We start from the raw sequence: 115,343 nt of genomic DNA, 5'->3' as shown, positions 1-115,343 counted from the left end.
TGAACCAGTTTCCCATTTAATTCGTTCCGTACCCGCAATACATTTGCTGCAACAAAAAGAAAGATATTGTAAAATCTAAATCAAACAGCAATGAAAACAAAAATGACAACCATCCTTATGTTAGCAACGTTCGCACTAAGCATTCCGACAACTACGCATGCGCAGGATACAAAAACGAAATCCTCAAAATCTGATGCAGCCATCAGGCCTTTCAAGATCAATATTCCACAGTCTAAACTTGATGAACTCAAAAGACGTATCGCAGAAACCCGCTTCCCGGACAAAGAAACAGTTAACGACGAATCCCAGGGTATCCAGCTTGCACAGTTAAAAGGACTGATCGACTATTGGAGTAATGGCTATGACTGGCGCAAAGCGGAAAATAAGCTGAACGCCCTTCCGCAATTTGTCACCAAGATTGATGGACTTGATATCCAGTTTATCCATGTACGCTCAAAAGAAAAGAATGCCCTCCCTATTATCTTGACCCATGGCTGGCCCGGTTCACCATTGGAGTTCATTGATGCCATAGGTCCGTTGACCGATCCTGTTAAATATGGCGGAAAGGCAGAAGATGCATTTGACGTCATCATACCTGCTATCCCGGGATATGGCTTTTCCGAGATTCCAAAAGAATTGGGCTGGAACCCTGAACGTGTTGCCAGAGCCTGGGATACGCTTGTTAAACGCCTTGGCTATACAAAATACGTTTCTCAGGGCGGTGACCATGGCTCCGTGATTTCCGATGCACTGGCAAGACAGGCTCCTTCAGGACTTTTGGGTATTCACATAAACATGCCCGCAACCATCCCGGCGGAACTCGTGAAACCGATCAATGCAGGTGATCCTGCACCGGCAGGCCTTTCGGAATCCGAAACCAAAGCTTATAATTCCATGAGTACCTTCTTTGGCAGAAACGCCGCCTATGGAGGGATGATGGTAACGCGTCCACAAACCACCGGGTATCTGCTTTCCGATTCACCAACTGCATTGGCGGCATTCCTTTATGAAAAAATTGCGGAATGGTCTGAGAGTGATCTTACACCTGAAAAAGTAATCAGTCGCGATGCTATCCTTGATGACATCACACTGTACTGGCTCACCAATACAGGAGCTTCATCATCGCGTTTCTACTGGGAAAACAATAACAATAATTTCAGCTCGGAACATCAGAAAACCAAGGATATTAAAGTTCCAGTAGCCATATCAGTATTCCCGCATGAAATATACCAAGCCCCTGAAAGCTGGTCAAAAGCAGCATATCCTTCTTTATATTATTATCATAAAGCACCGAAAGGCGGTCACTTTGCGGCCTGGGAACAACCGGAAATCTTTGTATCAGAGATGAGGAATGCTTTTAAAACCTTACGGAAAAATCTGTAAGATCCAATAAACACTAATTCAAAAATCAGAGAAAAATTTCATTGTACTCATTTGATTGCAAGGCTGTCCAACTAAGCGGGCAGCCTTTTCAGTTCGTGTTTTCCACCTCTTTTGAGCAGGCCATCTTTTTTTAAAAGGTACTCAGTCCATTTCATGCACTAAAATGTCTATTACAGCTATTTATAACTGGTTTTAAAATCATATTTCCTGTCTATTTGTATGACAAAACTTAAGGTTTAACAGTTAAAAAACAAGGAAATGAACAGATTAGCAATTTTAGTAATGACAGTCTTTATGATGTTTTGCGGACATGCTAAAGGACAGACTTCAACAGGTCAGATAACGTGGGAATGTACGCTTAAACGGAAATCTCCCGATGAAGGAGAAATTCTCATGAAAGCCAGGATAGCTCCGGGATGGCACATGTATGCGCTGGGCAACAGTCCCAACAGCCCCATTAAAACAAACTTTAAATTCAAACCCGACAGTTCATATCAGCTTTTGGGAACTGTTACTCAACCCACTCCGCTCAGCAAATTTGAAAAGCTACTTGGAATGCCGGTTACCTATTTTGAAAATGAGGTTGAATTTGGACAGCGGATCAAATTGAAAGGTAAAAACGGGACAATCAGGGGAACCATCCAATTCATGCAGTGCAGTGACCAGGTATGCGTACCACCACAGGACTTTGGTTTCGCCCTAAAAATATTCAATTAATTATCTAACGTGAAATAAATATCAAAAATTCAGATCATGAAATCAATAAAAGAAATTCTATACTGTCTGAGCCTACCGCTCTCCATTTTGCTGATCATGGCCTTCAAAGGATTGGCAGATGACAAAAAACTGGCAAATATCAAAAGCCACAATGCGGACAAAAGTTTTGCCTTAGTCGAGCTCTTCACCTCGGAAGGATGCTGGAGCTGCCCCCCGGCAGATGAACTGATCGCAAAACTCGAAAAAAACAATCAGAACAAAAAACTTTTCATCATGGCTTTTCATGTCGATTATTGGGACCATCAAGGATGGAAAGACCGCTTCAGCCAGAGTAAATTTACCGAAAGACAAAAACAGTATGCGACATGGATGAATCTCAATACATGCTATACTCCACAGATGGTCATCAACGGCAAGACAGAAATGGTAGGTTCAGAAACGGGCAAAGTACTCCAGGGTATCCAGTCCGCACTGCTGGAAACACACCCCGAAAACCTAAGGTTAAAAGTGGAGCAGAAAGAAGGGAAAAATATACAGGTAAGCTATACATCAACTTCGAATGCAAAAAATACAGACATCCTTGTAGCACTGGTCCAAAAACACGCTTCTTCACAGGTATCAGCCGGAGAAAATGCAGGTAAATCCCTCTTGCATGTTCAGGTTGTACATGAACTGCAGAGCCACAGGATAAAAGCACAGGATAGTTTTTCTTTTAAGCTGCCCGACACGAAAAATCAATGGGAAATTATTGCATTCGAGCAGAACCAGAAGTCAGGGGAAATCATTGATGCCACAAGTATTAGTTTATCGCATCAATAGCTCTACTCGTACTTTTAAGAGGTCCGGATTCAACAGTTTCCAGTTGCCAGGCATATTTGCCGGCGCATGTTCAGGGCATGCTTGTAGATCTGCCATAGCACGACAAAGCGGCAATCTAACCTTTATTCCTCCAAAATATTTTGGGGGAATATTTATGCTATGTCAACGCTCATGCATTCGGTCAAGAAAGAAATACGATTACCATCAAATTAGAACCACCAAGGTTGAGGCATGTAATCCATGCTGATATTAAGTGAGATCATGTCCATTTCAACATTTCAAAAGCTGGCCTCAACAAGTTATATGTCCAATTCAACCGTTTTGAACTTTCTATAGGCGGTGGTTAAAAGTAATTTTACTTTACAAACGAGCAAATACAATGAAGCAAATAAAACGAATCAAATTGATAAACATCCTATTCCTCTGCATTGTTGCAGGTTTTACATCGTTGCAATTTTTCAATAAACCGATAGAACAGAAACCTGTTACCGGCCACATGCGCAACGTACCCAAACAGGTCGAACATATTCTGGAACGGTCCTGTTATAACTGCCACTCTAATGAACAGCAGCTTTCTTTCTTTGATAAAGTAGCACCTATTTCGTGGACCGTGAACAAAGATATTGCCCGTGCAAGAGAAGTGATGAATTTTTCCGAATGGGATAAACTCTCAGGTGCGGAACAAAAAGGGAAATTTTATGCCATCTTCAATATGGTCAACGCCGGCAAAATGCCTCTCCCCTCTTATACCCTTACACATCCCGGATCTAAATTATCAGCAAGCGAGGTGGATATCATAAAACAGTATGCACTTTCCCTGTCGGCAAAAGATGGTTTCATACCTACTGTAGCTGCTGAACAGCAAAAAGAAACTAGGGCTACGCCAACATTCAAAACTGCCCCCATTTCACCGAATGGCATAGCCTATAATGGTGAATTCAGGAACTGGAAAGTCATCGGAATGAGTTCTCTCATTGACAATACAATCCGCATAATCTATGGAAACGATATTGCAGTAAAAGCTATTGAGCAAGAAAACTTTCACCCCTGGCCCAATGGGAGCGCTGTGGCAAAAGCTGTGTTCAAGCAAGTACGAAAATCTAATGGCGACATTATACCCGGCGATTTTGTCAACATGCAGTATATGGTCAAAGACGGGAGAGAATTTAAAGATACAGAGGGCTGGGGGTTTGCAAAATTTAATGGTCCAACATTAAAACCAACGGGAAAGACCGCTCTTTTTGCCCAACAGTCATGCATCAGCTGTCACAGACAGCTCGCCGAATCAACAGGCTTCCTGTTCAATGTACCGCCAAAAGTGAATTCCAAAAAACTGATCGAACACTATTTAAAAACCGTCCAAAATGAAAAAGATATTATCTATAGTGCTGTTAAGTAGCCTAATCTTTGGTTCATGTAGCCAAAGTCCTGAAAGAGAAACCGAGAAAATACGGTTTATGTTCAAGCCGGGAACGCTGAAATTTATCACATCGTCTTTCAATACAGATAAGCAGACCATGTCGGCATTGTACGGAAATCCACCGGCGCTATCGCTATTGTCAGATCCGGGGCATCCACTGGAGCAGCCGGCTTCCCTCAAACTCGTCACCTACCGGATGCAGGATGATCCGCATTATTTTGGAAGTAAGGTCAACGGTGAGCTTATCCTTGTAGAGAAGATACAATCCCGAAAGGACGGTCAATGGGAATATGAAGCTGAATATGGGGAAATACCCCCGGATCAGTCCCGAAAACAGCGCATTGCGCTTATATTGGACAGCCAGCCTGTGAAGTTTCCCCAATAGCAGATTAACTAATAATTTTTGTCCATTTAACAACTCACATAATGAATACAGTATTAAAGCTTAACAAAAAAGTGCTTATTACATATCTGGTAATCGTACTTACTGGAATGGGGATATCATTTCTTAAGGCGCAGCAAATTTCCGAAAGCAAACAGGCTAAGGTCAATATTTCAACCAGTTCAGCTTTCAAGAATACGAAAAAGATCCGGGCAGGGGTGCTCGATGTGGGCTATGCCGAGCTGGGGCCAAAGACCGGAAAACCTGTCATACTGCTCCATGGATGGCCATATGATATCCACAGTTTCGAAAAATCTTCGGAAATTCTCGCCGGAAAAGGTTACCATGTGCTGATCCCTTACCTCAGAGGGTATGGAACAACAACCTTTGTTTCTCCACAGACCGCACGTAATGCCCAGCAGTCGGCAGTAGCAGTGGACATCATTGCATTCATGGATGCCCTGAAGATCGATAAAGCCATCGTTGGTGGCTTTGACTGGGGGGCGAGAACGGCAGACATTATGGCGGCTCTTTGGCCGGAACGCGTTTCTGCATTGGTAGCCGTAAGCGGATATCTGATCGGGAGTCCAAAAGCAAACGAGAATCCGCTTCCGCCAAACGCTGAATTATTATGGTGGTACCAATTTTACTTTGCAAGCGAAAGAGGATATAAAGGTTATAAAATGAACACCAAAGCCTTCAATAAGCTGATCTGGAAAACAGCCTCTCCAAAATGGACTTTTGATGACGGCACATATGAACAATCAGCCAGTTCTTTTGACAATCCTGATCATGTCGAGATTGTTATTCACAATTATCGCTGGCGACTGGGACTGGCCTCGGGAGAAAAACAGTACGATGAATTAGAGGCTCAACTCGCTAATTCCCCGAATATTACAGTACCAACGGTCACTTTGGAAGGTGATGCCAATGGCGCAGCATTTCCCCTTCCCGAAAATTATGCGTCCAAATATACCGGCAAGTATGTGCACCACACGTTGACCGGCGGCATCGGGCACAACTTGCCCCAGGAAGCCCCAAAAGAATTTGCAGACGCTATCGTTGAAGCAAATTCGTTATCCAAATAATTTAAAAATCAAAAAAGTCAATCTTGACCGCTATCTCATAAATTATATACTGTTTTATATCATGAAAAATTCGACGTACAAAAAGATTTATCTCTCAGGAAGCATCCTTGTCTCATTATGGTTTGGCCTAAGCGGATTCTTTGAACTAACCCGCAATCCTGCTGTCTGGGATATCACCCGTAAATTGGGCTATCCGGAACATTTCATTTATATTCTCGGCGTTTTCAAAATCGTAGGCGTAATCATATTACTCATTCCAAACAGATTTAACAGGCTCAAGGAATGGGTTTTTGCCGGCATGCTTTTCGACATCATCTTTGCCTTCTTTTCTAAAGTTGCCGTTCTGGGTCCATCGTCAGTGGCCGATACACTGATTGCGCTTATCCTACTTTTGGTAACCTATTTTTCATTTAATCGCATATACCACATCGTTTACGCCAGCAAGGATTTGAACAGATAGGATTTCGGTTCATCGTTATCAAAACTTTTTTCAGTAATTTGCGTGCTGCTCCCTAACAACGTTTAGCACGCAAAATATATACAATTAAGAACTTTTGCCACCATAAAAATATGAAAACCCCATTTCGCATATCCCATAAGCTGATATGGATCAGTTCTATTTCTCTTGGAATATTGACCTCTATTCCCAAGATTGCGGACCATCATTTTGTTCTTGCAGAAGGGATAGCCGATTTTGTTGTGACCACTGGATTTGCCCTACTGATCTGGTATTATAATATCTATTCCATACCGGCCTACACAAAGAAAACTGGAAGCAAAAATGTGATATCGGCACAGCTTTTCAGGGGATTGGGTGTCGGACTGCTGCTTATGTTTTTGCTTTCTTCGGTTCAGTACTATATCCTTTCCCACATTAATTTTGGCCCAAAAATGCTGATGTACGAAGTAAGGGGCATCTTGATCAACCTCACGTTCTATATGTTCATCCATCTGCTCTATCAGACCTATCTGAACCAGCAGGTCGTCCGGGAACTGGAACGTTCGATGTCCGCAAATCTTGCAGCCCAGTACGAATTGCTCAAGCAGCAGGTCAACCCGCATTTTCTTTTCAATAGCCTCAATACTTTAAAATATATGGTAGAGAGCCAAGATGGCCAGTCAACGGAGTTTATCATCAAGCTCGCTGACTTTTATAGGTTCACCCTAGGAAGTCTTAAATTAAACCTGCTGCCACTTAAAGAAGAGCTGGAAATCATGGAATCCTATATCTATCTGCTGAAAGCACGATTTGAGGATGGACTACAAGTCTCCCAGAATATCCCCAGGGAAATCTACGGCACTTTCATTCCACCATTTACGCTGCAGCTGCTTGTGGAAAATTGTATTAAGCATAATATCGTTGCGCTGGATAAGCCGCTTCATATCTGTATTGATAGAGAAGGGGATTACCTGATTGTCAAAAACAATATTCAACCCCGAAAAATTCCAGAGCCCTCTACAGGACTAGGTCTTGAAAATATTAATCAGCGTTATCTTCACCTTTCTGAACGGGAGATACAGATAATCGCGGACAATGAAACATTTATTATAAAACTTCCCATTATATATGAACATCCTAATAATTGAGGACGAGATCAAAGCTGCGCGTTCCCTTGAAAACCTGATACTGAAACTGCGTCCCGAAACGAAGATCATTGCTAAAATACAGAGCGTGGAAGCAGCCATAGACTATCTTTCCAACAGTCTCTCCCCTGATATTATCTTTATGGATATCCAACTATCAGATGGTATAAGCTTTGATATTTTTAAATCGGTTAAAATTGTATGTCCAGTTATTTTCTGTACCGCATTTGGAGAATACGCAATGGATGCGATCAAAGAAAACGGGATCGACTATCTTCTTAAACCTTTTTCTGAAACTGATCTTAAAAATGCATTTGAAAAAGTCGATAATTTTAAAAATTTCTTCCAAAAGACATCTGAAAATAACCTTATTCAGCTTATCCAGAAAATCAGTGGCGAAGAGACTACAAAAAAAAGCTTTCTGGTGTTTAAAAACAACAAGTACCTGACGGTAAAAACTGCGGATATTGCTTATATATACATCAATTATACTTCACCCACAATAGTCACTTTCAAAGGTGAGCATTTTGATGTCAACCAGTCTCTGGATCAATTGGCCGCCCAATTATCCGATAAGGATTTTTTTCGTTTAAACAGACAGTACCTGATCAGTTTTTCGGCGGTGAAGGAAGTTGAGCATTACTTTGCAAGAAAACTTTATATTAAACTCACCGTACCGACTGACGAAAAGTTACTGATCGGAAAAGAGAAAACGACAATATTCCTCAATTGGCTGGAAGACAGGTAAGCACTGAACCCATCCATAACACAGGGGGTTAGAAATAAAGACAGGGCGTCCGGCCATACGAAAAGCTTTACGTTTTGCTTTAGTAGTATATGGGCGTTTATTAAGGTTATTAATCAGATGATTATCGATGGTTGAAATGGAATAACGACTTGTGCCATTTTAAAAGCTTATGCATTTAAAGCTTTTATTATTTCCTTGACAGAATGTCATCCTGCGTAAATTTAACAAACGATATTCATTTGATATACGTCCCGGCCGACGCCTTTCAAGGCGTCTTTTTCCTGACAAAAATAGTATAGTCTTAAAATTTTCATTAAATCAAAAATTATGAAACGATCTGAGGCTATATACTGTTATTCAGTACATCGCTATTCATAATAACGCCAATACTTAAACTTTGGGTACTGGCGCATTTTCCGCAATTAGCTTTTCATATTTTAATTCTTCCCAAAAACCTGCGGGTATTTTGGCCTTGAAAGACAATGCATTTTGTACCGCCTGTTCGGCAGTATGTGCCCCGGGTATAACGCCTGAAACTTCGTCTGGCGCAGCAGCAAATTGTAAAGCCGCGGTACGTAGGTCCACCGCATGATTTTCTGCTACACGCTGTAGAGCATTCAGTTTTTCCTTAACTCCAGCAGGAAACTTACCATCATACAAATAACGGTCTTTGCCTGACAGAAATCCAGCACATAAAGGTGCACCTACCACTATGGATATATCTCTTTCAGCTACTTTCGGAAAAACCTTATTGAGATCATCATCATGCTTAATCAATGAATATTGGCAGGCAGACAGAAAGATATCGGGGTCTGCAACATCCAATGTCTGCAGTATAGGTTCAATGGTATTGACACCTAGTCCCCAGCCTTTGATAATCCCCTCCGCTCTCATTTTAGTCAGCTCTGGCATCGCTCCTTTCGCTGCTTCCTCAAAATAGCGCGCATAACTATCTTTCATATCGCCGTTATCTGGCGAAAGATCATGGATAAAAACAACATCAATGGACGATAAGCCCAAGCGCTGCAAGCTATCCTCCACACTCCTTCTGACACCGGCCGCACTGTAGTCATACGTATAGCCAAAATTTAGTTTTCCCTTCCATAATATTTGTTCCATCGTAAAGTCTTCTTTCGGTTCCATCAGACGCCCTACTTTGGTCGAAAGTGTGAAACTATCACGCGGTTGGTCTTTTAAAAACAGGCCCATTCTACGCTCGCTGATCCCTAGACCATACCACGGAGAGGTATCAAATAATCGTATTCCTGAGTTCCATGCCGCCTCCACTGCTTGCAGACATTCTAGATCTGTGTTGTGTTGGAATCCATTACCCAATGCGACTCCACCAAATCCAGCCTTATCAGCGGGACGGAATCGTTTCTTTTCTGTTAAATTTTGAGGTGTTGCCATTTTATGTTCTTTTAATGTCGTCAATAAAATATCAGGTGTTGCTGCACCCAATGCAAAAGCTGCACCCACAAGGGCTGTATCTGCTAAAAATTCACTTCTTTTCATATGCTCGGTCCTATAAGTCTCATTTCTTCTCGATTGCCAGTCTAGCTGAAAGTTCATCATGTGCAGTCAGATCCAAACGTAAAGGCGTAATGGATACCAAATTATTTTGTACCGCCCAGCGATCTGTTCCTTCCTCCGCCGGTTCAAGTGGTATTACTGTTATCCAATAGTTTTTTCTTCCCATGGGATCTTGGCTAGGTACTACATTCCCATCATAAAGCCGCACCGATTGCCTTGTCCATAAGACTCCTTCTGGTTTTGGAGGAAGATTCACATTATATAGCGCAGAGCCTTTATCATTGAGCAAAATCTTGAGTACATCGCTTGTCCATTGAGACAGTCCTTCAAAATCCGGTTCTGTTTTTCCGACTGGTGTACTCAGAGCAATACCGGTAATACCGAGGAGCATGGCCTGTTTTGCGGCGGCAAGGGTACCTGAATGCCACATGGAATTGCCTAAGTTGGGTCCCATGTTGATGCCTGAAAGAACAACCTGCGTATCGGGAAACATGTGTAAGCCCAGCGCGACACAGTCTGCAGGTGTCCCATTCACTCGAAAGGCATCAATTCCTTCAAAGGTAATAGGGGCACTCCGATAGCTTAGGGGGCGAGAATGCGTAATAGCATGTCCCATCGACGACTGTTCAACATCTGGTGCAACGATCCTAACGGTACCAAACTGCCTAGCCGTCTTTGCTAGCGCTGCTATACCCGGCGAATAGATACCATCGTCATTGGTGATAAGTATGTTCATAGTTGTGTCTTTTCTAAGAAAACCAATCTCAAGCGGGGTTTGTTCAGCTGATATGAAAGAACAGAGCAAAAAAGTGCGATTAGTACACAATCCAGCTGCTGGGGATGAAGACAATGACGGCAAAGACGAACTTTGTCAGCTGATTGAAGACCTGGGACACCGTTGCACGGTGGTCGCTAAAAAAGATGTAGTCAAAAAGATAGATCCGGAGACCGATCTCATTGCCTTAGCTGGCGGGGATGGAACCATAAAAATGACTATTATGGCGCTATTGAAAAAAAAACTACGATTTAAAAGACCGATAGCCATCTTGCCCCAAGGTACGGCAAACAACATAGCCATTTCTCTTGGTATTCCATTGGACTGTAAACAGGCCATGAGCCTGTGGAAATATTTCAAGCTCAAAAATTTCGACGTAGGGATGGTGACTGGCCTGAGCGGAAAGCCTTTGCATTTTATTGAATCGATTGGTTTTGGAGTATTCCCTATACTGATGGAAAAAATGGATAAAAAAAATAGGCAAGACAATAGTGCTGACGATGAGATTAGGATCGCGCTTGAGCAGCTTCGAAAACTAGCACTAACATTTCCCGCCAAAACGCTCAAACTGGTCACTGCTACTGGTAGCATTGAAAAAGAGTGTATTATGGTTGAAGTGATGAACATTTCGAGCATAGGCCCCAGATTGGTACTCGCCGCAGATGCTGATCCGGGAGATGGTCAGTTTGATATCATAGTCGTAACCGCCGATCAGCGCCAGGAACTAGTTGCTTATATAGATGGGCTATTGAATAAAAAGAATGTGATATTTAATATAGAGCCTATCAGAGCAAGCCGCTTAACTATGGAATGGCAGGGAAAAGAATTGCACATTGATGATGAGTGTAAAGTTTATTCTGGACAGCAACTCAAAATTTCATTGCTCGATAGCTTGATCGAAGTTATTGTGAACGGGAATTGATATTTTTATTTAAAATAGGGATTTGACATACCGAAAGTCAGTAGCAGATCAGCAAAAACAAATAACCCAGAAATAAACGCTATCTTAACTGGAGAATTGCTATCCTCTGTTATATCCAAAAAGAAACATCGAAAAGTTTATTTCTTTAATATCCAAATTTGATTCTTTTGATCATATTGACCAATGATATCATTCTGTTTAATTTCTTGAAGTTTATAATCCTTACAGGGATCATTCGCATCAATTTTAGCTGTATAGGTAATTTTGTCCTGCACATCGGACTTCAGTTGAATATAGAATGTGCCATTCTCAACTTTGTCTAAATTGATCGAAATAAATTTTAATTCTTTATTTACTGTAAATGATAAAGGGGTCTCCCGGTCATTAATATCTATCTTATAAATTTTGATGTCAGCTGCCGGATAGAGTGGATTATCAGCAAAGATAAGCTCCTTTCCGTTCGAATCTTTATAATTTATGTTACTTACCATGGGATGATATATTTCGAGACAAGCCACCAAAGGTTCGTTTTTCTCTTTACATGATGTAATGAAAATCACAATAGACAGAATAAACATTTTTAGACAACTTTTCATAATTTATTTGTGTGTTTAGTAGATATTCAAACGTAACGCATTTTCAATTCGCGACATGAATAGGTATATTACTTTATAAAAAACGACTCTTACACGTTCATAAGCAATCTTTTCCCGAAAAAAATGCTATTTATAAAAATTTCTGTAATTTCATTTCTAAGCATGGGATACCCTTAGCTTGGTTTTGTATACTTTTCTATTCCCAACTCACGGTAATAAAAATTCGAATGAAATTAAAAACGATTGATGTGTCATCAGCTACACCGACAGAAATACAAGGTTATCTGCACTCGGCCATTGCGCCCCGACCGATATGTTTTGCATCTACAATTGATAAAAACGGTGCGGTAAATTTAAGCCCATTTAGCTTTTTCAATGTGGTCAGTGTCAACCCACCGATCTGCGTTTTTTCACCAACAACCAGGGCGCGGGACAATAGCACCAAGCATACGCTTGAAAACATTTTGGAAATACCGGAATGTGTGATCAATATTGTTAACTATAAGATGGTTCAGCAGACTTATTTAACGAGTGCAGATTATCCAAAAGACGTGAATGAGTTTTCGAAAGCGGGGTTTACTGAATTGGCTTCGGAAACGATAAAGCCACCTAGGGTAGCGGAATCGAACGTTCAATTAGAATGTGTCGTGAATGATGTGATAGCATTAGGAAAAACCGGTGGAGCTGGGAATCTAATTATTGCGGCCGTGAAACTGATCCATATCAATGAAGCTATCCTAGATACCAACGACAAAATAGACCCGAATAAAATGGATCTGGTAGCTCGTTTGGGTGGTGATTGGTATTGTAGGGTAACCAGCGATAACTTGTTCAAAATTGCCAAACCAACGGATCATACCGGGATAGGTATCGGTGTAGATTCCTTTCCCAAAGAGGTTAAAAACTCCACCATATTAACGGGGAATAATCTGGGATTATTGGCTCTTGTCAGCGCGCTACCATCCAATGAGGAAGTAGAAGCCTTTCGCAAAACCGACGAAATAAAAAAACTGCTGGCGGCCGGCGCCGACAACCGCACAGCAAGTCTGCATTCAAAAGCCAAGCTTTTGTTAGATAATGGCCGTGTAATGGATGCATGGAAAGTGTTGTTGATGTAGCCTGCCTTTTCCGGCGGAGGGGGCCGATTACATCAAGTAAATATAAATATGATAAAGGATTAAAATCTTATCTGATAATACCGCATCAAGCGTATATGCAGAAGCACATTTAGCCCTGATCGTTACTTATTTGCGAAAGACACCCAAAAAAGTTTCTGTTCCATTGAAGATTGGACCTCAAAAAGAATTTGCTTTATCCGCTGAATGGTCTGGATCCTCTGGAGTCAACTCCGTTAATTCAGCAATGTAATACTGTAAATCGACTAGCATATCCTGATGGGGCTTGGCAAATTTCTTAAAAGAGTACCTGTGCAAAAAATAAAAAATAAATCCGAAAACAGCTAACCTAAAAAGTACAGCAGTATCGAATATAGATCCTACATTAAAAGTGTGGGTATTCTTTAATGAAAGTGCTATTGTGAGTAGGAAACAGAGCGTTATTCCCGTTAAATTATAGAACTTCAAATAAGCGGAGATAAGCCCCTGAATATTCTTGAAACGATCACTCAAAGGCAGATCTGCCAAATAAACTTGATGAATATTTTTTCGCAGTTTATAGGCATTGTACATCATTCCGGCTTCCGCCAATGTACCAACAATGAAATAGTATCCCCAAAATGCACTGTCATAGAAATACAGGAAAACCCCAATGCAGAAGATAACAAGCACTGAGCGATACTGCATATTCTTTTTTAAATTCTGGTCTATTAAATCAAGCAGACCGGCAGATTTTTGCAGTTTAATTTTTTCAATGGTATTTTCGGACAAGAGTGTTTCCTCCATCTGACCTCCAATACTAATTTTTTGCATTTTATATTTGAGCTGATCTAGTTCCATCACGATAGTTGTTTGCTTAATTCCTTCAATTTTGTTTTGATCCGCGATATTTTTACGGCTACGTGGTTGGGGGTCATCCCCATGGTCATGGCGATATCGTTGTAGCTATAGTCTTCGAGATAAAGCGCCACCAGCGCCTTTTCCACCTTGTTCAATTTACTTATGGCCTGATACATCAAAAGAATATCTTTGTCTTCCTCATAGATGATATCAAAATAGCTTTGCTGGCTAAATTGCAATTCAGCAAGACTGTGCCTACGGTCGCGCTTGATATACGTAATAGCTGTATTCAATCCTACACGATACAACCAAGTCTGAAATTTGGCATCCCCCCTAAAACTTTTGACTGATTTCCATGCCTGTAATACGATTTCCTGAAATAAATCTTCCCTATCGACTTTATTGTCCACATACATGCAGCAGATACGATGTATTATAGCCTGATTAGATGTTATTAACGCAATAAAGTCTTTTTCGATGTCCATACCTTACGAGGATGCTTATTTGATATTGTTTTACTTATTAGTCTCCATAAAGAGAAAAATATTACAACAACTTGTAAAAAAAGAAAGTTATGCAGGCAGATAAAAACAATCTTAGCGAAGTGTATCACATCAATACGTTATTCAGGTCAAGATGAATACCTCATTCTTTTGACTTCAACATCCGCTCACGTAAAATCTTTTCACGGTCGGCATCCCAGTATTTACAATCCAGTTCAATAAAAACTGAACTATACGGTATAAGTGATTCCGTTTTCACCACAATGACCTGGAACAGATCCGCCGCTTTATCCATTTTCCCAAAAACATCTTCGTGCAAAAGAGACTGTTTTTTTATATGAGGCAGAAGTTTGGTTAAGCTTGTTTTGTATTCTTTTAATCCCGGTGCGAGTGCATCGTCCAAATATTCAATTTCTTTATCCAGATAAAAAACAGGCCGTACATGCTTCTGTAAGCTGAGCTGTTGCAATATACGGTCAAGTACCTCGGACATCTGCTTTTCGGAATTAAGGACAAGGATGTTTGCACCCGCTGGTGCAGGATAGGCCTTATCAACGATCAATATCCAATTACGATGTCCAAGCAAGGGCATTTTTTGTGAAAGCACTTCCTCCCAGCCGGATTTCTGTTCAGATCTTTCCTTTTGGTCAGCTGATGACAGACATCCCATAACCAGGAAAAGACATATTATCGCAAAAAGCGTATTTACCATTTTTTTCATGACCATCGAATATGTAGCGTATCGCCTTTTTTTAGCCCTATGCTGTCTTTAAAATTGAGCACCAGCCGCCCGTCCCGACGTTTCACTTTATGAAGTAATATCGGTCTGTTATTTTGCAGGACAGTAATCTGCTTGTGATCGAGCGACAGCTGCCCAGCGTCCCCCAGGTGAAATTCTCTCAGATCTAGTTCACCATAATTCAATGTCAACTGACAAACACATTTTCCTGCGCTTTGTTGCTTTTGAATATAGGTCCCCCACCCCATTGCCGTAGTAAAAGGTGCTTTAAAATCTGAAGCACCTATTTTAGGAGCAAAACCAATCTGCCCCTTTGGGCCATGGTAAATAAAGCCACAGGCATTGATAAAGGTTCCGTAACTCGCCATCGCACGCGCATAGTGGTCACTGCATTCAATCTCATTAAAGGGATTTCTTTTTGCAGCATGATACCGGTCATGAATTACCCTGGTCATAACCAAGCTTTCATCGATCATCCCCTCCGCCATCATGTGCGCTGCCACTTGATGTTCAAATCCACTCATACATTCATGAAAATAGCCCAGTTGCCAGGTCGTATTATCGCCATAAGCTTTTTCCTCATTTTTTGGATTGGTATTCATAACCATCCCTCCCTCGCCAGCCAGTGCATAAGGTCTTCCCCCGAGATGTGTCTTAATATAAGGACCTACATCCAGCGCAAAATTATATTTCCAGAGTGCCTTCAGGGCGGATAATGTATTCTCTCGGTTATTAATCCGCGGCATATCCACCTGAAAACACCAGGCCTGCCCATAAACCTGATCTATATGGCAGGTATTATAGGAGCCCAGCTTCTTCCGCCCCTGTGCCGCATCTGGTCGATGGATATAATATTCACCATTAAAAAGATATTTATCCATGTTTACAGTCCCTTTCCTGACGTAGTCCATACAGACCTGCTGGAATTTCTTATCACCGACCTCTTCGGCCATACATGCCGCAGCCTGTACGGCGGCAAGGCAAAGTCCTACAATCCAGCCGATCTCTCCTTCCCATATCGCGTCCAATGTGTTTTCCATAGGTGTATCGGTCATACCGTCTCCATTTTTATCCTGATCGAGGACAAATTGAATCGCCTGTTTAAGTTTTGGCCAATTTCGTTTTAAAAAACTGTCATCACGGCTCATCTGATGATCCCGATAGAAACGGAGAATAACACCGGCCTGCCCGTCTATCGCAGGTCGTTTTTCGTATTCGGCACGGAAGATAATTGCACCGGTTTCGGGCTGAAAACCAACACCGAGGTCGGTAACCTCCCTTAAATTACGTTCAAGATCAGGAAATATACGCCCCATGGACTGCCCATATTGCCACACGTGGGTGCAGGTCCCCGCGCAGGCTCCGACACCTTCCCAGCCCCAAAACCTTCCCGAAGCAAAACGCATCGTATTCGCTGTTGCTAAAGTCCCTATATTAACAAAAGTACGGTCCATAAACCAATAGGGTAATGTTGAATCATTCCAGGTCTGTTGCCAAGCAATGGTTTCGCCATCGAGCTTTTCCCGATGTGTCAGATAGTAGTCCATTACTGCTGCGGCATCACCGAATTTGGCACCGTACCAATAACCATTATGGGCATCTTTCAAATGTGCCCTTAACTTGGGATGTGGATTATTAAAATGCCAGGAGATCGCATACGAAATCTGACTCGTCCCATTTGGCTCTATAATACGCCGAACGGTATAGGCTCCGACTTGTAGATCCGAAAAATCAACGACTGAATCGGTAGTATCAGATTGCAATAAGTGCGGTGTGACAGGCCAATGCTGCACTTTGGTATGCACCTGTGCCAGCGGATCCAAGCATGTAAAAGCCATCGTACCATAGTCGCCGGCCAGCAAAGCACTGTCAGGTACTTGTTCACAACTGTAGTTTAGGACTTTTAGGCCTGCATGATCTAAAAGACGGGATACTTTACGGACCATTGTAAGATCTTTACGCCCCTTAAACACACCGTTTTCCATCCAGCCCGTTAGGGTTATTTCGACCGCTGTATTCACTTTACTTCGCAATTCGAGATGAAAAGTCGTTAACGGTAGGGAAGAATTGTCCTGATCTAACGGAATAAATGGCGAATAAGCTGTCAGCACAACTTCCACAGGAAAGTTGGTGCTGCTATAGGTAACTCGACAGGTCGGATAAGTCGGTTCAAATACAATCTCATCCCAGTGATTTTCCCGAAGTTCTTTGACGACCTGTTTTCCTCCAACGTTGACAGATAGTGCAAAACCTTGCTCCATACTGCGCAGATTGTCCGCAATGGCAGGCTCGATATACGCTGACCCATCACGTGGACGGACTGTCACCAGCTCATTCCCATTATTCCATTGTACATTTTTGGGTTCTATCCCTTCGTATTCACCATCGTAGGCAGTATTAAATATCTGCCATAACCACAGGCGTCCATCGCCACCGATATATACAGTACCAGTGTGTAATCCACCGACGGGCATACCAATAAAACGCAGTTCATTTTTACTCTTTCGATAGGCAATTTTCTCGCCCCTATGATACAAAGATGCGAGCCATTGCTTATCTATATCCTTATGCTCAGGGATATTGTGTAGAGGATTCTCCCAGGCAAATATTGATTTTGACCATATGTTAAACTGACTTGCCAGTACACCAAGACCAATTAAACTTGTTTTCTTAAAAAAGCTTCTTCTATCCATACGTTTTATATAATGACCATCCCGGGTTTTGCGGAAGTAAATTTTTGTTTCTATCTATTGCATGCTGAGGAACTGGACAGTCGGCAAAACCTTGATCAGACTTGGCATATTCTGTTTCGTTGAATTTAAGATACAAATAACCGGTGACTCCACCGCCCTACTTATTAATTTTTTTGATTTTATTGTAGGCTGGATAGAGCTGATATGCAACTTAAGCCATTTGATTTCCTGATATCCATTGCGCGTTGCTCTTATACCCGATGTGCTTTATGATTAAATTTACCGTAAAAAGCTAAAAGCCCTGGAAAATGGTAACAAAAACGCTAGCCATGGCCTGTTTGAAAATTAAGGCTGGAATAGCCTTAAGAGACCACGAGATAATCATTTGTTGGGGAAATATCATGTATTACGCAAAAACCACTTAATTTTTTTTTCGTATATTATCTCACTATGAAAATAGTAGATATAACTAAAGAGAGATTAAAGGATGCTCAAAATGATGGGTATACTGTATTAATTACAAAGTTCAATTCAGATCCACTATATCCTACATGGATCTTTGACAAGATCGCCGATGAAAAAATAGAATCAAACAAAAAAAAGCTCAACGAGAATTACCAGTTATGTTATTCTATTCGAGAAGCTATTAATACAATCGACAAACGGCCTTTTATCGGAAAATTACAGTTGACGAATTAGGCCTTAGAAATAATTGATCCAAGATAATGAACATCTTGTTTATTGTCTTTGAAAACTTATCCAGCTAGCGGCTTTAACGACAGAAATATTTGTTCCTGAATACATTTTAAAAATCGGCTAAGATGAGCTGGGCTTTGAGAACCCAGCTCATAGGCCGCTTCTTTCGCTGACTTAATATATGGGGTATTTTGACTGTTGAAAAGGGCGCTTTAATAAGTCCAGCCTGGAAGAAAATTTCGATTCCGTTGCCTGTATGCACTGATAAAATTTGGTCAAAGGTGATGAATGGATACTAGAACCCCATGGTAATTATACCATGGAAATTGATCAGCAAAAAAATAAGTATTAAAAAAGCAAGAAGTTCAATTACAGCCCCAAAGGTCACGCGGAAAAAATACAAAAAACAGTATGTAATAATTATATAATCAGGATATGAACAGAATTACGAAAGAGGATGTTACCGAAGCGGAAAACCAGCTTTTCTTGGCCCAGCTTGCAGGCGATGCAGATGCTCTTGACCAACTATTGCACGATCAACTTATTGCACTTACACCGGCGGGACAGACTTTAACCAAAGAAATGGACTTAGACGCACATAGATCCAAGGCAATGATTATTGAAGACGCTTCAACTGAGATTGATGCGATTAGGATAATCGAAGATACTGCGCTTTCTGTCGTTACGATGACAGCAAAAGGAACCGTAATGGGATCACCATTGGCAGGAAAATTCAGGTATTTTAGAGTTTGGAAAAACATTGGTGGCACATTAAAAGTCATTGGCGCGAGTTTCATGCAATTACCTGAATAAAACAAATTAAATATTTGTATCAACGATTCATGCGTGCGATGCTTCGCCAATTCAAACAGGTTTGGCGATATCACCATATCTTGGCTTTATTGAAAATCATGTTTTTACTGCTTAATTTAGTTAAGGCAAATTTTGACAATGTATTACTATCCCAAAAAACGGATTAGTTTTTTTTCAAAAAATTTCAGGAAAAGTAGATACGTAATGATTATAAATTCCAAGGACGCAATAGTCTTCGATAAAGAAAGATCAAAAAACAATGTCTTTATTGCCTGATCCCCATAAACGGGTATTTCTGACAAAACCTGGTCCTTTGAAACGGTACTGTACACCGACAATTTCAGTAGGCGCATTTTTGATCATGGCCACGTATGCCTGTTTGTCATTGATCCAAAATCTAATTTGCTGGTTTTTACAGTCTATTTTCAGCTTGGTCCATTTGGAGAGATCACAGCCAAATCCACTGAGATCATCCTGTTTACTATCCGTATAAAAACCGTCGGCGATAAGAGCGATATCACCGATACATGCGGGGTTTACAAGTGGCACGATAATGATATCATTTTTTGATTGCAAAAGTACTTCCACACGCTGGCAACTATTTGCCCCATTGGCCGTTTCAGTCTTTAACTCTGTTTCAAAGCTAAAATTATTCGTCATCACGCCGGTTATATCCTTTTGGTTGTAAAGCCGGACCGGTGGAGCATCTGCCAAAAGGTCGACCTTATATCTTTCTAGAAGCTCTTTGCCAACCGCAATTTCATTCGGCTTAATAATATCAGCTTTTCTAAAATACAGGGGTTCTTTTCCCCAGTCTGCCTCTATCAGCCCCAACCAGCCATCAGTTTTAATCTGTATATCATGTTCCCGGACAACTTTATTTCCGACCATCAATTTGGCCCGAAAGTAACCGGGATAATAATATATAGAAGAGTGATGTTTACCATTTCTGTCTACAGCGACCTTACGGCGGGTATCCCAGCTTTGAGCAATGAATATTGTATCTTGCATATTCGTTTCTGAAGCGTCGTAATCAAATACGACTGAATTGGGTAAGCCTTCCGTCAATATAGTCTTTGACGAAAAATGGAAAGCGTTAGTAGGAGATGAATGTTTACTAAGGACAAATTTTTGGGTCAAAAACCCCATCAGGACCAGCCCTAGAACAGGGAAAATAATCTTAAAAAATAAATGTCCATACTTTTTTCGGGCAGTCTTAAAATTTTCAGAAACAGCTTCCTTCGGGACATCCATTTGTGTTGACCGCTTTTGAGTATATGTATTGCGAAAAGCCCGCCAGTCTTCATAACCGATAAACTGTGACAAGGTATTCAGAGTCGTCAACGATGGCGCACTTTGATAGTCGGCCCTACCAAAAACCCGTTTTAGCGTAGAGATACTAAGCATTACTCCCGTTCTCTCCTGAATTTTACCCGAAAGCTTTTCAAAATCGACGGTACTCCAAGTGGAAGTTTCGCCCCATTCAAGTTGATTTTGAATTGATTCTTTAAGGTAATGAAATAATTCAGACTGGTTTACATTTATCATAATTCACTGTATACAAACACCTTAAAAACACAACACTACCTTGAACAAACTTGAACAAACTTGATGCAAGGTTGACTTCAGGAAGAAGATGTCTAAGCACTAAATTTATCAAAAAACTTTATTAACATGAAAAAAATAATTTTGATAGTAGCTGCACTTTTGGCGACATTGTTCGAAAGTTATGCCCAAGAAAAGAAAAGTAAAATCCCCGGAACACAAAACATTACACTAAGCGCGGAGAAATGGGAGTTTCAACCCGGAAAAGTTGATTTCTTAGAGTTTAAAGGACGTCATACGATGAAAATAGCGCCAGCATCAGGACCAATAGTCATTAAAGATCTGATATTCACAGACGGCACTATCGAATATGATGTAATTCCGGCAAAAACGGAGTTTGCAAGTGCAATCTATTTCCACCGAAAAAATGAGAAAGAGCAGGAAATTGTCTATCTGCGTGTTCCCAAAATGACTGATCCATTCGCCAATGAAGGCATTCAGTATTGCCCGATTTTAGACGGTGTAAATATGTGGGACATGTATCCACAATATCAGACTGCTGCGCAGGCCAAAACAGACGAATGGAATCATATTAAGCTGGTCATTTCAGGTATGCAAATGCAGGTCTTTGTCAATAATACCCTTAGGTTAACGATTCCTAAATTGGAAGGTCGTGAACACTCTGGAAGTATCGCCTTCGATGGTGACTCCTATATTAGCAATATTGAGATAAAACCCGATCAGACCGAAAACCTGGCGCAAACTGAAGGCGCAGACCTGAGTAGGCACGAAGCAAATTATATCAGGAACTGGTCGGTAGCTCAACCCGCACTTTTAGCCGAAGGAAGGGAGCCAACCACTGTCAGCGACCTACCGAAAGATGACTCTTTTGTAGACAAAATAGCAGCCGAAAGATATGGGCTCGTCAACTTAACACGACGCTTTGGCGGCAGTGAAAAACGTAGGATAGTTTGGCTAAAAGCTATAATCAATGCAAAAGAAGCCACTCAGACTAATCTTCAATTGGGATTCTCAGATGAAATATGGGTTTATCTAAATGATCAGATCACTTATACGGACAAAAATATTTTTAGACAGAATATGAAAAAGTATCCGGACGGGAGGATATCGGTACAAAATGGAAGTACTAAATTAAAGCTCAAGAAAGGGGAAAATCAATTATTAATAGGCGTGTCCAATGACTTTTATGGTTGGGGAATAATTGCCCGGTTGGAAAATTTAGAGGGAATTGCAGCAATAGAACCTTACGAGGTAAAAAAACGGGTCATCGAAAATATTGAACGGTATTTAGGTGTGTACACAGCTGAAATATCTCCCACAGTCAAACTGGCCTTCATACAAAAGGATGGGAAGCTAATTTTACAGACTTCCGAACAAGATAGCACCCCTCTAGATTATATAGGAAACGATCTTTTCAAAATGGGTCTTGGAATAGAATGGCAATTTAATCCAGATTTGAAACAGGTGATAAGGCGAGAAAACGGGTTTGAAATGAAGTTTGCAAAGGAACAATAAATTGGATCAATTCTGCATAAAAACCTGTTTAAAATTAAAGGACGAAAGTAAAGTTCAGCTGGAATTCCATTTTCTTCAACCTTGGGTGCCTTTTAAAAGACACCCAAGGAATACCAATCAATCTTCCCTTACGAAAAGCCTTTCAATCCCCCACTGCCACATCGAACTTTTTTCTATTTTTATATTGTCAAAATGTAGACGCCGAAACTTAATGGGAAATCGCAAAACAGAGTTTACGGTCTAATTTTAAAGTCAATTCTTTATACGTTTAGATCTGTTTGAACATAGCATGCAAACGATCAAATCATTTCTCCCAAAGCGATAATACCTTCCTCCAGATCTTTCTCAGAAAGCGATCCATAGCCAAATCTTAAACCATTAACGGTTTCATCAAAACTATAAACATCGGGATTGATGATGTTGATTCCTTTATCTTGCAGCTTTTTAGAAATATCAAACCAATCCACTTGCTTATTGGGTACGACCCAAAAAGCTAAACCACCATCGGGAATAGTATACGTTGCTTTATCTTTGATATATTTATTTAACAGCATTGCCGTAAAATCTCGCTTAGCTTTATAGTAATTTGTAGCCTTTTTTATATGCCGCTTAATTGTACCTTCTTTGATCAGTTGCAAAACAGCCTGTTCCATAATATTATCACCCTGCACATCAATAATCTTCCGTAAATTCCCTACTTTCTTAACTAGCATTCGGTCGTTGCTCGCCAAATAACCTATACGTAAAGCCGGTGCGACAACCTTGCTCATAGTACCGATATAAACGTAATTTTTCAGTTCAGTAAAACTTGATAACGGTAAGACAGGACGATATCCAAAATGAAATTCATTATCATAATCGTCTTCTATAATGGTAAAACCATGTTCATTAGAAAGCCGTATTAATTCCAATCTTCTTTTCAGGCTCATCGTTACGGTAGTCGGATATTGGCGGTGTGGTGTAACATAAATTGCCTTGATCTTTTTGCCAGATTGCAAATAAGAAATAACATCCTCAATCAGCAAACCATCCTTGTCCACAGCTGCTGGCAATAGTGTAGCCCCCGCACTTTCAAAGGCTCTCCACGCTGGTGCATACCCCGGGTTTTCAATGATCACATGATCACCATCAGTAAACAACTGTTGTGCTGTCAGGTACATGGCCATTTGACTCCCACGAGTGATACAAATACTTTGCTCATCGACCTGCATCCCTCGTTGATGGTTGAGCATTTGAACGATAGTTCTTCTAAATTCCAGATCGCCCAGCTCATTGCCATAGCCCATCATTTGCCATCTCGCTTTTTGGTTGAATATTTGGCGGTATGCCCTTGCAAGCGCTGTAATGGGTGCAATTTTACTGTCGGGATATCCGTCATCAAACTGTAAGTGACAGTACCTATTTAAAGTACTTTCTGCTAAAGAAGTGACAGGGTTGTTTTTTTGAGTATCGCTGAAATCAGGTAATGTATCTGCGACAAAAGTACCTTGCCTTTCTTTGGATATCAGCCAGCCTTCAATAAGCAGCACATTAAGAGCTTCCACAACCGTATTTCGATTAATTTTCAGCAATTGCGCAAGGTATCTGCTGCCGGGTAGCGCATCGTCCGGTTTTAATCTACCCGAATGAATATCTTTTATTATAGCATCCGCTATTTGCAGATAAATAGCTTTATCCGATTGTTCATCTAACTGTATTTCAAAATTCCAATCCCTTAACATCTGGACTATTCTTTTTTATAAAAACTGTATCATTTTAATAGTCCAAAGATACAATACTTTTGTAATGCAATAGTGCAAAAAACAGTAAAAAAAATCAGTTATGTCAAAATTAGAATCACCAACAGAAGTTAAAAAATCAATTCATGCGGAGCAAAAACAGTTCAGCTCTAAAGACTTCCATCAAACATTTGCAAGACCAACGTACATAAAACCCTCGCACCTCATTCATAAAAACGTTGAAAATGCAGGTGTACACAATCAATTTTCAGAAGAAAGAAAGCATCCTGTTTTCTTCGTGGATCTACCCAGTAAAAATGTCAGTCTAACCATCGGCGGTCTGTTGCCGGGACAGAAGACTCACCTACACCGCCATACCTATGAAACTGTATTGTATGTCATTGAAGGCAAAGGCTGGACCAGGATAGAAGATGAAATTGTGGAATGGGAAGCAGGCGACGCCGTTTATATCCCATCTTGGGCTTGGCATCAGCACCAGAACCGCAGTGAGAACGAACCTGCGAAATACATCGCTTGTGAAAATGCCCCACAACTGCAAAACCTGGGTGTCGCATTGCGTGAAGAAGAAGGCCGAGATTTTTAATGTTTAAAAGCAACAGTATCTATGAATCAAGTACCATTTAAAGGTGTAATCGCTTATCCGGTTACACCATTTGACAACAACGAAAACATCGACATTCCGTTATTCAAAAAACAGTTAGAACGCCTGATCACATCAGGCTCCCATGGGATTGCACCATTGGGAAGCACGGGGGTAATGCCTTATCTTAACGACACAGAAAAAGAAGCGTTGGCTGAAGCCACCATGCAACAGGTGGCCGGCAGAGTACCGACATTGGTGGGTGTTTCAAATCTGACCACGGAAAGAACTGTTTACCACGCACAATTTGCCGAAAAAGCAGGCGCAACAGCGGTAATGATTATCCCGATGAGCTATTGGAAATTGACCGATGACGAAATTGTAAAACATTACGACACGGTGGCTTCTAAAATTTCGATTCCAATCATGGCTTATAATAATCCCGCCACTGGTGGTGTTGATATGTCGCCAGCCCTGCTGAAACGCTTATTGGAAATTCCGAATGTAACGATGATAAAGGAAAGCACAGGCGATATTCAACGTATGCATTATTTGAGAAAAGAGCTAGGTGAAGGAGTCGCGTTTTTTAATGGTTCTAATCCGCTCGCCCTATCCGCATTTTCGGCCGGTGCTAAAGGCTGGTGTACAGCCGCACCGAACCTGATACCCGAACTTAATATTGCACTTTACGATGCCGTACAGGAAAATGATCTCGAGAAGGCGCAAAGAATATTTTACAAACAGGTCGATTTGTTGAAATTCATCGTAGCAAAAGGTCTTCCGCGTTCTATAAAGGCCGGTTTGGACATACTAGGAGTAGGTGGAGGTGGTTTTAAAAGCCCACTAAAACCACTTGGTGAAAACGAAATAGCGGAACTGGACAGAATACTTTCAGCAATACAAAGTGAATTGGCCGTTTAGAATCAATACCAAAGCCCAAAGCAAGATAAGCTTCGGGCTTTGCGCATAAATGTTTCAGCAATAATTTAAAATAAATCCAAAAAACATATGAACATGAAAGAAAAAAATCCCCCCACCGAGGCAGAGAAATTGGACTATGTGCAAGTAACATTGACATTGAACGGCAATACAAAGCATATCCAATGGAACAAACAGATGCCTCTGCTCGATGCGATACTCAATGCTGGAATTGACGTTCCGTACTCCTGTTGCAGGGGCAACTGCGGCACTTGTGTATGCAAATTAGAGGAAGGAGAGGTAAGGTTAAGAAGGAATTTTGTACTGTCAGAGATTCACCTCCGGCAAGGTTTAATTTTAGCCTGTGTTTCTGCTCCGATAAGTAAAAGCATAAAGATAAACTATGATCAATTGTATTAATTTACCAAACAGAAAAATATGCTTTGCTCTTTTTAAGAAAAGAAAAAGTATATTATTTTTTTACCGATCCGTTAGCGCTTTCACCGATAAAAACAAGCACTTCACCTAAATAACATCAGGCGAGTTCTAAAAATTATTTAAGTTAGATGCTGAACATAAAATTACAGCAACAGCATTTAAGCACCCTAACTTTGAAAATGGAATCCCGATGAAAAAACATTTAAGTATAGCATATTCTTGCGATAAGCCCGCATATCAACGTGTTAAAGAAAGAATACATATAAAAGCAATTTTTTCATTACTTTTTTTAGTATTTGCGAGCAATATAGTAGCTCAAACTACGGAATACGCAACAAAAGATATAAAATTTAAAAGTAAAGGGATAGAGTTGGCAGGAACAATTTTTAGCGCTCCAAATTCAAAAATCGGAATCGTATTGGTGCATGGATCCGGACAGGAGCTCAGATTGAATGCATTTGCAACTTTCTTGGCTAAAAATGGAATATCTGTATTAACTTATGATAAGCGAGGGGTTGGTAAATCCGGTGGGGAATATGCGGGTCCGGAAGTGGGCACAAATAATATTGACTCAGCAAACCTCGAACTCCTGGCGGAGGACGCTAAAGAAGCAGTTTTAACACTCAAAAATTATTTCGGACATCAATTAACACATACTGGTCTCTTGGGGTTCAGCCAAGCCGGATGGATTATTCCTTTGGCATCAAATAAGTCAAAAGAAGTGGATTTTACGGTCATATTTAGTGGGGCAGTGGTTCCAACCAGAGAACAGCTCCGTTTTCAGTTTTTTACTGAAGGAAAGGCAGATTTCTGGACGAATCATACCGAGAAAGAGGTAAGGACGCATATTCTAAATGCCCCAGATAAATATAAATTTATTACAACAGACCCTCAGCTGGCCCTTAGCAAAACAACGGCACCGGGGCTCTGGCTTTTTGGCGGACAAGATGTGCAAGTTCCTGTCGGCTTATCTATAGATCATCTTAATTTACTTAAAATTGAAGGAAAACCGTTTGAATATTGTCTATTTCCTGAAATGGGGCACTTTCTAACATCTTCAGATTCTTCAGCTCCAATTAAAATAGCGATAAATTGGATTAAAAATCGAAGTCAAAAATTTAAAAATCGTTTATGACTATGCTGGCAATCGGCAGTTCACTACAAGCAACCAAACATAAATACAGTATATATCCCGAAATAAGTTTGCCATGACCTATTTTCCATGAATTGGGTATCTGTAGGGCATGGTTAGAGTTTATTTCATTCCTAAAAAAGTCAACAACAAATGGAAAGATGCAAAATCTGAAGATAAGGCGATTTACAATTTTACAAGAAAATTCACTTTTTTAAATTTGACCGCGTAAATTTATATACATGCGCGCTATAAAGGATATATCACAACTTCGCCCTGGTATAAAAATGAAAAAATATACTTTTTTTCTGGCTTGTGTTTTACTCAGTTTTTGTATCTCTTGCCGGGATATCGGTAAACTGGTCAATAAACAAAAATCGAGCTCTTATTTTATAGATTCAAAAGGACAAATTGTTTATTGCCAGAATGGGAATTGGTTTAGTCTGGGTGTATCGCAAATGCAGGCCGATGCGGAATCTTTTGAGGTATTGGCAGAGGATATTGCAAAGGACAAAAACGCAGTATACTTTCGTGGGATGACCCAAAAGCTGGTGGACAGGAATTCCTTCTATGTCGATAATCAGATTCCTAAAGATCGTTTTCACGTCTATTATATTGATCAAGTCTTAGGCTTTAATATCATCGATGGAGCGGACCCAAAGACGTATGAACTCATAAAAAATCACACGAACTGGGCTCGGGACAAAGATCATTATTTCTACGCGGATGACATGATACATGTTGATCGGCAAACTTTCAGCTTCGTCAATGACTATTTTCTAAAAGATAAAGATTCCGTGTATGTTTCTCCAAATATCGGAGACTTTAAGTCGGTTGTAGCTAATCCGGGAAATGTCGAAGCCATCAACAAGTACTACATGAGAATCGGGAATACAATTTATTACCCGCCTTTTCAACAGGGTTCGGCTAGTATAGCAAAATCATTTAATAGCATACAGACGATTCGGGTACTTGATCTAGATGTTATTTGCGTAAACAATAAAACCATATTAGTCCGGGGTAAAAATTTTAAATATGATCAGGTCGATGTTCCCTCCTTTCAGCTATTTACTGTCGATGAAAAAACTGATTTCTATGCAGGTAACCCTTATTCAAAGGACAAGAACAATGTATACTTTAATCAGGAGGTAGTTCCGGGCGCTGACGTGAAGACATTTATCCTTATTGGCGATGATTTTGGAAAAGATGCGAAAAATGTCTACTATCAAAAACAGCTACTCAAAGACGTAGATGCGCCAAGCTTTAAAAAAGACGGAGACTTTTATAAAGACAAACGCGGAAATAAATTCAGTGCATTAACAGGAAATAAAGTATAAGCTATTGGTTTTCGTCTCTAACCAGATCCGTTCGACATACTCATCAAATGAGGTCGAATGTTATAAATCAAAACTACTAGAATTATCCCTATTTACAGGTGTTGATTTTGGTCCAATAGGTGGAATAAATGGTATTTGACCCTACCGCTCCTATTGAGGAAGAAACGGATTGTCTTTCCGCTCATGTTTCACCCAGATCAGTTTCGAAGTATTGTAGCCAATTTCCTGCGCAATTTTCAGGTAATTTGTTTTTACATCTTCGGGAATGGTTTTGTCTCTTGATAAGATCCATAGGTAATTTAAATCCTTTCCTGCAACTAAAGCATAGCGATAGTTCGTATCCAGAGCAACGACATTATAACCTGAATAGAAGGGACCAAAAAAACTAACTTTCAGAGCTGCTTCGCTTTGATTGCCTCTGAATTTGGCCAGTCCATCCGCTTTTACCCACTCTTTTTTGACCGTATTATATCCGCTATTCAATACCACAACATTACCATCGGTGTTTAAACTATATTGGGCTGAAACATTATTGAGATCTTTTTCAAAACGTGAGTCCAATCGTGCGATCTCATACCATGCACCAAGATAACGATTCAGGTCAAATTTCTTGACAGGGTGAGCATTGGGCGGAATAGAAGAACATGCAGCCACAATCACCAAGGTAAAACCAATCATTATAATGGTTATCCACCATTTATGCATTTTGAACATGAGCGTTGTTTTGAAATTTTTTAAAGAAATAAAGAACCAATAAAAACTGTGTGTATCCATATACCGCATCCTCAATAGGTATGGTAAACACCCGAAAGCCTATAAAATCGGCTGGATTATAATTGACGATAGGCGATTCTAATCCAGTTCCAGTAAGAATGCCATTAACAGGTAAAAATCCCAGCATAAGAACTGTAAAGACTAATGAGGCCTGACTAATCCATTGTACCCGGAGGACAAAATGGAAAACCAACAACGTCAATATCGTAACCAGGGCGGTGACTAATGTATATATGCGATCGCTGTACCGAAGTGCAACAACGGCACAAACGATAATGCTTACAAAAACCACAATATTGTTGAACGCACTAAGCGCTTTCAACTCGAAAAATTTATCGATACAGAAATAAGTAAATATGCAGGAAAAAGGAATAAAGATAAAAAACAACCATTCTTCCAAAGGTAGTCCTGCAATAATTAATCCCACTGTATACCGAGTATCGAACCACCATACACCACGATGGGTAAACCACACGTCCCAAGCAATAAAAAAAACCGCAACAATTATTGATGCTTTAAAAAAAGGGATAAACGCTCGATCGAATCGGATTCGTCTATCGAATGAAGCTATAAAGCAGATAAATACCGTAAAAAATAGGATCAGGGCGTAGGTATACTGTATCATTACTTTTCTTTTTCACTATACATGTTAAAATATTTGATTGGCACATATAAAAAACCAAAACATTCGCCTTCTTCCTTTCCAAGATGCTTGTGGTGCTGTTTATGTGCTCGTCTCAGCGCCAGAAAATACCTATTTTTTGTTTTGCTCAAAAATTTGAAACGTTGATGTATAAAAATATCATGCACAAAGAAATAAGCTACACCATATAACATAATCCCCAGGCCAATGTAAAATAGATAATTATAATTCTCTAATGAGCCATAATACATTAACGCAATTGTGGGAAGAGCGAATATCACAAAGAAATAATCATTCTTTTCTAAAAACCCATTATTGCTATGATCATGATGATCTCGATGCAGTATCCAAAGAAAGCCATGCATAATATATTTATGAATCAACCAAGTCGCTCCCTCCATGGAAATAAAAATGATTATTACGATTAAAATATTCATGATACCCATTGTTTGATATTTATAAAAATGCTGCTTTGTAGCGCAAATAACTTTTAAATGCGACGTAAGCTTTTTCTGTATTGGCTATCCTGATCCTATTTTCCAAAATATCTTTAGAAGATTTCTTCCTGATTTTTGCAAAAAGAGAAAGGTAATACTTATAGGCCAGATAAACACCAAATCGGGCTGATTTAGGCAGTTTTTTTATACCCAAAAATGCCTCTTTAAATTCTTGATGGATTTCGTCTTCGATTTGGCCTTTCAGCTTATTATCGAACACTTCCATATTCAGATTGGGAAAGTAAGTGCGCCCGAGAATATGATAATCTTCTTTCAGATCACGTAAAAAATTAATCTTTTGAAATGCAGAACCAAGTTTCATGGCATAAGGCTTTAGCTCTTCATAACGTTGTTTATTACCCTCTGTAAATACCTGTAAGCACATCAATCCGACGACCTCTGCGGAACCATATATGTATTCATTGTATAATGCCGAATTATAATCCAACTTTTTCAAATCCATTGACATACTGTGGAGGAATTGATTAATGAGATCACGGTCAATGGCATATTTATGAACAGTTTCCTGAAATGACTGTAATATGGGGTTCAAAGAAATCCCTTCTTCCAATGCACAATCTGTTTCCAGATGCAAGCGACTTAAAAGTCGTTTTCTATCGTAACCTTGAAAACTGTCGACTATTTCATCGGCCAATCTCACGTAACCATAGATCGCATAAATACTGTTGCGAATGTTAGGTTTCAGGGCCAAAATGCCTAGCGAAAAGCTTGTACTATATTTTTCGGTTGTCTTTCTGCTTACCTCATAAGCAAGTTCATCAAACAGCTTTTTCATGGTTTTATAGATTTAGATCAATGACTTCTTTAGCAACTATTTTTCCAGAGATAATGGATGGTGGTACCCCAGGACCGGGAATGGTCAATTGTCCTGTATAAAATAGATTATGGATTTTTTGATTTTTAATTTTCGGTTTCCAAACAGCAGTTTGCCTTAATGTATTTGCCAGGCCATATGCATTGCCCCCATACGCATTATAATCGTTAACAAAGTCCCTTACACAATAACTTCGCTTATATACGATCTGTTCATAGAGGTTGCCTGCTCCGGTATGCCGTTCAAGACGCTTAAGCATTTTTAATAAGTATTCTTCCCGTGTTTTATCATCATCATCAATACCTGTTGCTACCGGCATCAACAAAAAGAGGTTCTCCTGATTTTCTGGCGCGACATGCGTATCCGTTTTTGACGGACAACACACATAGAACAATGGCTTTTCTGGCCACTTTTTATCACCATATATACTCGCTATATGTTCATCCAGATCAGGTTCAAAGAAAAGTGTATGGTGGGTTAAGTTGGGGATAGTTGATTTCATACCCAAGTAGTAAATAAGACAAGAGGGGGCAAATGTTCTATTTTTCCAATACGAATCAGTATAGTTTTTTAAATCTTCAGGCAGCAGTGTTTCTATATGGTGATAATCGGCCGAAGCAACAACGAAATCAAACGCTATTTTTTTGCCATCAATAATGAGTGAAGTAATATTTTTATTTTTAATTTCCAGCGCTTCCACATTGTGGTTAAAATGGAAGGTAGCTCCCTGTATTTGCGCTACCTTCTGCATAGCTAATACCAACTGATAAAAACCTCCTTTAGGGTAATGTGTGCCTAGCGCATATCCCCCATAATTCATTAAACTATATAGCGCTGGAATTTCTTTTGGTGAAGCGCCCAAAAAAATCACAGGGAACTCCATCAAAGTGCGTAAGCGTTTATCTAAAAAATATCTGGCCACATAGGATCTAAAATTGGAAAGCAAATCTAGTTTAAGAGCACTAAACGCAATTTTGGGCGAAAGAAACTCCCCCCAACTATGACAGGGCTTGTTGACAAAATCACGCATTCCGACTTCATATTTAAATTTCGCGGACTGCATAAATTTATCCAGCTTGGAAGCAGCTCCGGATTCAATGCTTTCAAATAGCAGTTTTAAGTCTTCATAAGATTCGGGGATACTGAAATTCGCAGAATCAAATACCATCTCAAACTGTGGGTTGAGTGATACAAGATCAAAAAAATCCGAAGTACTGCAACCGAAGTCTGAAAAGAACGATTCAATAATATCTGGCATCCAGTACCAACTGGGGCCCATGTCGAAACGAAAGCCTTCGGGAGTCGAAAACTGTCTGGCACGGCCCCCGGCCTGTTCATGCTTTTCAAAGACATGAACCTCATACCCTGCTTTGGATAAATAGGCCGCGGCAGAAAGCCCAGAAAAACCAGCACCAATTACAGCTATCTTTTTTTTCATTTTCGTTGTATCTCTCTTCTTTTATTTTAGTTCATCCAGCAATCTGTCCGGTGCAATATTCTTTTCATAAATAGCTTGATGAAAATCACTTAACTTATTGAGCAATCGTATCAATTCCATTTTCTCGAGATGATTTAAATCACCTGAAACAATTTGAGTCGCATGACGTATATTTTGCATTTGCCCCTCTAATACTTGCAGTCCCTTTTCTGTAATATTAATTAGCTTACTACGCCTATCCTGTTGCGAATCTTTCTGAGCTATCCATCCCTGCTTGATCAATCGGTTAACAATTGCTATACCGACTGGTTTCTCATGGATATTTCTTTTGATCAATTCCATTTTCGTCATCTCTCCAAATGATTTTAAGGTGATCAGGTAAATAAATTCCTCCTGCGTTGAAAAATCAGAGCCCCAAATAGCAGCTTTCGAATAATTCTTTGCGAATCTATTCATATGTACAATTAAAGTACTAATAACACTTTCTGGGCTACGTCCTTTTTCCTTACCCTCCCAAGTGGGCTCCACAACAGGCTGTACAGCCTGTTGTGCAATCCATTCCTTAAATCCTTCCACTTGATTGCTATACATATTTATTGTCGAATTCTCTTCTTCAAATTTTTCTATCAGCACTAAGACCTCTTTTAAAAGTTGATATTTCATACTCTTCGAATTAGAACATAAATATACTTATTTTAGTTTTAAAATTTTTAAAAAACACATAAATAGTATAAAAACATACTAATTAGCGATAGTTTGTTTGATAAAAATGGTCTGAGCGGGACGTTTCTAAAATAAAAAAGCAGGATCTATGTCCTGCTTCTTTATTTTAGAAATGTTCTATATCATTTATATAATTGATCCATTATTTTCATTGTCTCGTAAAATTCATCTAACAGCGTATCTTGACAGGAATATTGTGAGCATATGGTTGGGAACCCGGCAGTAACAGTCCACCTAGGCTCTTTTTATGTATGTACTCTTCCGACGTTACTGTATATCTTACAAACTTGGACATTTTACAAAAACAGGAGGAATTGTTTTTAATTCCTTGGTTTTAATTCCTTGGTTTAGGGAGTTCTTTAATCCAAATATTTTTAAAGTCTACGGGTTGCCCTTCACTCTGCAATGCGATAAACCCACTGCTCAACAACTTACCGTCAATCTTAATTTTTGGATCATATCCATTTGCTACGCCGCCTCCGATCTGTGGTTTGGAATATTCCAGGACAGTATCTCCATTAATAATATGCCTTATTAACGAGTCGCCCAATACGATCAATTCTCCTTTCACCCATTGATCGCCATCATAAGTTTTTGAAATTGAATTTAAACAATGTGAGGATGCCATCTTGCCTTGGTAGACCACATTAGTCCCTGGAGAGCACATATTACCAGTAGGTCGTGGTTGACCATCTCCCAATCCGCCCAAAAGTTGCATTTCTATGGATATTGGCCAATCCTGTTCTTTCAACATAGTTCTGGGATCCTGAGAATGAAACATAACACCGCTATTACGAAGCGTATAAGAAGGCGCACCTTTTTGAAGATCACCGACAAAACGATATTCAAATTTCAAATGATAATAAGAAAAGGGTGTTTTATAATATAAATGTCCAAACTGGTCGTTAAAATCACCGTATTGATCGTATCTAATCTTAATTATTCCATCTTCAACCCTAAAGGTATTGCCAAAATTCACGCCGACATCGTGATGATGAATTTTGACAAACCAGTTTTTAATGTCTTTTCCATTGAACAATGGTTTCCAGCCGTTGTTGTTATCTCGCTGGCCCTTCATTCCGGTACAGCCAGTAAAAATAGAACTAACGGCTAAAATTGTATAGATTAATCGTTTCATTTAAAAGTGAGCTATTTGGTTTAAATTGAAGACCAATATACGATATATTCCTTTAAGCTTTACAGTGAGCACTTATCCAATGACTACCAAACATTTTCAGAAATTCAGGGAAAGCTGTCCAAAGACTAAAACAGCTCCCATTGCAAACGTAGGATAGCTTTCAAAATGATTTCCGTAAAACAACATCAACGTTTTTAGCTAAACAGTACTTATACAGTTTTACATTTCATCTGTTTCCAAACGGATAGTTTTTATCTCAAAACTATTCTTCTTGATAATTTTCAGTTCTTATAAGCTCTCCTTGTTCATCATAAAATTTCCATTCGCCAGACTTTTTGCCATTCTGATAACGACCAAATTCTCTAAGCTTTCCATTTTCATGATAAAACTGGCTTAGACCTTCCGCCATTCCCTTTTCATATCTTATGTTTTGTAGCAAAATGCCTTTATTCCCGTATAATTTCCAGTCCCCAATCTTGTTGCCATCCTCATAGGCACCGATTTCCCATAGCTCTCCATTAAGATTATAATGCTTCCATTCACCATTTTCCTTATTGTCTTTGTAGGTTCCGATTTTTTCCAACGTACCATTTTGATAGTACATTTTCCATTCACCCTCGGCGGCATAGCCATGGCGGTTTCCAATTCGTTTCAGCCCGCCATCGTCATAATATTCTCGAAATTCCCCTTTGGGATCTCCATTTTCATAGTTCCAGATTTCATGAAGATTTCCGTTGGTATGATAGACTTTCCATTCGCCTATGGCTTGTCCATCTTTATAATTTCCGATTTCGGCGAGCTTCCCCGTGGATTGGTATGTTTTGGAAATCCCGTTTTTTTCACCATTTTCATATTGCCAGATTGCACGAAGTCGCCCGTTTTCATGATAGCTCTCCCATACGCCAATTTTAATTCCATTTTCATATTTCCCCAGTTCTTCTAATTTTCCACTTTCATAATGGGATCTAAATTCACCTGTTTCTTTTCCGTTTCGGAATCTTACCATTGCTTCGGGTTTTCCGCTTTCATAGAACATTTTCCATATACCTGTCTCTTTACCGGTTTCATCGTATTGTCCTGTCGACCTTATCTTTCCACTGGGATAATGACTTTCAAACTTTTTCTGTGCAAAGGAGGAAAGATGAATAAAGAGTACGGCAGCAAGTGTGATTAGTGTTTTCATTAGATTTCCTGTCATTCGTCAAAATATGTTATCTCTTAGTTAAGCACAATAAAAAACAATTTCAATATATTACAGAAGAACTTTTTACAATCCGTTTCAACTATTTTAAATTTGGCAAAAAGCAACGCTTAATATCAAAAAAATCAGATCAAAAGTTGTAAAATCTCTTTTTTAAATTTGATGGGTTAAAAAGAGGGATAAGAGAATGCATTTAATGATAAAAAATCGTATTGAAAATATCTACCTCATAATGTGCGCTGTACATCGAATGTTTGCAGAATACTTGCAAGATATAGCTTAGCTTTATATATTTGCGACATCAAAAGAAATCCTAATGCGGAAGTGGCGTAATTGGTAGCCGCACCAGACTTAGGATCTGGCGCCGCAAGGCGTGGGGGTTCGAGTCCCTTCTTCCGCACATAAAAAACTCCCGATTTTAAAATCTCGGGAGTTTTTTTTATTCCAAAATACTTTATATTTCGTTCCTCAGGTATGGTTTACATGCTATTCGAAGAAAATATAAATGTCGATCAGCCCAAATATCATATTGAGCAAAATAAAAACAGGCTACTGGCTCGTTCCTAGCAGACTTTTCTTAAATAGCTCGACAAACTAAAACTAGTATCATCTTCTAGGCAGACCAGTCAAATGGTTTTGTACAGGGGTCGCACTCAAATTTTAACACCTTACCCAAGCTCTTTGCTTTTTTTCCCTTTTTCACAAATACATAAGCAAGGTCTACAGATTCTTCAACTTCATTGCCATTCTCATCCCTGCCTTTCAATACTACGGAATAATATGTTCCATCCGGATATTTTTTATAAAAGACTTCGTTAATGGTGATCTTTTTAGGTGTTTCATTATCACAGCAGCTGCACCACAAGACAACAACTGTTTCTTTTTTAAGGTATCCAACCGCCTTCTCCGCCTGAGCTTGTGTTAAAGCATGGAGTTGATCTGCTCTTGAAAAAAAAGCAGTACATAGTAATACAAAAAGTAAAATGGTCTTCTTCATCCGTTTAAATTATTTATAAGTGTTGGTCTCATCAATAGAAATGAGTTCGTTTACTCATTACATTGATATTTTAAAGTATTCGTGAACTCAATCGTCCGATTCACCCGGCTCATGCTGCCTTTGGCTGTTTCAGCTATTTAAATTTGTTTTTAGTTATGATAAAAAGTTTTAAATAATTTACTGAGCAAATATTATGCCTTTTCATAATTATTTGCAATGGTTCTTTTCTATACAATCGTGATCTGATTTATAAATATTACGCGAACAAACGTTAAATTAACACACGGAACTTTATACAAAAAAAATAAATTTTAACTTTGAGTATAAATTATAAATATTTAAATTTGCATCTAACTCGTATAATGAACTAAATACCGAAACTAAACCATCAATATAAATTAACATTTAGTTACCATGCAATCTATTCACATTAAAACTGAGAAAAATTTTTTCATTAAATTCTTCCAACACTTGTTTTTGATCTGTTTGATCTCAACGAGTCATTTTATAATCAGCTGTTCTTCCGACGACGACATCATCCAAGAAGAAATTGAAAACTCGACAGCCTGGATGGACGATCTCGAATCATCATTGGGCGTTGGCACAAAGAGTAAATTAAGCACCTGGATTGAAAAAGGGCTCAATGGGGCGATGCTTAAAGAAGCATTTGCAAAAACCGGGAGTAAAGCTGATCTGTTAAAAAATCTTGAAACAGCCCAAAGTATCTACCATCAGCGCGTATATATTGCGGACTGGGACAACATACCCGGGATTGCTAAATCAAATTATGTAGCTAATGGTATGACAACGGGAAAGAAACATCCCCAATGGAATAATCCGGAACTTGACTTACCAGCAGTTGAAGCAGCCAACTTTGTGAATGCGGAAGCAAAGGAGCTCCCTGCAGGAACGAAAATATATCGCGTGACTGGTGGTAATCCCGCTGGAGGATATTGGACGAAGAAGCAGCCTAAGTCTATTGGAGAAGTCATTGGTGGTACAGCTGTACAACCTGCGTGGAACAACTTTAGCAAATTCTACGTTTACACTGTACCTCAGCAGCAGGTATTAAAAGTTTGGGAGGGAATCACAGCAAGACAACCTATTGGTCAAGATATTGTAAATCCGCATCTTCCCGGAGGGGAAATCCAATTATTCTTACCTATCTTAGTCAGAGATGAAGCATTCAAAACATTGGTTCAAGAAATTCCATTACCATGGTAGATCTTAAAAAAGTACAAGAAGATTACCTATTGCTACTTCAATTGGTACAATCTGAAATGGCAATGAATACTTCCGTAGAATCTTTGTTTAATTACTTAAAATCCAAGGAAGGGCATTTTACCCATTTTGATCAAAATTTTAATAGTAAAGATTTACTTGAATTCATAAGAAGTGTAAATCGTTATGCAGATGAATTTTTGTTTTCAGATCAAAACAATACGCAGATACGTAAGCTAATGAACAGCTTATACGAAAATTTGGGTTAGCAACATATAACATTCTATTTGACAACACTTAAATAGGGGGATCCAAAAAAATTGGATCCCCCTGCTTTTATTGAATTTCTCCTAACTTATTTCATCTTCATTTCAATCATGTAATTCTCAAAGGATTGCTTTTACTTTTTGGACATACCACTTACTTGCACCTACAATATAACGCGTGATAGCTATTATTTTTCCCAAACCAATGCACTGGCGCCGAGAATAGCGGCATCAGCTTCTTCCAGCTCGCTGAAAACGAGTTTCACTTTATTTCTAAATAAGGGAAAAAGATTTCTTTCCATATGTAATTTCGCTGGTTTTAAAATAAAATCACCGGCCTTAATCACCCCACCAAACAATAGAATAGCTTCGGGAGAGGAGAACATCACAAAATTTGCCAATGCCTCACCTAATTTTTGCCCGGTATACCTGAATACTTCAATGGCTATGGGATCCCCCTTCACTGCACATTCATGGACCGTTTTAGAATTTATCGCGTCTTCAGGATATTGATTCAACATCGACTCAGGAAATTCGGCCCTCATTTTCTTGGCTGTAATTGTAATCCCTGTTGCAGAAGCATAAGCTTCCAAACTCCCTTCAGACCCTGTACTCCAGTGCTTTCTTCCGCCCGGCTTGACAATAGTATGGCCCAATTCTCCAGCAAATCCATCATGCCCATAAATAAGCTTACCTCCGGCCACGATACCACTTCCTACGCCCGTTCCCAAAGTAATCATAATAAAATCCTTCATTCCTCGCGCAGCTCCAAAAAGCATTTCACCATAGGCCGCAGCGTTTGCGTCATTGGTGATGGTACAGGGAATTTTGAATTTGGCAGTCATTAAATCACTAAATCGGATCACACCTTTCCAAGGAAGATTCGGAGCATGGTCTATTGTACCTGTATAATAATTCGCATCGGGAGCTCCAACTCCAATTCCATCGAAGCTATTTTCACCGCCGAACTTTTCAATAAAAGGGTGAGCCTTTTCATATAAAGCGTCAATAAATTCTTCAACATGCTCATAATCATCTGTTCGTATGCTTCCTTTTTCAAGAACTTCCCCACGATGATTGACCACCCCGAATTTAGTGTTTGTTCCTCCGATATCTATTCCTAACGCTACACGTTTTGATAAATCTATTAATGACATTGCTATTCCTTGTTTCTAAGTTCAAAATTGTAAAAAAGATAGTATTTTACGGGGAATTAAACAAGAGATTAGTTGAATAGTTACAGAAAAGAACTATTTATCCAATGTTTTTTTCATTACAGGTATCCGGACATCATTTTTCAGCTTCTTTCTTCCTTCCTTCGCTGCCTAATCAAACAACAGAAAACAAAAAAATTTGAGCAACCTAGTCTGAACATATACAATTCCGCCAAGATAATTTGTTATTGAAAGCGGAAAAGATATAATATTTTAATAAAAATCAAATTCAGCAATCCAAGCATCTCAAAAAGTCGTAAATGATAATAAGTACAGAAAATTATAAACTAAAGACTTTTGTTATGGAAAAGATGACAGATAACAATGAACCACTATTGAATCATCGTAGTGAACTAGAAATGAAAGATCTCAGAAGAAGAGATTTTCTAAAATTTGCAGGAGCAGGTGCTGCATCACTCGCTCTTCTCGGGCTATCGAGCTGTAAAAAAGACCATGATGACGACATGGACAATGGCGGGAAAGGCATGTATTTTGGCAGTGGTGACATTGCAATATTGAATTATGCCTATGCTCTGGAGCAGCTCGAAGCCGCCTTTTACATTCAGTTGGTCAACAATCCTTATTCTGGGATCACGGATCTGGAAAAGGCTTTTTTTACTGATATCAGGGACCACGAAATTGCCCATCGCGAGTTTTTCAAAGTAGCATTGGGAGCCAAGGCGATATCCAGTCTTGAATTTAATCTGTCCGGCATTAATTTCGGCAGTCGCGCCAGTGTTTTAGCAACGGCAAAGACATTTGAAGATCTCGGTGTCTCTGCTTACAACGGTGCGGGTTGGTTAATTAAAGATCCGAATTATTTATTATTGGCCGGTAAGATCGTTTCTGTCGAAGCACGACACGCAGCATGGGTTCGCGACATGATAGATAATGGCACTTTTGCCAACCAAGAGGTGGTAGATTCGAACGGACTAGATGTAGCCAAGAGCCCAAGCGTCGTCTTGAGTGCCGCAGCCCCATTTATCAAATCTAAAATCGATGTAAAGGATCTACCAACTTATTAATGTACCTAAAATTTGATTATCATGAATCTTTTAAATGTTTTTGAACAAATAAATACGATAGATCCTGAATTCAGCGATCGTATCAGTCCGCGACGGGAAGCCATTAAAAACCTGGCTTCGATGAGCAAAAAAGTAAGCTTGGCAGCATTACCATTTTTTATTGGTGAGCTCTTCAAAAAGGCTTATGGCGCCACGGCCCCCACAGATGTCAATGGTGTTCTTAATTATGCTTTAACGTTAGAATACCTTGAAGCTGAATATTATACAATGGGTGTTGCTAAAGCAGGCCTCATTCCATCTGGAAAACCCCTTGGAGCAATTACCACGATCCGTGATCATGAGGTCGCCCACGTTAATTTTCTAAAACAGGTACTGGGCAATAAAGCTGTCTCAAAGCCTACTTTTGACTTTACAGCTGGAGGTACCTTTGGCAATGTCTTTAGCGATTACGACACATTTTTAGCTGTTGCTCAAGCCTTTGAAGACACTGGAGTACGGGCATATAAAGGACAGGCAGGCATATTATTAGGAAATAGGGTGGTGCTGACTGCTGCATTGCAGATCCACTCTGTTGAGGCTAGACATGCGTCACATATTCGTCAGATGCGACGTGCTCGTGGTGGCGGTGCCGCCGATCAGAAACCCTGGATTACAGGAAGCAATGACACTGGAATCGGGGCAGTAGTAAACCCTATATATGCTGGTGAAAACAATGTGATACAGGGAGGAGTCGATATCACAACCTTATCCGGTTCGATGGGAAAAATTTCAACAAGTGCGGCAACACAGTCTTTTGATGAACCACTTTCTGCCGAAGCTGTACTTAATATTGCAGGTTTATTTATTAAAGCTTAACAAGAGTCGTCGTTAACCTGTTTTGAATGCCCTGGTTTATTTAAAAAACCAGGGCTTTTATTTTTGCATCAGCTCTTCCCTAACAATAGATTCTTTATCCGATATTTTCGGCATAATACAGATCAGAAAAAATCTTTGATAGTTTTGAAGGATCCTCCCGCCAGGAATTGTACATCCCTTGTCCCATTTCATCAGGTATAATATCCAAATTACCTTCGTCTACAGACTTCAATATCTTAATGGCAACACTATCAGGATCAGGCATATCCCAATCACTACCTTTGTTCATATCCGTATCAATTGCGCCGGGATTGACTGCGTGTACATCGATTCCATCTTTGGCTAATTCGATGCGGACAGACTGTGTTGCAGAATAAAGGGCCGCTTTGGAGGCGGCATACCCAGCAATGGATGGTAAGGGGGAGTACGCTACAATTGAAACGATGTTAATGATTTTGGCCGGACGATTTTTTTTCAAGATAGATGCAAATGCGCGCATCATCTTTATTGTTCCGAAATAATTCACCTTCATATCATTGTCCATTCCCAACAGATCGCCATCTAAAATATTCCCCGTATTTAAAATGCCCGCATTATTAATGAGGATTTCAGTGTCCCCGGCAACAGCAGCAATTGTTTTGATCTGTCCATCTTCTGTAATATCCAGGGATAATCCTATGACTCTATTGTCTTCGAACGATGGCAATGTATTCAAGTCTCTACAGGTGGCATATACCTTTTTCACACCATGATCCAAAAGAGCTTTTACCAATGCTCGCCCTATCCCCCTATTAGCCCCCGTGATGAGAATAACTTTATCTTTAAAAATCTTCATATTGTTTTATGTATTAGTTAACACAAAGCTATTTTAAAAGATGCAAGCATAAAATCCGAAACTTGCTACATTTTTGTTCCCCATGATCATGAAGACTCAAAAGCCCGGAAAGTCATTTTTATTCTTGTTTTGAAATTCAGAATTCTCCACATGCGGTAGGCTATCCAATAGTATCTGGTCCTAAAAAATACAATCAGATAAAAACTGTAAAGAACAAGCTACATCATGTAAAAATACACCTACAATTGAAAAATGAGTTTCAATATAAAACTAACGCTATTTTAAAAAAAAGTAATATTTGTTGTCGGTATCGTCCCGAAAAATAAGACACATCCCACAAATCAAAATAATGATGAAAACAAAAACTGATGATAAAAATCCAGAGCCAAAGAAAATCAGACTTCAATTAGCAATTTCCGAAATTATGAATGGCTATTTGTTATTGGATGAAGCAGTGGCCAAATATGACGTTCCAGCATCGAGCATTATCCAAGGTCTTAAGAAGATTCAGAAACTAAAGAAAGAGGCTGCACGACCCAATCAGCAAGAAAGCCAGATCATAAAGCCTACTCCCCCGAAAAATGCGAAATAATGAGTTAATTATAACTCATATGTAAGATCGGATATGATTTTCCTTGTCCATCTAAAGCTGACTTTTTGACAACATTGAACCCCATATACTTATAAAAATCCACCGCCTGGGTATTTTGTTCATTTACATCTACTTTCGTCACATTTAAGCTCCCTATTGCATAAGAAATAAGTGTTTTCCCAATACCTTTACCCCGAAAATCATTGTGAACAAATAACATTTCAAGGTTATCTCCCGAAATTCCCATAAAGCCAACTAAAGCTCCATTTTCTTCATATCCTAATAATACCACATGTTCAAAATATACGGGCATTTGTTCTTTGTAATAGCTAAAGTCTTCCTCTTTCAGAAAATCATGGGTGCTCTTTACTGCGCTCTCCCAGATAGCTATCAGATCCGGATAATCTACTACTTCAATTTTTCTAATCATAACGGCAAATTTTATAAGCACAAAAGGCTGGTTTGAGCTGTCGACGAAAAATCATATTACTTATTCAATCTGATATGAACAAAAAATATTTCTCTCCATTTAACTACTCCCCTTTAATCGCACAGCGATTTGTATCGCGTAAATCGACCTATGTGTTCTACTTATAGTTTTAAATTAAAATTAATGTAATAAAATTACAATTATTGCTATATTTCATATAATAAATTATTTCTATGACAAGGTCTACCGCATTCTTACTTAAAACAGCTTTGTTTTTCGGTTTTCTATCGAATGTACTTAGCATAAATACATTTGCTCAAAAAGCGCCAAAGATCTACTATGCTACTTTATCCGAGGGAGTAAAACTTTATGCAAGTCCTAGTATACAGGCCGATGCCTTAGCGACTGTTGCTTATGGCTCACAAGTTACATTCAGTAATTCGGATATAGACCAACTGGAAATGGTAAACAATTCGTTGGTCATAAATGGCACAAGGACGTATTGGATGAAAGTGATCTATAACACCGTTAAAGGCTATGTTCTTAAAAACAATTTTGCAACTATAAAACCTCCAAAGGAGAATACAGGCGCGCTTTCTGATTGGGTAAAACAGTTATCTCAACCCATTGGAAATAAGTGGGAAAATGGAAAAATATCCGAAACGCTGAGCGAGAGCGAAAATGACAATTACTTTTCAAGACAAATATTTCAAAACGGAATGCTCTTGACCTCGACCTCAGGCTTTGATGTAAATTTTTCAGAAGCTTTGCAAATACCTCATACCGACGTGCTGACTGTTTATAATTTAATAAAAAACATTGGGAGCTTTTACCGGATTCTTAAATTAAATACTGCCCTACCCGAAGGAAACACGATAGTTAAGGACAGTGAAGGAAATGTATATCAATGGAAGATATTACGCAAAACACAAGAAGGAAGTGAAGATAAATCCCTAAAATCCATTGAAATAATTTGGAATAACGGGATTAACAACACACTTTCAATTTCCGCTATGGGTAATGATATTGTAGTATTTTATGAAAATACACTTTAAAAACTTTCAATCTGATTTCTTCAAACAAGAAGTAACAAAACCAAACGGCCTGTAACCACTACCGGCAAAAAATTAAATACTTGAGCATATATGATATACCGAAATTGTGGCATTTTTTCTTTTTTAATCAGTGTTTTAATTTACCTTATCCCAATGAAGGGAATGGCACAAATGGAATCTTTCTATCATGTCACACCGATGGCGATTGAAGGCTATTTCACAAAGACCATATTCCCTTTCAATCCTACGTTTATAAAGGCAAAAAAGGTAAAAAGCATAACCGTTAAAAGTCGGGAAAATGGAATTTTTAATTGTTATACATTTAATTCCAATGGTCTTTTAATGAGCATAAGCATGACTCGGTACGATCAAGAGAAAAAGGATACCGTCTTTTACACAACATATAGCTATCAGGCAAATGGCTTTATTGCCAAAGAAGCGCGGATTGATTATCACAGTGGTATCGTAAAAATAAAGGTATACGGCTACGACGAAAAAAATCGTATTGATAACATCAGAATCTTTTCATTGAATGCACAGATGCCTAATCAAACGCAGAATAATGATTGGATGGGCGAACCAGTTGCCGGTGTCGATCAGCTTATTCTTAAAGGATCATGGCCAGAGGAAAAGCTGTTAAATAACATGATCCGTGAAAATAAGTTCTCTTCATGGCAGTATCGTTATTATACAGAAAACAAATTTGAGGTAGAAGAACGGACAGAGTTTTTCGATTTTATGAAAAATGGGGGTAGTCAAGACACCTGTTATCAAAAAATAACCTATTACCATTTAAATAATCATCCTATCGCTCAATTCCTTCATTTTGGTTGCGCAGCTAAGACAATACCATCTGAACAATATGAATTCAAAGAAGGCCTCCTATCCGAAATTCATGAAACAGATGCAGACGTTGCAGCTAAAAGTGAAAAATACAGTTACGACAAAAACAGAAATCTGCTTTCGATGCAAAATATCCGGAATGGACAAAAAGTAAGCGAACTAATTATGACATATAATCAAAAGGGCTTTTTAACCACGATACAGCGAAAATCTGAAACTGCCAAAATGGCCCAATATTTTGAAGATCGCATCCTTGATCTGAGCTATACTTTTTATTGAAAATCATACTGATATTAACCATTTTTTTCACCTGTATAAATTTCTTTTCCAATTGTAATGAAGCGATCAGATTTATTCATTTCCCTGAATGTACATCTCTACTTGTATCGCTATATATTTAAATCTTGAAAATGAAGATAATCATGGCTCTAATTCTCAAATTGTAAAAGAAAGATGCCGCTTTGTAAATTCTTCGGATTTATTTTAAAGCAGTCATTAACTTAGGGATACCATATGAAATACGTAGCTATTTTAATTAAACTAGCACTAACGAAAGGGAACGATGTACCCGATTTGAAGAAGTTTATAATTATCCGCATAATTTTAGCCAGCTATATAGTTTTGCAAAGAAGTACGGTTCAAAATGATAACTTTCAGCAATAATTTTAGCCAACCACAGATGCACGGGTTATACATTTTTTATTAGCATTTATCTTTTCGAAGCTCTTATGATATCCCGAAAGAATATGGTCTTCCCGCTTTTGGTTATACCTTGAATAGTAATCCAAAACCCTTCTGGGTTACTATTATTAAAAAATGAGATCTCCATTTCTTTACTGCTTCCATCCAATTTGACACCCGGATTCCAATACAAAGTGGGGCGTGCATCAAATTGATCACTTGCTAAATCATCAGTATAAGCTATCAATTTAAAATGTTCTTCTCGCATATAACCTTCAACTTCTTGCTCGTCCAAAGCTCTGCCTATATATGAATCCCCTTCACTTGGATCCATTTGATAAACATACAATACTGAAGTAACGGAACCGTCGACTTTGAATTTCTCAAAGTACTTGACATACGGAATCCGATCCATGGATGTATCGTATAAATCTTCCATCTTCAATATATTTGTTCTTATTTCATAATTATTAACAAATACACGATCCCATCTGATTGAATCTGCGATTTTGGTATAATTTAAACGAGCATATTCTCCAAAATTTAACGGAAGAGCCTTGACGAAACGGTCGTTATGAGGATCAAGTACGGCATCAGCAGGTCCTTTAAATTTTTCTCGGGCATATCTACCCTCAAGGTAATCAATACGCCTCTGCTGCACACTTCGATCCACTTTGACTTCCTTTAATCGGATCCCCCCGTTTTTATCGCGATAGCTCGATGGTGTGTAGGCCCACTTACTTTCGTTCCATTCCTGAGGTGCTAAAAACTTTTGTTGTAAAGGGGGAATAAAAAAGGTAGAATCTACTTTTATCGGTCCAAAATTGTACTTAACCAGAAATTTATCAAACATCATCTTTTTTTCAATAGCAGACAGCTTAGTTGCTATCGTCCCCCGGATAATCAAATTATCCACGACAAAGTATCCTGAGAGATCAGGTATAATTGTTTTATACCGCATAACCTTATCTTCCGGAAATTTGTATCCAAAAGACATGCCACCGGGTTTTCCTTTCCCATTATTTTTTGTTATCTGATCAACAAGCTTCTTGTGGAAATGCCCCCATTTATTTCCTTCCATTAAAATCTGTCCTTGCAGGTAATAAACGGAGTCCTTTGTCGACTGTACCCTATTAAAATTCAAATTGGATGAAGAATTCCAGGCGCTGGTGGCTATCAAACCGTCCTGCAATTTATCATTCCGGAATAAATGTGTTGAATGGACCGGTTCCTTACGCAAGAGATAGGGCCTAAAGTAAATATCCTCAGTAATATTTGGGACGCAATCATTGGGTACTTCCAAAGCTGTGATCGAGATAGACAAGTTTCCTTCTTCATCTGAAGGCAAACTTAGTCTAAAACTATTCTTTCCTCTTTCCTTACGCGTTATCTGCAACCATTTGATATTAGGCACAACTTGAATATCTCTCAATCCGCCCACAAAATGAGCGGATTGAGAGTGTATGCTATCTTGTTGATCGCGCAACTCAAGCCGCAGCAGACCATAATCTAGATCATTGCGGTTTAAATAAATAACAGTCCGTCGATCAGGTCTAATTGTAATCGTATCTATCAAGACCGACCGGTCATTCGAAGTCAATATGATCTTTGTCCTTTCAGCAGGAAGATTACTTTCCAAATAAACGGCGATAGTGTCACCTATATCCCTGCTATATATTTTTCTTCCAAGTTCGGTCTTTAAAAGGATGTCAGTTTTACGCTTACCATCCACTTCCCATTCAATACGACAATTACCAATAAAAGGAGGAATATCGACAACACCGTAACCGGAGCTATCTAACTGAAAACCTGACAGTAAATCACCATCACTTTTTAAAATAGTCCCTTTAACAAGTAGTGGCTTTTCACTAGCCTCTATCGTTTGCAAATAAAGCCTATTATTTTTGTTTTGTAGAAAACGATTGCCTTCAGGGCGTGCAATCAGGGAGCAATTTACAGTTATTGCCCCACTGTCTGAATCATTTTTATTCTGGTCATTTATTTGAATAATTGGAATTTCCTTGAAATAGTATCGTTCAATCATTCCTTTATCTGTGCCCACGTAAGCATTAATATAGATACTGGTCTGCTTCCAATCCGACGGAAGCAAAAATACACCATCACTCATACCTCCGCGTTGTAAGCTAAGCATAGATCTCACAATATTACCCTGCTGATCCGCAAGATTCAGATGGAGATTGATAGCAGAAGAATCCAGATAACCATGCTGCACGACATAGCTTTTAAACCACACAGAATCCCCAGGGAAGTAAGCCTCCCGATCAGTATGAATGTATATTTTTCGTACTTCCTGTTGTCCATAAACCGGGCCCGAAAAGAAGCCGAAAATCAAAATTATTCTAATCCAAACAGCAACGGTTGAAGTACGGTCCAAAATCATCAAGCATAAATTTCTAATTGGTGCGTAAAAAATTAAAAAACTGTACATTAAGAAATGGCTATAATTTACACTACGCCAGATCGGGATGTTGCCAAGGCGTTCGATAAGGTCTTTTCAATAACTTGGTCGCTTCTGGATCATCGGTACATATTTTTTTTTCAGGATCATAGCGCAATGGTCTATTTAATTGCATCGAAATATTAGCGAGGATACAACAGGCCGTCGATATATACCCCTCTTCAATGTCAGCCACGGGCAGTCGATCATGTTCTATTGCAGACAATAGATCCAATAGATGTTGTCGTGTAGCTGGAGCTGTATGCAGTTCAATTCGAGGTTCCTCCAAATCTTCCGGAAATTTTTCTTTTTCATAAACAACATCTTTTTTAATGGGAGTGCCCTTACCTACTGGAATAAATTCATATTTCATCACACTTCCCTTTAACGTTCCTTTATCGCCATAGATAATAAACGCCCAAGGGTATTCGGGATCCACAGGACCACCCCAGGTACGATGTTGCCATACACAATTTAGCTCATCATATTCGAATACCGCTGTCTGTGTATCTGCAATAGTCGACTTTCCCTCCTGTTGCACGTAAATCCCTCCTGTCGCGCTAATTTTCTTTGGCCACTTGAGTTGTAACATCCAACGAACCGTGTCAAACATATGCATCCCCATATCGCCCGTAATACCATTCCCATATTCCATAAAAGTTCGCCACCATCCCCCGTGAGGTAAGCCATCGTAAGGACGTAAAGGAGCAGGGCCTGTCCACATCTCATAGTCAAGAAAATCCGGCACCGGTTCCACCGGAGGGTTTCCATTCCTTCGCATATGATAATAACAGCACATTTCCACATGCGATATCTTACCGAGTAATCCTGGGTCTATTACCTGCTTTTTAGCATCAATCAGATGCGCTGTACTTCGTCTTTGCGTTCCTACCTGCACCTTCTTATTATATTTCCGCGCGTATCGAAGTATCGCTTCTCCCTCAAGTACATCTACACTAATGGGCTTTTGTAAATAGATATGCGCTCCTGAACGTATCGCATCTATCGCCTGTCTTGCATGCCAATGATCAGGCGTACCAATCAGAATGAGATCGAATTGATGATCAGCAAGCATTTTCCTGTAATCTTTGTAGAGCTTTGGAATCTGTCCCGAGCGTTGGCGTTCCCCGACCAGTCGTCCCGCCTCCTGCAAATGCCGGCTATCCACATCGCAAATCGCAACTACATTGACATCGCAGACCTGCATCAGTCTAAATAGATCGCTTTTCCCATACCATCCCGCTCCGACCAGTCCAACCTTGATATTTTTAGGCGGACGTTCAAAAGGCAATCCTTTAGCTTCTAAAGCAGATAAGGTAACAAAAGCACTTGTCCCCAGAATGAATTTTCTTCGGTTCAGTGTGTAATCAACCATAATTTATTGGCATATTGTTTAGTATAAGACAAAACAATAAACTTGAGATAATGTTTGTATACAGGACATTCTGGAGAAAAAAGGCCATCAATATACCTATTTCGTCTTCTCGGAAAAAAAACAATGTGCTCAACGATATGGATGACACCATTGTTTGGAACAAGACACCTGAAAACCAATACAAGCTCTCGTCATGTTCACCAGTTTTTTCAGGTCAGAATACAAACACAAAAAAGCCCTAGAGCGGGGAACTCTAGGGTCTTAGCCATATATTAACCTATTTTATGAAAAGTATTTGCATTAATAACGTATTATTTGCACAACTTATTTTGTACGATGTAAAAAAAAACAATAATCATAAAAAATCCCGTTTGTAAATCTACAAACGGGATTTTTTCACGCTAAATATTTTATTATTTAATCGACACTGCAAAAGCGTATTCATCTGGAGGAAGACATTGCGATGCATCACATGCTTGCCATTCTACCGTACCTTTTACTGTTGCTGCTCCTTTTTTCAAAGCAACCTTTTGTTGAAAGATTACTTCATTTGTAAAATATCCTACATCCATTTTAAAAACCTCTTCGTGCTTTACTTTTGGTTTTGGTTCTGCAGTTTTACCTGTTAGGGCATAATCCGCTGCTTTAACAAAATTAAATGAAGTCGGAATAGGCCCCCCATCTTTTACATTTTGCGAATAGATATGCCAGCCATTTTGAATTGTCGCCTTGACATAGACTATAGCCTCTTTGTTATTTAGCTTTTTACTGGCTACAGTCCATTTTACAGGTTTGTGAATTTGAGCAAAGGCGCCAGTTACCATAAAGATAACCGCAGTCATTAACAATACTAATTTTTTCATTTTTTATATTATTTTGGTTTATTGCGCAAGATTTCCTTATTGGTCTCCAAAAACTTTATCTCTTAGGCGCCAATATATTTTACATAGGCTTTATCAATTTCCGACAGAAACATTAAAAGAGTTACATTGAATAAAAAGACAAAAATATCCACAACAATATTCGTTATAAACAATATAAAAGACAATAACATACAGCTAAATCAAAAAATTTTATTGAAAACAACAGGAAAAACAACATAATCTACACTTCGATACTATTTTTTTAATCTTCTTACCTGATTTTTTTTGTCTTCTAAAAAGGGAAAGCAATAGCAACTCAGTTATCATTTCACCCAAAGACCTTTATTGCGATTATAAAGTTCGTAACAACAGATTTGTTACGTTATAAGATGCGGAAAAAATAATCTTTGGCACAAAAATCGCAATATTTAAAATTCATAATTTAGGTTAATAATTGGTTAGGTTAAAACGCTTGAAGTTCCCCACTTCAAGCGTTTTTTTTCACATCACACAACCGTAATATACTAACATTCAAAAAATTAAAACACACTCAAACATAATTCAAATCAGTACCGTCCTAAACGTGATTTAAAAAGTGGTGGTGAATGATATAGCATGGAATGCTATATTTAGTTCGCTAAAACAAATCACCACCATGGTAAATATAAACGTATTTTCTCAGATTCTCTCGCTTATCGACCGCGATGGTTTCAATTTTTTGGTACGTAAGCATGATTCAGACAAACACCACAAAGGGATCAATAGCTGGACACATTTGGTAAGTATGCTTTTCTGCCATTTATCGTCTGCAGATTCGGTTAGAGACATCAGCAACGGCTTGCGGAGCACGACGGGCAATATGCAGCATATGGGTATCAGCAGGGTACCCAGTAAGTCCAATCTATCCTACATGAATGCGCATCGTAAGCATGTGTTGTTTCGTGACCTTTATGTACGGTTATTGGACATCCTCTGGCAGAAGCAGACGCATCTTCGCTCAGAACTGCGCATGTTGAAACGCAAAGTGCTGTTGATGGATGCCACAGTGATCCCGCTTTGCCTTTCGGTGTTTGATTGGGCAAGGTTCCGAAGTGCCAAAGGTGCGATTAAACTACATACGATACTGGATTACGATGGCTGTATGCCCAGCTTCGTGCATATTACCGATGGCAAGACACATGAATCCACAGTGGCAAAGGCCCTATCCTTTCCCAAAGGATGTGTGTTGGTGGTCGATCGGGGCTATGTCGATTACGCCTGGATGAACGTTTTGGACAGCAAGGGCTGCTTTTTCGTAACAAGGAGCAAATCCAATATGAAATATACGGTATTGAAGTCTTGGCAAAGCGATGAACTGAAAGAAGCTGGGGTAATTGAAGATCAAGTTGTTGCCTTGGATAGCCTCTCAGCAGCTCGGTACGGAAATAAGAAGATGCGTCTTGTCCGGGTTTGGGACAGTATCAAAAATGTGGAATACGAGTTCCTGACCAATCATTTTCAATGGAAGGCGGCCACGGTAGCTGCACTTTACAAAGAGCGCTGGGAGATCGAGACGTTCTTTAAACACCTCAAGCAGCGGTTGAAGGTCTCCAGTTTTGTAGGCACCTCTGAGAATGCCGTTTACATCCAGATCTGGACAGCGCTGATCGGGATACTACTCTTCAAGTACATTCAAAAACGGGCGAAATATAGCTGGAACCTATCCAATCTGGTGAATTTCATAAGGCTGAATATCTTTGTGAAGATTGATTTGTGGAAATGGGCCGATGACCCATTTATTTCGGGTAAACCACCCGATCAAAATGGACAGTTTAACCTATTCTGAAACGCAAAGGGAGGGTCAAATCCGAAAGTATCAACAAAATCTGCATGGAAACAACAGTAGATAGGGATTTTTATGGCCTTAAAATTTATTTAGGACGGTACTGAATTCAAATCGCTGCAAACACAGCAGAAAAGAACGTTTTAAACAATTAATTTCCCTTCCCCATGCTGACATAGCGCTGTCAATATCCATGATTATCTTTGTCATAGAATAAAAAAACAGAACAATCTTTCATTTGTTCAAATGAGTGGATAAAAATTAAGAGCATCGTATCAAAAAGTATTAAATTAATAGATTCAAAAACAAGATGAATACACTTCAACAACTAAAATCTGAACTTGAAAATGAGTACCAGATCACCAAAAATTTTATCGAACTTTTTCCTGAAGGCAAAAATGACTATGCTCCACATGAAAAAAGCATGAAAATCATGCCCCTTGCTACCCATCTCGTGGAGGTGTTCGAGTGGCCAAGTACAATTTTGAAAACGTCCGAACTGGATTTCGCTGATGGCGGGTATAAGCCTACAATCCTCTCAACACGGGAAGAGTTGCTCAATAAACTAGACCAAGATTTCGAGGCTGGTAAAAAAGCTATAGAAAATGCAACGGAAGAGGATTTAATTCCGACTTGGACGATCAAGAATGCAGGCCATCAATTGGCGAGTTGGACAAAATATGAAGCAATCCGTCATTCTTTAAATCAGATCACACATCACAGGGCGCAATTGGGTGTTTATTATAGGCTGAATAATATTCCCTTACCGTCAAGTTACGGACCTTCTGCTGATTCACAGAACTTTTAGTATAGTCTAACATAACTAAAAGCTTTTGAATGAATATGCATAAAAACAGTCCGCGATCGACCTTCACTTATGATCTAAGACTGTTTTTATATAATTTCGCTATGCTCCTGGAAAGAGACAAGTTCGCTATCTGGGAACTTCATCCGAGCATGCGGCGTGCCGTAGTGGGGACAGCGTCAGGATGAATCCGTGATGTTTCCATAGTGTGTCCGAGGTGAGTCCGTGTTATACTCTCTAAAACCACGTTCACATGATGGCCAGACTATCCTAACACCTGCACTCAAGTATGCTTAAAGCTCGAATCAGACACGAATAATTCTCAAATAGTTACCGAAAATAGTTCAGATACTTGGACTCGCATGCCGGAAACACGGTCTTTTGAGGTTAATAACCGTCCTGTATCCATCAATCACACGAAGAGTCAATATAATGGCATAATTTTTGAAAAAATCAATTAACCAATTAGCGAATTATACTAAATAAGCTAGAGGTTCAAAGCAAATATAAGAAGCAGCATATTTAAACCTTGATTATGATTATTTTCGGAACAAGAACAAAGTTACTACAAAACAACTCCAATGCAGCTGTTGGGACTTGCAATTATTGCAACACAGTCGGATCCTTATATGCCTACAAACAGGTTAAATACTTTCATATCTTTTGGATCCCCATTTTTCCATATCGTACAGAGATTATTAGTGTATGTAATCATTGCAAAAAAGTGAATTACCAACGTGAGATTGATCCCCAAACCCTTGCAACAATCCGTTCAAGTGGTATGCCGAAGACACCCGTTGGATATTTTTCCGGATTAATCCTAATCGGCCTTTTCTTCGGATCTGCGGCAGCAGCGGGAATATCCGGATCCATTAAAACAAAAAAATACCTGGAAAGTCCGGCCGCTGGTGATGTATATGAAATCAAACGGAAAGAAAACGGGAAGTCCATGTACACGTTATACCGCGTGGCTAATGTCACGACGGATTCCATTACTTTCGATGTCAATGACTACGAAGCAGAGGGAACAAAAGGTCTTCGTAAATTGAGAGAACAACGCGGTGATAGTTATTCAGAAAAGATTACTTTAGCCCGCACGGAGGTGGTCAAAATGGAGGCTGACAATCAAATATCTACGATAGAAAGAAAATAGAACCGGTGCTTATGCAAAAATCCGTTCTTAAATGAAAAAACTTATTATTCTAGTAAGCCTTATCCTGCTGAAATTTATCATTCAGTATCAATTGATAAGTCCAATATATGACTTACATCGGGATGAGTTTCCATATTAATTTCATTACAAACAGCTATGCAAGAGAATTTGGAACTGTGATTTTCACATTCATCAATGCAAAAATCAATATCAACCAACGAGTCAAGAACGAAGTCGAACAAGAACAACGACAACATATGCTACCCCTTAAATAAAACTTAATATAGGACCATCAAATGAAAACATTATTATGGCAGGGAATCGCTTTCCCCTCTCTAGAGTATTTCAGCATACATGAAAATGAAGATTATCATGTTGTGGCATCAAAAATAATAGGTTCCTATCAGCAAAAAATTTATTCGGTCTCCTATCGACTGATTATAAATAAGCAATGGGAGATCAATGAGTTTCTTATTGACTCCGAGGTCAATGCTGTCAAAAACAAGCTCACCGGGAGAAAAATAGATACCAATTGGGAAATCAATCATTCCGTCGATCCGAACTTCAAGGGTTTTCAATATATAGATATCTCTTTGACTCCATTTACGAATACGTTACCAATAAACAATCTACAGCTTGAAATTGGTGATTCAAAAGAAATAGATATCATGTATGTCGACCTGATCAACAGCGATATCAAACCTGTTCGTCAACGTTATAAAAGGACAGATTTACACGAGTATCTGTATGAAAATATAGTTAGTGATTTCAACGCTCATATTCAGGTAGATGAGAACGGTTTGGTCCTCACATATCCCGGTTTATTCGAAAAGATAGCAGAAAACTAGTCTCGATCATCCCAAAGCAGAGCCAACGTAAAACCTTCGCTCAATGTGATTCTGTGCTGTCCGACCGACAAGCTGAACAGAACGCTTATAGGCTCTATTATAGTGTTATTAGTATAGCTTTTTTATTACCTTCTTTTACGCAAAATATATCTATATTGGCTCCGAGTTTTTTCATGCCAAATAGATAAATTCTATTGGGCAAACTCCTAAACACACAATCTATTAAGAAATCACAAAAAAGAACTTTCATGTTTAAAGCTATTTCACTGATCCTTTTATTATTTGTATGCTATTGGTCGCAACCCAATTTTGCGCAAGAAAAAAAACCTATCCCCCAGCTGATCCCTTTTCCCGAACAACTGGAATCATCTGCGGGTTTCTTTCAACTAGCGAAGGCAGAACTCTCCTATACGATTGATCCCGACTTCTCCACAAATTCTTTAGATCATTGGATAGATCGATCGCTGTTCGGAAACATCTCCAAAAAAAAGACAGCGTATGCCAACCCAGCACTGAGATTGATAAAAAAAAGTAAGATTTCCAAGGAAGGTTATGAACTAACAATTGATCAAAGAGGAATTGAAATCTCTGCTTCTACCGATCAAGGGATTTTTTACGGATTACAGACAATACAACAGCTGTATCTTCTAGCTAAACCCAATGGCAGTATTCGTTTGCCATATCTGTCAATTAAGGATCAGCCAGCATTTCAATGGCGCGGTGTGGAACTAGATGTAGCGCGGCACTTCTTTTCAAAAGATTATCTATACAAATTTATTGATCTCCTGTCATTTTACAAATTCAACAAGCTTCATCTGCATCTTACAGATGACCAAGGTTGGCGTATCGAAATAAAAAAATACCCGAAGCTAACATCACAGGGTGCCTGGAGGACATATAACAACCAAGATTCGGCCTGTTTTGTCAAAGCGAAAGAGAATCCGGACTTCAATCTGCCCCAGGAATTCAAACGCATCAACAATGGACGTGAAGAATATGGCGGTTTTTACACCCAACAGGATATCAAAGATATCGTGGCCTACGCCTCAAGCAGACATATCGAAATTATTCCGGAGATAGACATGCCGGGGCACATGATGATCGCAACCCAAGCCTATCCTGAATTATTGTTGGACAGTCAGACGGCGGGATGGGGGAAACAATTCTCTGTACCGATCAGTCCCTGGAAAGAAAGCAGTTATACATTTATTGAAAATGTGCTCAGTGAAGTCATTGCGCTTTTTCCATCTCCCTATATTCATATCGGCGCTGACGAGGTAGAAAAAGATTCATGGTCGAACTCAGAAGCGGCCAAGACATTTATGAAAGAACAAGGCATCGCCAATCTACATGACTTACAAAGCTATTTTGTCAAACGTGTTAATAATTTTATACGTTCGAAAAATAAACGTAGTATAGGTTGGGATGAAATACTTGATGGTAGCTCCGATACATCAATGACGGTCATGTATTGGCGGGGATGGGTTAAAAACGCACCTCGGGAGGCGGTCAATCGTGGTCATCGAGTAATCATGACACCGACCAATCCCCTGTATTTTGACTACCTGCCTAATAGCAGCAGCCTCGATGCCGTCTATAATATGTCCGTAATCCCCTCAGACATCTTAAAGGAAAAATCAGGTCTAATCCAAGGAGCACAGGCAAATATATGGACGGAAATGATCCCATCGACAGCACGGTTAGAATTTATGATTCTGCCCAGGTTGAGCGCTCTGGCGGAACGGGTCTGGACTAACAAGTCATTATATGAAAGCTATAGAACTAGATTAATCGCTCACTTTGGGCTTTGGAACAAGATGGGACTACGCTACCGTATGCCAGATTTAAAAGGCTTCGCTGATAATCAGGTGATTGTTGATGGACAATCCATCTTGAAAATTGAAAATGAACTTCCGGAAAATGCTATCCATTACACTATTGACGGAAGCTTACCAACTCAGCATAGTCCCGTGTTAACTGATTCACTTATCGTCAAAAAAGAAGGAACCGTACGCTTCGCAACAATATCTTCTTCGGGAGCAAAAAGTGAATTGTATCAAGTAAACTTAAAAAATGACTCCTGGAAACGGGGAGTCTCTGAAGGGATAAAGAATATAAGTCCAGGATTAACCGCAACGTTCTTTAAAGGCACGTTTACAAACACAGCGGCAATAACGGGCGATACAGTACGTAAAGAAATTATCCAAAATATCCATTTGAGTGATACCATCAAAATGCCTGCCTTTGGCACAAAAATTTGTGGTTATTTATATGTAAAAGAAAAGGGAATTTATAATTTCTATTTCACTTGTGACGACGGTGGTGTCTTGCGCATTCATAATCAGGTGGTCGTAGACAATGACGGACAACATGCACCAATCATGAAAAGTGGACAGATCGCCCTCGAATCCGGATATCATCCGATAACCGTTGACTTTTTAGAAGCCGGCGGAGGCTTTACACTAAAACTTCAATATAGTGTTAACGGTTCTAAAGTCACAGACATACCCAATGATTGCTTCTTTCATAAAAATTAGATAAGGCCGCCCCCAATAGGGCGGCTTTTTTTATATCTTTTGAAAATTTATTTTTTCCTTGTCATCCAGCCCATATAAATAGCTGATTGAAAAAAACGCACCGGAACCTCAAAGCCTGCTTCAACACATAAGGCGGCAAGCCGGTCCTCAGGCACATGCAAAAGTTCCTTCTGTATCCTATTCAGTCGATGATCAATCTGTTCTTCGGTAATATCATCAGGCAATAGGAGTCTTAGAATTTTCAGATTTTCCCTGATCATCCGTTCATCCCCGGTGATATCCAGCATCACAAACAATGCCCCTGAGATTAGCCTATTTCCGATTTGCTTCAGCAATTCTAATTTGCTCCCATTATCTTCAAGAAAATGAAGAACCAACAATAATGTGGCCGCATCGTATTTTCTGTCCACCTCCAAATCACTGACTAACGCTTCAATAAGCCTAACGTTCGTATATCCCTCAAGTTTCTGTCTGGCTTGCTGAATCATTTCCGGCGAGGGATCTATACCTGTTACATTCCATTTCTTTTCCTTAGCTACAAGTTGCTGGATCTCATTACCGGTTCCACAACCAACAACCAATATTTCGCTCGGGTCCGAATCCCAAAACAACTTGGGTAAAAAATCCAAAAAATACTGGTAATTTGGTATCCAAGCTTCTACAAACTGATCGTAGCCACTTGCTCTTTCATTTTCAAATAATTCTACTTTGCTCACACTTCAAAAATATTACTGAACACAAACTAATTAAACACTGATTTTATTGCTACTATAAAGATAGCTGAATTGAGCCAAAATCTATTTCGATTACAAAAAAGTATATTTAAAAGACAATTCGACCAATGGCCGCTGGCTGTATTCATCGGGAATGGATTACCCGACAAGAATCATTATAATTGAAAAACACATCGTCTTCCATCGAGCACTGTATGGAATCAAAACTTTTACTATCTTTATTATACTTAGCCAGAGTTATGATAACGACAAATGTAGAGCGATCTATTTTAATCAGATGCAATTCAGACAATTTTGTTAAAGTCATACTCGAAAACATATTAACAATACAGTATGAGCTTTTTAAATTTCTTAAAAGGACAGCGTAGATTAAGTCAGATTGACGTCAGTGAAGACCAAGATTTTGTTGATCTACAATTAACCATAACAAAGAGCTGGAATGATGAAAATTTAAATTACATTATTCAGGCAAAGGGTCTTTGGGAAAAAGAAACCGTTGGCATCGAAGTCTCATTTCGACGTGACATGAAACTAGGAATTGTAAATACAGAAGTTGATAAAAAAAGATTTTATCAAGAAGGGGTTAGCTTTTACTCTATGGGGGAATTAAGTGATAATTTTACGAAGGCTTTAAGTGCATTGTTTAAAACTGAAGGTAGCTCTTTCAGGATGAATGAGACCGTAGTCTCTACGGCATTTGTGCTCAGTGGCCAGCCTGAATATTTTGACGAAGAGTATATAAAGACCAAAATTTTCTTCGACGACACAAACAAAAAAGAGAATTATGCAGAATGGTATGTGAATATTGACCTAAAAAATAGAATTCTAGAGTTAAGGGAAAAAGATCCGGAATACCGAAAAAATATCTTGAATATGTTGACGATTATTTAGTTTTCATATCAACACATCTTATGACAACTAATATTCATCGAATAAGCTCCGGATATCCGTGCCCCATCTTTGATCTCTTTTTAATACGCCAAATACTATTTATCCGTTAAAAACCTAGCGGTCATTAAAAGAAGTCGTTTAAATACCCGAATCGCATTCGGTATACAATGACGACTCAACCTTTTGAAATATTTGCTTATATTAACAAAAAGGGTATTTTTTACTCTAAAAAAAACAAGTATTTACCCTCTACCCTGCGTATTTGTTTTTATCTATTTTAGCCCTACCTTTTAAAGCTACCATATGTCCACTAAAACAATACTCATGCTCGATGATGACAAGCATGTTCTTGAAGTATGTACGATTATTCTCGAAACCATAGGTTATCGTATCGAAGTATCCGAGACTTCCCATGATATCATTGAAAAAGTGGAAGAAGTACAACCTGATTTAATTCTAATGGATAATTGGATTCCTAAAATTGGCGGTGTTGAAGCAACACGACTGCTTAAATCTCACCCCTCCTTCCGGGATATCCCAGTCATATATCTCTCAGCAAATACGGATATACAACAATTAGCCAAACAAGCAGGAGCAGACAATTATTTAGCAAAGCCGTTTGACCTTGAAGATTTAGAAAATATGGTGGCAGATTTATTATGTTGTTCTTAAGAATCAAGCAATTCATACCGATATTCCAAATGTCCTTATCATCTAACTAAATTACTGCGCTATAATAAACTTCTAGAATCAACGGGCTACACAAGCGATTCGCTGGTCTCACTTTTATGATAGAGTGTATTTCTATAGGTGATCCCCCATTTTGCGATTTCGTCGATAATAGGACCGAGTGTACGCCCGCAATCAGTCAGTTCATATTCCACCGTCAGTGGCTTGGTATTCAATACGGTTCTTCTAATAAGGTGGTTCATTTCCAAATCTTGCAGCTCTTTGGACAACATTTTTGCGCCAATGCCATCGACCTCGCGCAATAATTCCATAAAGCGCAGCTTCTCAAATAACATTAACGAACCTATTATGTGAAATTTCCATTTACCAGTCAAAATCTCCATGGTATCTTTTATGGCTAGTATCCTTGTTTTGCAACCACTGGATGAACTTGATAACGCTTCTTTTTTCATTGATCCGATCTCCTTATAGTACAAAAATACGGATTTACAGGATGACAGCATACTATCTTTTTGGAAAGTAGTTTCTTTAAGGAAACTAATACCAAAAATAAACTATCTATGCTATACCTTTGTATTGATAATTGAAATGGCATGATTGATGCCAATTAGATATAATAGTGCAAACATCATATTAAAAAATAAAACGATTAAAAAATGAAAAAACAATTAATCTCGGGTTTAGCCCTTATTTTGTTATTCGCATCTTGTCAGAATACAGGTGGCGACAAAGCTAAGACAACATCAGCACAAGAAGTGACTGAACAAAAAGGACAGACTTATACTGTAGACGCAGACAAAAGCACATTAAAATGGACAGGTTACCACAAAGGTGGCTTGAATCCTAGATATGGTGTTTTAAAAAGCGAGGGTACTCTTGCCGCTGAAAACAATGCGATAACCGGTGGTACTTTTACAATTGACGTCAATTCCATTGTAACCGATAGCGCTTCGGTAGACCCAACAACTGCCGGTGGTAAAAAATCAACAGATTTAGATGCACACTTAAAAAGTGCTGACTTCTTTGATACAGCTAAATACCCAACAGCTAAATTTGAAATCACTAAAGTTGCTCCATTTGATGCTGCTCAAGGAAAAAGTGTCGTTGCTGATGCGACAAATACTGTCAGCGGTAACTTGACAATCAAAGACAAAACAGTAAACGTTACATTTCCTGCAAAAATCACGTTCAACGGTAATGAAGTTACTTTCTATTCTAAATTTACGATTCAAAGACAAGATTGGGGACTTTCCTATGGTACAGAAGGTAATCCACAAGATTGGATGATCGCACAAAATGTTGACATTGAACTTAATGTTGTAGCGAATAATACAAAATAATAGGTTTCTAATAGCTACTACAGCTTCCTAAGACCCCAAATATAAACAAGCAAGCTTTTCTCTGAGCTTGCTTGTTTAATACCTGTATGCTATAGTTATTTTTATCCCTTTTATTTATGGTAACCAAGGTGAAATAGTGCGGTCAACAGGGATTGACTCCTTATCTTGTGCCCCCATTATTTTCTTTAGACGTTGTTTTGCCTTTTTGATGGCTTCCGTTGAAACACAAAGAAGCTCACTCATGACTGTTGTTTAGGTCTAATTTTTGAAGAACAAGTATCCGTAAATCGTTATCAGTTATTTTTTATAGTTTTTCTTCATTTTTGACAGGTAACCCGGATAGAGGTCAAAACTTCTCACCATATGCTATGATTTTGGTTTGCATAAGCAAAAGCTGGTGTTCACCATTTTTCAATTTTGCAGTTCCCTTGCCATTTTGGGTATCTACGGTAATTTCCATTTCGGCTGCTATATTTTTATCACGATCAAAAAAAGCATTGAATTTTTTAAAAATATCCGCTTCATCAAATTCAAAATCTACAGCGCAACGATTTTGATTTTCGTCATACCATTTGATATATATATGCTGTGGAATTCCCCTTTTTTCAAAGGTTATATTTTGTGTTCTTTCATCAAAAGCAAAACGTTCAGCATTAAAATAAAGGAAACTAGCATCGTATTTTTTGATTTCTGGAGCAATCACAAACTTTGGACACCATGTATAAGCCGCTCCTATTTTGTCCCAGTAATCATCAGAAACAGGTTGGTCTTTTTTTGCTAGCTGTATAGCCAAAGGAACGATCATGGTATCCGTCAGTACCTTGTTGCGCCACTCCTGATTGAATAAATCACCGTGCACCATTTCCTTATTGTCAGAAATCTTCTGATCTATACTAACTTTTTTCGCCCGATACTGACCGATCTCGATCTGACGATAACCAGTTCCAGCAGCCCATATCACCAACCTCCCCTCCGGGGCAAACCCAAAAATAATCTTATCATAATGCTCTTCAACGTCGCTATTTGCTCTTCGTTCTATATAAGATTGTTTAAAAAGTGTGAGCAATTTATTGTAGTCTATTGTGTCATGGTATTGGTAAAAAGCATTCTCCGAGAATGAGTACCAAGTAATATCAATTGCTCTGGGCAATGACATCATCCTTTTATAGGTCTCGGCCCCTGCCGCACCCCATTTTGCATGATAATTCACGGTATTTCCTTCGCTAAATGTGAATTCATATTTTTCATCTTTCGGGAAGATGAACGTCCCCTTATAAAGTTGTACTGGATAGCCTGCAGGATTACTCATTGCTCCGGCCCATTCAAATCTTCCCTCTTTTAAATTATCGGCCTGGTCTCTCCGCTCCTGTTCAGCTTCCTTAATCTCACGGCCAACAGTTGAAAAAATAGATACGATCACACTGAAAAAAATATAGGCCAAAAATGTTAATATCAAAGCTTTCCACGATCGCAAACCCCAAACGAATGTGACACTACTGAATAAGCTCAAAAAAATACTCAGAATTAAAATCCAAGGGAACATTTCCGAAATTACTCCGCCCAGATCATCATATATCTTGTGTTCATGTTCGTCGCCCAGCGTACCGAAAAATAGCAGTACAGGTAACAATGTGGAAAATATAAAGTAAAACAAAAAACTGTAAATACCTTCAAAGACAATACTAGGCTTGTCAAATACATTGAGTTTTTTCCGAAGCTTATTGAAATGAAAATAAATAAGGGTAATTAAAAGAAAATAAGGTGAAACACAAAATGCTGCATAAGCCAAATTCATATCGGCATCTTGTGTGAGCAACATGGCCAATAATCCCAAAAGAGTAATCACAAAGGCTGAAATTGTAGCTTTAAGAACCATATATGGATTTTATTATTTATTGATAAATATATAGCGGCCCCCTGTCTACATGTCGATCCAAATTCCCAATTTGACAAACAAGAACAACTTTCCCCAAAAGTAATAAGAAATGGAATTATATGTACAAAACAATTCATATTCAAGGGAATTCAATACATATTCGTTCTTTTTTTGCAAATCACTTAAAATACCGGCGATCAAAACAGTATTCTCCTTATGTCAGATCGGAATGGATACGTCATAAACCGGATACAGTTCACAACAAACCGTATGCAGTTTAAAACAAACCCAATACAGTTTACGACAAACCCGATACAGTTTACGACAAACCGGATGCAGTTTATAACAAACCCAATACAGTTTACAACAAACCGGATACAGTTTACGACAAACCCGATGCAGTTTATGACAAACCCGATGCAGTTTACAACAAACCCGATACAGTTTACAACAAACCCGATACAGTTTACAACAAACCCGATACAGTTTACGACAAACCCGACACAGTTTACAACAAACCGTATGCAGTTTACGACAAACCCGATGCAGTTTACAACAAACCCGATGCAGTTTATGACAAACCGGATGCAGTTTACGACAAGCCGGATACAGTTTACAACAACCGGCCTGACGCTACTGGTTGCACTTCTGTAGTACGTAGCCCTGTCAGGAGCTCACGTTTACGTCGTTCACGACGACAAGATTTAAAATGATGATTTGAATGAACCAAAGAGGCTTCATCGCTACCGCCATACCCCTTTGCGACAGAGTCCTTTGAAATGGAGTGCTTCCGGTCAATACAAAGCTGATCCTATCATTTAAAAATCCTTTTGAGCAGAATATCGATAGGATATTTAACAATTACCATCGCCCACCAAGCATTCAATGCGATCGAATGTTATCAGATAGGCGATGGTTACCTGAAAAAATTTGCTGTCAGTATATGCGGTGTTAGGCACCCGGAAATTTACTCATATCCATATAAAATATCTCCCAGGTATGGCCATCATAATCTTCCACCTTTCTTAATTGCATAAAACCATGATCCATCATTGGCATAGGCTCTGTTCCTCCTGCCGCTAGCCCTTTTTCAACAATTTCATTTACCCGCTCCACACTCTCTACGGAGAGAGCAAATAGTGCGGCAATATGACTTTTTGTATCTGCTATCGGTTTATTCGTAAAGGATTTAAATTTATCATGGGTCATGATCATAACAAAAATATGCTCACTCCATACCATACATTTAGAGTCATCATCGCAAAATTGTAGATTTACCTCAAAACCTAATTGAGTATAAAAATTCATTGATTTGTTTACATCCGCCACAGCGAGATTAATAAATACCTGTTTCATCTTTTAAATTTTAATTGCTATTGATAACACAAAATTGCGCATTATGGTTTACAAAAATCTTAGCATAAGACAATAAAATTCGAGTCTAATTAAAATACCATATCAGCTGGCAGAATGAAGCTACAAAAGCTATATTTGTCTAAATACTAAGTATAATGTTATCCTTTAATTCTTAAACATGATCATCATAAGAACTTTCGGTGTTATTTTGCTCTTGTTAGGTTTATTTCTAGCATACGGGCTATCCAAAGACAGCAGGCTGATGCTCTTTGGTAGCAAAATTAAAGCCGATGTCATTGGGATAGACAGTGTAAAAAACAAGCGTTTCGGATACGTACATTATCCGATCCTCCAATTCAATTATAAACAAAAACAAGTTCGTCTAGTGAAGGATTTAAGTAGCATTGACCCCAAAAAAGTACCTGCTTATATGGAAATATATTATGAGGAAGATATCGGCATAAGTGATGGTTTTACGGTTGTATATGCTGTCTTTTCCATCATAAGTATCATCATGATAATCTTTGGCATCATAGCCATTCGCACCAAATACCTGCATTAACTTATATCAGCCTATTTAGAAAGCTCGGTAAGTTCTGCTTGGGAGAATATATGCTCCCCTTTGAGATAACTATTCGCATCCTTCAGGTAGATATAAATTATTTTTCTTGCTTCTGGATTAGGCAGCTTATATAGGTTATGTACCAAAAACTGCTTATCCCGCAACCGGTCCTTACTGTAGTTCAAAAAAGATGGCGCATGTGTCTGTACACTCCAACGGATAAAACGTAAATCGATATTATCAGGATATTTGATGATAACCGATTCCAATAATTTCTTACCTTTTTTAAACTGCCCCAACTTTGAAAAGGGATTTCCCATATGCTTTGCCCAAAGAATCTGATAAGCGGCAAGGTACCCTTTTTCTGTTGCGGTATTTGCCATAGCTTCTAATGTTTTCAAATTGGCCTCACAGAGTTTTTTATCTTTAACCGCTGCGGCATAATCAGCCCGCATTTTGTCTACATTTATTTGACCAAAACAATAGATTGTACTTAATATAAGAGAAAAACAAACAAAAAATCGTACTACCATTCCAAATTCAATTAAATAAAATCATACATTATTGATACTGAATTTAAACATAAAATGTATCTTCCTATCAGCCCAACAAATCGTTGTGTTAACTTCAAATTCATCCTCAGACCATACTCAGTCTTATTCTAGTTCATATAACAATGGATTAAGCGCAAGAGTTTTCTTATTTTTTCCTTTCATCAGAAACCGCTTTCTCTTTTGCCCATCAAAGGCTCCACGCCAAATGACTATCCCCTTTTAGCTTCAACGTGCACCTATTCTTCAAACATTCTCGCATCATAACTCTTGATCACAAAGCCACCCTGCAAGTATCTCGCTCTTCTTGTTATTTTCTTCCCATCCGATTGGCGATAAAAAGAGTAAGAGATCTCCTTATTTTTTGCATCGAATTTTATGGGTATCGGCGGATAGGACTTTAAGTGATCCTTATGCAATTGATCACTTTCTGGAGAAGGTATGTTCTGCAACAGGCTTTCATCAACATTTGTCCAGCTACACACCGATAAAAAATGATTATTAGAATCAATCAATCCCGAATTATCTTCATACAAGTGAGCCTTATAACAGGAAAAAGATAGCTCATCCATTCTTTTGATAAGTAAATACCTATGCTGATCAAGCGAATAGACCGCATAGAAGTAATCAAAGGTTCTTTCTTGCTTATGGATCACCTGCTTGTTTTTCAGCACATAATTCCAATGTTCAAAATTATTTCTGAGGGTAAACAGCTCATACTCCCCAGATTTTTTGAAACTAAACGCTGAATTTAAACTATCCAACACCCTTCCAAAGGTTTTAAAACGTACGATATCCTCTTGCTCAAGTGCTTGAATTAATCGTCCCTCAAATGCTTTGGAAAGGGTAGCTTTGGTGTCCGAGTCTTGATTGGAAATCGCTGAGTTAAGATCAAGCAATGCCTGTACAAGCTTTAACTCTTGGTCGCTCTGTCCATAGGACACCTGTTTAGCTTGAAGCAATAACATCAACAGCACTAATTTAAGCAGTCTCATCTGTCCGAGTTTCTACCCTTTGAGATTAGAAAGACGCGATAGCTCATCAAAGTCCGCGGTGATCGTGTCCCTTCCTTTTGTCGCTATAAGCCTTGCTCCCTGTTCCGATATTTTATACCCTTTTTCATCCAGATACCGCTGCAAAGCTATCTTATGATCCATTTCAAATTGGGAAATTAACTGCGGAAAGACAGACAATATCCGCAGATGATCATCTTGACGCTGACGGTCTATAACATCACTTTTGATTGTCACCAGCATTGCCCCCTGTCCATAATCAGCAATATAATAAGCACTTGCGTCGAACATTCCCGAAGCGATCAAACCAATGCGATGCAACTCGTCTTTGGAAAAATCAAAGCTACTACTGCTGAACAGATCAATCCCTTGATCTTCACCATATTTTTTCAGTTGAAGAGCCTGCTGCATAATATGTTCAGAAAGACCAGATTTCGTATTTGCCCATGCCCAAAGCCAAGTTTCGGACGAATGCGAAAAAGTCCCTAAGACCTGAATCGGAAAATCAAGGTTTGGTCCAAAACTAATCTCTTCTTTGGTCATATCAATATTCCAATTATTATTACCGATGACCGTTGCAAAATCATACTGTTTATCAAAGGCAATTCCACCAAACCGTTCAATCAATTCCTGTTCTGTGCAACAGGCCAAGCTATCTTCTGGCTCCTTTGTAGACGTAACCTGTTCCACTTTAGCGCCTTGCTCTACCTTAGTTCCTTGTTCTGCTTCGGTACCCTGTCCTATTTTAGTACCCTTTCCAAAAAGTTTGTTTAAAAATCCCATAATTATTTCTCTATTTTTTCAATTCAGCCAGCAATTCTGCCCTTCTAAAACTCTCCCCATTAATTGTCAGTACGATTTCATCGATCTGTTTTAAATCAGCTACTATTTTAAGCAATTCATTTTTTCTATCTATTTTGATTTTCTTATTGATAAAAAATTCATGAATATAAAGTGTGTTCAGTTTCGGAATGGTCTTTAAATCAGCCAGATCTTTCAATTGAAACATATTCGTTAACCGCAATTCAACTAATTGATCCAATTTAACAAAATCAATTAAGTTTTTTGAATTGAGTTCAAACAAAGCAATGCGTTCGAGTCTGGAAAAATCACGCAGGAAAGATAAATCACCCATCTTTGATACCGAGGAAATTTCGAGATTCCGTAACAAGGGCAGATGCGGAATGGTTAGATGATCGCTTTTAGAAGTAAAACCTTCCAGACGCAGTGATTCTAGCTCCAGTTCCTGCAAAAAATCCAATGTATTTACAGCTCCCCTATTACTAATATACAATTGCTTAAGTGACTTACAATTGGCTAGTGGCGATAAATCCTTAACACTTCCCGCAATTAATAAATTGCGCAAATTCCTGATTTTCTCGATAAATTTTAGCGAAATGCTCGTATAAAAAAACAGTTCCAATTTCTCAATCTGTTCGATAGGTTGATCTTTGAGAATATCTAAGTCTTTTGCGCTATTGATCTCAATCGCTAATTCCATAGTACTTATTTTTATGCTTAACTCAAATATACTGAATGCAATAACCAACCTAATTACGCATTTACAATCCGTCAAAATCGTTTATGATTCGTGAAATAACTAAATATAAAATGGACGATCGGTATCGGAAATTGAAAGGAATAGCGCAAATTCTAAATGAATTAGATTTTTTTACCCACAATTATTATTTTTACCGAACAGAAAAGTAAAAAAAATGATAACAGTCGCGATAATAGAAGATGAACCCGCTGTCCGTAAGGAAATCAGTTACCTCATACAGGAGGAAACCGACACAGAACTAATTGGTTGGAGTGACAGTGTCAAAACCGCTGTAAAGCTAATTGAAGAAAAGCAACCCGATGTGATTATGATGGATATTCAGCTTAAGGATGGTACAGCTTTCGATCTTCTAAAAAAACTCCATGTTATCCCACAGAACGTCATATTCATCACAGCATATAATCATTTTGCCATCAAAGCGATCAAGTATGGTGCATTGGACTACTTGTTAAAACCAGTTGACCAAACTGAATTAAGAGAAGCTTTAGAACGCTACCGCCGTCGCAGCGATAACAATCCGCAATGGATGCAACAATTAAATATGGCACAAAGTGCAATGCACCATGGCGATTTACCTGAAAGTATAGCTTTGACATCCATTCATAATGTGCGTATTGTTGCTGTTCATGACATCGTCTATTGTAAAGGTGATGGCCCATATACTTTTTTCTTTCTGAGTGACGGTTCCAAAGAACTTATATCCAAACCGCTGAAATATTATGAAGAACTATTACCCGCCCCATATTTCCTACGTACCCATCAATCCTATCTGGTAAACCGCAAGTATATAACTGGCGTTAACCGTTCCGAGTATATCGTATTAAAAAACAAAGAAGAAATACCTATTTCATCACGGCGGAGAAATGTAATTTTAACCCAGCTTTTCCCAGAGAAATGAGTTATCCGTTACGAAGTATTTTCTTTTTGCTGCTAATTTTACATATTGTAGCTTGCGACAAAAGACCGACGCTTTCTTCCCAAAAACATGACGCTGTTTTAGCGCAGCTCAAGGAACTCGAAGACAAAAAGTTGACGCCTACAAACGGTGACTCACTAAAGAGCGCCTGGCGGAAGCTTGGCGAAAACCCTGATATAAAGAATGATACCGTATTCTACGCAAAAGTTAAATATAATACCGCTCGGCTTTATGCTATGCTTCAACAAGATTCCGCCGGCTTTTTTGTGGAGCAGGCACTTGAATTGATCGAACCTACCGCTGGTAATCTAAAATATAAAGCACTTATCTATAATGGTATTGGCAATATCCGCAGTGCCGAAGCAAAAGAACGAGAAGCAGGCTATTACTACAACAAAGCTGCTGCAATCGTTCTCTCAGACAGCACGGCAGGGCTTTCTGCGGAAGCGAAATCGGCCATATTGCTTTCCGCGGCACAAAATAATCTGAGCTCATTTCAATATAACCTCGCTGAAAAAATGAATCGGGCTGCATTCACGCTTTCAGATTCCCTTCCAGAGGAACACATCAATCGTCAACGTGTATTTGTACAGATGATTCAGACCCTAAATGCATTACAGAAGCCTGCCAAAGAAATCGCTCCTTATCTCCATAAACTGGAGGATCTGCATCGTGTATTTCCAGATAAGTATAATATCAGCTTTTTATACGATTCGAAAATACAGTACTTTGAAACAACGCAACAGCAAGATTCCTTGCTACATTACCAACTGCTGAAAATAAAAATTGATGAGCAACTGAGCAATATCAAAGAGTCATCTGTGTTGATGAATAATCTGTTTGTAAACTACTGCAATGTTGCAGCAATTTATGTGCTATTTAAGAAGCCCGTGCAAGCAGCACAATATATTGTAAAAGCCAAACAGCTTAGAACACAATTCCCCAAATTGATCTTTCCGCATAATGAAATACTCTTTCAAAAAAGCTTAGCCGAACTGTACCGGTTACAGGGAAAAAAGGAAGAAGCAATAGCCGTCCTAAATAATATTGTTCAATTACAGAAAAATGTCTATCATTCGGAAAACACACAAGCTATTGCCGAAATGAATGCATTGTATCAACTACAGGCCAAAGATCAATCCATTCGCACATTGAATGAAAGCATTAAGATCAATAAACTACAGTTACAGCAAAATCGCCTGTGGCTGGTAATATCTTCTTTGGGCCTTATCCTATTGATTATTATATTATTCTTTTTATACTATAGTTTCCGTCAGCGACGCCTAAGCCAGGAGAAAGAAAAAGTCCTACTGCAACAGCAATTACTGCGCACACAGATGGAACCACATTTTATTTTCAACACCTTAGCAGCACTACAGAGTTTTGTGCGATTAGATAAGAAAGAAAGTGCCATCAAGTATCTCAATCGCTTTAGTCGTTTGTTGCGGAGCAATCTGGAGCTTAGCCGAGAGAATCTGGTACCTTTAAATGAAGAGATCGAAGCACTGGAAAATTATCTGACCTTGCAACAAATGCGCTTTGAAGATGCATTTACGTACCACATTACGCAGCCGGACGAACAGGATCTCAGTGCCATTATGGTACCTCCGATGTTGATACAGCCTTATGTCGAGAATGCAATCTTACATGGTATTGACCTCGAAACCTGTAAAGGTAATATCGACATTCATTTCCAATTAGATGGGGATATTTTAGCTGTGGACATCCTTGATAGTGGTAAGTCTGAGCCAAATATCCAAGAAACTCCACATCGCTCACTTTCGGGAACAATTAGTCACGAACGCATGCAACTCCTAGGCAGAAAAGCAAGCATAAAAATCACGAAAAATCCGGAAGGAGGGACACTGGTCAAGTTACAAATACCCGTTACATCCTGACTTTTTTTTGATCGAACTATGCCTGCTCATTGCCTTGCTATTTTGGGCAATGAAGATTGATAAAATGAGTTTATTTCAACAAACGAGCACATAGATCATACATCAAATCTACCGGATTGATATTTGCGAATCGTAAAAACTATTTACGATTCGTAAATATCACTGTTTTAGCAAGCATTCCTTTCTTAGCTTTGATAAATTCAGTAATGGTCTATACATGAAAAATATATTCTCCAATATCGCATCCATTAGACGAATCATAAGTTTCACTATCCTTATTGTTATAACTAGAAATATTATGGCACAAGAAGTCAATCATTATATCGCAACCGGTAAAGACAGATCCAAAACGATCAGTGGACAATATGGTGATCTCAGTGGCATCTGTCTCTTTGAAGATGGCAAATTTATGTTATACGGCTATGCTACCATGGTTTTTGGATCCTATGTCTTTGAAAAGGATTATCTCCTTTTCTATCCAGACCAGTTACCGCGATTTCAACTATATGCAAACCATAACCCCACTTTAGGAGATACCGTATCTGTCAATTTTAGAGGCTTCGAAGAGGGAAAGACTTTTGTACAATTTGGAGATGACAATATGCATCCAGTTTTCAACAATGGGGCCAATTGCTTCGATTTCCCGTATGTCTATGAGCAATCACACCCGATGTCGCAGTTGAAATTCGCTGTACAAAAAGAAGATTTTGATGCAGGTCCTGCATACCAGACCTTCCACTATCAAAATGACCAACACCTCAATGACTTCATCGCAATTTATAATAAACCACAGCGAGCGCGGACGAATTTCGCTGCCTACCTGTATCTAACTGAGGATAAAAAGCTTGCCATAAGTCTTTCTAATTATGGCGGTAGGAAGGGCTTTTTAAGAGATAACCAAGTAGACCCAACACAGGAGCGCTGGCTTGAAATATTAGCAATGAAAAATGAATATGATCGTGCAGGAAGCATTGAGTTGACGGCAATATTTTCCAATGCAGAGTATAACATTTCCTATCCCGACCTAGAGGAATATAATTTCGATAAAGCAACTAATCAATACATCAGCAAGTCCGCAAAGGAAAACGACCAAGAGCGTGATCAGGATGATCGCTACCTGCGTCAATATACCAAAGAACCATTAATACCCAAGCAAGGTCAGTTTGACACCAAAGCTGTCGCTACCGCAAGTCTATTTTTTGCCAGCTGTGACAAACCTGACAAATCATATCATAACACCAAAAAGGAAAAGACTAAATGATCAAACAAAGCTTATACCTCATCTTATTGCTGCTACTTTCTACAATATTACGCGCAAAAAATGAAGGACATTCTCATTATCGAAGAGCCTGATTATCGTAATTATTATGAATTCGACAGAGCTATTTCTGCTCTTACCGATAACTTTAACAGCGATACCAGTTCCGCGGATTATATCCTGTGCAATGCATTGACATCCGAAAAGTTTGAAAAATATGAAAAAAGAGATATTATGGTACATTTACTAAAAGTCGCAAGTGAATGGTAATAAGCAATGGTATCAAGTTTGCTTGGTGTAATGAATAAAAAACAGGGGTCAGCCATGCGTATTCTGAGACGAGCTATCCTATTACTTATGTCATGTTTCACCCATATCGTTGTCTATGGACAGCATCGTACGGTCCAACAGATCGTAGATCAAGTGATTCATTCCTATAACAATAAAGACAGCATCGCTTTTAATGCACTTCTTAACAAAGAGCTTGGTATCTATTTCATCACCACTTTGGGAGTCAATAATCATTGGACACATACATCAAAAATTTCTTTTAATCACCATACAGATTGTTCGATCAACAACCCTTACCAAGACTTTATGGCGCAGGATCAGATCTCAATCCCAAAATCAAAAAATATAACGTATAGCGATCGACCTTTTTTCGAGTGCGAAACAATCTATAAAAAAGGCATATTTGTCGCAAATAAGGGTAAATATCACCCCTTATCCGAATCTATTATTTTTTATAAAACCCACTATTCAGGCATTATCGGTGAAGAAATTACATTGGATAAAGCGCGAGAACTAGACCTACTCTATAGCGGAGTTAAGCGTATGGAAAATCAGAGCCGACGGATTATTGTCAACAGCGACACAGGTACTTTTATTTTTTATGTTACCAAAATAAAAGGACAATGGTGGTTAACAATTATAGACTTTGCCAGCGCCGACTGCAGCGTCTAATTGTCCGTATCTGAACAAGAAATGTTCGAATATGAACAGTAATGCTACACAAAAATAAATTATAAAAAACTGAAAACAAGAAGATTAAAACAATGGCAAATCAATTGCAATTCTATTTTAACATAAAATAGTTAGCTATTGATAATTGATACCGCTATGTTAAAAATCTACATAAAAACTGCTTGGAGAAGTTTAAAAAGCCAGCGCTTCTTCTCATTAATAAAAATAGGCGGATTTGCCTTTAGCATAGCGATCTGTATGCTTATTGTTTTGTACGTAAAGCATGAGTTGAGCTATGATAAATTTTACAAAGATTCCAACCTACTTTTCAGGGTAGTAGGCGTGATCAATAAAGACAATACTGTTCTAAAAGGATTATCGCTCCCAGCTCCGGCAGGCACTACTTTAAAAGAAGAATTCCCAGAAATTATTGCCTCCGGAAGATTATTAACAAACCCTCTTTTTGGCGCTGGAAGCAATCAAATCGCTACAACTGGGAATGCCGAACTATTTTCCGAAGAAGGTTTCTGCTTTGCGGATCAAGCGATCATGGATTTCTTCCCAACCAAAACAATATTCGGTTCATTAAGTCATGCGCTCGACAATCCAAAGACTATTGTAATCACCAAGCGGAAAGCAGCAAAACTGTTTAAAGGAAATCCGATCGGAAAACGCATCTATCTAAATAATGAGAAATCAAATGAGTATTCCATTACAGCAGTCATTGACGATATTCCCACAAATTCCAATCTCCATGGATTTGATTTCTTTATGACATTAAGTGGTCATGAACCTTATGAAGGAGAAAAATTAAATTGGCTGGCCTCCAACTATACAACCTATTTTAAAGTCAGAGAAGGGACCGATATCCAACAATTAGAAAAGAAAATTACAAAATCTTACATCCAGGATCATTATAAACCGGCCATGATTAAAGCAGGTATGACGGTCAATGAAGAGGTTTGGAATACGGCAAGAATGACCTTACAACCCCTGGAAAAGATTCATCTATATTCCAATGATGTACAACTTCATAAGATTGAAAGCCAAAATCGAGGTGATATTCGATTGGTCTATATTTTTGGTGGAATAGCAACATTCATATTGATTATCGCAATGATCAACTTTATTAATCTGTCCACTGCCAATGCTGCTACACGTGCAAAAGAAGTTGGTGTCCGGAAAACAATCGGTTCCGGTCGAAAGGCGCTCATCATACAGTTTATGACGGAGTCTTTTTTATACAGTGGAATCTCGATCGCATTTGCCTTATTTTTCGCAGTGCTGCTACTTCCCTTTTTCAATCAGATTGCCGGCAAATCCTTGGTTTTTCCCTGGACAACCTGGTACTTCATCCCAGCCCTTGTCATCTTCGGTTTGTTAATAGCTGTTGTCTCTGGAATTTATCCCGCGACGTATCTTTCTAGATTTAAACCGATTGCTGTATTAAAAGGAAATGTAAATTTAAAATCTGGCCGCAACTGGTTTCGAAATGGACTTGTGATCTTCCAGTTCGCAACATCTATCATCCTGATCATTGGCACCTTGGTCATCAACCAACAAATAAAATATATTTTAAATAGAGACCTAGGATTCAATAAAGAGCAAGTGCTCATATTAAGAGGAACGGGCACCTTGGATGGAAAGCAAAGGTTACTAAAAAATGAATTAAAGGAACTGTCCAGTGTGGCATCTGTCTCTATAGGTGATTATCTACCCGTTACGATGGACGGTGTAAAACGTAACGGAAATTCATTTTGGAACGATGGTAGACAAAATCAAGATGTCGGTGTAAGCGGTCAGAACTGGATTGTTGATGATGATTATATCTCGACCTTTGGAATCAAAATCCTTGAGGGGCGTAATTTCAACATGAACATGCCAACAGATTCCGCAGCGATAATAGTCAATCAGAAGATGGTTCAAGAGTTGAACATCAAAAATCCGATTGGTGCAAAAATTCGAAATTATGCATCTTATACAATCATTGCCGTGGTCGAGGATTTTATCTTTGGAAACATGCGTAATGAGGATGTGAAACCGCTGGCATTGGTCATTGGTGGTAGCCCGAATATGATGTCCATCAAACTCAAATCAGACAAAATGGAGCAGAGTATTCAGGAAATTACCAGCGTCTGGAACAAATTCTCTCCAAATCAAAAGATCCAATATACCTTCTTGGATGATGGCTTCGCCATGTTATATGCAGATGTACAACGGACTCAGGTTATTGTTTCAACCTTTGCAGGTTTGGCTATATTTATTGCCTGCCTGGGTTTATTTGGACTTGCCGCATTTGTGACCCAGCAACGGACAAAAGAGATCGGCATCCGGAAGGTTCTTGGAGCCAGTTTGCCAGGAATTATAAAATTGTTATCCGCCGATTTTATAAAACTTATTTTCGTAGCCATTCTAATCGCCTGTCCTATCGGCTGGTGGGCAATGAACACTTGGTTACAGGACTTCAATTACAGAATCAGCATCCAGGTTTGGACATTTATATTTGCAGGAATCACCAGCATGTTGGTTGCATTTGGAACCATCTTTTACCATGCGCTAAAAATAGGACGAATAAATCCGGTCAATAGTTTGAAAGACGAATAATTTCCCATTCCTATATTTTACCGACACAGGGAATATACAAACAGATTGCTCCAGAGACTTGAGCAATCTGTTTGCATGCGTATGAATGCTGTGCGATTTTATTCGACTGCAGACTTAAAACATATCAATCTTTTAATTGCATTTTCACCGCCAGGACATGCTTGCATACGCCACGTTTTCCCTGATGGTTTGTATACCAATTGCAGGTACATCGCGCTTGTTCGCCTTCAATCAAAACGGTATGCTGCACACCCGACCCCTCTACTCGAGCCTCCAATATCCGTCCCTCCCGCCGTATAATCTGTATACTATCCGTTTGCAATAATTTTTTTGCATTCTTTAGACGCGGGTTAAGCGACAATATGCGTTCTGTTTTAAATGGCAGGCGTCGATAATAGTGTTTTGCCTCATGCATATCATACCCCAATAACCCAATGGAAGATAATGAGGCCGTTAGGCTATCCATGGTATCAAAGGCGATATCATGTTCTATAGACAGCAGAGTTGGATTAAATAGTTCATTGGATTTCAGTAAGCTGTTAAGTCCATAAATCCATTCCTGCGGAACTTCCTGAACCATATTTTCCAATACATTCCCTTCACCCGAAAACCCGCGATAATTGTCCGGAGAGAGCGCCAGGGTCATGCGCATTTTCCCAAAATCGGCCACCAGACAGACACATTCACCTCCTGCCGCCTGATATACACGTATGAGGTCAACATAAGGTAACAATGACTCCAATAAACGAAGGCGTTGAATACCACCAATTTGTACTGCATCGGCACTTTTCAACGGCGAAAACATGAATTTGTTGCCCCTTTTGCTTAGATAGTAATTCCCTTTGACTGCCCCACGTGGAATAGTTTGAAATAACTGGACGACCTGCAATTTCTGTAAGACAAAAACCTCTTCCATCGCTGCAAGATACCACTGTACACTGGTCAATCCTTTGATCCATCGCACAGGTAGGGTAACCTTTCTTTCTACGACAGTTCCCCCATCGCTATGCAGCGAAACTTCCTTTTCTCCAACGCCCATCACCATCGACTCCGTTTTTTTGATACTATTCAATGCATTTAACATCGGTTCGTTAAAATCCACATTTGTCGTGCCCGCAGCCAAAAACTCCCCGTCTATCGCCTCTTCCAAAAGATCCAGTCGCGCATAAACACCATTACAAGAGGAAAAACCTTCAAAACGAAGCTGTTCCGTTCCGGCAGAAACAATTGGATCCCTTAAACTTGGCGGTACGGGGCCAAAACTCGACCGAACCACCTTAGATAGTGTCAGTAAACACTTTGAACTCAATAAAGGATCAACCAATTTGCCCCAGAAAAAACAGGGAACCTCATTGACATCTTGCAGCTCCGCCTGATGAGCAAGTACGAGCTGTTGTATCCCATTTCGTTCAGCAAGCACCGAAGGCCGTGCAAAGTTCACCTCTAAATCTTTTAATGCCATTTTACAGTTTTTTAAATTTTAATACAATGGGTTTTAACGCTGCCACTTTTTCCCATTCCGCGATTTTTTCCATGAGTTGTTTATCATCTTTTTTGCCCAGACGAAGCCCAAGGTCGTAAGTTTGCTCGATCAATTTTTTAAAATTAGCCGGCATTTTTGTTTCCCAGCTGACACGTAACAACAGATTTTTTAAAAGTTGATATAATGCATCGTTGTGCACGGGGCTGATGTCACGGACTACCTCAAACAAATCCAGAAAACGATTTATAGGTGCATATGCCCTGCCTATTAAATCGCCCAGATATTCACCCAGTGTCTGAACATCCAGCTTTCCTTTCTCCACCCATTGCAAGACCAATTCCGCTGCCAAAGTACGTGTATTCTTTTCTTTCGTCAATAAGCTACAGGCGATAAACAACTGTGTGCTTGGATCAGTGGCGCCATGATAATCCAACAGGGCCGTCAGCAGCGCCGGTATGGTCTTCGAAGTTTCCAACGAATAGGAATTGAAACGGTAATTTAGCACGAGACTTAGCGGTTCTGCCACCTGGGGAGTCAAGCTAAAAAAATAACGGATGTCAGCGTCGCTCACATAATAAAAATATTCATTTTTCCGGGTAGCGTATACATCCATTGCATACAATAATGGTGTCGGTGTATCCTGATAAGCAGGCATTGGAAAAGTCAATTCCTGACCGACCAAATATTGCTCATTCTGTTTTGTCCTATAATCGTAGTTCGTATTGTAATTTGGCTTAATCTGATAACCGGGCCGATAGGGTTCGACCACAAAAGGAAAACCGGCCAAGGCTCCAGTCTCAAATGCTGAAAACTTCCCTTCCGGCCACCGTGTCCGCGCAGTCGTCGCCCATACGGCCTGCCATTCCTTTTCATCACCTTCTTTTTTGAATAAGCGTTGAAGCCAGTTTTTCCCTTCCTCAACCTTGATATGGTCTGTATAGCCCAACGCAAAATCCAACAACTCGCGCAATATATCGGTTTGGATATGTTGTAACTGTGCTTTGTTATCCGCCCCAGGTATGCGCGGCATCCTACTGATTGCAATAGCCATATCCACAGGATCTATAGCAATGCCCTTTTGCTCATGTGCAATGATCCGATCAATTAAGACCTCGGGCGACACCCAATAAGGCGCATGACTCGGTGTACTGAGCAGTGAAACAGCAATATGTTGTTGCAAGCGACCTTGAAATAAAGCCAGTAAATGATCTAAAATAGAAATCGATCTAAATTCACTGTTATAACGGCTCTTATAACGATATATGGTCTTGGGTTGATAAATAATATTTAGCAGCACGTTCCCAAATAGACTAGCATACGAAGTCTCATTGTAACCGCTCTTTAACTGTTTCAGATAAGGATCCAGTTGTTTTATATAATCGGCCGGGAATTCATCCTGCTTGGTTAACCAGGCATGGATAAGCAATTCCATATCCAATGGATCACCACCCTTGATTATCTTTCCCCAATGAAATAAGATATCACTCCAATTGGCCAAATAAGTGATTGGTTGATCTAGTTGTATATCATTCCATTTTGGAGCTTCATATTCATACGCTTCATCCATTCCCCTCAATGGAGACAATACTTCTGCTTCACTCAACGGAGCCTCTTCCATCCAAGGATTTAGCAGGGTACTGACATCCCCCATGGGTTGCGTAGCATACATCGTCAACCTCATTTTAATCTCCTCATCCTCCACAGCAGCATATTTGGCAATCAATTTTGCCGCCCGCTCCTGTAGCGAAAGATCAGATAACATAAAGACAGGAGTAATCGCCGAACATACAGGCGACGCAAGTTCCCTTTCCTGTTTCAACCATTTGTCAAATTGGATCAGAAGCGTCTTGATCCCCCCTTTCAAATCGCTGCGCATAAAAACAGGTTCCAACCAAGATAAAAGCTCGGTGCTATCCAATTCCGACCTCCCGATCAAGGGCTTCAGTCGATCAATGGCAAAATTGACGACCGCAGCCTGTTCATGATGCAACAAGGGGAAAAGATGGTTTTGATGGAGCAAAATCACCTCATCATCGATATTCAACTTCGTCAGAAGCTTTCGGAAAAAGCTTTTGAGATTAATATTCCAATCTTTTGTCTGTGTTTCAAAGAGTTGTTGTATAAAAAGATCAGTATCCAATTTCCCTTGTTCCAATAATCTCGGGAAAACATAGTCCCATACCAGCTCCGATTCCTGCGTCTGATAATCATAATGCAAATGGTTGTTTTGCAGATTCGTTTCATAGGCTAGTAACAAGGGAACATCCCGTGTATAAGCCTTCTCGTCTTCAATCAATCTATCCAAATAGACTTTTTTCTCCGGTTCATTATAACCTAGATTTGGGACGTTGCCCAATGAACGCGCATAGACTTCAGGTTTAAACTCAAAGTAGCCCCACTCTTCCAATAAACGGATGTTGTCATAGGTAATTGCCATCCATTCATTTTTAACCAGTTGTTCGGCAGCATAATCTGCCAGCCAGTTCGGTTTCGCCCAGTCCAACACCTTTTTTACAGCTGGATCATTTGGTGAATTCAGGAGATCAATCAACTCCGTCCAGGTCGTTGTATCGCTCAATGAAAAAGTAGCCAATGCACTTAAGGCGATCAGCCGTTGTTGGGCCCTATCGCCACGCTGTCCCCAGTTATGATTAGACCGGTGTTTGAATTCCGGCTCCTTGGAAAGATCCGTCCATGTTAGCCAATATTTCTTTGCTTTTCGTATTTCTTTTTTGATAAACTCGACATTCCCTTTTAAATGTCGCTCAAGAAATGGAAGCAGACCATCAATATTTGTCTGACGAATAAGTTCCAGGTATTCATCGGCAATAACTTGCTTGGATTGGCCGCCTCCTTTTTTCTCCGAGGGAGCGACAATGGCCAGACCATCATCCGAATAACCTTTTTTTATTTTCTCGGCAATCAATTTCTCCGCATCTTTCAAACAACTTTCTGCTGAATCAAAGTTTTTTGTTTTCGATTGTCCGTCGGTACCATTTCTTCCGTAAGTTACCGTATGACTATTTCCATTAGTTTCTATTTGCCAGAATTTATCCGATGATCCGTCAATTAATTTTAAATGTCTAAACATAATGATTCCGATTTATTAAAACTGACAATCCTGTCACGGCACAACTCGCTATCAACTAACAAATTGGCTTTACGCAACAGGAGACTTAGCCAAAGATACATTTTCAATGTATCCACAAGATAACGGAAATCAGTGATTTTTAAAAATTTATAGTCTAGCGCAAAAAGATAAAGAAGACCTCCAACAAGTGAAAATGAGCGTTCAAACATTGACTCGTTGGCGGGAATCTGAGGGAGCGCACAAACACGGGAACAGAAGGCAGCGAAAAGGAAAAGAGCCCGGTGGAATGCCGAGCTCTTTTATAAAACACTTAATTTGAATTAGGGTATGTTCGCCGCTTATTTTCGCTGAAGTTTATCCGATAAGAGCTTCATATAAAAACCGCCTACGACACTACGTGCTTTAAAATTCTCACGTATCCCTGTATTCGCATCGTAAAAATCATTTAGTGGAACACGTGATTCTGTTTGGATCGCATGGTTGTAAACCGGGTGTACCAAAGCTTCAAATTCTTCCCGTGTCGGTGCGAATGTTGCAGTCCACAAAATCCAGTCATTTTTTGTATACGCTTTTCGGCTATCCAACGGAATTCCGAATCTGCTTTGTTTGGTGAGGTAATACTTGATTTCCGTATTATAGACTTTTTGCGGGAACAAATTTAGTCCCAACACTTTATCCCAGATCAGATTATATTTTTGGCTCCAGGTATTTTTATTGTCAAATGTCAGCGCATAATGGTCTCCAGCATCGGCCATTTCCATCCATTTTGGCACCATTTCCTCGGCGATGGCACGATATTTCTTGGCAGTCTCAGTTTCACCGATCGCTTCGGCCATCTGTGCATAACAGGCAATCCCCACGATGGCCTTCACCGACAAATTTGCATTGCGGGCAAGGTGACCGGCAAAATCATCCGTACACAATTGTGTTTTAGGGTCAAAACCATCTTTTACAAGATAGTCTACCCAAGTGGTAAGTGTCTCCCAATGTTTCTTTGCATAGCTTGCATCCCCCTGTACTTTCGAAATCGCTGCCGTTAAAATAATCATATTTCCAGACTCTTCAACAGGCATCGGTTCGCCATAAGTCTGCCCGTTGGCCAATGGATATGTCCCCAAATCATGTGCTGCCCAGGGGTGAGGATATTTGCCGCTTTCACTAAAGTAAAAGATACCAGTCAACATGCCCTTCAACAATTCCGGATTATAGATCAAGTATAAAGGTGCAGATGGATAAGTGACATCGACGGTATTAATAAAGCCACCGCTGTTGTTTTCCTTTGATAACCACAACAATTCGCCCTGTGGACTTTTTACCAGCGTGTGGGCAGCAATACTTTGCCGATAAGCCAATGTGGTTAAATGGGCATATTCCTTTCCACCCGATTTCAATGCATCGGCATAGACCTCCTTGTCGAAAGCAACACACCTGTCCATCACGGAGCGATATTCATTGGCCGCTAAGGTGAGCTGATTTTCGATGGTTTCCTTACCCGAATTATTCCACCAGGGCCGCAGATCTTTTTTGAAATATTGGATAGCATAAATTTCATCATACCCAAGTTCAACAAAACGTTCAACTTCTTTGTTGCCCACTTTCTCAAAAGGAATGATCGTATTCAATGATAATGCCGTTCCCTTTGTACTTGTTGACTTCGTATTCCCTTTTCTAAAGTCGTCCACTGCCGTTGCCATTGGACTTACAAACTGTTGGGCTTGATCCGCTTTTGGGGAAGCAACATAAAAATACCCCCAGTCAATACGCATATCATCGGCTCCTTTTTGCAACATAGGTTGTTCGACTGTTCCTGCTTTCAAAATAGCTAATTTGTCAGTCTCATATTTTTCAGCAACGACCTCTTGTGATGGTTTATATACCGCGATATTGGATGCCGCGCTTAAAAAGACTTTAACAGCATGTTGCTTTCCATCATTTGCCTTTACCTGATACGTAATGTAGGATACAGGTCTAGCCAATAGATTGAGATCATCCATTAATAGCGGCGATGTAAAGGTCAGTTTCAGGTCAACGTTGCCCGCCTGGAAGTTGTATATGGTACGCGTGGCTGTTACGTCCACATCCCTCTGTACGGCAGTCTGTATTTTAGGCCCGCTCTCTTTAAGCTTATCGACCAAGCCAAAGTCAAGATAACGGCCGCCAGCAGTATTTCGTAAGTGGACAGCAATCTGATTCTGTCCGGCTTTGAGATCAGATTTATTTATGGGCAGGTATTGAAAACTATTTGTCCAACCTGCCTTTTCATAAACTTTTTTCCCATTTAAAAATACCACCACGTTATCGTCATGGTTCAATTTCAGGAAGAGTTGGTTGATGCGTTGCGGGTCGGTCACATTGAAGGCACGGCGCACCCAGATATCATCTGATTTCCACAAGGTCTTGACATGTCTTTGATCATCTCCTATAGGAGCAGCACCTGATTTCCAGTCACTGGCCTGATAAGAAGAAGACTGCCAGTCTCCCGCCGGTTTAGTCTCAGTATATTGTACAGTAAAGGGCTGATCCTCCGCCGTAGGAAGAATCGTTTTATAACTGGGTTCCTCCTTCCCAAGAAAACGATAGATATGACCATCAACATTGATCAGTCCGAGCAGTGAATGATCCGCTTCCGTCCAGTGTTTGGTGGTCGAAGCATTCAGCTGATCCGTCATTGACCAGATACTAAAGTTTGGATTATGGGTAATCAATGGATAGGCTGGAGCTTTTCGTTGTTGTGCCTGCGCATCAAAAAAACTTGATATACAAGCCAGCAAACAACAAAAACTCACTTTTCCGAGTTTGTTCATCTTAAAAATAGGTTTTTTAAAGGGTTTAATCATATATTTTGATAAAATTAGCGACGTAGCTGTTTTCAGGCATAAAAAAGAGTCATTATACATGCTTCAAAAAAATATTACGCTTAACAACAAATAACGTTGGAATAACTGACATTCAGCAGCCGCTTCGTATCAATTTATATGCAATTTATATCAAATTGCAGCCGGTCCTCCCTTGTATTCCTCGATCTTCCCGGCGCCAATTCAGCCATCTTCAAAACGCATACATAAGAGCTACCCTAGATGTCTTTATCAGTTTTATTGGCATGTTGCATCATCTTTGCTAAATTCCCTAATTGAACGAGGGCAAATCTCAGTTCATTTGTCCAAGGTAGTCCCAAACAAAGGCGCATGCAATTTTGAAATTGATTTTGAAGGGTGAACATTCTTCCCGGAGCAATACTTATTTTCTTTTTTAATCCGTAGTTGTAAAGCTTTGTTGTGTCAATGCTTTTTGGCAACTCTACCCACAATGCCAATCCTCCTTGGGGTCTGCTGATCCGCGTCCCTTCCGGAAAAGATTCCGCGATCACATTGGCAAATCGTTGATAGTTTTCCAGCAATGTTTTCCGAAGATGATAAAGATGATGATCATATCTCCCGGTCATTAAAAAATTACCCACCGCCTCGTGAATCAATGTTGTCGACGACAAGGCATGGATTAATTTCAGACGGAGCACCTGATCCTTGTATTTACCTGCTGCAACCCAGCCCACCCGGTAGCCGGGGGCCAATGTTTTTGATACCGAGCCACACCATAGCACGTTACCATCTTCGTCAAATGTTTTGCAACATTTGGGACGTTCGCGGCCAAAATAGATATCGCCATAGGTATCATCTTCGATCAGCGGAATAGCATACTTGGCGAGTAACCTGACCACTTCCTTTTTATTTTTATCAGGCATACAATAGCCCAATGGGGTATTGAAATTTGGTACAAGCAGACAAACATTGATTTTGGGCAATAGACGTTCAAGAGCATGGATATCAATTCCTGACATTGGATCGCAGGTCAATTCAATGACCTTTAATCCCAAACTTAGGACCAACTGCAAAATACCGGGATAACAGGGACTCTCCAGCGCAATGGTATCTCCCGGCTTGGTCAACGCCATCAGACAGAGCGACAAAGCGTGCATACAGCCATTCGTTGTGATAACATCATCCGCTGTCAATCCCCCGCCCCAACCCAGGGAGCGCGCTGCTACCATCCTCCGCAATTTCAAATTCCCCTGTAAAGATTCATATTCAGCGCCACCAGCATCTAATACCCGGCTTGCAAGTACAATTTCCTTTTTTAATTTCGCTAAAGGCAGTAAGTCCCCTGAGGGAACACCGATGGAAAACAAGGTGAGGTCTTTACGGCCCATATTAGCGTAGACATTACTGATCAGCTCATTGGGTTCAACACTATCCGCCATAAGCCGTATTTGACCTGTTTCGGGTAGCTGTAATTTGTGCTGATTCAATGCGTTAACAAAATACCCCGACTGCGGTATCGAATAAATTAGTGATTGCGCTTCCAACGCGAGAAATACTCGCTTAGCTGTGTTCATACTAATGCCATGTTCCTTACTCAACATACGCACGGATGGTAGCCGTTCGTTGGGTTTGAGAACACCATTTTTTATTTTACTTGCTATATTTTGCGCCAAAACACTGTACAGAAAGTCTTTTCCCATTTTGTAAATATAACTGTATCCATCAATTAAACAAAAACTGTAACTGTACTCAACCTTAACTATTCACGAGATTTGTATCAAAATTTAGATCATAGGACAATGGGCATTCATACAGGAGAGACAAAATCATCAAACGGTTGGCTAAACGGTTTACTTGGTGTAATTATATTTAGTGGTTCATTGCCAGCGACACGGATAGCAGTCTTAGATTTGGATCCGTTCTTTGTAACGGTAGCCCGCGCTACCATCGCAGGCATGCTTGCGCTGATCGTATTATTGATCAATAAGGAAAAACTTCCTCAAAAAACACAGTTTTTGTCCCTTGGTATTGTGGCCTTGGGCGTAGTCATTGGCTTCCCCCTATTGAGCGCCCTGGCCCTACGTTATGTGACCTCCGCACATTCCATTGTCTTTGTAGGTATACTTCCTGTGTCGACCGCAGTTTTTAGTATCATTCGTGGTAGCGAACGTCCCCGCCCGGTATTCTGGATCTTTTCGATACTCGGCAGTCTTTTGGTAGTTGGATATGCGCTCAAGCAAGGCATATCTTCCTCCCCCGTCGGAGATATACTGATGTTATTTTCTGTTATTCTTTGTGGACTGGGGTATGCCGAAGGGGGCAAGCTTTCAAAGACATTGGGCGGTTGGCAGGTAATTTCCTGGGCATTGGTGTTTTCATTGCCAGTGGTTCTGCCCCTGACTTTTATTTTCCTTCCAACAACGGTGGCAAACGTAGGTATTGCAGCTTGGACAAGTCTTGCTTACGTCTCCCTCTTTAGCATGTTTATCGGTTTTATCTTTTGGTATAAAGGATTAGCCCAGGGTGGAATTGCTGCTATTGGTCAACTCCAGCTCCTTCAACCCTTCTTTGGTCTCATCTTAGCCGCCAGTCTGCTTCACGAAGAAGTGAATATCGGGATGCTATTCGTTACCATTGGTGTCATACTCTGTGTGGGTGGCGCTAAAAAATTTGCCAGCTAACAAGGTAAAATAAAACAGGCCTTGTTAGCTGACCATTATAAAACCAACACATACATCAGTTCGGCAGCGACAGTACCATCCGGCCATTCAACCTCACGAGAATGCGTATAGTGTTGTCACTGGACCAGCCACTTTATTGGATTTGGACCATTTACTCCAATCACTTTAGCCCTATTTTTGTTGTAATCACAAAAACACCCTTGTATGTACGTACCCAGACATTTTCAATTTGAAGACTATAGGGAACAGCTTGCATTTATGAAAGAATATAGTTTTGCAACGATTGTATCCATTAAAAACAATATTCCGATAGCGACGCAACTTCCTTTTCAGATCAACGAACATGCTGATAAGCTCTTTTTAAGTTCGCATTTTGCTGTCGCAAATGAGCAAGCCAATTATATTGTAGAAAACACTTCGTTGGTTATTTTTTCGGAACCACATGCCTACATATCCCCCATGCATTACGACAAGGAGGAAAGCGTCCCAACTTGGGACTATATCGCTGTACATGCCTACGGAACAGCACGGATTATAAACAATGAGGACGAAAAGATAGCAGTGCTTGAACAAATGATCAAGACCTACGACAGTGCTTATTTAAACCAATGGCAAGGATTGCCCGATCGTTTTAAAAAAGGCATGATGCGAGGTATTGTTGCCTTTGAGCTAGAGGTAACGGATCTACAGGGGCAAAAAAAGATTAGTCAGAACAAAGCGCCCGCCGAAAGGGAACGTATAGCTACACATTTAGAGAAAGGGGGCAATTCTGTCGAAAAGAGCATCGCTAAATCTATCAGAAACTTACAGTCTTAATTTATTACACAGATTCACATGGACAAAAATTCAATAAACATAAAAATTCTCAAAGTGAAAATGACTGATATTGATCTATTGCAAAGTATAAGTCAGCAGACCTTTATCGAGGCATTTTCTGAAGCCAATACAGCAGATAATATGACGAAATACATGGCGGAAAAATTCTCGAATGAAACACTATTGGCTGAATTGAGCAATCAAGGGTCGGAGTTTTATTTTGCGCAACTCGATAATAGGGTCATTGGCTATCTCAAAATAAACAGTGAACAGGCGCAAACAGAATTACAACATGAGCATGCACTGGAAATAGAACGTATCTATGTATTACAAGAATTTCATGGAAAAAAAGTAGGACAGCTTCTTTATGAAAAAGCATTGGATATTGCCCGGTTAAAAAATGTTCGGTTCATCTGGTTGGGAGTATGGGAGGAAAATCTTCGTGCAATCAGTTTTTATCAAAAAAATGGCTTCGTCGCCTTCGATAAACATATTTTCAGATTGGGTGATGATGAACAAACCGATATTATGATGAAAAAAAATTGGACCAACAATTAATTCAAAAAAATGAATTCAACCATTATCGACAATATAAATACTGTACGGCATCGGATCAAAGAAGCTTGCCAAAAAAACGGCAGAGATCCACAAGAAGTAAAATTATTGCTCGCAACAAAAACTGTAGCAGCAGAGCGCATAAAAATCGCTTTACAAACCGGACAGACCTTAATTGCCGAAAACAAGGTGCAGGAACTAAAGGAGAAATACGAAGATCTGAAAGAGATTCCACACAGCAATCATTTTATTGGACACTTGCAGACCAATAAAATCAAAGAAATCCTTAAGTATAATGTTTCCTGCGTGCATTCCATAGATCGCTTCGATTTAGCTCAAAAGCTCCATCAGCGGCTCACAGCCGAAAATAAAACAATAGATATACTCATTCAGGTAAATACATCTTACGAGGAGAGTAAATATGGTGCTGCTCCAGATCAGGTCATTGACCTTGTCAGGCAGATTTCGGTTTTCAATACCTTACATATAAAAGGCCTGATGACGATCGGTCTGCTGAGTGCCGAGGCTGACCGAGTGCGTAAGTGTTTCCAGTTGCTCAAACAGATTCAACAAGAAATTATCAGGCTCGACATCCCGAACGTGACAATGCAAGAATTATCCATGGGAATGAGCGGAGATCTGGACATCGCGATTGCAGAGGGCGCAACTATTGTGCGGGTAGGCACAGCAATATTCGGACAGCGAAATACGCCCGATAATTACTATTGGAACGAGAATTTGATGGAATAGAAAATCTGATCTATAAATATAGCTTATGAATGTGCATTTTATCCAACATGAAGATTTTGAAGCTCCAGGAGCCTATTTACAATGGGCGGTATCACGACAACATAAAACGAGTTTCTCTAGAGTATATCAAAATGAAACGCTACCGCAAGATAGCGTGACGATAGACCTATTGGTCATTATGGGTGGGCCCCAAAGTCCAGATTCGTCTCCACAAGAATATCCCTATTATGATGCACCTGCTGAAATTGCTTTGATTAAGCAATGTATCCATGCTGGTAAAGCCGTCATCGGCGTTTGTCTGGGAGCACAATTGATCGGTGAGGCGCTAGGAGCAACCTACGAACCGAGTCCGGAAAAAGAAATAGGCGTCTTTGCGATCCAACTGACTGAAGACGGTTTACAGGACAAGAAAATACAGCATTTTGGCAAATCCCTTGCTGTCGGTCATTGGCATAATGACATGCCGGGGCTCAGTCCGGGCAGTCAGGTACTCGCCACCAGTGCAGGTTGCCCGCGACAGATTGTAAAATACAACGATTTGGTCTACGGTTTCCAATGCCATATGGAACTCAATGCAGAAGTTGTTGAACTGCTGATCAAAGCAGAAAAAGATCTCTTGCACAAAAGCCAGGTGCACAGGTTTGTCCAGACCCCGGATCAAATCCGCAGTTACGACTATACCGAAATGAACTATAAGCTATTTCAATTTCTTGATCATCTAGAAGCTACCTATCGGTATAAGAAAAAATAGCTTTTGAAAGAGACCGCACAAGTAAGGAACCCAAACACGCAATAGACATCAACTGTAATCTGTATTCACCTCGTAGGATTTAATTGGCAAAAATAATGCATCAAACATCAGATTTATACAATATTTTAGCGCTGAGGTAAAGAAAAAAATGTAGATTTAGCTATCAAACAACATGCAGATGGATTTTAAACTTAGGTATCTTTTGAGCGGAAGCATCTTATTAATCGTAGGTCTTGTGCTATTTTCCTGTTCTGTTAAAAAGAATGACGAGAATTTGATCTGGTATGAAAATCAGGTCATTGAACAGGTCGTCCCTGATCAGGATTCAGTTTACAGGATACAGATCGGTATGATGGCCGCTTCTTTTTGGTTAGACACCAAAAATGGTGAACGAAAAGATGAGTTAAGCCTTTTACAAAAGAGTTTAAAGCAACGAAATAAGCTGACCATTGGCGTAGAACAAGGGACCAATAGAATCATTCGTGTTGATAAATAGCAGCTTGTCGCTGACAACGCAAACACGAATGATCCGAATATTTTTAATAGCAGTCCATTTTATCCTTCACCCAGTCCCCTGACTTTACCAAACTAGTGTCAGGCTATTCTTTCCATTAAATAAATCTGCGGCGTCTCTTGCAACTTCTCCTCCGCCATGCGTCCGAATGCCAGGATATAAGGTTGCTGATTGTGGTGTTCCAGTCCAGCACGGCTTTCCCAAATTTCATAAAAGATAAACTGATTCTCATCGTCTGTCGTCTGATGTAGGTCATATTGCATACAAGCGGCTTCTTTGCGGCTTTCTTGGACCATATGTTGCAATGTAGCCCTGACTTCATCTCGATACAACGGATTTGCTTTTAAAATAGCGGTTATATAAATCCTCATGATAATTGATTCTCAAAATAAAATACTTCTTCCAGATATTCTTTATACTCTTTTTCGTAATTGTCTACACGTTCCTGCGTTGCCCCCTTCTCCATATCATGAAAATGGAAACTTCCGATACTTTCCAGTCCCGCAAATTGATTCATCTTATGAAAACCGAACAGAACCCCCTCGTCAACAGAATGTTGATCAAAAAACTCACCCTCCATGGTAAATGCAGTATCTGGCGCATTCCAGCTCGAGGTCACAAAATACTTTTTCCCATGCATCAATCCACCGGTACCATAATTGATTGCGGGATTCTTGCGTGAACGACCATCACTCCGATAGATTCCATTATTGTGTCCAGCCGTAAAAACTTCATCGATATAAAGCTTCAGACGATTAGGTACCTGAAACCACCATACAGGGAAATGATACACGATAATATCCGCCCATTTAAAATTTTCTGCTTCTACCATTGGATCAAATGCATCGTTTACATTTGTCACACGCGTTTCAAATCCGTTTTTAATTAAAGTTTGTACCGTCCAATTCGTAATTGTGGTATTAAAAGAACCACCTGAATGTGCGAATTCCTGCCCGCCATTGATAATAAATATATTCATTTCTATAATTTTTATTATTGATAACACAAATTTCTATCATTATTATAGATAATACAAATAATTTAAATTGTACATTTGTATCATTAAAATAATAGATATGAAATGGAACTTAGAATGGCTGCGCACTTTTAAAGCGATCTATGAGACCGGTACCCTGTCTGCTGCGGCACAGGAATTGTTTATCTCACAGCCCGGTGTGAGTCTACATCTCAACTCTTTGGAAGCGTTTACCGGGCACAAACTTTTCGATAGGTCCGCACGTAGGATGGTTCCGACGGAGAAAGGTAAAATTCTATACAACTATATTATAGATCCACTGAAGAAACTTGAAACAGGCGAGCAGCATTTTCACAAACGTACCCTGGATGAGCGTATTACCATCAGTGTCGGCATGTGTTTTGAAACCTTTCAATACACCTTAGAGGAGCATATTGCGCAACTCCCCTTTAACCTGATCATTAAATTTGGTGAATATCCGCAGATGCAACAGGATCTGGACAATGGGCTACTTGACTTAATTATTACACCACAAAAGGGTAATCAACAGAATTTGATTTATCAGGCTTTTTCGAAAGAACGTATTGTATTGATTGCGGGTGGCCAGACCGACACCGCTGACTTAGAAGCCTTATTGCATGACAACAAGATTAAGGAAGCCTCAATGCTATTAAAAAAACAGCTATGGTACAGCACCGCAGCGGATATGGATCATCTCAGGAATTTCTGGTCAACGCATTTTGGCGAACATCCGGATTTTAGTCCCAATTACATTGTACCTAATATCAGTTCTATTATACGATGTCTCAGCAATAACAAGGGCTTTTCCATTGTTCCTGATTTTTTATGTGCAGAAGCCATTGCTTCCGGCAAAATAAAACTGGTCTGGGAAGGACAATCTCCTGTGGAGAATACCCTCTTTTTTGGAACACGCAAGAAAACAATGTATCAGGAGGAAATCAGTCAGTTGGAGACATTGCTACAGGAAAAGTGGTAACTGCCTTTATTGATTCAGCATCTTACTTAAGAATTCGGGGGTCACGCCAATATAGGCTGCAACCTGCTTTTGAGGTAAACAGGCGATCAAGCTAGGGTAGCGGGTGCAAAATCGTTCATAACGTTCCCTAGCGGTCAAACGTAAGTTTTCCATCGCACGGCTTTGGTAATAGACCAAGGCATTTTCCGCAAGTATTCTGAAGTAAATATTCAACTGCGGGATTTCTTTGTACAGCCTATTCAGATCCACCTTGGCAATCATAGCGATTTCAGAATCAAATAATGCATCCACAACAAGATGCCCCGGCTTGCCCGTAATAAGGCTATACATATCCCCAATCCACCAGCCTTCAGGAGCAAATTGCTGAATATAAGGACTACCATTTTCATCCACACAATAACTGCGCAGACAGCCCGAAACGACAAATAAAGCATAACGGCTCACATCCCCTTCCAACAATAAAACCTGTTTCTTCTTGACCTTTTTCAATTTGACAAAAGAAAAGAAAAGTTCCTTCTCTTGGACATTAAGATCAATTTGATTCAGGATGCTCTCCGCTAATAGCTTTTGATCCATAGGATAATGCTGATTGATATACAGCAAATATAGTTTATCCCTAAATCCGAACCAAGGTTTCCGACAATTGTTTTATTCCCTTTAGAAAGCTAGGAGGTCTGCCAGGATAGAGGATTGGCCAACGACGGCGCAACCCCATGGACGAGCGGATTTTATTGGAAATATGTTTCGGATATTTTATAACTTCATAACGGATTAGCTATTAAAAATATATTTCTCGATGAAAGAACATCAATATAAAGCGACTGTCGAATGGACAGGCAATTTAGGCAGTGGTACAGATCATTATAAGAACTACGAAAGAAGCCACCAGATCAGCATAAAGGACAAAGTGATTATCCAGGGCTCTTCTGATCCGGCATTTCGCGGGGATCCCAACAAGCACAATCCCGAAGACCTCTTACTTGCGTCCCTATCCTCCTGCCACATGCTATGGTATCTTCATTTCTGTTCGGTCAACAATATTATCGTGGAATCGTATATTGACCATGCCACAGGGACAATGATCGAGGAAGAGAGTGGCAAAGGCTTCTTTAAAGAGGTTATACTTAGTCCTTCTATTCGTGTTCAGCGACCGGAAATGATCGACAAAGCAATCGCACTCCACAAAAAGGCCAGTGAGTATTGCTTTATTGCAAATTCAATGAATTTCCCGGTATTCCATCAGCCCCATGTGCGATCGGAAGAGTAATCTTATCTGTTGCCGAGACGTTCTTGTAATTCCCTTCTGAAAGTGATCCCAACAGGCAGACTCATATCATTGATCTGCACCATGCCATGTTCATATTTGCTAACCTTGTTGATGGAGGCAATATACGATTTATGGATGCGGACAAATTTGGAAGCAGGTACTTGTTTTAAAATCTGCTGGGTAGTACTGGCCGTAAGATAGGTCTGCGCGGGCGTCACGATTTTTACATAATTACCAAAACTTTGAATAAAGTCAATTTGGGCAAGCTTCACCTCAATCAACCGTCCATCCATGCGGATACTGATTGTCTTTGGTTCCTCCTCTTGTGGGATCAGACTACCGGTGTAGGAAAGAAAGCGTTGAACAGCTTTAAAAAAACGGGGGAAAGATATCGGCTTCAATAAATAATCAATAACGCCGTAGTCATAGCTTTCCAATGCATATTCCGAGTAAGCTGTTGTTAGTATCGTTTTAGGTGGATTGTCCAACATTTTCAGAAACTCCATTCCAGTGATTTCGGGCATATCAATATCCAGAAAAATCAGGTCGACCCTATTATTGCGCAGATATTCCAGTGCTTCAAATGCATTGTAACATTGGGCAGCCAATTCCAGATCAGCGCTTCTTTCGATATAATTGACCAATACATAATGTGCAGCTGGTTCGTCGTCAACCACAATACAGCGATTTTTCTCCATAGCTAAAGATTTATGACTAAAGATACCTCAAACTCCTCTTTACTGGCGTTTGTATTTAACTGATAGCGGTTAGGATATAACAATTTCAATCGTGCTACCGTATTTTCCAAACCTATTTTTGCCGAAAAAACGTTCATTTTTTTCACGGGAACGGAATTTCGCACATGCAAATATAAGTTCCCTTTTTCAATCCTGATCGAAATTGCTACGTAACAATCTTCTATACTACAGGTGCCATGTTTAAAGGCATTCTCTACAAATGTGATCAGTAGCATTGGCGCAATCTGATAATTGACTCCCTCCTCTCGCTGGTAATCAAAGTCAATCTTCGTACGATACCCAAGGCGTTCCCGTTCCAATTCGATATAGCTCGAAATAAAGTCAATCTCATCATCCATAGACACAAATTCCTTATCGCTACTTTCCATTTGATAACGCAGCAATTGCGATACCTTGATAATCAGTTCAGAAGTACGTTCCGGAAATTTGAGGCTGATACCATAAATGGTGTTTAAGGTATTGAACAAAAAATGAGGGTTCAGCTGTTTTTTCAAATTAGACAATTGCGTTTGGTTAGAAAGCAGCTCCCGTCGTGTTTTCAACCGCTGAAAGCGATAAAATTCAATAAATTGAATACTGCCCAAAATACAGATTAACGAGCCCAATAATACGCCGACCTGATAATGGAATGTTTTCTGAGCGAGATTTTTGTACAGAAAACAATTTTTGTAGATTACATTTTCCGTTATTTCTTTTAAAATGAGGGCAAAAACCAACAGCATTGCGATGGAGAACAGCGCATACAGTACAGCTTTATTCTTTTTCAGCAGCAGCGGCAGCAGAAAAAAACGGTTCACCTGCGCATGGATATATAAGATCAAAAAATAGATCACCCCCATTAAAAAACCTTTCCAGCTTAAAATCAGGATCCAGTCATTCAACGTAAAGAGGATAAACGAAAAGATCAATAATGTAATTTCCTGTATGATCTTATTCTCCAGCACCTTTCTCATAATCCCTTGTTTTGTTAAAAATCTGTTACAAAGTAAAAGTATTAAGTTTATAACCACCGAAAAATAAATGACGAATTACATTGGTCACTTTTAAACGCTATAGATCATTTTAAAAGGACTTTACAGCAAGCATGGTCTTATCTTCGTTTCCATAAAATGATATATAACCTATGCTGAAATTGAATTTAGTGTTGTCATTGGCTGTATCACTTGCGACCTCAACCTTATTTGCACAAAAGCTTACCATCCGTGATGCTGTGGACCAAGGTCTGGCAAATTATGGAATTATTAAGGCAAAGGCGTATTATGTCCAGTCAGCACTACAGACCAACGAACAGGTAAAACGCGACTTCTGGCCTAATTTGACCGTTGCAGCGCAACAAGATTATGGAACCATCAATGGACAGAATGGCCCACTGTATGGATTTGGTGGACTGGGGGTTGCGTCTTCGGGGGCGGCACTTCCGGAACAGAACTGGAATTCCGCATTCGGAGCGCTTTATCTTGCCAACATCAATTGGGATATCTACACCTTTGGCCGTAGGAAAGAGCGCATCGAATTGAGTAAAGCGGACAGCAGACGATTGGAAATTGATCTCCAACAAGAACAATTTCAACATAAGATCAAGATTGCCGCAGCCTATCTGAATCTTCTGGCGAGCCAACGTCTCCAGAAAAATCAACAGAAAAACCTGGATCGCGCTCTGGTATTCTTTAACATCGCTGCGACAAAAGCCAAAAACGGGATTTTGCCCGGTGTCGATTCAACATTGGCTTCGGCAGAGGTATCCCGTGCCAAGATCAGTTTGAATCAGGCCGGAGAAAATGTGAAGGAACAAAACAACAAATTAACGGTATTGATGGGAATCAATTCGACAGACCTTCAGATTGACACTGCGCTGGTAACAAAAACACCGGCTCAGCTGCTGAGCACTGACCCAGCTTTGGTAGACAATAATCCGGTACTTCAATATTACAAAAGCCGGATTGAAGTGGGCGAACAACAGCTGAAGCTTTCAAACAAGGAATTTTTACCAACCCTCTCCGCTTTCGGAGTTTTCCAGGCAAGGGGTTCCGGTTTCAAAAGCGATTACACTACAGATCTTCAAGCTTTTACAAGAAATTATTGGGAAGGTATTCGTCCCAACCGACAAAACTATCTTTTGGGTCTGGGGATCAACTGGAACCTAACTTCGATCGCGCGTATCAACAAAAAAATCAGTGCACAACGATACACCAACGACGCCTTGCGGGAGGAATATCAAACTACTGCGGCGCAATTTGCCGCGCAGCTCGATGCCGCTGATGTTAAAATCAAGTTAGCCCAGCAGAGCGATATTGAAGCACCAAGACAGGTGTCAGCTGCCCTACAGGCCTACAATCAAAAGATGGCGATGTACAAAAACGGTCTAGCGACACTTGTGGATGTCACCCAAACCCTATATACACTTAATAGAGCCGAAACAGATCGCGAAATCGTCCATATCAACCTCTGGCAGTCACTTTTACTGAAAGCCGCAGCGGCTGGAGATTTCGATATTTTCAACAAAGAACTATAAATAACACCGCATGAATTTAATCCGTTTTGCCTTACGTAAGCCGATCTCCATCCTTGTGTTGGTCATGGGACTTATTGTATTTGGAATAGGTGCAGTACGCACCATCAAGGTCGACATTTTACCCAAAATGAACCTTCCTGTTATTTATATTGCGCACCCCTTTGGGGGTTATTCTCCAGATCAGATGGAGTCTTATTTTGCTAAAAACTACGTCAATATCCTACTTTTTGCCAATGGCGTCAAATCCATTGAGACCAAAAACATCCAGGGGCTGACCTTAATGAAGATCTCCTACTACGAAGACACCAACATGGCGCAGGCAGCAGCCGAATTGAGTGCATTGGCTAATCGTATCCAGGCCTCCTTTCCTCCGGGATCACAACCGCCCTTTATTATCCGGTTTGATGCGTCTTCACTCCCTGTAGGGCAGCTTGTACTCAGTAGTGATAAACGTTCCAACAACGAACTACAGGATCTGGCCAATGTCTATGTACGGGCTTCATTTACCTCCATACCGGGATTACTTTCCCCGCCACCATTTGGGGGCAGTCCCCGTACCATCGAGGTCAATGTAGATCCCGATCTGATGCGCAGTCACAACATGACCCCCGATCAGGTCGTCGAAGCATTAAAACTCAACAACCAGACCGCACCTGCCGGAAATGTCCGTATAAAAGATAAAAACTACATTACACCCACCAACAACACCATTCGGGATGTAAAAGATTTTGAGAAAATCCCGCTTTTTAAAGGCGGAGTACAAAATCTCTATCTGGGTGATATTGCCACAGTGAAAGATGGTGCCGATGTTACCGCAGGTTATGCGCTCGTCAATGGCAAACGATCGGTCTACGTCAGCATTGCCAAAGCCGGTGATGCTTCCACTTGGGAAGTCGTACAAAATCTGAAAGCTGCACTTCCAAAAATACAGAATACCTTGCCCGAGGATGTCAAACTATCCTATGAGTTTGACCAATCCGTCTATGTCATCAACTCCGTCAAAAGTCTGATCACCGAAGGCGCTATCGGAGCAATACTCACCGGTCTGATGGTCTTATTATTTTTGGGCGACCGTAGAGCTGCGTTAATCGTTATCCTAACGATCCCGATCTCGGTTATTTCGGGTGTGCTCTTCCTGAAACTATTTGGGCAGACGATCAATCTAATGTCACTGAGTGGATTGGCACTGGCAATCGGTATCCTCGTTGACGAGAGTACAGTCACGATAGAGAATATACACCAACACCTGGATATGGGCAAACCCAAAGCATTGGCCATTTGGGATGCCTGTAAGGAAATTGCCCTGCCAAAACTGTTGATTTTATTGTGTATCCTTGCCGTATTTGCGCCTGCATTTACGATGACAGGTATTCCGGGATCCCTATTCTTACCCTTGGCCTTGTCCATTGGATTCTCCATGATTATCTCCTTTCTGCTGTCACAGACTTTCGTACCGATCATGGCCAATTGGCTCATGAAAGATCACCACAAAACCGGTGCACATAAAATAAATCCAAAAGGACTGAATCCGGATGAAGTTCAATTTGCCGAAACAGGTCTATCCGTTGAATCCGAACAAGATACCCTGAATCAAAAGAAACTTCTTGTCGAACGGGAAGATTTTAACAACGATGGCAAGATCAGCCTGTTTGAACGATTCAGAAATCGGTTTATGAAAATGATCGACCGACTGTTCAAGCAGAAGAAAATTATCACCGTCGTCTACCTGGTGGGTGCCATAAGTCTGGTCCTCGTTTTGCTCAATACGATTGGACAGGACGTATTTCCAAAGGTCAATTCGAGCCAATTTCAGATGCGTCTGCGTGCCGTCGAAGGCACCCGCATTGAACGTACCGAAGAAAAGGCCAAACGTGCATTAGCTGAGCTTGAACAACTGGTCGGTAAAGAACACATTAGCATATCCTCTGTTTATATTGGTCAACACCCCGGGCAATTCTCCGTATCACCGATCTACCTGTTTATGGCAGGTCCCCATGAAGCCGTTTTTCAGATCGCTCTCAAAGATTATCACCACGATATGGACAGTTTCCGCGACGAATACAGAAAGCGACTCAAGGCAGCTCTTCCTGATGTGCAGGTTTCTTTTGAACCGATCGAACTCACTGATAAAGTCCTGAGCCAAGGTTCGCCGACACCGATCGAGGTACGGATAGCGGGTAAAAACAAAAAGAATAATGAAAAATATGCAGGCAAATTAATTGAAGAACTGAAAGATATTCCCTATTTCAGGGATGTGCAACTCGCACAATCCATCAAATACCCGTCCTATGACATCAATATTGACCGAGTACGTGCCGCTCAGCTAGGTATTGACCTTGCAGAAGTGACCCGCTCATTGATTGCGGCAACATCGTCCTCCCGCTATACAGAGAAAAATACCTGGATTGATGAGAAAGCCGGACTCTCTTACAATGTGCAAGTACAGGTACCCATTGATAAAATGAAAGACGAGAAAGAGATTGGAGAAATTCCATTGTTAAAAAATTCGTCACGGCCAATACTGAGCGATATTGCAACCATAACCCCATCTTATACTTATGGCGAGAACGACAACCTAGGTGCCATGCCCTACATTTCTGTCACCGCCAATATCGACCATACGGATCTGAAAACAGCCTCCAATGATGTACAACGTAGTATTAAAGCTTTGGGCGAACTTCCACGCGGTTTTTCGGTGGAGCAAATCGGATTAGGAAAAGTGCTGAGCGAAACAATGGATAGTTTACAGGCTGGGTTAGCTGTAGCGATTATCGTGATATTTCTGATGCTTTCGGCCAACTTTCAGTCATTTAAAGTTTCTATGGTCGTCCTCACCACTGTCCCAGCCGTTGTCCTTGGATCCCTGCTGATGCTTTTATTGACTGGTTCAACGCTCAACCTACAGTCTTATATGGGTATTATTATGTCTGTTGGTGTATCCATTGCTAATGCGGTGCTGCTGATCACCAATGCCGAACATATCCGCAAGCACAATCAAAACGCATTGGCTGCCGCACGTGAAGCCGCTTCACTCCGTTTACGCCCTATTATTATGACCAGTTTGGCCATGATTGTCGGGATGTTGCCCATGGCAATAGGCCATGGTGAAGGCGGTGAACAGGTATCTCCTTTGGGACGTGCCGTTATCGGAGGCTTATTATTCTCTACGTTTGCCGTACTGGTGATTTTACCTTTAATATTTGCCTGGGCACAAGAGAAAAGCAGCACCCAATCAATCTCCTTAGATCCAGAAGACGAAGAAAGTAAACATTATATCGCAGCATTAAAACCTTTATCATGAAACACAATCTCCTAAAAATATTATCCGCAGTAGGCCTACTCGCCTACTTAACCGGATGTCAGTCCGCTGCCGAAGAAAATGGCAAAAAAGTGGCAGCGGTAACGGCAAGTCCAGTAATGGAAACATTTGCGCCGTCTAAACAGAAACTAACAAACAAAATGCAGATACCCGGCGAGATCAGTGGATTTCAACAGGTAGAAATTTACGCCAAAGTGAGCAGCTATGTACTGGCATTAAAAGTTGACATTGGCAGTCGGGTTCAGGCCGGACAGCTGTTAGCTGTTCTGGAAGCACCGGAATTGAGTTCACAATTGTCGGCTGCAAAATCAAGATTAAAGTCGCAGGAAGCGATTTACATGGCCACTAAAAGTACCTACGATAGACTATTCGAAACCAGTAAAGTTGAGGGTACCGTAGCACGTCTGGATCTCGAAGTCGCTGAAGCGAAAAAGAATGCTGATTTCGCTCAATTTCAGGCAGCAAAATCAGCCTATGCAGAGGTACAAAACCTACTGAACTACCTAGAAATACGTGCACCATTTGATGGTGTTATCGCTACACGTAATGTCAATCAGGGGGCTTATGTCGGACCAGCGGGCAGAGGTTCGGAGATGCCCATCATGACCATCCAGCAACAGAGCAAGCTCCGCTTGGCTGTTGCCGTACCCGAACAATATGCCGGCTTCCTGGCCACAGATCAACCGCTGCAGTTTACCGTAAAGTCATTGCCGGGCCAACAGTTTTCAGGTAAGATCGCACGCAAGTCCGGGGCGCTGGATAGCAGATTCAGATCTGAAAGAGTTGAAATCGACATTACCAATACCAACAACAAACTCATCCCGGGTATGGTTGCCGAAGTTGAATTACCTTTGACCTCTCAGGATAGCACTTTTGTCGTTCCCAAAACAGCGGTCTTTACCTCCGGTGAAGGCAGTTTTGTCATCGCCGTTGTAGACAACAAAACAAGCCGTGTTCCGGTGCAAAAAGGACGTAGCATTGACGGTCAGGTCGAAGTCTTTGGTGACCTTAGTACGACCATGCGACTCATCAGTAAAGCCGATGAAGAAATCGCGGATGGTACCACTGTGAAATAAAAACAAAAGGCCTTACTGAAAAATAGTAAGGCCTTTTGTCTTTATTTATTAATGCAGCCAAGGCATTACTATCTCATTTTAATTGACCTGCTTATCATCAATAGCGACAGCAGCAGCTGTCAATGCCACTACCCCGCCCACGAGCAAGGCATCTTGCCCCTTCTTTTCTTTGTAAGCCATAACGTCACTCCTCTTTGTATATATCTCTATAATATTATTTAGCGATACTGCCCCAGTCTGCCAGAGTTGTTCCACATAAAATTGTTGTTCGGTGGTTTTTGAAATTGCCTGACCATCGGAAAGTACCGAATAACTCAAGAAATTACGCAGATTGTATGGCGATTCGTCTTGTTTAAATTTTGCCAACTTTACTGCATAGCTTTTTCCGTTCATATCATACATGTACACCTTCTCTTTTTTTGATGACATTGTGATTTCTTTTACATCATTTCGAAGATCAAAGTAACTGCCGTCGACATAAGCATGCGGCGGGATCAGCACAATATCTTTAGGAAGACCTATGCTTCCATTGAAATATCCACGCACCCAATCCTCACTCAATGTACCGAAATCTTTATTTCTAAAACCAGTTACTGATCCATCAATCTGTCCCTTAATCGGGACACTTTCGGCAGCATAACTAAATGCTTTATTATTGATAACCAATGCGGAGCTTTTCAGGTCCCACAAAACAGGTTTATCCAGTTTATTCTCTATTTTCATATAAACTTTCCCCTCTTTACCAGCAAAAGAATAATCAATCTGTATCGTGTCATTATTGAATGAAAAAGTTCCGTTCTCTTCGCTCTTTTTTAAATTTCCGCCATTAAAAGTCATCAGATAGTTTGATGAGCATGCTGATAATAAAAAAGCGCAACAAATCGGCATAAGGACTTTGGTTATTTTCTTCATATTATTAAATTGTTTTTTTAGCATAGTTAGCAGTAAGCTAGTGGTTCGGAATCATTATTTTCTAATATAAAAATTATTCGTGATAAACATGGATTCGAATAAATTCTTTTTATCACCAAAGTGAATTATATTTACAGTATACTAAACCAATCAAATGAAAGAGAAACTTATTGACAGAAAAGACCAGCAGGCAAATAAAATATTTGAAAGACGAACCCTCGCGAATGATTACCGGACTATCCTTCCTTTGCTAAAACCGGGGTTGACTATTCTGGATGTGGGCTGTGGCACAGGGACACTGACGAATGAAGCCGCATCACTTATTAAAGAGGGATCAGCCATTGGTTTAGACAACACCCAATCCTTTATTGATATCGGGAATCAACACTATGCTAATACCGCCAATCTTAGCTTGGTGTGTGATAATATTTTTAGTTATGAGCCACCACATCAGTTTGACCTGATTATGACTGCGAGAACCGTGCAATGGCTAAGCGATATTCCTGAAGCACTAAAACGGTTCAGATCCTGGTTAAAACCAGGGGGACAGCTTTCAATTTTGGATTATAACCATACTGCGATCGAATGGAATCCAGCACCTCCATCCAGTATGCTGGAATTTTATCAAACTTTTCTGAAATGGCGTGCCGACGCAGGTATGAACAATCGTGTGGCAGATGAAATCTCAGCCATACTCGAGCAACAGGGATTTACAGCGATTGAGACCATCAATGCTGATCAGACCTATACAAGGGGCGACGATCACTTCCAGACCAATCTTGGAATCTGGATCAAAGTTGCCCAGTCGCAACAAATGGTCATAGAAGGATATCTTACAGATGAACTGCGTTTAAAAGCCATTGAAGATTACAGCAACTGGATCGAAACAGAAGCGCTATCAATGACGCTCAAAATGAATGATGTAAGAGCTAAGATTTAATGAATTCAATATGATCCGTATACAGCCTATTTTCTTTTCTATTTTCCTGTTACTCGCCACGTTCGATCTGTTTGCACAATCGAAAGACACGACGATCAGTGTTGGCCAGCATAGCTTACATTTTAATATCACAGCTGGAAAAGGAATTCCCATCATCTTTGAATCAGGAGCTGGAAACGATGCCTCTGTATGGCAGCAGCTATTGGCCCCACTATCAGCCAGATTAGGTGCACCATTAATCACCTACGATCGGGCGGGTTTCGGAAAAAGTGGTATAGATACCGTTAATGTCAATCTATCAACTGAAGTCGCTGATTTAAAAAGGGCGCTGAATAAATTGGGTTATCACGACCAATATTTCTTTGTCGCACATTCCTTTGGCGGTAATTATACGTTGAAATTTGCCGATGAAAACAAGGGGAAGGTACTTGGTGCGGTGATGATAGATATTGTCTCGCCTTATTTTATGACAAAGGAGCGCGGAAAATCATTAAAGATTGAATATGCCGACCGACTTCAGGAGATCAAAAAAGAGAGTTTGGGGTTCTATCATTTGACGATGAATTATGAGAATTCAACGGCTATTTTGCATGAAGTAGCGCCACATGCAACCATTCCAATGACCATTATTGGCTCAGGAATTACCGCTTTTGAAGAACCCGATAGAAGTAAATGTGTTGCCGCATTAAAAAAGTTTGCAGACGAAAAGGACAACAGAAAGTATATCTTGGAGCCGAACGCACAACATCACATCTTTTACGATAATCCGACTTTAGTAATCGAAGAAATCCAGTCATTATACAAAAAAACAACCTCAGAAGAATAATTTGATCTGTTTGGAAATAAATTTATGTGTAGCTTAGTAGTATTGTCAACGTCCATTCAACACCATATTTTATGAACAATCAAGCGCAGAATGTTATCGATTCACCCAGCAACAATACCGTTTTTATGGTATGGAATTTTCAGGAAAATAAAGAGCTGAAACCGGTATTTGAACGGATCTGTGCCCTGGTTGTCAATCTAAATAATTCGGCTCAGGTGCGTTCGACTGGTTTAAAAGCGAGTATCGTCATGGGAATCAGTTACCACGCTTGGAAAAAATTAGCGTTACAGGAGCCATTACCGAAAGAATTGGTTCCTTTTGAGCCCATTGTGGGACAAAAACATGTCGCTGTGGCTACCTCGGGTGACCTCCATTTTCATATTCGGGCTGAAGAGCAAAGCTATTGTATTGACATGGCAGCCGAAATTTCCGATGTACTGGCAGCAGTTGCTGACTGCAAGGAAGAAATTCACGGCTTTCGCTATTGGGATGGAAGGAGCATTCTGGGTTTTGTCGACGGCACCGAAAATCCGACAGGAGAAGACCGTGCTTTCTTTGGTATTATTGGCAATGAGGATGAAGCCTATAAAGGTGGCAGCTACCTTTTTGTTCAAAAGTACATCCATGACATCAAAAGCTGGCGGGCTTTACCAGTATCCGAACAGGAAAAGGTTATTGGACGAAGTAAAACCAATGATATTGAAATGACAGATGACGTCAAACCGGCCAATTCGCATTCAGCCTTAGCCAATGTAGGCGATGATCTTAAAATCGTCAGGGACAATATGCCTTTTGGCAATATCGCCAATAATCAAATGGGCACTTACTTTATTGCTTATGCCAGTAGATTCAGTACCGTGACACAGATGTTAAAGCGCATGTTTATTGGTGAACCTGAAGGTAATTATGACCGTATCCTGGACTTTAGTACAGCCCAGAGCGGGACACTGTACTTCTGCCCATCCATCGATATGATGAAAGATTTTACCGGATAAGCATAGTCCAACGATCTATTTCAATCCGTCTATGGGACTAAAACATAAACAGTCAATATTTCAAACAAAAAACATGAAAATCAACATTTTTCAAATAAAAGATCAACATATCGCTGAAGTAAAAGACACTGATATCCTCATCAACAATCTAGATGACGGCTTACAGATTATGGTCGACTGTGCTGCACAAGAAGCATACAAAGCGATCTTATACCAAGAAAATATTTCAGCTGATTTTTTTGAACTTAAAACCAAGCTGGCCGGGGATATTCTGCAAAAATATACGCAGTACGATTTTGACATCGCTATTGTAGGTGATTTCTCCGTCTATAAAAGCAAGAGTTTAAATGATTTCATCTATGAAAGTAATAAAGGTCGTAAGATCAACTTTGTTGCTACGCGGGACGAAGCCATTACCAGATTATCAAAAGATTAACGACGAATCCTGATCCATTCAAAACCGTTCCGTTAACAGTTACTTCATAAAAAATAAGCGGCAAGTAAATAGCCGCTTATTTTTTTACCGCTGCTTTAACCAGTCTTCATAGGACATTACCCCCAGTTCCGGCCGCCCCTCACCTTCCAATAAGGCAATAAATTCCAATTGATTTCCATCTGGATCATTAAAATAAATTGCCAGTGCCGGCATCCAGCCAAATACCATCGGTTTTTCAACTCCATCTTTCAAAAAATTATAAGGTTGTAAATGCCGTTCCTTGAGATAGTCTACAGCATAATTTAAGATATCCTCTTTACTGGCTCTAAAAGCAAAATGCCGCGGCTGAAAATTTGCTTCCTCCTCCCAAAGTCCCAGCATATATTCCTTATCCGTCCCGACCCAAAGAAAGACAATAGGCCGATTGGGATCACGATGAGCAATCCGCAGCCCTAAGACCTTTGTATAAAAATTGACAGATTCTTCCAGATTGCGTACCTGAATATGTGTTTCATATAATCCTGCTATCTTCATTGTTTCACGAGTTAAATATGTTCCTGTTTGTATTGATCATTCCAACCTGTTGCCGGAAATAAATTTCCGTATTCATTGCACAATGACAATGTAACTTAAATTCCGATATTTTAATCGGGGCAATCACAAATTAGACAGAAAAATGATGATATGAACCGAAACAGTTTGATTTAATAAAAAAACAACCTTATCTTGTGTAGAAGACATATTAGCCATGTACAATACACTAGAATTCAAAAAATATACAGCTGAAGATTTCATGTTATTTAAAGAACTTGTCAAAGAGGATGAGATCATGAAATATATTTCAGGTAAAGGACTAACACCCGAGGAAGCCGAAAAAAAATTCGCTTCCATTCTTGACATCAATAGGGATCCATTATTGGGTTATTTTAAGGTTATCGATTCCGAGAGCCAATTATTTTTAGGTGACTGCAAATTAGTCAACTATAAAAAAGACCCGACGGTTTTTGAAATTGGCTATTTGCTTCAAAAGGAATTTTGGCGCAAGGGCCTCGGTACGAAAATCTGCGAATCTATGCTGGCAATGGCCAAACATATCGATGCAAATAAAGATGTTGTGGGTATAATAGATCCGGACAATGTTGCCTCCAGGAAATTACTAACAAAATTTGGATTTCAAAGCTACTTCAGTGGTATAGAAGATGAAATAGCTACGGAAAAACTTATGTTGAAACGGTCATAGCCGCTATTTCAACTCCCTGAAAGCAATAGGTCCCAAACACATTACAATACACGTATATGAAGTTTCGCATCAAGATCAATCCAAATACACACGATAGCCTGCAAGATACCTTATCTTTCTTTGGTGTAGATTGTAATCGTCCCTATTATATCTCCTCTGGCAATCCGCTTTTTGAATACCCCAGCAATTCATTTCGTATCGATTTTTATGCCATTTGCGTTTGCACTGCCGGGACAATTCAAGTAGAAATCGACAACCAGAAACATACATTAACCCAGCATAGCTTACTTGTTTCAGCCCCTTCCACCATCATTAAATTCACTGCGGTTAGCAAGGATTTCAGAATGAAACTACTCTTCTTTGACAAGTTATTTCTACTGAAAAATATTGCCAATCCGTTTTTCATCGAAAAACTGGGGCTGTTCAATAAATCTACCTTTGCCATTATCCCCAGTACAGCAAAGCTAGTCGAAAAACTATTAAAGCTTCTCGAATACCTGAGCGAGGTAACCCTCCGGACAACACGTTTTACTCCTGACATTATTCGCACCATAATATTTAACCTATTGCTCGAAATAGCTGATGCTTTGGCTGTGGAGGATCAAGATGCTGTTGAGACAATTCAGGAAGCAAACAGTCTTTTTTTTAAGTTCACAGAACTGGTACAGCAGCATTGCAGTCAATGCAAAGATGTAAAATATTACGCTGACAGGTTATTTATTTCAAACAAATACCTGATTAGTATTGTTAAAAAAGCATCTGGGAAGACCCCGCATGAAATCATAGACGAAAATTTACTCAAAGAGGCCTATGCGCTACTTGGAAATCCTGAAAAGACCATTTCCGATATCGCCTATGCGATAGGTTTCAATTCGATCTCTGCTTTTGGCCGGTTTTTCAAGAAATACGCTATGTTATCGCCTTCTGAATATCGAAAAAGACAAAATATGTAAAAAAAGGAAATTCGGTAGAACAATAGCGAATTTGAGGGCATAAATGATCTAAGGAGTATGACTAACTTTACTCAAGAATTAAAAACAATAAGAATCATGAAAGAAATCACCTCAAAATTCGACAAAGTATTAAATGCATCTGCTGAATATAGAAATGTAAATCATGAACCGGATTCAAGCACAGAACAACAACGCAATACGCCCAAAAAGGCCATGCCTTTTTCAGATCAAATAGGAAACTATCAACGTAACAAGGGAATCCCGACCAAATCTTATAAGGACAGTAAAATCTACATTGTCGGTAGCGGGATTGCCGGCATGTCAGCTGCATACTATTTCATCCGTGACGGACATGTGCCAGCTGAAAATATCACCTTTTTGGAGCAATTACATGTTGAAGGCGGATCCCTTGATGGCGCTGGCAATGCCAAAGATGGTTATGTTATTCGCGGCGGACGTGAAATGGACATGACCTATGAAAATCTATGGGATATGTTTCAGGATATTCCAGCCTTGGAAATGCCTGCTCCTTATAGTGTACTCGATGAATATAGATTGATCAACGACAACGATTCCAACTATTCAAAGGCACGGCTTATCCACAATCTTGGTGAAATAAAAGATTTCAGCAAATTTGGACTAGCCAAAAAAGATCAACTGGCGATCGTCAAGCTCCTACTGAAGAAGAAAGAAGAATTGGATGACCTGACAATTGAAGATTATTTCAGTGAATCTTTCTTAAGCAGTAATTTCTGGACTTTTTGGCGCACCATGTTTGCTTTTGAAAACTGGCATAGCTTATTGGAATTGAAACTATACATGCATCGTTTCCTTCATGCGATCGATGGATTAAATGACCTTTCGTCCCTTGTATTTCCAAAATACAATCAATATGATACTTTCGTCACCCCGTTGCGTCGGGTATTACAAGATAAAGGCGTTAAAATTCAGTTCAATGTGCTGGTCAAAGATCTCGACATACAGAGCAATACTGAAGGAAAAACCGTTGAAGGCATCATTACCGAGCAAGATGGCAAGGAAGTACGCATCCCGCTCGGTCCAAATGACTTTGTGATTGTCACAACCGGCTCAATGACCGAAGACACCTTCTATGGTGATAATGTCAAAGCACCGATCATCGATATCGACAACAGCACAAGCGGACAAAGTGCCGGCTGGAAACTTTGGAAAAATCTGGCCGCCAAGTCTGCTATTTTCGGTAAGCCAGAAAAATTCTGTAGCAATATTGAAAAATCAGCCTGGGAATCTGCTACACTGACTTGTAAACCTTCGGCATTAATCGAAAAATTGAAAGGCTATTCGGTCAATGACCCATACTCCGGAAAAACAGTCACTGGTGGTATTATCACAATTACAGATTCCAATTGGCTGATGAGCTTCACCTGCAACAGACAACCGCACTTCCCGGGCCAGCCCGACGATGTTCTTGTCCTTTGGGTCTATGCCCTATTTATGGACAAGCAAGGAAATTATGTTAAAAAGACCATGCCCGAATGTACCGGAAATGAAATTTTGGCTGAACTATGTCATCACCTTGGAATAATAGACCAATTGGATGATGTCATTAAAAATACGATTGTCCGTACGACATTTATGCCTTATATCACCTCCATGTTTATGCCTCGTGCTAAAGGTGACCGCCCAAGAGTAGTGCCCGAAGGCTGTAAAAATCTAGGCCTCGTTGGACAGTTCGTCGAAACCAACAACGACGTCGTCTTTACCATGGAAAGCTCCGTCAGAACCGCACGCATTGCCGTGTACGAACTCTTGAATCTCAACAAACAAGTACCCGATATCAATCCTTTACAATATGATATCCGTCACTTGCTAAAAGCAGCACGGACACTGAACGACGACAAACCATTCATAGGAGAAGGATTATTGCGAAAAATCCTGAAAGGATCTTATTTTGAACATATTCTCCCCGGCGGGGACGAAGAAAATGAAGATCACGAATCTTTTATCGCTGAACAGGTTGGCAAATTTAGAGACTGGTTAAAAGGAATTAAGGGATAGTTGAATCGGCATGGTAGCCCTACCATTACATAAGGGACAACCGGGTTCCATCGTCAATTCTTTATTGGCCCATTTACTTTCAGCCGCAACAGACCTCTTGGTCCATGAAGTGGCGGACATGGAGACAATAGTTGCTTACCTCAAGGGGCATTTTATTGATGCAGGCACTTTAACAGCCTTAATAGCAGATCGCCAACGCCTTCAAAAAGGATAGGCGATCTTGCTTTTTCAACAAGACAGGTTAATTCGCATATACCGCATTGAGCCAGCCAAAAACCGTTTCGTTTTGTCCGCTTTCATCCATTGGTTTACGTAGTTTCATCTCCTCCAGCAGGGCGTCAAATGCTTCTGCAATCCGAAGGTCATCACGATTGCTAAATAAGGTAACAACAAGCTCTTTCTGCTTGTCTAAATAAACGATATTATGGAAGCCCGTTGATTCACCGGAATGAAAGCATACTGTATTTTGACCGAAAGGATAGATAAACCAGCCCAAATTGTAGGAAACGCCATCTTTTACCGCCAAGTGCTCGTTTTCCAGCAAATCCCGTATACCGGCCTGCTGAAAACGCTTATGAAGCAAAAAATTGGCCCATTGATGATATTCGATTGCCGATAAGTAGGCACCTCCATCGCCTTGTGTGGCACTGGTCACACTCTGATCCGCAAACACAAAGGTATCCTCCTTAGGATGATAGCCCAAAGCACGATTGGGGATATCCGCGTCAGCCGTATAGATGGTTCCTTCCACAATACCATTCGGCTGAAATAAATTCTTTTTCACGAAAGTTGCAAATGATTCCTTCGCCACCTCTTCCACAATCAATGCCAGTAGGCAATAACCTGTATTGCTGTATCGGAATTGGCTCCCTATTGGGAAATAGAGCGTATCCGTCTGCCGGATATAATCCAGTACATCCTGATCTGACACCTGTGCTGTTCGGCCTGTGGGTATCAATGCTTCATAATCCATGATCCCCGACCGGTGCTGAAGTAATTGAACAACGGTTATACCCCGCAGAGCCATCGGTAAATTATTAAAAAAAGATCCTAATTGATCCGTTGGATGTAATTTCCCCTGGTCAAATAAGCGACAAATAGCCTGCGCTGTCACCTGCTTACTCACGGAGGCCATCCGAAAATGGGTCTTCTCCGTGATCTTTTGTTTCGTTTTCAAATCTGCTATTCCTACTGCATATTGATAACGGATCTGTCCGTGCTGACTAATCGCAACAACGATTCCCGGTTCATTTCCATTGGAATAATGGTTGGACAGGGTTTTATCCAATAAGGACTTGTTGATTTTTTGTCCCATCGCACAGCTTGTTACACACATAAAAAATAAGACGATTTTTAGGTACATGATGCTAAAGTGCTGCATTTCTATTTGTTTTGTATGTCAAAACATCGTTTTAATGGATTTCAATTTACCCATTTTTTAGACAATACTCAAATCTCCGTTCTTAAGTTCCAATTTTCTGCTTTTTCTTTTAAATTTGCCGTCCACCTTTATCACAAAAGGTTTTTGTTAGGACAGCAGCCTATCCTGCTGTTCCATTTGCTTAAATCACAACAACTATGTTATTTATTTACAGTATCTACGACTTTGTACTAGCCGAAAAGACGGTAACAACGACCTTAAAGAATGAAAGTTCAGCCAGAACTTTTACTTTACAGATTATTACGCCCGCACGCAAATTTCTTGGTCTCCCCTTTGGCGGTGGTCTTGTCAAGATTTCGCGGCTATATGATGGACGTGGCCAACTTATCCATGCACGCAATTACTCCGACGAGCTTAAAGCAGAGATCAAAACCTTAAAAAAAGCGTATTCAATCCCTTACTTTCAGCTATGGAAAGGTTTTGTATTTGTATTTGCGGCTATCTTGATCTGGGCTGGAATTTATGGGGTAAAGAACAAAATTGCTGGCCAACAACGTGAAAATGAAACGGAAAAATTATTCAGCAATCTACAGCATCTGGAAGCAGGTCAACTTTATGGTGTAACATTTTTTACCAACAGCAACGGTGGGAATATTAACGGATTACCTTCAGGATGGATAAAAATTAATAAGATTGTCGCTGACACGATATTCATTCAACGTTCCAAACAACTTGAAACAAGTAAAGCGCTTTTTGAGATGGACAATATCAGTTCCATCAAACCGAAATCCGAAACAGATTGGGAAGAAAAAATAGAGCGGATGAACTATAAACTATTTCTGGAACAACTCAAAGAACCAAATAAAAAAGGAGTGGACCTGCTTTATATCGGTCCTGATCACGATAACTATTCCGGCGTGATCTTCACCATCAAAGGCAGCGAATAACGCAGCCATTCATCCAGTCTTCTGAACAACATCAATTCTCAGAAGATTGGATGATCTTTTTCCATAATTACAGTAATTTCTTGAGTTCTCGATTGAGACTTCTGACCGAAATTCCAAGATAGGCGGCCATATCCTCCTTCTTAATCACGATATCCTGCCAGTACTCGAACTCGGCGGTTTTGGCGTTCACATCCCCTACCATATCACATGGACGCATGAACAGCATGAGATTAATTTAGAATATGAGCGGTTTATTGCCCTCCAATGTATGGATGAGATTCTGACATATCTAAGCTAAAAACCGGTTAACAGCCTAAGTGAAGCACAGTCTTTACGAGACGTTCACTTAGGCTGTTTCATTCCTAATAGGCCATGCTTTCATCCACATCGTATTTCATACTTGGATAATTGAGTATACGCCGCATCAGTGCCATTTGGCCACAAAGATAATCCTGCCTTCCAATGCACATTCCCACAAAGTTGAGCTTATTCTCCTCGATAAAAGGAATGTTCATGTCAATTTTAAAAATCTCCGCCAATTCCGCATCGTCTACTTCCAGCAGACGCTGATAAACTTTGGGAGAAATGGCATAAAAACTATCTTTCAATTCTTGTAAACTTGGGTAGTTAAACTTTTCGTCCAAGGTTTTCCCCATAAAAAATAAGTCGTGGTAGGGATCTTCCTCCTGAAGCCCCAAGACATATGCAATCCCATAACGTACATTGACAAAATTACCGGCCATCCACACCATGTGGTTGGTCTGCCCGTTGATACGTTGACGTGCATGCTCCTCCGTGATACCATCCAGCACATTGATAAAATTCTGACTGTGCATCCGATACGCGGGGATAATGACTTCTAATTTTGCTGATTTTGGTTTATCCATCGCTCATTGATCTATAGGTGCTGGGCACCTGGGTTATTTCACCAAAGTTAACTGATTGAAAGCAAGATACACTTGTCGTATGGCAAGAATATAAACATCAGCCAAAAACAACAGGCCTTAAATCACGAAACCAGGGTAAATTTGATAACTTTGTCCTGCATGGCCCATACCTTATGGTCAGTCAATATTGTGGTTAAAGTATTTACGAATAATCTTTCGCTGTTGTATGAGAATTCTTTTAATCGAAGATGATGTCCGTGTCGCAGGACTAATAAAACGCGGGCTGGATGAGAATGAATTTCAGACCGATATCGCCTATGATGGCGTTTCAGGAAAGAAAATGGCTCTGCAACACGATTTCGACCTGATCATAACCGATATTGTATTGCCCAAGATGGATGGTCTCGATCTCTGCAAAGAAATCCGTCATAGCAAACCCGACCTGCCCATTATCATGCTTACCGCGCTCGGCACCACAGATGATAAAATTGAAGGTTTTGATGCCGGAGCGGACGATTATCTGGTCAAACCTTTTGAAATGCGTGAGCTATTGGCCCGAATACGGGTGCTGCTCAAACGCTATCAGAAACGGGATCATGCCACAGGAGCCTTATTGCGCTATGCGGATCTGGAAATGAATCTGCATACCAAAAATGTCAGGCGCAACAACGTCGAAATCAGTTTGACACCCAAAGAATTCAAATTGCTGCACTACCTGTTGCTGCACCCCGAACGCGTATTGTCAAGAATGGAGATTGCTGAAAAAGTTTGGGAAACCCATTTTGATACCGGCACCAATTTTATTGATGTCTATATCAATTACCTCCGAAAAAAAGTAGATAAGGATTTTGATAAAAAATATATCCATACCAAATCTGGAATGGGCTTTATTTTAAAACAGGACTAATGCAGATCAGAACGCGAATTACCATACTGTTTACAGTCGTCACAGCGACCATCCTAATGGTGTTTGCCTGCACGGTCTATTTTTCCGCAGTAGAGAATCGGGAGAACGAATTTTTTGCCCTGCTAAAAAAAGAAGCCTATACCAAAGCAAATCTGTTTTTAAATGCGCGGGTCGACAAAAAAATACTGGAAGATATCTACCACAACAACCGAAAAATCCTCAATGAGGTTGAAGTAGCCATCTATGACACCAGTTTTAAGCTATTGTACCATGATGCCGTAGACATTGATTTCGTCAAGGAGACGCCGGCTATGTTGCGGGATATTGTCAAAAAAAAGGAAATTGGCTTTTATCAGGACAAATGGCAAGTGATCGGCATTACTTATACGTACAACAACACGAATTTTATCATCACCGCAGCTGCTTATGATCAATATGGGTATAACAAACTTCAAAACCTGTTATCGACCATCATTATTGTTTTTATTTTTGCGGTCTTTTTAAGCTATGCCGCCGGAATATTTTTCTCAAAAAAAGTATTCCATCCGATTCAGGCAATGACACTAAAAGTCAAAAACATCTCGGCCAATAACCTGGATGCAAGACTTCAGAGCACGGGCAATAAAGATGAACTAGCCGAGCTGGCCAACACCTTTAACGATATGCTGAATCGTCTCGAAAGCTCCTTCGACGCACAAAAGCATTTTGTCTCCAATATTTCACATGAGCTGCGTACCCCCTTGGCCGCAATGATTACCGAACTTGAAATTTCTACGAATAAAGACCGCAGCACAGCTGAATATAAAGCCATCATTGACAACATTTTAAACGACGCCCAAAAACTCAAAAAGCTATTCAACAGCTTACTTGATTTTGCCAAGGCGAGTTACGATAGCTCAGAGATCTCATTCAAGCCCCTACGTGTGGATGAACTCCTACTTGACGCCTGCCAGCAGGTCTTGCAGGCCAATCCGGATTATAAGCTCGATATTTTTGTCGATCCAGTATTGGAGGACGAGCACATGATTTCGACTGTCGGTAATGAATACCTGCTCCGGGTTGCCTTGGTGAATTTAATTGAAAATGCCTGTAAGTTTTCCGATAACCAAAAATGTTCCATAGCGATCAAATCCAGCAAAACCTCAATACAGCTCGAGTTTAAAGATGACGGCATAGGTATCGAGCCCCACGATCTTGAACGCATATTCACCCCTTTCTATCGAGGCAACAACAAAGCCTACAGTGAAGGGAATGGCATCGGTATCTCGCTGACCAAAAAGATTATTCTACTGCATCAAGGCGAAGTCCTTGTCCGTTCAACAAAACATATCGGCAGCGTCTTTCAGGTTAACCTCCCCCATTCATCAGCACGCTAATAAAATTCTAATATTTTTCTAAAGCCTCTCTAACGGCCTTTCAGCAAAGGCATGGATAGCTTTGCACCATAATTTTTTGAAACAGAAACGTCGGTCATCTACTGCCCTTCCGAATGAACAAATCGTAAACGAGTAGACGATGACCTTTAGAAAAAAAAACAATGGTTAACCGTGCTATCAAAATTCCTGTCCACCTCCTTAGGTCTATGGGCTGGATCACTGTCCTCACGATCATGCAAGCATGCAACCCACAGTCCACAGTGCCTGCAGAAGAATCTGCTGACCTGCATTTCGCGGGAGATACCCTGACAATCAATGCGCACGCAGCACTGCTGTCAAAGATCAAGTGTACTACCGTCATCCAGCAACCACATCAGTTGAAGTTCAACACTGCTGCCATGGTCAAAATTATTCCAAACAGCTATGTTGAAATCCCTATGCCCTTTGCGGGACGGGTTGTCAGATCCTATGTAAGCCTTGGACAGCAGGTAGCTGTCAATACAGCGTTATTTTCGATCAGTTCTTCCGATTACTTCGAAGCACAACGGGCCTATCTCGACGCCAAGCAGACTTATGACCTGACGGCAAATGTCCTTAAGCGACAAAAAGACTTACTCAGCCATGGTGTAGGCATTCAAAAGGAACTTGAGGAAGCGGAAACTAATTTTGCCATCAGCAACACAACGCTCAAGAATACAGCTGCAGCCTTAAAAATATATGATAACAGTACGGCAAATCAGGTCGTCCTTGGCCAACCCCTGCTCGTCCGTTCACCCATCCGGGGGGAAATCTTAAGCAATACGATCGTGTTAGGCCAATACAATAAAGAAGATGCCCCTGCTTTACTCCGTATTGCCGAACTATCGAAAGTATGGGTTTCGGCCTATGTCAAAGAAAAAGATCTGAGTGTCATAGATCAGATCCGAGCTGTCGAAGTACGCATTGACAGTCAACCCTCAAAAAGACGACAAGGAAAAATTGTCCATATCAATCAGTTTGTCGACGAAGCAAACCGTAATATCGAAGTGCTGGTTGAATGTGACAATAAAGATCGACTGCTCAAACCGGGGATGTATGTCAATACACAATTTGAGCAGGCAGCGACAGCCAGTATATTTATTCCCGCCAAAGCCGTGCTCCAATATAACGACAAAAGCTTCGTGTGGGTACAGCTGGCAGCCCATACATTTATAAAGCGTTATGTACAGACCGGTGT

113 protein-coding genes and 1 tRNA gene (1 of these 114 only partly in view) are annotated in these 115,343 nt (G+C 40.0%); 67 read left to right on the top strand and 47 right to left on the bottom strand.

All coding sequences use genetic code 11. The annotated features are described in order from the left end of the window. Positions 1–90 precede the first annotated feature (90 nt). The 9 genes from G6053_RS07090 to G6053_RS07050 all read left to right on the top strand — a co-directional run bounded on the left by G6053_RS07090 (position 91) and on the right by G6053_RS07050 (position 8,141). The gene (locus tag G6053_RS07090) at positions 91–1,383 is read left to right on the top strand and encodes an epoxide hydrolase family protein (RefSeq protein WP_165305954.1); all 1,293 of its coding nucleotides are present in this window, start codon (positions 91–93) and stop codon (positions 1,381–1,383) included. Between the two features lie 258 nt (positions 1,384–1,641). Next, the gene (locus G6053_RS07085; protein WP_108632745.1) at positions 1,642–2,100 is read left to right on the top strand and encodes a protein-disulfide reductase DsbD N-terminal domain-containing protein; all 459 of its coding nucleotides are present in this window, start codon (positions 1,642–1,644) and stop codon (positions 2,098–2,100) included. A 36-nt stretch (positions 2,101–2,136) separates the two neighbouring features. Continuing rightward, complete coding sequence (locus G6053_RS07080; RefSeq protein ID WP_165305953.1) at positions 2,137–2,919, top strand: DUF1223 domain-containing protein; 783 nt, start codon at positions 2,137–2,139, stop codon at positions 2,917–2,919. A gap of 379 nt (positions 2,920–3,298) precedes the next feature. Next, positions 3,299–4,318: a heme-binding domain-containing protein gene (locus tag G6053_RS07075; protein WP_165305952.1), complete on the top strand. Its 1,020-nt coding sequence runs from the start codon at positions 3,299–3,301 to the stop codon at positions 4,316–4,318. Next, a complete protein-coding gene (locus G6053_RS07070) occupies positions 4,284–4,724 on the top strand; it encodes a hypothetical protein (protein ID WP_165305951.1) in 441 nt (146 codons plus the stop codon). Before G6053_RS07075 ends, G6053_RS07070 begins: the two co-directional genes overlap by 35 nt. A gap of 41 nt (positions 4,725–4,765) precedes the next feature. Continuing rightward, positions 4,766–5,809: an alpha/beta hydrolase gene (locus tag G6053_RS07065; protein ID WP_165305950.1), complete on the top strand. Its 1,044-nt coding sequence runs from the start codon at positions 4,766–4,768 to the stop codon at positions 5,807–5,809. 61 nt (positions 5,810–5,870) lie between these two features. Next, complete coding sequence (locus tag G6053_RS07060; protein WP_165305949.1) at positions 5,871–6,269, top strand: DoxX family protein; 399 nt, start codon at positions 5,871–5,873, stop codon at positions 6,267–6,269. Positions 6,270–6,379: 110 nt separating this feature from the next. Beyond that, positions 6,380–7,396: a histidine kinase gene (locus G6053_RS07055; RefSeq protein WP_165305948.1), complete on the top strand. Its 1,017-nt coding sequence runs from the start codon at positions 6,380–6,382 to the stop codon at positions 7,394–7,396. After that, the gene (locus G6053_RS07050) at positions 7,377–8,141 is read left to right on the top strand and encodes a LytTR family DNA-binding domain-containing protein (protein ID WP_108632752.1); all 765 of its coding nucleotides are present in this window, start codon (positions 7,377–7,379) and stop codon (positions 8,139–8,141) included. The genes G6053_RS07055 and G6053_RS07050 overlap by 20 nt, the downstream gene beginning before the upstream one ends. A gap of 390 nt (positions 8,142–8,531) precedes the next feature. Here the strand turns inward: G6053_RS07050 and G6053_RS07045 are convergent, their stop codons facing one another. After that, positions 8,532–9,656 (bottom strand): aldo/keto reductase, encoded by a 1,125-nt coding sequence (locus G6053_RS07045; protein WP_165305947.1) that lies wholly within the window; start codon positions 9,654–9,656, stop codon positions 8,532–8,534. Between the two features lie 19 nt (positions 9,657–9,675). Further along, on the bottom strand, positions 9,676–10,410 hold the full coding sequence (surE, locus tag G6053_RS07040; RefSeq protein WP_165305946.1) for a 5'/3'-nucleotidase SurE: 735 nt from the start codon (positions 10,408–10,410) through the stop codon (positions 9,676–9,678). A gap of 52 nt (positions 10,411–10,462) precedes the next feature. On the opposite strand from surE, the gene G6053_RS07035 reads away from it, so the two are divergent. Then, complete coding sequence (locus G6053_RS07035) at positions 10,463–11,371, top strand: diacylglycerol kinase family protein (RefSeq protein WP_165305945.1); 909 nt, start codon at positions 10,463–10,465, stop codon at positions 11,369–11,371. Positions 11,372–11,508: 137 nt separating this feature from the next. On the opposite strand, the gene G6053_RS07030 is transcribed toward G6053_RS07035, so the two are convergent. Next, positions 11,509–11,862 carry a hypothetical protein gene (locus tag G6053_RS07030; protein ID WP_165305944.1) on the bottom strand — a complete coding sequence of 118 codons (354 nt, stop codon included), beginning with the start codon at positions 11,860–11,862 and terminating at the stop codon, positions 11,509–11,511. 332 nt (positions 11,863–12,194) lie between these two features. Here G6053_RS07030 and G6053_RS07025 point away from each other — a divergent pair, with 332 nt between their 5' ends. After that, complete coding sequence (locus tag G6053_RS07025) at positions 12,195–13,085, top strand: flavin reductase family protein (protein WP_165305943.1); 891 nt, start codon at positions 12,195–12,197, stop codon at positions 13,083–13,085. A gap of 177 nt (positions 13,086–13,262) precedes the next feature. Here G6053_RS07025 and G6053_RS07020 read toward each other — a convergent pair whose 3' ends face one another. The 4 genes from G6053_RS07020 to G6053_RS07005 all read right to left on the bottom strand — a co-directional run bounded on the left by G6053_RS07020 (position 13,263) and on the right by G6053_RS07005 (position 17,857). Continuing rightward, on the bottom strand, positions 13,263–13,922 hold the full coding sequence (locus G6053_RS07020; protein ID WP_165305942.1) for a hypothetical protein: 660 nt from the start codon (positions 13,920–13,922) through the stop codon (positions 13,263–13,265). Continuing rightward, positions 13,922–14,407 carry a sigma-70 family RNA polymerase sigma factor gene (locus G6053_RS07015; protein ID WP_165305941.1) on the bottom strand — a complete coding sequence of 162 codons (486 nt, stop codon included), beginning with the start codon at positions 14,405–14,407 and terminating at the stop codon, positions 13,922–13,924. Before G6053_RS07015 ends, G6053_RS07020 begins: the two co-directional genes overlap by 1 nt. Before the next feature lie 160 nt (positions 14,408–14,567). After that, on the bottom strand, positions 14,568–15,146 hold the full coding sequence (locus tag G6053_RS07010; protein WP_165305940.1) for an RbsD/FucU domain-containing protein: 579 nt from the start codon (positions 15,144–15,146) through the stop codon (positions 14,568–14,570). Next, positions 15,143–17,857 carry a GH116 family glycosyl hydrolase gene (locus G6053_RS07005; RefSeq protein ID WP_165305939.1) on the bottom strand — a complete coding sequence of 905 codons (2,715 nt, stop codon included), beginning with the start codon at positions 17,855–17,857 and terminating at the stop codon, positions 15,143–15,145. The genes G6053_RS07010 and G6053_RS07005 overlap by 4 nt, the downstream gene beginning before the upstream one ends. Positions 17,858–18,307: 450 nt before the next feature. Between G6053_RS07005 and G6053_RS07000 the strand changes: the two genes are divergently transcribed. Together G6053_RS07000 and G6053_RS06995 are read left to right on the top strand one after the other, a co-directional pair. Next, on the top strand, positions 18,308–18,556 hold the full coding sequence (locus G6053_RS07000; protein ID WP_108632761.1) for a hypothetical protein: 249 nt from the start codon (positions 18,308–18,310) through the stop codon (positions 18,554–18,556). Between the two features lie 432 nt (positions 18,557–18,988). Beyond that, positions 18,989–19,366 (top strand): nuclear transport factor 2 family protein, encoded by a 378-nt coding sequence (locus G6053_RS06995; protein ID WP_165305938.1) that lies wholly within the window; start codon positions 18,989–18,991, stop codon positions 19,364–19,366. Positions 19,367–19,615: 249 nt separating this feature from the next. Here G6053_RS06995 and G6053_RS06990 read toward each other — a convergent pair whose 3' ends face one another. Further along, positions 19,616–20,914 (bottom strand): hypothetical protein, encoded by a 1,299-nt coding sequence (locus G6053_RS06990; RefSeq protein WP_165305937.1) that lies wholly within the window; start codon positions 20,912–20,914, stop codon positions 19,616–19,618. Positions 20,915–21,040: 126 nt separating this feature from the next. On the opposite strand from G6053_RS06990, the gene G6053_RS06985 reads away from it, so the two are divergent. Next, positions 21,041–22,447, top strand: a complete 1,407-nt coding sequence (locus G6053_RS06985) for a hypothetical protein (protein WP_165305936.1) — start codon at positions 21,041–21,043, stop codon at positions 22,445–22,447. Between the two features lie 299 nt (positions 22,448–22,746). Here G6053_RS06985 and G6053_RS06980 read toward each other — a convergent pair whose 3' ends face one another. Then, positions 22,747–24,168, bottom strand: a complete 1,422-nt coding sequence (locus tag G6053_RS06980; RefSeq protein ID WP_165305935.1) for a PLP-dependent aminotransferase family protein — start codon at positions 24,166–24,168, stop codon at positions 22,747–22,749. Positions 24,169–24,268: 100 nt separating this feature from the next. Here G6053_RS06980 and G6053_RS06975 point away from each other — a divergent pair, with 100 nt between their 5' ends. The 5 genes from G6053_RS06975 to G6053_RS06955 all read left to right on the top strand — a co-directional run bounded on the left by G6053_RS06975 (position 24,269) and on the right by G6053_RS06955 (position 28,591). After that, entirely contained in the window at positions 24,269–24,769 is a 501-nt protein-coding gene (locus tag G6053_RS06975) for a cupin domain-containing protein (protein WP_165305934.1), read from the top strand. A gap of 21 nt (positions 24,770–24,790) precedes the next feature. Next, on the top strand, positions 24,791–25,687 hold the full coding sequence (locus G6053_RS06970; protein ID WP_165305933.1) for a dihydrodipicolinate synthase family protein: 897 nt from the start codon (positions 24,791–24,793) through the stop codon (positions 25,685–25,687). 93 nt (positions 25,688–25,780) lie between these two features. Next, on the top strand, positions 25,781–26,104 hold the full coding sequence (locus tag G6053_RS06965) for a 2Fe-2S iron-sulfur cluster binding domain-containing protein (RefSeq protein ID WP_165305932.1): 324 nt from the start codon (positions 25,781–25,783) through the stop codon (positions 26,102–26,104). 208 nt (positions 26,105–26,312) lie between these two features. Next, positions 26,313–27,257 carry an alpha/beta hydrolase gene (locus tag G6053_RS06960; RefSeq protein WP_165305931.1) on the top strand — a complete coding sequence of 315 codons (945 nt, stop codon included), beginning with the start codon at positions 26,313–26,315 and terminating at the stop codon, positions 27,255–27,257. A gap of 284 nt (positions 27,258–27,541) precedes the next feature. Beyond that, positions 27,542–28,591, top strand: coding sequence for a DKNYY domain-containing protein (locus G6053_RS06955; protein WP_165305930.1), 1,050 nt, complete (start codon positions 27,542–27,544; stop codon positions 28,589–28,591). A 150-nt stretch (positions 28,592–28,741) separates the two neighbouring features. Here the strand turns inward: G6053_RS06955 and G6053_RS06950 are convergent, their stop codons facing one another. The 8 genes from G6053_RS06950 to G6053_RS06915 form a co-directional block, all read right to left on the bottom strand. Continuing rightward, on the bottom strand, positions 28,742–29,305 hold the full coding sequence (locus G6053_RS06950; RefSeq protein WP_206531879.1) for a lipocalin family protein: 564 nt from the start codon (positions 29,303–29,305) through the stop codon (positions 28,742–28,744). Continuing rightward, positions 29,289–29,990, bottom strand: a complete 702-nt coding sequence (locus tag G6053_RS06945) for a lycopene cyclase domain-containing protein (protein ID WP_165305929.1) — start codon at positions 29,988–29,990, stop codon at positions 29,289–29,291. The genes G6053_RS06950 and G6053_RS06945 overlap by 17 nt, the downstream gene beginning before the upstream one ends. Continuing rightward, on the bottom strand, positions 29,990–30,445 hold the full coding sequence (locus tag G6053_RS06940) for a sterol desaturase family protein (protein ID WP_165305928.1): 456 nt from the start codon (positions 30,443–30,445) through the stop codon (positions 29,990–29,992). The genes G6053_RS06945 and G6053_RS06940 overlap by 1 nt, the downstream gene beginning before the upstream one ends. A gap of 19 nt (positions 30,446–30,464) precedes the next feature. Beyond that, positions 30,465–31,301 carry a phytoene/squalene synthase family protein gene (locus G6053_RS06935; protein ID WP_165305927.1) on the bottom strand — a complete coding sequence of 279 codons (837 nt, stop codon included), beginning with the start codon at positions 31,299–31,301 and terminating at the stop codon, positions 30,465–30,467. Between the two features lie 4 nt (positions 31,302–31,305). After that, the gene (gene crtI / locus G6053_RS06930; protein ID WP_165305926.1) at positions 31,306–32,778 is read right to left on the bottom strand and encodes a phytoene desaturase family protein; all 1,473 of its coding nucleotides are present in this window, start codon (positions 32,776–32,778) and stop codon (positions 31,306–31,308) included. Between the two features lie 21 nt (positions 32,779–32,799). Continuing rightward, on the bottom strand, positions 32,800–33,441 hold the full coding sequence (locus G6053_RS06925) for a MarR family transcriptional regulator (RefSeq protein WP_165305925.1): 642 nt from the start codon (positions 33,439–33,441) through the stop codon (positions 32,800–32,802). Positions 33,442–33,835: 394 nt separating this feature from the next. Continuing rightward, on the bottom strand, positions 33,836–34,639 hold the full coding sequence (locus tag G6053_RS06920; RefSeq protein WP_165305924.1) for a DUF1080 domain-containing protein: 804 nt from the start codon (positions 34,637–34,639) through the stop codon (positions 33,836–33,838). Positions 34,640–34,901: 262 nt separating this feature from the next. Further along, positions 34,902–35,822, bottom strand: a complete 921-nt coding sequence (locus tag G6053_RS06915) for a toxin-antitoxin system YwqK family antitoxin (RefSeq protein ID WP_165305923.1) — start codon at positions 35,820–35,822, stop codon at positions 34,902–34,904. A 336-nt stretch (positions 35,823–36,158) separates the two neighbouring features. Here G6053_RS06915 and G6053_RS06910 point away from each other — a divergent pair. Next, positions 36,159–36,240 (top strand) — tRNA-Leu (locus tag G6053_RS06910). A 213-nt stretch (positions 36,241–36,453) separates the two neighbouring features. Here G6053_RS06910 and G6053_RS06905 read toward each other — a convergent pair. Next, entirely contained in the window at positions 36,454–36,837 is a 384-nt protein-coding gene (locus tag G6053_RS06905) for a hypothetical protein (RefSeq protein ID WP_108632776.1), read from the bottom strand. 414 nt (positions 36,838–37,251) lie between these two features. Here G6053_RS06905 and G6053_RS06900 point away from each other — a divergent pair, with 414 nt between their 5' ends. Together G6053_RS06900 and G6053_RS06895 are read left to right on the top strand one after the other, a co-directional pair. Beyond that, complete coding sequence (locus G6053_RS06900; protein ID WP_165305922.1) at positions 37,252–38,061, top strand: hypothetical protein; 810 nt, start codon at positions 37,252–37,254, stop codon at positions 38,059–38,061. Continuing rightward, positions 38,055–38,327: a hypothetical protein gene (locus G6053_RS06895; RefSeq protein WP_165305921.1), complete on the top strand. Its 273-nt coding sequence runs from the start codon at positions 38,055–38,057 to the stop codon at positions 38,325–38,327. The genes G6053_RS06900 and G6053_RS06895 overlap by 7 nt, the downstream gene beginning before the upstream one ends. A gap of 185 nt (positions 38,328–38,512) precedes the next feature. Here the strand turns inward: G6053_RS06895 and G6053_RS06890 are convergent, their stop codons facing one another. Continuing rightward, on the bottom strand, positions 38,513–39,481 hold the full coding sequence (locus G6053_RS06890; protein WP_165305920.1) for an ROK family protein: 969 nt from the start codon (positions 39,479–39,481) through the stop codon (positions 38,513–38,515). A gap of 317 nt (positions 39,482–39,798) precedes the next feature. Between G6053_RS06890 and G6053_RS06885 the strand changes: the two genes are divergently transcribed. Together G6053_RS06885 and G6053_RS06880 are read left to right on the top strand one after the other, a co-directional pair. Further along, positions 39,799–40,563 carry a ferritin-like domain-containing protein gene (locus G6053_RS06885; RefSeq protein WP_346774518.1) on the top strand — a complete coding sequence of 255 codons (765 nt, stop codon included), beginning with the start codon at positions 39,799–39,801 and terminating at the stop codon, positions 40,561–40,563. Between the two features lie 21 nt (positions 40,564–40,584). After that, on the top strand, positions 40,585–41,418 hold the full coding sequence (locus tag G6053_RS06880; RefSeq protein ID WP_108632781.1) for a ferritin-like domain-containing protein: 834 nt from the start codon (positions 40,585–40,587) through the stop codon (positions 41,416–41,418). Between the two features lie 94 nt (positions 41,419–41,512). Here G6053_RS06880 and G6053_RS06875 read toward each other — a convergent pair whose 3' ends face one another. After that, positions 41,513–42,253 carry an SDR family NAD(P)-dependent oxidoreductase gene (locus G6053_RS06875; RefSeq protein ID WP_165305919.1) on the bottom strand — a complete coding sequence of 247 codons (741 nt, stop codon included), beginning with the start codon at positions 42,251–42,253 and terminating at the stop codon, positions 41,513–41,515. A gap of 349 nt (positions 42,254–42,602) precedes the next feature. Here G6053_RS06875 and G6053_RS06870 point away from each other — a divergent pair, with 349 nt between their 5' ends. Continuing rightward, positions 42,603–42,845, top strand: a complete 243-nt coding sequence (locus G6053_RS06870; RefSeq protein ID WP_146190988.1) for a hypothetical protein — start codon at positions 42,603–42,605, stop codon at positions 42,843–42,845. 4 nt (positions 42,846–42,849) lie between these two features. Here G6053_RS06870 and G6053_RS06865 read toward each other — a convergent pair whose 3' ends face one another. Then, positions 42,850–43,275, bottom strand: coding sequence for a GNAT family N-acetyltransferase (locus tag G6053_RS06865; protein ID WP_165305918.1), 426 nt, complete (start codon positions 43,273–43,275; stop codon positions 42,850–42,852). A 233-nt stretch (positions 43,276–43,508) separates the two neighbouring features. On the opposite strand from G6053_RS06865, the gene G6053_RS06860 reads away from it, so the two are divergent. Both G6053_RS06860 and G6053_RS06855 read left to right on the top strand, forming a co-directional pair. Next, a complete protein-coding gene (locus G6053_RS06860; protein ID WP_165305917.1) occupies positions 43,509–44,330 on the top strand; it encodes a hypothetical protein in 822 nt (273 codons plus the stop codon). A gap of 153 nt (positions 44,331–44,483) precedes the next feature. Beyond that, a complete protein-coding gene (locus tag G6053_RS06855) occupies positions 44,484–45,452 on the top strand; it encodes a hypothetical protein (RefSeq protein ID WP_165305916.1) in 969 nt (322 codons plus the stop codon). Between the two features lie 430 nt (positions 45,453–45,882). Here G6053_RS06855 and G6053_RS06850 read toward each other — a convergent pair whose 3' ends face one another. From G6053_RS06850 to G6053_RS06840, 3 genes are all read right to left on the bottom strand, one after another. After that, the gene (locus G6053_RS06850) at positions 45,883–48,255 is read right to left on the bottom strand and encodes a hypothetical protein (RefSeq protein WP_165305915.1); all 2,373 of its coding nucleotides are present in this window, start codon (positions 48,253–48,255) and stop codon (positions 45,883–45,885) included. A gap of 70 nt (positions 48,256–48,325) precedes the next feature. Then, positions 48,326–49,687 (bottom strand): Gfo/Idh/MocA family oxidoreductase, encoded by a 1,362-nt coding sequence (locus G6053_RS06845; RefSeq protein WP_165305914.1) that lies wholly within the window; start codon positions 49,685–49,687, stop codon positions 48,326–48,328. Between the two features lie 413 nt (positions 49,688–50,100). After that, positions 50,101–50,550, bottom strand: a complete 450-nt coding sequence (locus G6053_RS06840; RefSeq protein ID WP_108632791.1) for a protein-disulfide reductase DsbD N-terminal domain-containing protein — start codon at positions 50,548–50,550, stop codon at positions 50,101–50,103. A gap of 655 nt (positions 50,551–51,205) precedes the next feature. Here G6053_RS06840 and G6053_RS06835 point away from each other — a divergent pair. The 6 genes from G6053_RS06835 to G6053_RS06810 all read left to right on the top strand — a co-directional run bounded on the left by G6053_RS06835 (position 51,206) and on the right by G6053_RS06810 (position 57,715). Next, positions 51,206–52,375 (top strand): IS4 family transposase, encoded by a 1,170-nt coding sequence (locus G6053_RS06835; protein WP_165305913.1) that lies wholly within the window; start codon positions 51,206–51,208, stop codon positions 52,373–52,375. Between the two features lie 307 nt (positions 52,376–52,682). Further along, positions 52,683–53,180: a DinB family protein gene (locus tag G6053_RS06830; RefSeq protein WP_108632792.1), complete on the top strand. Its 498-nt coding sequence runs from the start codon at positions 52,683–52,685 to the stop codon at positions 53,178–53,180. Positions 53,181–53,209: 29 nt separating this feature from the next. After that, positions 53,210–53,365, top strand: a complete 156-nt coding sequence (locus G6053_RS06825) for a hypothetical protein (protein WP_165305912.1) — start codon at positions 53,210–53,212, stop codon at positions 53,363–53,365. Between the two features lie 536 nt (positions 53,366–53,901). Then, positions 53,902–54,330, top strand: a complete 429-nt coding sequence (locus G6053_RS06820; protein ID WP_241254942.1) for a hypothetical protein — start codon at positions 53,902–53,904, stop codon at positions 54,328–54,330. A 296-nt stretch (positions 54,331–54,626) separates the two neighbouring features. Beyond that, a complete protein-coding gene (locus G6053_RS06815; RefSeq protein WP_165305911.1) occupies positions 54,627–55,178 on the top strand; it encodes a putative glycolipid-binding domain-containing protein in 552 nt (183 codons plus the stop codon). Between the two features lie 248 nt (positions 55,179–55,426). After that, positions 55,427–57,715 carry a family 20 glycosylhydrolase gene (locus tag G6053_RS06810; RefSeq protein ID WP_165305910.1) on the top strand — a complete coding sequence of 763 codons (2,289 nt, stop codon included), beginning with the start codon at positions 55,427–55,429 and terminating at the stop codon, positions 57,713–57,715. Positions 57,716–57,762: 47 nt separating this feature from the next. On the opposite strand, the gene G6053_RS06805 is transcribed toward G6053_RS06810, so the two are convergent. Then, entirely contained in the window at positions 57,763–58,431 is a 669-nt protein-coding gene (locus G6053_RS06805) for a class I SAM-dependent methyltransferase (protein ID WP_165305909.1), read from the bottom strand. 351 nt (positions 58,432–58,782) lie between these two features. Here G6053_RS06805 and G6053_RS06800 point away from each other — a divergent pair, with 351 nt between their 5' ends. Both G6053_RS06800 and G6053_RS06795 read left to right on the top strand, forming a co-directional pair. Further along, positions 58,783–59,340 (top strand): hypothetical protein, encoded by a 558-nt coding sequence (locus G6053_RS06800; protein ID WP_108632797.1) that lies wholly within the window; start codon positions 58,783–58,785, stop codon positions 59,338–59,340. Positions 59,341–59,643: 303 nt separating this feature from the next. After that, the gene (locus G6053_RS06795; protein ID WP_108632798.1) at positions 59,644–60,012 is read left to right on the top strand and encodes a response regulator; all 369 of its coding nucleotides are present in this window, start codon (positions 59,644–59,646) and stop codon (positions 60,010–60,012) included. 86 nt (positions 60,013–60,098) lie between these two features. On the opposite strand, the gene G6053_RS06790 is transcribed toward G6053_RS06795, so the two are convergent. Further along, positions 60,099–60,482: a helix-turn-helix domain-containing protein gene (locus G6053_RS06790; protein ID WP_108632802.1), complete on the bottom strand. Its 384-nt coding sequence runs from the start codon at positions 60,480–60,482 to the stop codon at positions 60,099–60,101. 204 nt (positions 60,483–60,686) lie between these two features. On the opposite strand from G6053_RS06790, the gene G6053_RS06785 reads away from it, so the two are divergent. Continuing rightward, a complete protein-coding gene (locus G6053_RS06785; protein ID WP_108632803.1) occupies positions 60,687–61,370 on the top strand; it encodes a YceI family protein in 684 nt (227 codons plus the stop codon). A gap of 114 nt (positions 61,371–61,484) precedes the next feature. Here the strand turns inward: G6053_RS06785 and G6053_RS30890 are convergent, their stop codons facing one another. Further along, positions 61,485–61,613, bottom strand: coding sequence for a hypothetical protein (locus tag G6053_RS30890; RefSeq protein ID WP_277603202.1), 129 nt, complete (start codon positions 61,611–61,613; stop codon positions 61,485–61,487). A 103-nt stretch (positions 61,614–61,716) separates the two neighbouring features. Beyond that, positions 61,717–63,246, bottom strand: a complete 1,530-nt coding sequence (locus G6053_RS06780) for a DUF2931 family protein (protein WP_165305908.1) — start codon at positions 63,244–63,246, stop codon at positions 61,717–61,719. A 216-nt stretch (positions 63,247–63,462) separates the two neighbouring features. Here G6053_RS06780 and G6053_RS06775 point away from each other — a divergent pair, with 216 nt between their 5' ends. After that, the gene (locus G6053_RS06775; RefSeq protein ID WP_165305112.1) at positions 63,463–63,900 is read left to right on the top strand and encodes a hypothetical protein; all 438 of its coding nucleotides are present in this window, start codon (positions 63,463–63,465) and stop codon (positions 63,898–63,900) included. Positions 63,901–64,197: 297 nt separating this feature from the next. Here the strand turns inward: G6053_RS06775 and G6053_RS06770 are convergent, their stop codons facing one another. Then, a complete protein-coding gene (locus G6053_RS06770) occupies positions 64,198–64,602 on the bottom strand; it encodes a VOC family protein (RefSeq protein WP_108632805.1) in 405 nt (134 codons plus the stop codon). A 178-nt stretch (positions 64,603–64,780) separates the two neighbouring features. Here G6053_RS06770 and G6053_RS06765 point away from each other — a divergent pair, with 178 nt between their 5' ends. After that, positions 64,781–65,164 carry a hypothetical protein gene (locus G6053_RS06765; RefSeq protein WP_165305907.1) on the top strand — a complete coding sequence of 128 codons (384 nt, stop codon included), beginning with the start codon at positions 64,781–64,783 and terminating at the stop codon, positions 65,162–65,164. Positions 65,165–65,175: 11 nt separating this feature from the next. On the opposite strand, the gene G6053_RS06760 is transcribed toward G6053_RS06765, so the two are convergent. From G6053_RS06760 to G6053_RS06745, 4 genes are all read right to left on the bottom strand, one after another. Next, positions 65,176–65,619, bottom strand: a complete 444-nt coding sequence (locus G6053_RS06760; RefSeq protein ID WP_108632807.1) for a hypothetical protein — start codon at positions 65,617–65,619, stop codon at positions 65,176–65,178. 335 nt (positions 65,620–65,954) lie between these two features. Further along, entirely contained in the window at positions 65,955–66,710 is a 756-nt protein-coding gene (locus tag G6053_RS06755) for a hypothetical protein (RefSeq protein ID WP_165305906.1), read from the bottom strand. 12 nt (positions 66,711–66,722) lie between these two features. Then, positions 66,723–67,511, bottom strand: a complete 789-nt coding sequence (locus G6053_RS06750; protein ID WP_165305905.1) for a DUF6882 domain-containing protein — start codon at positions 67,509–67,511, stop codon at positions 66,723–66,725. A 10-nt stretch (positions 67,512–67,521) separates the two neighbouring features. Next, positions 67,522–68,229, bottom strand: a complete 708-nt coding sequence (locus tag G6053_RS06745) for a hypothetical protein (RefSeq protein WP_165305904.1) — start codon at positions 68,227–68,229, stop codon at positions 67,522–67,524. Between the two features lie 214 nt (positions 68,230–68,443). Here G6053_RS06745 and G6053_RS06740 point away from each other — a divergent pair, with 214 nt between their 5' ends. From G6053_RS06740 to G6053_RS06715, 6 genes are all read left to right on the top strand, one after another. Next, positions 68,444–69,187 (top strand): LytTR family DNA-binding domain-containing protein, encoded by a 744-nt coding sequence (locus G6053_RS06740; RefSeq protein ID WP_108632811.1) that lies wholly within the window; start codon positions 68,444–68,446, stop codon positions 69,185–69,187. After that, positions 69,184–71,103: a histidine kinase gene (locus tag G6053_RS06735; RefSeq protein WP_165305903.1), complete on the top strand. Its 1,920-nt coding sequence runs from the start codon at positions 69,184–69,186 to the stop codon at positions 71,101–71,103. Before G6053_RS06740 ends, G6053_RS06735 begins: the two co-directional genes overlap by 4 nt. A 298-nt stretch (positions 71,104–71,401) precedes the next feature. Continuing rightward, complete coding sequence (locus tag G6053_RS06730) at positions 71,402–72,364, top strand: preprotein translocase subunit SecD (RefSeq protein ID WP_165305902.1); 963 nt, start codon at positions 71,402–71,404, stop codon at positions 72,362–72,364. Positions 72,365–72,424: 60 nt separating this feature from the next. Beyond that, a complete protein-coding gene (locus tag G6053_RS06725) occupies positions 72,425–72,631 on the top strand; it encodes a hypothetical protein (protein WP_165305901.1) in 207 nt (68 codons plus the stop codon). Positions 72,632–72,661: 30 nt separating this feature from the next. Then, a complete protein-coding gene (locus tag G6053_RS06720) occupies positions 72,662–73,324 on the top strand; it encodes a hypothetical protein (protein WP_165305900.1) in 663 nt (220 codons plus the stop codon). A 156-nt stretch (positions 73,325–73,480) separates the two neighbouring features. Next, entirely contained in the window at positions 73,481–75,928 is a 2,448-nt protein-coding gene (locus G6053_RS06715; protein WP_165305899.1) for an ABC transporter permease, read from the top strand. A gap of 124 nt (positions 75,929–76,052) precedes the next feature. Here the strand turns inward: G6053_RS06715 and G6053_RS06710 are convergent, their stop codons facing one another. The 4 genes from G6053_RS06710 to G6053_RS06695 all read right to left on the bottom strand — a co-directional run bounded on the left by G6053_RS06710 (position 76,053) and on the right by G6053_RS06695 (position 85,018). Then, entirely contained in the window at positions 76,053–77,390 is a 1,338-nt protein-coding gene (locus G6053_RS06710) for an SWIM zinc finger family protein (RefSeq protein WP_108632817.1), read from the bottom strand. A 1-nt stretch (position 77,391) separates the two neighbouring features. Next, on the bottom strand, positions 77,392–80,502 hold the full coding sequence (locus tag G6053_RS06705; protein ID WP_165305898.1) for a DUF6493 family protein: 3,111 nt from the start codon (positions 80,500–80,502) through the stop codon (positions 77,392–77,394). A gap of 338 nt (positions 80,503–80,840) precedes the next feature. Continuing rightward, entirely contained in the window at positions 80,841–83,306 is a 2,466-nt protein-coding gene (locus tag G6053_RS06700) for a glutaminase family protein (RefSeq protein WP_165305897.1), read from the bottom strand. 269 nt (positions 83,307–83,575) lie between these two features. After that, on the bottom strand, positions 83,576–85,018 hold the full coding sequence (locus tag G6053_RS06695) for a PLP-dependent aminotransferase family protein (RefSeq protein ID WP_165305896.1): 1,443 nt from the start codon (positions 85,016–85,018) through the stop codon (positions 83,576–83,578). A 99-nt stretch (positions 85,019–85,117) separates the two neighbouring features. Here G6053_RS06695 and G6053_RS06690 point away from each other — a divergent pair, with 99 nt between their 5' ends. The 6 genes from G6053_RS06690 (at position 85,118) to G6053_RS06665 (ending at position 89,367) form a co-directional block, all read left to right on the top strand. Then, entirely contained in the window at positions 85,118–85,999 is an 882-nt protein-coding gene (locus G6053_RS06690) for a DMT family transporter (protein ID WP_165305895.1), read from the top strand. Positions 86,000–86,203: 204 nt separating this feature from the next. Further along, positions 86,204–86,815: an FMN-binding negative transcriptional regulator gene (locus G6053_RS06685; RefSeq protein ID WP_165305894.1), complete on the top strand. Its 612-nt coding sequence runs from the start codon at positions 86,204–86,206 to the stop codon at positions 86,813–86,815. A 60-nt stretch (positions 86,816–86,875) separates the two neighbouring features. Then, on the top strand, positions 86,876–87,373 hold the full coding sequence (locus G6053_RS06680; RefSeq protein WP_241255008.1) for a GNAT family N-acetyltransferase: 498 nt from the start codon (positions 86,876–86,878) through the stop codon (positions 87,371–87,373). Between the two features lie 9 nt (positions 87,374–87,382). Then, positions 87,383–88,120: a YggS family pyridoxal phosphate-dependent enzyme gene (locus G6053_RS06675; protein ID WP_165305893.1), complete on the top strand. Its 738-nt coding sequence runs from the start codon at positions 87,383–87,385 to the stop codon at positions 88,118–88,120. Between the two features lie 25 nt (positions 88,121–88,145). Next, on the top strand, positions 88,146–88,871 hold the full coding sequence (locus G6053_RS06670) for a glutamine amidotransferase (RefSeq protein WP_165305892.1): 726 nt from the start codon (positions 88,146–88,148) through the stop codon (positions 88,869–88,871). Between the two features lie 178 nt (positions 88,872–89,049). Next, complete coding sequence (locus G6053_RS06665) at positions 89,050–89,367, top strand: hypothetical protein (RefSeq protein ID WP_146190990.1); 318 nt, start codon at positions 89,050–89,052, stop codon at positions 89,365–89,367. A gap of 98 nt (positions 89,368–89,465) precedes the next feature. Here the strand turns inward: G6053_RS06665 and G6053_RS06660 are convergent, their stop codons facing one another. Further along, complete coding sequence (locus tag G6053_RS06660; RefSeq protein ID WP_165305891.1) at positions 89,466–89,756, bottom strand: putative quinol monooxygenase; 291 nt, start codon at positions 89,754–89,756, stop codon at positions 89,466–89,468. Continuing rightward, a complete protein-coding gene (locus tag G6053_RS06655) occupies positions 89,753–90,364 on the bottom strand; it encodes an NAD(P)H-dependent oxidoreductase (protein WP_165305890.1) in 612 nt (203 codons plus the stop codon). The genes G6053_RS06660 and G6053_RS06655 overlap by 4 nt, the downstream gene beginning before the upstream one ends. Before the next feature lie 97 nt (positions 90,365–90,461). Between G6053_RS06655 and G6053_RS06650 the strand changes: the two genes are divergently transcribed. After that, on the top strand, positions 90,462–91,358 hold the full coding sequence (locus tag G6053_RS06650; RefSeq protein WP_165305889.1) for a LysR family transcriptional regulator: 897 nt from the start codon (positions 90,462–90,464) through the stop codon (positions 91,356–91,358). 6 nt (positions 91,359–91,364) lie between these two features. On the opposite strand, the gene G6053_RS06645 is transcribed toward G6053_RS06650, so the two are convergent. Then, positions 91,365–91,934: a Crp/Fnr family transcriptional regulator gene (locus G6053_RS06645; RefSeq protein WP_165305888.1), complete on the bottom strand. Its 570-nt coding sequence runs from the start codon at positions 91,932–91,934 to the stop codon at positions 91,365–91,367. 220 nt (positions 91,935–92,154) lie between these two features. Here G6053_RS06645 and G6053_RS06640 point away from each other — a divergent pair, with 220 nt between their 5' ends. Beyond that, a complete protein-coding gene (locus tag G6053_RS06640) occupies positions 92,155–92,625 on the top strand; it encodes an OsmC family protein (RefSeq protein WP_165305887.1) in 471 nt (156 codons plus the stop codon). Between the two features lie 2 nt (positions 92,626–92,627). Here the strand turns inward: G6053_RS06640 and G6053_RS06635 are convergent, their stop codons facing one another. Continuing rightward, entirely contained in the window at positions 92,628–93,323 is a 696-nt protein-coding gene (locus G6053_RS06635; RefSeq protein ID WP_108632832.1) for a LytTR family DNA-binding domain-containing protein, read from the bottom strand. 2 nt (positions 93,324–93,325) lie between these two features. Further along, complete coding sequence (locus tag G6053_RS06630) at positions 93,326–94,336, bottom strand: histidine kinase (RefSeq protein WP_165305886.1); 1,011 nt, start codon at positions 94,334–94,336, stop codon at positions 93,326–93,328. A gap of 170 nt (positions 94,337–94,506) precedes the next feature. Between G6053_RS06630 and G6053_RS06625 the strand changes: the two genes are divergently transcribed. Genes G6053_RS06625 through G6053_RS06615 form a run of 3 tightly spaced genes read left to right on the top strand, consistent with a single transcriptional unit; the run spans position 94,507 to position 100,290 of the window. Further along, entirely contained in the window at positions 94,507–95,895 is a 1,389-nt protein-coding gene (locus G6053_RS06625; RefSeq protein WP_165305885.1) for a TolC family protein, read from the top strand. A gap of 10 nt (positions 95,896–95,905) precedes the next feature. Beyond that, positions 95,906–99,196 carry an efflux RND transporter permease subunit gene (locus G6053_RS06620; protein WP_165305884.1) on the top strand — a complete coding sequence of 1,097 codons (3,291 nt, stop codon included), beginning with the start codon at positions 95,906–95,908 and terminating at the stop codon, positions 99,194–99,196. Continuing rightward, positions 99,193–100,290 (top strand): efflux RND transporter periplasmic adaptor subunit, encoded by a 1,098-nt coding sequence (locus tag G6053_RS06615; protein WP_165305883.1) that lies wholly within the window; start codon positions 99,193–99,195, stop codon positions 100,288–100,290. The genes G6053_RS06620 and G6053_RS06615 overlap by 4 nt, the downstream gene beginning before the upstream one ends. Before the next feature lie 78 nt (positions 100,291–100,368). On the opposite strand, the gene G6053_RS06610 is transcribed toward G6053_RS06615, so the two are convergent. Continuing rightward, positions 100,369–101,202, bottom strand: coding sequence for a hypothetical protein (locus G6053_RS06610; protein ID WP_165305882.1), 834 nt, complete (start codon positions 101,200–101,202; stop codon positions 100,369–100,371). A 154-nt stretch (positions 101,203–101,356) separates the two neighbouring features. Here G6053_RS06610 and G6053_RS06605 point away from each other — a divergent pair, with 154 nt between their 5' ends. The 4 genes from G6053_RS06605 (at position 101,357) to G6053_RS06590 (ending at position 104,399) form a co-directional block, all read left to right on the top strand. Continuing rightward, the gene (locus G6053_RS06605; RefSeq protein ID WP_165305881.1) at positions 101,357–102,142 is read left to right on the top strand and encodes a methyltransferase domain-containing protein; all 786 of its coding nucleotides are present in this window, start codon (positions 101,357–101,359) and stop codon (positions 102,140–102,142) included. Between the two features lie 10 nt (positions 102,143–102,152). Further along, positions 102,153–102,968, top strand: coding sequence for an alpha/beta hydrolase (locus tag G6053_RS06600; RefSeq protein ID WP_165305880.1), 816 nt, complete (start codon positions 102,153–102,155; stop codon positions 102,966–102,968). Between the two features lie 71 nt (positions 102,969–103,039). After that, positions 103,040–103,963, top strand: a complete 924-nt coding sequence (locus tag G6053_RS06595) for a Dyp-type peroxidase (protein WP_165305879.1) — start codon at positions 103,040–103,042, stop codon at positions 103,961–103,963. Positions 103,964–104,036: 73 nt separating this feature from the next. Continuing rightward, on the top strand, positions 104,037–104,399 hold the full coding sequence (locus G6053_RS06590) for a DUF4180 domain-containing protein (protein WP_165305878.1): 363 nt from the start codon (positions 104,037–104,039) through the stop codon (positions 104,397–104,399). Between the two features lie 84 nt (positions 104,400–104,483). Here the strand turns inward: G6053_RS06590 and G6053_RS06585 are convergent, their stop codons facing one another. Continuing rightward, on the bottom strand, positions 104,484–104,933 hold the full coding sequence (locus G6053_RS06585; protein WP_165305877.1) for a VOC family protein: 450 nt from the start codon (positions 104,931–104,933) through the stop codon (positions 104,484–104,486). A gap of 214 nt (positions 104,934–105,147) precedes the next feature. On the opposite strand from G6053_RS06585, the gene G6053_RS06580 reads away from it, so the two are divergent. The 4 genes from G6053_RS06580 (at position 105,148) to G6053_RS30575 (ending at position 108,843) form a co-directional block, all read left to right on the top strand. Then, positions 105,148–105,639 carry a GNAT family N-acetyltransferase gene (locus G6053_RS06580; protein ID WP_165305876.1) on the top strand — a complete coding sequence of 164 codons (492 nt, stop codon included), beginning with the start codon at positions 105,148–105,150 and terminating at the stop codon, positions 105,637–105,639. Between the two features lie 56 nt (positions 105,640–105,695). Continuing rightward, a complete protein-coding gene (locus G6053_RS06575; protein ID WP_165305875.1) occupies positions 105,696–106,592 on the top strand; it encodes a helix-turn-helix domain-containing protein in 897 nt (298 codons plus the stop codon). A 96-nt stretch (positions 106,593–106,688) separates the two neighbouring features. Next, positions 106,689–108,629 (top strand): oleate hydratase, encoded by a 1,941-nt coding sequence (locus tag G6053_RS06570; protein WP_165305874.1) that lies wholly within the window; start codon positions 106,689–106,691, stop codon positions 108,627–108,629. 10 nt (positions 108,630–108,639) lie between these two features. Then, entirely contained in the window at positions 108,640–108,843 is a 204-nt protein-coding gene (locus tag G6053_RS30575) for a hypothetical protein (RefSeq protein ID WP_206531878.1), read from the top strand. Positions 108,844–108,870: 27 nt separating this feature from the next. On the opposite strand, the gene G6053_RS06560 is transcribed toward G6053_RS30575, so the two are convergent. Then, entirely contained in the window at positions 108,871–109,944 is a 1,074-nt protein-coding gene (locus tag G6053_RS06560) for a serine hydrolase domain-containing protein (RefSeq protein ID WP_165305873.1), read from the bottom strand. A 263-nt stretch (positions 109,945–110,207) separates the two neighbouring features. Between G6053_RS06560 and G6053_RS06555 the strand changes: the two genes are divergently transcribed. Next, entirely contained in the window at positions 110,208–110,957 is a 750-nt protein-coding gene (locus tag G6053_RS06555; protein ID WP_165305872.1) for a hypothetical protein, read from the top strand. 67 nt (positions 110,958–111,024) lie between these two features. On the opposite strand, the gene G6053_RS30570 is transcribed toward G6053_RS06555, so the two are convergent. Both G6053_RS30570 and G6053_RS06545 read right to left on the bottom strand, forming a co-directional pair. After that, entirely contained in the window at positions 111,025–111,174 is a 150-nt protein-coding gene (locus tag G6053_RS30570; RefSeq protein WP_206531877.1) for a helix-turn-helix domain-containing protein, read from the bottom strand. A 145-nt stretch (positions 111,175–111,319) separates the two neighbouring features. Continuing rightward, a complete protein-coding gene (locus G6053_RS06545) occupies positions 111,320–111,844 on the bottom strand; it encodes a DinB family protein (RefSeq protein ID WP_165305871.1) in 525 nt (174 codons plus the stop codon). A gap of 226 nt (positions 111,845–112,070) precedes the next feature. Between G6053_RS06545 and G6053_RS06540 the strand changes: the two genes are divergently transcribed. From G6053_RS06540 to G6053_RS06530, 3 genes are all read left to right on the top strand, one after another. Continuing rightward, a complete protein-coding gene (locus tag G6053_RS06540; RefSeq protein WP_165305870.1) occupies positions 112,071–112,751 on the top strand; it encodes a response regulator transcription factor in 681 nt (226 codons plus the stop codon). Next, positions 112,751–114,127, top strand: a complete 1,377-nt coding sequence (locus G6053_RS06535; protein ID WP_165305869.1) for a HAMP domain-containing sensor histidine kinase — start codon at positions 112,751–112,753, stop codon at positions 114,125–114,127. The genes G6053_RS06540 and G6053_RS06535 overlap by 1 nt, the downstream gene beginning before the upstream one ends. Positions 114,128–114,288: 161 nt before the next feature. Then, positions 114,289–115,343, top strand: the 5' portion of a protein-coding gene (locus G6053_RS06530) for an efflux RND transporter periplasmic adaptor subunit (protein ID WP_165305868.1). It continues 94 nt past the right edge of the window; 1,055 of the gene's 1,149 nt are visible here — the first part of the coding sequence; the start codon lies at positions 114,289–114,291; its stop codon lies off the right edge, out of view.

Origin of the sequence: Sphingobacterium sp. DR205, from assembly GCF_011064245.1 — a bacterium.
In the GTDB taxonomy this organism is placed as follows: Bacteria; Bacteroidota; Bacteroidia; order Sphingobacteriales; family Sphingobacteriaceae; genus Sphingobacterium; species Sphingobacterium athyrii.
Note: the sequence above shows the minus strand (reverse complement) of the source record. Positions and strands in the feature narration are given on the sequence as shown.

What these genes read in the sequence shown, in the direction of transcription:
- G6053_RS07090 (WP_165305954.1), top strand. Translation starts at nt 91, where the DNA reads ATGAAAACAAAAATGACAACCATCCTTATGTTAGCAACGTTCGCACTA.
- G6053_RS07085 (WP_108632745.1), top strand. Translation starts at nt 1,642, where the DNA reads ATGAACAGATTAGCAATTTTAGTAATGACAGTCTTTATGATGTTTTGC.
- G6053_RS07080 (WP_165305953.1), top strand. Translation starts at nt 2,137, where the DNA reads ATGAAATCAATAAAAGAAATTCTATACTGTCTGAGCCTACCGCTCTCC.
- G6053_RS07075 (WP_165305952.1), top strand. Translation starts at nt 3,299, where the DNA reads ATGAAGCAAATAAAACGAATCAAATTGATAAACATCCTATTCCTCTGC.
- G6053_RS07070 (WP_165305951.1), top strand. Translation starts at nt 4,284, where the DNA reads ATGAAAAAGATATTATCTATAGTGCTGTTAAGTAGCCTAATCTTTGGT.
- G6053_RS07065 (WP_165305950.1), top strand. Translation starts at nt 4,766, where the DNA reads ATGAATACAGTATTAAAGCTTAACAAAAAAGTGCTTATTACATATCTG.
- G6053_RS07060 (WP_165305949.1), top strand. Translation starts at nt 5,871, where the DNA reads ATGAAAAATTCGACGTACAAAAAGATTTATCTCTCAGGAAGCATCCTT.
- G6053_RS07055 (WP_165305948.1), top strand. Translation starts at nt 6,380, where the DNA reads ATGAAAACCCCATTTCGCATATCCCATAAGCTGATATGGATCAGTTCT.
- G6053_RS07050 (WP_108632752.1), top strand. Translation starts at nt 7,377, where the DNA reads ATGAACATCCTAATAATTGAGGACGAGATCAAAGCTGCGCGTTCCCTT.
- G6053_RS07045 (WP_165305947.1), bottom strand. Translation starts at nt 9,656, where the DNA reads ATGAAAAGAAGTGAATTTTTAGCAGATACAGCCCTTGTGGGTGCAGCT.
- surE (WP_165305946.1), bottom strand. Translation starts at nt 10,410, where the DNA reads ATGAACATACTTATCACCAATGACGATGGTATCTATTCGCCGGGTATA.
- G6053_RS07035 (WP_165305945.1), top strand. Translation starts at nt 10,463, where the DNA reads ATGAAAGAACAGAGCAAAAAAGTGCGATTAGTACACAATCCAGCTGCT.
- G6053_RS07030 (WP_165305944.1), bottom strand. Translation starts at nt 11,862, where the DNA reads ATGGTAAGTAACATAAATTATAAAGATTCGAACGGAAAGGAGCTTATC.
- G6053_RS07025 (WP_165305943.1), top strand. Translation starts at nt 12,195, where the DNA reads ATGAAATTAAAAACGATTGATGTGTCATCAGCTACACCGACAGAAATA.
- G6053_RS07020 (WP_165305942.1), bottom strand. Translation starts at nt 13,922, where the DNA reads ATGGAACTAGATCAGCTCAAATATAAAATGCAAAAAATTAGTATTGGA.
- G6053_RS07015 (WP_165305941.1), bottom strand. Translation starts at nt 14,407, where the DNA reads ATGGACATCGAAAAAGACTTTATTGCGTTAATAACATCTAATCAGGCT.
- G6053_RS07010 (WP_165305940.1), bottom strand. Translation starts at nt 15,146, where the DNA reads ATGAAAAAAATGGTAAATACGCTTTTTGCGATAATATGTCTTTTCCTG.
- G6053_RS07005 (WP_165305939.1), bottom strand. Translation starts at nt 17,857, where the DNA reads ATGGATAGAAGAAGCTTTTTTAAGAAAACAAGTTTAATTGGTCTTGGT.
- G6053_RS07000 (WP_108632761.1), top strand. Translation starts at nt 18,308, where the DNA reads ATGAAAATAGTAGATATAACTAAAGAGAGATTAAAGGATGCTCAAAAT.
- G6053_RS06995 (WP_165305938.1), top strand. Translation starts at nt 18,989, where the DNA reads ATGAACAGAATTACGAAAGAGGATGTTACCGAAGCGGAAAACCAGCTT.
- G6053_RS06990 (WP_165305937.1), bottom strand. Translation starts at nt 20,914, where the DNA reads ATGATAAATGTAAACCAGTCTGAATTATTTCATTACCTTAAAGAATCA.
- G6053_RS06985 (WP_165305936.1), top strand. Translation starts at nt 21,041, where the DNA reads ATGAAAAAAATAATTTTGATAGTAGCTGCACTTTTGGCGACATTGTTC.
- G6053_RS06980 (WP_165305935.1), bottom strand. Translation starts at nt 24,168, where the DNA reads ATGTTAAGGGATTGGAATTTTGAAATACAGTTAGATGAACAATCGGAT.
- G6053_RS06975 (WP_165305934.1), top strand. Translation starts at nt 24,269, where the DNA reads ATGTCAAAATTAGAATCACCAACAGAAGTTAAAAAATCAATTCATGCG.
- G6053_RS06970 (WP_165305933.1), top strand. Translation starts at nt 24,791, where the DNA reads ATGAATCAAGTACCATTTAAAGGTGTAATCGCTTATCCGGTTACACCA.
- G6053_RS06965 (WP_165305932.1), top strand. Translation starts at nt 25,781, where the DNA reads ATGAAAGAAAAAAATCCCCCCACCGAGGCAGAGAAATTGGACTATGTG.
- G6053_RS06960 (WP_165305931.1), top strand. Translation starts at nt 26,313, where the DNA reads ATGAAAAAACATTTAAGTATAGCATATTCTTGCGATAAGCCCGCATAT.
- G6053_RS06955 (WP_165305930.1), top strand. Translation starts at nt 27,542, where the DNA reads ATGAAAAAATATACTTTTTTTCTGGCTTGTGTTTTACTCAGTTTTTGT.
- G6053_RS06950 (WP_206531879.1), bottom strand. Translation starts at nt 29,305, where the DNA reads ATGTTCAAAATGCATAAATGGTGGATAACCATTATAATGATTGGTTTT.
- G6053_RS06945 (WP_165305929.1), bottom strand. Translation starts at nt 29,990, where the DNA reads ATGATACAGTATACCTACGCCCTGATCCTATTTTTTACGGTATTTATC.
- G6053_RS06940 (WP_165305928.1), bottom strand. Translation starts at nt 30,445, where the DNA reads ATGAATATTTTAATCGTAATAATCATTTTTATTTCCATGGAGGGAGCG.
- G6053_RS06935 (WP_165305927.1), bottom strand. Translation starts at nt 31,301, where the DNA reads ATGAAAAAGCTGTTTGATGAACTTGCTTATGAGGTAAGCAGAAAGACA.
- crtI (WP_165305926.1), bottom strand. Translation starts at nt 32,778, where the DNA reads ATGAAAAAAAAGATAGCTGTAATTGGTGCTGGTTTTTCTGGGCTTTCT.
- G6053_RS06925 (WP_165305925.1), bottom strand. Translation starts at nt 33,441, where the DNA reads ATGAAATATCAACTTTTAAAAGAGGTCTTAGTGCTGATAGAAAAATTT.
- G6053_RS06920 (WP_165305924.1), bottom strand. Translation starts at nt 34,639, where the DNA reads ATGAAACGATTAATCTATACAATTTTAGCCGTTAGTTCTATTTTTACT.
- G6053_RS06915 (WP_165305923.1), bottom strand. Translation starts at nt 35,822, where the DNA reads ATGAAAACACTAATCACACTTGCTGCCGTACTCTTTATTCATCTTTCC.
- G6053_RS06905 (WP_108632776.1), bottom strand. Translation starts at nt 36,837, where the DNA reads ATGAAGAAGACCATTTTACTTTTTGTATTACTATGTACTGCTTTTTTT.
- G6053_RS06900 (WP_165305922.1), top strand. Translation starts at nt 37,252, where the DNA reads ATGCAATCTATTCACATTAAAACTGAGAAAAATTTTTTCATTAAATTC.
- G6053_RS06895 (WP_165305921.1), top strand. Translation starts at nt 38,055, where the DNA reads ATGGTAGATCTTAAAAAAGTACAAGAAGATTACCTATTGCTACTTCAA.
- G6053_RS06890 (WP_165305920.1), bottom strand. Translation starts at nt 39,481, where the DNA reads ATGTCATTAATAGATTTATCAAAACGTGTAGCGTTAGGAATAGATATC.
- G6053_RS06885 (WP_346774518.1), top strand. Translation starts at nt 39,799, where the DNA reads ATGATAATAAGTACAGAAAATTATAAACTAAAGACTTTTGTTATGGAA.
- G6053_RS06880 (WP_108632781.1), top strand. Translation starts at nt 40,585, where the DNA reads ATGAATCTTTTAAATGTTTTTGAACAAATAAATACGATAGATCCTGAA.
- G6053_RS06875 (WP_165305919.1), bottom strand. Translation starts at nt 42,253, where the DNA reads ATGAAGATTTTTAAAGATAAAGTTATTCTCATCACGGGGGCTAATAGG.
- G6053_RS06870 (WP_146190988.1), top strand. Translation starts at nt 42,603, where the DNA reads ATGATGAAAACAAAAACTGATGATAAAAATCCAGAGCCAAAGAAAATC.
- G6053_RS06865 (WP_165305918.1), bottom strand. Translation starts at nt 43,275, where the DNA reads ATGATTAGAAAAATTGAAGTAGTAGATTATCCGGATCTGATAGCTATC.
- G6053_RS06860 (WP_165305917.1), top strand. Translation starts at nt 43,509, where the DNA reads ATGACAAGGTCTACCGCATTCTTACTTAAAACAGCTTTGTTTTTCGGT.
- G6053_RS06855 (WP_165305916.1), top strand. Translation starts at nt 44,484, where the DNA reads ATGAAGGGAATGGCACAAATGGAATCTTTCTATCATGTCACACCGATG.
- G6053_RS06850 (WP_165305915.1), bottom strand. Translation starts at nt 48,255, where the DNA reads ATGATTTTGGACCGTACTTCAACCGTTGCTGTTTGGATTAGAATAATT.
- G6053_RS06845 (WP_165305914.1), bottom strand. Translation starts at nt 49,687, where the DNA reads ATGGTTGATTACACACTGAACCGAAGAAAATTCATTCTGGGGACAAGT.
- G6053_RS06840 (WP_108632791.1), bottom strand. Translation starts at nt 50,550, where the DNA reads ATGAAAAAATTAGTATTGTTAATGACTGCGGTTATCTTTATGGTAACT.
- G6053_RS06835 (WP_165305913.1), top strand. Translation starts at nt 51,206, where the DNA reads ATGGTAAATATAAACGTATTTTCTCAGATTCTCTCGCTTATCGACCGC.
- G6053_RS06830 (WP_108632792.1), top strand. Translation starts at nt 52,683, where the DNA reads ATGAATACACTTCAACAACTAAAATCTGAACTTGAAAATGAGTACCAG.
- G6053_RS06825 (WP_165305912.1), top strand. Translation starts at nt 53,210, where the DNA reads ATGAATATGCATAAAAACAGTCCGCGATCGACCTTCACTTATGATCTA.
- G6053_RS06815 (WP_165305911.1), top strand. Translation starts at nt 54,627, where the DNA reads ATGAAAACATTATTATGGCAGGGAATCGCTTTCCCCTCTCTAGAGTAT.
- G6053_RS06810 (WP_165305910.1), top strand. Translation starts at nt 55,427, where the DNA reads ATGTTTAAAGCTATTTCACTGATCCTTTTATTATTTGTATGCTATTGG.
- G6053_RS06800 (WP_108632797.1), top strand. Translation starts at nt 58,783, where the DNA reads ATGAGCTTTTTAAATTTCTTAAAAGGACAGCGTAGATTAAGTCAGATT.
- G6053_RS06795 (WP_108632798.1), top strand. Translation starts at nt 59,644, where the DNA reads ATGTCCACTAAAACAATACTCATGCTCGATGATGACAAGCATGTTCTT.
- G6053_RS06790 (WP_108632802.1), bottom strand. Translation starts at nt 60,482, where the DNA reads ATGAAAAAAGAAGCGTTATCAAGTTCATCCAGTGGTTGCAAAACAAGG.
- G6053_RS06785 (WP_108632803.1), top strand. Translation starts at nt 60,687, where the DNA reads ATGAAAAAACAATTAATCTCGGGTTTAGCCCTTATTTTGTTATTCGCA.
- G6053_RS30890 (WP_277603202.1), bottom strand. Translation starts at nt 61,613, where the DNA reads ATGAGTGAGCTTCTTTGTGTTTCAACGGAAGCCATCAAAAAGGCAAAA.
- G6053_RS06780 (WP_165305908.1), bottom strand. Translation starts at nt 63,246, where the DNA reads ATGGTTCTTAAAGCTACAATTTCAGCCTTTGTGATTACTCTTTTGGGA.
- G6053_RS06775 (WP_165305112.1), top strand. Translation starts at nt 63,463, where the DNA reads ATGTCAGATCGGAATGGATACGTCATAAACCGGATACAGTTCACAACA.
- G6053_RS06770 (WP_108632805.1), bottom strand. Translation starts at nt 64,602, where the DNA reads ATGAAACAGGTATTTATTAATCTCGCTGTGGCGGATGTAAACAAATCA.
- G6053_RS06765 (WP_165305907.1), top strand. Translation starts at nt 64,781, where the DNA reads ATGATCATCATAAGAACTTTCGGTGTTATTTTGCTCTTGTTAGGTTTA.
- G6053_RS06760 (WP_108632807.1), bottom strand. Translation starts at nt 65,619, where the DNA reads ATGCGGGCTGATTATGCCGCAGCGGTTAAAGATAAAAAACTCTGTGAG.
- G6053_RS06755 (WP_165305906.1), bottom strand. Translation starts at nt 66,710, where the DNA reads ATGAGACTGCTTAAATTAGTGCTGTTGATGTTATTGCTTCAAGCTAAA.
- G6053_RS06750 (WP_165305905.1), bottom strand. Translation starts at nt 67,511, where the DNA reads ATGGGATTTTTAAACAAACTTTTTGGAAAGGGTACTAAAATAGGACAG.
- G6053_RS06745 (WP_165305904.1), bottom strand. Translation starts at nt 68,229, where the DNA reads ATGGAATTAGCGATTGAGATCAATAGCGCAAAAGACTTAGATATTCTC.
- G6053_RS06740 (WP_108632811.1), top strand. Translation starts at nt 68,444, where the DNA reads ATGATAACAGTCGCGATAATAGAAGATGAACCCGCTGTCCGTAAGGAA.
- G6053_RS06735 (WP_165305903.1), top strand. Translation starts at nt 69,184, where the DNA reads ATGAGTTATCCGTTACGAAGTATTTTCTTTTTGCTGCTAATTTTACAT.
- G6053_RS06730 (WP_165305902.1), top strand. Translation starts at nt 71,402, where the DNA reads ATGGCACAAGAAGTCAATCATTATATCGCAACCGGTAAAGACAGATCC.
- G6053_RS06725 (WP_165305901.1), top strand. Translation starts at nt 72,425, where the DNA reads ATGAAGGACATTCTCATTATCGAAGAGCCTGATTATCGTAATTATTAT.
- G6053_RS06720 (WP_165305900.1), top strand. Translation starts at nt 72,662, where the DNA reads ATGAATAAAAAACAGGGGTCAGCCATGCGTATTCTGAGACGAGCTATC.
- G6053_RS06715 (WP_165305899.1), top strand. Translation starts at nt 73,481, where the DNA reads ATGTTAAAAATCTACATAAAAACTGCTTGGAGAAGTTTAAAAAGCCAG.
- G6053_RS06710 (WP_108632817.1), bottom strand. Translation starts at nt 77,390, where the DNA reads ATGGCATTAAAAGATTTAGAGGTGAACTTTGCACGGCCTTCGGTGCTT.
- G6053_RS06705 (WP_165305898.1), bottom strand. Translation starts at nt 80,502, where the DNA reads ATGTTTAGACATTTAAAATTAATTGACGGATCATCGGATAAATTCTGG.
- G6053_RS06700 (WP_165305897.1), bottom strand. Translation starts at nt 83,306, where the DNA reads ATGAACAAACTCGGAAAAGTGAGTTTTTGTTGTTTGCTGGCTTGTATA.
- G6053_RS06695 (WP_165305896.1), bottom strand. Translation starts at nt 85,018, where the DNA reads ATGGGAAAAGACTTTCTGTACAGTGTTTTGGCGCAAAATATAGCAAGT.
- G6053_RS06690 (WP_165305895.1), top strand. Translation starts at nt 85,118, where the DNA reads ATGGGCATTCATACAGGAGAGACAAAATCATCAAACGGTTGGCTAAAC.
- G6053_RS06685 (WP_165305894.1), top strand. Translation starts at nt 86,204, where the DNA reads ATGTACGTACCCAGACATTTTCAATTTGAAGACTATAGGGAACAGCTT.
- G6053_RS06680 (WP_241255008.1), top strand. Translation starts at nt 86,876, where the DNA reads ATGACTGATATTGATCTATTGCAAAGTATAAGTCAGCAGACCTTTATC.
- G6053_RS06675 (WP_165305893.1), top strand. Translation starts at nt 87,383, where the DNA reads ATGAATTCAACCATTATCGACAATATAAATACTGTACGGCATCGGATC.
- G6053_RS06670 (WP_165305892.1), top strand. Translation starts at nt 88,146, where the DNA reads ATGAATGTGCATTTTATCCAACATGAAGATTTTGAAGCTCCAGGAGCC.
- G6053_RS06665 (WP_146190990.1), top strand. Translation starts at nt 89,050, where the DNA reads ATGGATTTTAAACTTAGGTATCTTTTGAGCGGAAGCATCTTATTAATC.
- G6053_RS06660 (WP_165305891.1), bottom strand. Translation starts at nt 89,756, where the DNA reads ATGAGGATTTATATAACCGCTATTTTAAAAGCAAATCCGTTGTATCGA.
- G6053_RS06655 (WP_165305890.1), bottom strand. Translation starts at nt 90,364, where the DNA reads ATGAATATATTTATTATCAATGGCGGGCAGGAATTCGCACATTCAGGT.
- G6053_RS06650 (WP_165305889.1), top strand. Translation starts at nt 90,462, where the DNA reads ATGAAATGGAACTTAGAATGGCTGCGCACTTTTAAAGCGATCTATGAG.
- G6053_RS06645 (WP_165305888.1), bottom strand. Translation starts at nt 91,934, where the DNA reads ATGGATCAAAAGCTATTAGCGGAGAGCATCCTGAATCAAATTGATCTT.
- G6053_RS06640 (WP_165305887.1), top strand. Translation starts at nt 92,155, where the DNA reads ATGAAAGAACATCAATATAAAGCGACTGTCGAATGGACAGGCAATTTA.
- G6053_RS06635 (WP_108632832.1), bottom strand. Translation starts at nt 93,323, where the DNA reads ATGGAGAAAAATCGCTGTATTGTGGTTGACGACGAACCAGCTGCACAT.
- G6053_RS06630 (WP_165305886.1), bottom strand. Translation starts at nt 94,336, where the DNA reads ATGAGAAAGGTGCTGGAGAATAAGATCATACAGGAAATTACATTATTG.
- G6053_RS06625 (WP_165305885.1), top strand. Translation starts at nt 94,507, where the DNA reads ATGCTGAAATTGAATTTAGTGTTGTCATTGGCTGTATCACTTGCGACC.
- G6053_RS06620 (WP_165305884.1), top strand. Translation starts at nt 95,906, where the DNA reads ATGAATTTAATCCGTTTTGCCTTACGTAAGCCGATCTCCATCCTTGTG.
- G6053_RS06615 (WP_165305883.1), top strand. Translation starts at nt 99,193, where the DNA reads ATGAAACACAATCTCCTAAAAATATTATCCGCAGTAGGCCTACTCGCC.
- G6053_RS06610 (WP_165305882.1), bottom strand. Translation starts at nt 101,202, where the DNA reads ATGAAGAAAATAACCAAAGTCCTTATGCCGATTTGTTGCGCTTTTTTA.
- G6053_RS06605 (WP_165305881.1), top strand. Translation starts at nt 101,357, where the DNA reads ATGAAAGAGAAACTTATTGACAGAAAAGACCAGCAGGCAAATAAAATA.
- G6053_RS06600 (WP_165305880.1), top strand. Translation starts at nt 102,153, where the DNA reads ATGATCCGTATACAGCCTATTTTCTTTTCTATTTTCCTGTTACTCGCC.
- G6053_RS06595 (WP_165305879.1), top strand. Translation starts at nt 103,040, where the DNA reads ATGAACAATCAAGCGCAGAATGTTATCGATTCACCCAGCAACAATACC.
- G6053_RS06590 (WP_165305878.1), top strand. Translation starts at nt 104,037, where the DNA reads ATGAAAATCAACATTTTTCAAATAAAAGATCAACATATCGCTGAAGTA.
- G6053_RS06585 (WP_165305877.1), bottom strand. Translation starts at nt 104,933, where the DNA reads ATGAAGATAGCAGGATTATATGAAACACATATTCAGGTACGCAATCTG.
- G6053_RS06580 (WP_165305876.1), top strand. Translation starts at nt 105,148, where the DNA reads ATGTACAATACACTAGAATTCAAAAAATATACAGCTGAAGATTTCATG.
- G6053_RS06575 (WP_165305875.1), top strand. Translation starts at nt 105,696, where the DNA reads ATGAAGTTTCGCATCAAGATCAATCCAAATACACACGATAGCCTGCAA.
- G6053_RS06570 (WP_165305874.1), top strand. Translation starts at nt 106,689, where the DNA reads ATGAAAGAAATCACCTCAAAATTCGACAAAGTATTAAATGCATCTGCT.
- G6053_RS30575 (WP_206531878.1), top strand. Translation starts at nt 108,640, where the DNA reads ATGGTAGCCCTACCATTACATAAGGGACAACCGGGTTCCATCGTCAAT.
- G6053_RS06560 (WP_165305873.1), bottom strand. Translation starts at nt 109,944, where the DNA reads ATGGGACAAAAAATCAACAAGTCCTTATTGGATAAAACCCTGTCCAAC.
- G6053_RS06555 (WP_165305872.1), top strand. Translation starts at nt 110,208, where the DNA reads ATGTTATTTATTTACAGTATCTACGACTTTGTACTAGCCGAAAAGACG.
- G6053_RS30570 (WP_206531877.1), bottom strand. Translation starts at nt 111,174, where the DNA reads ATGCGTCCATGTGATATGGTAGGGGATGTGAACGCCAAAACCGCCGAG.
- G6053_RS06545 (WP_165305871.1), bottom strand. Translation starts at nt 111,844, where the DNA reads ATGGATAAACCAAAATCAGCAAAATTAGAAGTCATTATCCCCGCGTAT.
- G6053_RS06540 (WP_165305870.1), top strand. Translation starts at nt 112,071, where the DNA reads ATGAGAATTCTTTTAATCGAAGATGATGTCCGTGTCGCAGGACTAATA.
- G6053_RS06535 (WP_165305869.1), top strand. Translation starts at nt 112,751, where the DNA reads ATGCAGATCAGAACGCGAATTACCATACTGTTTACAGTCGTCACAGCG.